The 111,919-nt window shown below is 61.6% G+C and carries 114 protein-coding genes and 1 pseudogene (1 of these 115 cut by a window edge); 52 read left to right on the plus strand and 63 right to left on the minus strand.

All coding sequences use genetic code 11. The features are described 5' to 3' along the window. Positions 1-184: 184 nt before the first annotated feature. Positions 185-1,174: a polysaccharide deacetylase family protein gene (locus AF337_RS37525; protein WP_049736116.1), complete on the minus strand. Its 990-nt coding sequence runs from the start codon at positions 1,172-1,174 to the stop codon at positions 185-187. Between the two features lie 122 nt (positions 1,175-1,296). Between AF337_RS37525 and AF337_RS37530 the strand changes: the two genes are divergently transcribed. The 3 genes from AF337_RS37530 to der all read left to right on the plus strand — a co-directional run bounded on the left by AF337_RS37530 (position 1,297) and on the right by der (position 4,213). Next, complete coding sequence (locus AF337_RS37530; protein ID WP_049736117.1) at positions 1,297-1,875, plus strand: NnrU family protein; 579 nt, start codon at positions 1,297-1,299, stop codon at positions 1,873-1,875. 216 nt (positions 1,876-2,091) lie between these two features. Next, positions 2,092-2,775: a tetratricopeptide repeat protein gene (locus tag AF337_RS37535; RefSeq protein WP_049736118.1), complete on the plus strand. Its 684-nt coding sequence runs from the start codon at positions 2,092-2,094 to the stop codon at positions 2,773-2,775. A 16-nt stretch (positions 2,776-2,791) separates the two neighbouring features. Then, positions 2,792-4,213: a ribosome biogenesis GTPase Der gene (gene der / locus AF337_RS37540; protein ID WP_049736119.1), complete on the plus strand. Its 1,422-nt coding sequence runs from the start codon at positions 2,792-2,794 to the stop codon at positions 4,211-4,213. A gap of 52 nt (positions 4,214-4,265) precedes the next feature. On the opposite strand, the gene AF337_RS37545 is transcribed toward der, so the two are convergent. Beyond that, complete coding sequence (locus AF337_RS37545; protein ID WP_049736120.1) at positions 4,266-4,703, minus strand: MarR family winged helix-turn-helix transcriptional regulator; 438 nt, start codon at positions 4,701-4,703, stop codon at positions 4,266-4,268. A gap of 159 nt (positions 4,704-4,862) precedes the next feature. Here AF337_RS37545 and AF337_RS37550 point away from each other — a divergent pair, with 159 nt between their 5' ends. Then, positions 4,863-5,876 carry an alpha/beta hydrolase gene (locus AF337_RS37550; RefSeq protein WP_049736121.1) on the plus strand — a complete coding sequence of 338 codons (1,014 nt, stop codon included), beginning with the start codon at positions 4,863-4,865 and terminating at the stop codon, positions 5,874-5,876. Positions 5,877-5,969: 93 nt separating this feature from the next. Here AF337_RS37550 and AF337_RS37555 read toward each other — a convergent pair whose 3' ends face one another. Both AF337_RS37555 and AF337_RS37560 read right to left on the minus strand, forming a co-directional pair. Further along, positions 5,970-7,151, minus strand: coding sequence for a glycosyltransferase family 4 protein (locus AF337_RS37555; RefSeq protein WP_049736122.1), 1,182 nt, complete (start codon positions 7,149-7,151; stop codon positions 5,970-5,972). Between the two features lie 239 nt (positions 7,152-7,390). Continuing rightward, on the minus strand, positions 7,391-8,431 hold the full coding sequence (locus AF337_RS37560) for a glutamine synthetase beta-grasp domain-containing protein (protein WP_049736123.1): 1,041 nt from the start codon (positions 8,429-8,431) through the stop codon (positions 7,391-7,393). A gap of 429 nt (positions 8,432-8,860) precedes the next feature. Here AF337_RS37560 and gstI point away from each other — a divergent pair, with 429 nt between their 5' ends. Beyond that, positions 8,861-9,052, plus strand: a complete 192-nt coding sequence (gene gstI / locus AF337_RS37565; RefSeq protein ID WP_049736124.1) for a glutamine synthetase translation inhibitor GstI — start codon at positions 8,861-8,863, stop codon at positions 9,050-9,052. Positions 9,053-9,134: 82 nt separating this feature from the next. Here the strand turns inward: gstI and AF337_RS37570 are convergent, their stop codons facing one another. From AF337_RS37570 to AF337_RS37600, 7 genes are all read right to left on the minus strand, one after another. Further along, complete coding sequence (locus AF337_RS37570) at positions 9,135-10,055, minus strand: sugar kinase (RefSeq protein ID WP_049736125.1); 921 nt, start codon at positions 10,053-10,055, stop codon at positions 9,135-9,137. A 140-nt stretch (positions 10,056-10,195) separates the two neighbouring features. Continuing rightward, a complete protein-coding gene (locus AF337_RS37575; RefSeq protein ID WP_049736126.1) occupies positions 10,196-10,537 on the minus strand; it encodes a hypothetical protein in 342 nt (113 codons plus the stop codon). 326 nt (positions 10,538-10,863) lie between these two features. After that, a complete protein-coding gene (locus AF337_RS37580; protein WP_049736127.1) occupies positions 10,864-11,850 on the minus strand; it encodes an ABC transporter ATP-binding protein in 987 nt (328 codons plus the stop codon). Then, complete coding sequence (locus AF337_RS37585) at positions 11,843-12,850, minus strand: ABC transporter ATP-binding protein (RefSeq protein ID WP_049736128.1); 1,008 nt, start codon at positions 12,848-12,850, stop codon at positions 11,843-11,845. The genes AF337_RS37580 and AF337_RS37585 overlap by 8 nt, the downstream gene beginning before the upstream one ends. A 1-nt stretch (position 12,851) precedes the next feature. Then, on the minus strand, positions 12,852-13,769 hold the full coding sequence (locus tag AF337_RS37590; protein ID WP_003592967.1) for an ABC transporter permease: 918 nt from the start codon (positions 13,767-13,769) through the stop codon (positions 12,852-12,854). Further along, on the minus strand, positions 13,766-14,689 hold the full coding sequence (locus AF337_RS37595) for an ABC transporter permease subunit (RefSeq protein WP_049736129.1): 924 nt from the start codon (positions 14,687-14,689) through the stop codon (positions 13,766-13,768). Before AF337_RS37595 ends, AF337_RS37590 begins: the two co-directional genes overlap by 4 nt. 48 nt (positions 14,690-14,737) lie before the next feature. Then, positions 14,738-16,318 carry a peptide ABC transporter substrate-binding protein gene (locus tag AF337_RS37600; protein WP_049736130.1) on the minus strand — a complete coding sequence of 527 codons (1,581 nt, stop codon included), beginning with the start codon at positions 16,316-16,318 and terminating at the stop codon, positions 14,738-14,740. Between the two features lie 285 nt (positions 16,319-16,603). On the opposite strand from AF337_RS37600, the gene bglA reads away from it, so the two are divergent. The 3 genes from bglA to AF337_RS37615 are packed head-to-tail and all read left to right on the plus strand — an operon-like array spanning position 16,604 to position 18,981. Next, positions 16,604-18,250 carry a beta-galactosidase BglA gene (bglA, locus tag AF337_RS37605; RefSeq protein WP_049736131.1) on the plus strand — a complete coding sequence of 549 codons (1,647 nt, stop codon included), beginning with the start codon at positions 16,604-16,606 and terminating at the stop codon, positions 18,248-18,250. Positions 18,251-18,310: 60 nt separating this feature from the next. Then, positions 18,311-18,724 (plus strand): putative toxin-antitoxin system toxin component, PIN family, encoded by a 414-nt coding sequence (locus AF337_RS37610; protein WP_244471381.1) that lies wholly within the window; start codon positions 18,311-18,313, stop codon positions 18,722-18,724. Further along, entirely contained in the window at positions 18,721-18,981 is a 261-nt protein-coding gene (locus AF337_RS37615; protein WP_049736133.1) for a toxin-antitoxin system HicB family antitoxin, read from the plus strand. Before AF337_RS37610 ends, AF337_RS37615 begins: the two co-directional genes overlap by 4 nt. A 36-nt stretch (positions 18,982-19,017) precedes the next feature. Here the strand turns inward: AF337_RS37615 and ade are convergent, their stop codons facing one another. Further along, complete coding sequence (gene ade / locus AF337_RS37620) at positions 19,018-20,715, minus strand: adenine deaminase (RefSeq protein ID WP_049736134.1); 1,698 nt, start codon at positions 20,713-20,715, stop codon at positions 19,018-19,020. Between the two features lie 118 nt (positions 20,716-20,833). Next, positions 20,834-21,937, minus strand: a complete 1,104-nt coding sequence (locus tag AF337_RS37625; protein WP_049736135.1) for a branched-chain amino acid ABC transporter substrate-binding protein — start codon at positions 21,935-21,937, stop codon at positions 20,834-20,836. A gap of 465 nt (positions 21,938-22,402) precedes the next feature. On the opposite strand from AF337_RS37625, the gene AF337_RS37630 reads away from it, so the two are divergent. After that, on the plus strand, positions 22,403-23,317 hold the full coding sequence (locus AF337_RS37630) for an HD-GYP domain-containing protein (RefSeq protein WP_049736136.1): 915 nt from the start codon (positions 22,403-22,405) through the stop codon (positions 23,315-23,317). A gap of 82 nt (positions 23,318-23,399) precedes the next feature. Here AF337_RS37630 and aptA read toward each other — a convergent pair whose 3' ends face one another. The 6 genes from aptA to AF337_RS37660 form a co-directional block, all read right to left on the minus strand. Further along, entirely contained in the window at positions 23,400-24,725 is a 1,326-nt protein-coding gene (gene aptA, locus AF337_RS37635; protein WP_049736137.1) for an omega-aminotransferase AptA, read from the minus strand. 319 nt (positions 24,726-25,044) lie between these two features. Beyond that, positions 25,045-25,362 (minus strand): ArsR/SmtB family transcription factor, encoded by a 318-nt coding sequence (locus AF337_RS37640; RefSeq protein ID WP_049736138.1) that lies wholly within the window; start codon positions 25,360-25,362, stop codon positions 25,045-25,047. A 116-nt stretch (positions 25,363-25,478) separates the two neighbouring features. Further along, positions 25,479-26,228 carry a HugZ family pyridoxamine 5'-phosphate oxidase gene (locus AF337_RS37645; protein WP_049736139.1) on the minus strand — a complete coding sequence of 250 codons (750 nt, stop codon included), beginning with the start codon at positions 26,226-26,228 and terminating at the stop codon, positions 25,479-25,481. A gap of 31 nt (positions 26,229-26,259) precedes the next feature. Next, complete coding sequence (gene choV / locus AF337_RS37650) at positions 26,260-27,312, minus strand: choline ABC transporter ATP-binding protein (protein WP_049736140.1); 1,053 nt, start codon at positions 27,310-27,312, stop codon at positions 26,260-26,262. Continuing rightward, positions 27,309-28,154 (minus strand): choline ABC transporter permease subunit, encoded by an 846-nt coding sequence (choW, locus tag AF337_RS37655; protein ID WP_049736141.1) that lies wholly within the window; start codon positions 28,152-28,154, stop codon positions 27,309-27,311. Before choW ends, choV begins: the two co-directional genes overlap by 4 nt. A gap of 74 nt (positions 28,155-28,228) precedes the next feature. Then, positions 28,229-29,185, minus strand: coding sequence for a choline ABC transporter substrate-binding protein (locus AF337_RS37660; RefSeq protein WP_049736142.1), 957 nt, complete (start codon positions 29,183-29,185; stop codon positions 28,229-28,231). 235 nt (positions 29,186-29,420) lie between these two features. Here AF337_RS37660 and AF337_RS37665 point away from each other — a divergent pair, with 235 nt between their 5' ends. The 3 genes from AF337_RS37665 (at position 29,421) to AF337_RS37675 (ending at position 32,599) form a co-directional block, all read left to right on the plus strand. Beyond that, positions 29,421-30,023 (plus strand): thymidine kinase, encoded by a 603-nt coding sequence (locus tag AF337_RS37665; RefSeq protein WP_049736143.1) that lies wholly within the window; start codon positions 29,421-29,423, stop codon positions 30,021-30,023. A 133-nt stretch (positions 30,024-30,156) separates the two neighbouring features. Beyond that, a complete protein-coding gene (locus AF337_RS37670) occupies positions 30,157-31,230 on the plus strand; it encodes a hypothetical protein (protein ID WP_049736144.1) in 1,074 nt (357 codons plus the stop codon). A gap of 238 nt (positions 31,231-31,468) precedes the next feature. Next, on the plus strand, positions 31,469-32,599 hold the full coding sequence (locus AF337_RS37675) for a DUF2333 family protein (protein ID WP_049736145.1): 1,131 nt from the start codon (positions 31,469-31,471) through the stop codon (positions 32,597-32,599). A 12-nt stretch (positions 32,600-32,611) separates the two neighbouring features. Here the strand turns inward: AF337_RS37675 and AF337_RS37680 are convergent, their stop codons facing one another. Together AF337_RS37680 and AF337_RS37685 are read right to left on the minus strand one after the other, a co-directional pair. Continuing rightward, positions 32,612-33,073 carry a PAS domain-containing protein gene (locus tag AF337_RS37680; protein ID WP_049736146.1) on the minus strand — a complete coding sequence of 154 codons (462 nt, stop codon included), beginning with the start codon at positions 33,071-33,073 and terminating at the stop codon, positions 32,612-32,614. 62 nt (positions 33,074-33,135) lie between these two features. Then, positions 33,136-33,861, minus strand: coding sequence for a helix-turn-helix transcriptional regulator (locus tag AF337_RS37685; protein WP_049736147.1), 726 nt, complete (start codon positions 33,859-33,861; stop codon positions 33,136-33,138). A gap of 329 nt (positions 33,862-34,190) precedes the next feature. Here AF337_RS37685 and AF337_RS37690 point away from each other — a divergent pair, with 329 nt between their 5' ends. Then, complete coding sequence (locus tag AF337_RS37690; RefSeq protein ID WP_049736148.1) at positions 34,191-35,834, plus strand: COG3904 family protein; 1,644 nt, start codon at positions 34,191-34,193, stop codon at positions 35,832-35,834. 62 nt (positions 35,835-35,896) lie between these two features. Here AF337_RS37690 and AF337_RS37695 read toward each other — a convergent pair whose 3' ends face one another. After that, the gene (locus AF337_RS37695; protein WP_082336911.1) at positions 35,897-36,427 is read right to left on the minus strand and encodes a TIGR00645 family protein; all 531 of its coding nucleotides are present in this window, start codon (positions 36,425-36,427) and stop codon (positions 35,897-35,899) included. Between the two features lie 163 nt (positions 36,428-36,590). Between AF337_RS37695 and AF337_RS37700 the strand changes: the two genes are divergently transcribed. Then, a complete protein-coding gene (locus AF337_RS37700) occupies positions 36,591-38,270 on the plus strand; it encodes a formate--tetrahydrofolate ligase (protein WP_049736149.1) in 1,680 nt (559 codons plus the stop codon). On the opposite strand, the gene AF337_RS37705 is transcribed toward AF337_RS37700, so the two are convergent. Continuing rightward, on the minus strand, positions 38,249-38,476 hold the full coding sequence (locus AF337_RS37705; RefSeq protein WP_049736150.1) for a hypothetical protein: 228 nt from the start codon (positions 38,474-38,476) through the stop codon (positions 38,249-38,251). The genes AF337_RS37700 and AF337_RS37705 overlap by 22 nt on opposite strands. Before the next feature lie 86 nt (positions 38,477-38,562). After that, positions 38,563-39,540: an extensin-like domain-containing protein gene (locus AF337_RS37710; protein WP_049736151.1), complete on the minus strand. Its 978-nt coding sequence runs from the start codon at positions 39,538-39,540 to the stop codon at positions 38,563-38,565. A gap of 224 nt (positions 39,541-39,764) precedes the next feature. Here AF337_RS37710 and AF337_RS37715 point away from each other — a divergent pair, with 224 nt between their 5' ends. From AF337_RS37715 to queF, 6 genes are all read left to right on the plus strand, one after another. Next, the gene (locus AF337_RS37715; protein ID WP_049736152.1) at positions 39,765-42,017 is read left to right on the plus strand and encodes a TonB-dependent hemoglobin/transferrin/lactoferrin family receptor; all 2,253 of its coding nucleotides are present in this window, start codon (positions 39,765-39,767) and stop codon (positions 42,015-42,017) included. A 264-nt stretch (positions 42,018-42,281) separates the two neighbouring features. Beyond that, positions 42,282-44,471 carry an anthranilate synthase gene (locus AF337_RS37720; RefSeq protein ID WP_049736153.1) on the plus strand — a complete coding sequence of 730 codons (2,190 nt, stop codon included), beginning with the start codon at positions 42,282-42,284 and terminating at the stop codon, positions 44,469-44,471. Positions 44,472-44,589: 118 nt separating this feature from the next. Further along, a complete protein-coding gene (locus AF337_RS37725) occupies positions 44,590-44,826 on the plus strand; it encodes a hypothetical protein (RefSeq protein WP_037078786.1) in 237 nt (78 codons plus the stop codon). A 14-nt stretch (positions 44,827-44,840) separates the two neighbouring features. After that, a complete protein-coding gene (locus tag AF337_RS37730) occupies positions 44,841-45,512 on the plus strand; it encodes a DUF2161 domain-containing phosphodiesterase (protein WP_049736154.1) in 672 nt (223 codons plus the stop codon). A gap of 164 nt (positions 45,513-45,676) precedes the next feature. Then, the gene (gene emfA, locus AF337_RS37735; RefSeq protein ID WP_049736155.1) at positions 45,677-46,591 is read left to right on the plus strand and encodes a CDF family cation efflux transporter EmfA; all 915 of its coding nucleotides are present in this window, start codon (positions 45,677-45,679) and stop codon (positions 46,589-46,591) included. Further along, a complete protein-coding gene (queF, locus tag AF337_RS37740; protein ID WP_049736156.1) occupies positions 46,591-47,055 on the plus strand; it encodes a preQ(1) synthase in 465 nt (154 codons plus the stop codon). Before emfA ends, queF begins: the two co-directional genes overlap by 1 nt. Positions 47,056-47,199: 144 nt before the next feature. Here queF and AF337_RS37745 read toward each other — a convergent pair whose 3' ends face one another. Then, entirely contained in the window at positions 47,200-47,964 is a 765-nt protein-coding gene (locus tag AF337_RS37745) for a DUF2076 domain-containing protein (RefSeq protein ID WP_049736157.1), read from the minus strand. A 280-nt stretch (positions 47,965-48,244) separates the two neighbouring features. Between AF337_RS37745 and AF337_RS37750 the strand changes: the two genes are divergently transcribed. From AF337_RS37750 to leuA, 3 genes are all read left to right on the plus strand, one after another. Further along, positions 48,245-48,829 carry an ATP-dependent Clp protease proteolytic subunit gene (locus tag AF337_RS37750; protein ID WP_049736158.1) on the plus strand — a complete coding sequence of 195 codons (585 nt, stop codon included), beginning with the start codon at positions 48,245-48,247 and terminating at the stop codon, positions 48,827-48,829. 193 nt (positions 48,830-49,022) lie between these two features. Then, positions 49,023-50,222 carry a benzoate/H(+) symporter BenE family transporter gene (locus AF337_RS37755; protein ID WP_049736288.1) on the plus strand — a complete coding sequence of 400 codons (1,200 nt, stop codon included), beginning with the start codon at positions 49,023-49,025 and terminating at the stop codon, positions 50,220-50,222. Between the two features lie 363 nt (positions 50,223-50,585). Then, positions 50,586-52,319, plus strand: coding sequence for a 2-isopropylmalate synthase (leuA, locus tag AF337_RS37765; protein WP_049736289.1), 1,734 nt, complete (start codon positions 50,586-50,588; stop codon positions 52,317-52,319). A 10-nt stretch (positions 52,320-52,329) separates the two neighbouring features. Here leuA and AF337_RS37770 read toward each other — a convergent pair whose 3' ends face one another. After that, positions 52,330-52,821 (minus strand): winged helix-turn-helix transcriptional regulator, encoded by a 492-nt coding sequence (locus AF337_RS37770; RefSeq protein WP_049736290.1) that lies wholly within the window; start codon positions 52,819-52,821, stop codon positions 52,330-52,332. Between AF337_RS37770 and AF337_RS37775 the strand changes: the two genes are divergently transcribed. Beyond that, positions 52,820-53,800, plus strand: coding sequence for a quinone oxidoreductase family protein (locus tag AF337_RS37775; protein ID WP_049736160.1), 981 nt, complete (start codon positions 52,820-52,822; stop codon positions 53,798-53,800). The genes AF337_RS37770 and AF337_RS37775 overlap by 2 nt on opposite strands. Before the next feature lie 42 nt (positions 53,801-53,842). Here AF337_RS37775 and AF337_RS37780 read toward each other — a convergent pair whose 3' ends face one another. The 4 genes from AF337_RS37780 to AF337_RS37795 all read right to left on the minus strand — a co-directional run bounded on the left by AF337_RS37780 (position 53,843) and on the right by AF337_RS37795 (position 57,012). After that, complete coding sequence (locus AF337_RS37780) at positions 53,843-54,685, minus strand: anti-sigma factor family protein (protein ID WP_049736161.1); 843 nt, start codon at positions 54,683-54,685, stop codon at positions 53,843-53,845. Between the two features lies 1 nt (position 54,686). Then, on the minus strand, positions 54,687-55,196 hold the full coding sequence (locus AF337_RS37785) for an RNA polymerase sigma factor (RefSeq protein ID WP_049736162.1): 510 nt from the start codon (positions 55,194-55,196) through the stop codon (positions 54,687-54,689). Positions 55,197-55,383: 187 nt separating this feature from the next. Further along, a complete protein-coding gene (locus AF337_RS37790; RefSeq protein WP_049736163.1) occupies positions 55,384-55,944 on the minus strand; it encodes a tetratricopeptide repeat protein in 561 nt (186 codons plus the stop codon). Between the two features lie 159 nt (positions 55,945-56,103). Further along, positions 56,104-57,012 (minus strand): metallophosphoesterase family protein, encoded by a 909-nt coding sequence (locus AF337_RS37795; RefSeq protein ID WP_049736164.1) that lies wholly within the window; start codon positions 57,010-57,012, stop codon positions 56,104-56,106. 70 nt (positions 57,013-57,082) lie between these two features. On the opposite strand from AF337_RS37795, the gene AF337_RS37800 reads away from it, so the two are divergent. Further along, a complete protein-coding gene (locus tag AF337_RS37800) occupies positions 57,083-57,562 on the plus strand; it encodes an NUDIX domain-containing protein (RefSeq protein WP_049736165.1) in 480 nt (159 codons plus the stop codon). Between the two features lie 33 nt (positions 57,563-57,595). Here AF337_RS37800 and AF337_RS37805 read toward each other — a convergent pair whose 3' ends face one another. Continuing rightward, positions 57,596-58,606, minus strand: a complete 1,011-nt coding sequence (locus tag AF337_RS37805; protein WP_049736166.1) for a glutathione S-transferase family protein — start codon at positions 58,604-58,606, stop codon at positions 57,596-57,598. A gap of 227 nt (positions 58,607-58,833) precedes the next feature. Here AF337_RS37805 and AF337_RS37810 point away from each other — a divergent pair, with 227 nt between their 5' ends. Beyond that, on the plus strand, positions 58,834-59,397 hold the full coding sequence (locus tag AF337_RS37810) for a GNAT family N-acetyltransferase (RefSeq protein ID WP_082336918.1): 564 nt from the start codon (positions 58,834-58,836) through the stop codon (positions 59,395-59,397). Here the strand turns inward: AF337_RS37810 and AF337_RS37815 are convergent, their stop codons facing one another. The 5 genes from AF337_RS37815 to AF337_RS37835 are packed head-to-tail and all read right to left on the minus strand — an operon-like array spanning position 59,398 to position 66,644. Next, positions 59,398-59,814, minus strand: a complete 417-nt coding sequence (locus AF337_RS37815) for a GNAT family N-acetyltransferase (protein ID WP_049736167.1) — start codon at positions 59,812-59,814, stop codon at positions 59,398-59,400. Between the two features lie 4 nt (positions 59,815-59,818). Next, positions 59,819-61,888 carry a hypothetical protein gene (locus AF337_RS37820; RefSeq protein WP_049736168.1) on the minus strand — a complete coding sequence of 690 codons (2,070 nt, stop codon included), beginning with the start codon at positions 61,886-61,888 and terminating at the stop codon, positions 59,819-59,821. Between the two features lies 1 nt (position 61,889). Further along, positions 61,890-64,703, minus strand: coding sequence for a DUF4159 domain-containing protein (locus AF337_RS37825; protein WP_049736169.1), 2,814 nt, complete (start codon positions 64,701-64,703; stop codon positions 61,890-61,892). After that, on the minus strand, positions 64,700-65,620 hold the full coding sequence (locus AF337_RS37830; protein ID WP_049736170.1) for a DUF58 domain-containing protein: 921 nt from the start codon (positions 65,618-65,620) through the stop codon (positions 64,700-64,702). The genes AF337_RS37825 and AF337_RS37830 overlap by 4 nt, the downstream gene beginning before the upstream one ends. 13 nt (positions 65,621-65,633) lie before the next feature. Beyond that, positions 65,634-66,644 (minus strand): AAA family ATPase, encoded by a 1,011-nt coding sequence (locus tag AF337_RS37835; RefSeq protein ID WP_049736171.1) that lies wholly within the window; start codon positions 66,642-66,644, stop codon positions 65,634-65,636. A gap of 158 nt (positions 66,645-66,802) precedes the next feature. Between AF337_RS37835 and AF337_RS37840 the strand changes: the two genes are divergently transcribed. The 3 genes from AF337_RS37840 to AF337_RS37850 are packed head-to-tail and all read left to right on the plus strand — an operon-like array spanning position 66,803 to position 69,323. Continuing rightward, on the plus strand, positions 66,803-67,426 hold the full coding sequence (locus AF337_RS37840) for a DUF1285 domain-containing protein (RefSeq protein WP_049736172.1): 624 nt from the start codon (positions 66,803-66,805) through the stop codon (positions 67,424-67,426). Next, entirely contained in the window at positions 67,423-68,073 is a 651-nt protein-coding gene (locus AF337_RS37845) for a CoA pyrophosphatase (RefSeq protein ID WP_049736173.1), read from the plus strand. The genes AF337_RS37840 and AF337_RS37845 overlap by 4 nt, the downstream gene beginning before the upstream one ends. Then, positions 68,070-69,323: a CCA tRNA nucleotidyltransferase gene (locus AF337_RS37850; RefSeq protein ID WP_049736174.1), complete on the plus strand. Its 1,254-nt coding sequence runs from the start codon at positions 68,070-68,072 to the stop codon at positions 69,321-69,323. Before AF337_RS37845 ends, AF337_RS37850 begins: the two co-directional genes overlap by 4 nt. Here AF337_RS37850 and AF337_RS37855 read toward each other — a convergent pair whose 3' ends face one another. From AF337_RS37855 to hemF, 3 genes are all read right to left on the minus strand, one after another. Then, a complete protein-coding gene (locus tag AF337_RS37855) occupies positions 69,324-69,509 on the minus strand; it encodes a DUF1059 domain-containing protein (protein WP_003565542.1) in 186 nt (61 codons plus the stop codon). 114 nt (positions 69,510-69,623) lie between these two features. Beyond that, on the minus strand, positions 69,624-69,893 hold the full coding sequence (locus tag AF337_RS37860) for a hypothetical protein (protein ID WP_049736175.1): 270 nt from the start codon (positions 69,891-69,893) through the stop codon (positions 69,624-69,626). Between the two features lie 103 nt (positions 69,894-69,996). Next, positions 69,997-70,908 (minus strand): oxygen-dependent coproporphyrinogen oxidase, encoded by a 912-nt coding sequence (gene hemF / locus AF337_RS37865; RefSeq protein WP_049736176.1) that lies wholly within the window; start codon positions 70,906-70,908, stop codon positions 69,997-69,999. Positions 70,909-71,088: 180 nt separating this feature from the next. Between hemF and AF337_RS37870 the strand changes: the two genes are divergently transcribed. Continuing rightward, entirely contained in the window at positions 71,089-71,349 is a 261-nt protein-coding gene (locus AF337_RS37870; RefSeq protein WP_003565536.1) for a hypothetical protein, read from the plus strand. Between the two features lie 3 nt (positions 71,350-71,352). Here AF337_RS37870 and AF337_RS37875 read toward each other — a convergent pair whose 3' ends face one another. Together AF337_RS37875 and AF337_RS37880 are read right to left on the minus strand one after the other, a co-directional pair. Next, a complete protein-coding gene (locus AF337_RS37875) occupies positions 71,353-72,999 on the minus strand; it encodes a Na/Pi cotransporter family protein (RefSeq protein ID WP_049736177.1) in 1,647 nt (548 codons plus the stop codon). Between the two features lie 215 nt (positions 73,000-73,214). Beyond that, positions 73,215-73,676: a tRNA (cytidine(34)-2'-O)-methyltransferase gene (locus tag AF337_RS37880; RefSeq protein ID WP_049736178.1), complete on the minus strand. Its 462-nt coding sequence runs from the start codon at positions 73,674-73,676 to the stop codon at positions 73,215-73,217. A gap of 385 nt (positions 73,677-74,061) precedes the next feature. Between AF337_RS37880 and AF337_RS37885 the strand changes: the two genes are divergently transcribed. From AF337_RS37885 to AF337_RS41460, 3 genes are all read left to right on the plus strand, one after another. After that, entirely contained in the window at positions 74,062-75,918 is a 1,857-nt protein-coding gene (locus AF337_RS37885) for an ABC transporter ATP-binding protein (protein ID WP_049736179.1), read from the plus strand. 98 nt (positions 75,919-76,016) lie between these two features. Next, positions 76,017-76,286 (plus strand): ribbon-helix-helix domain-containing protein, encoded by a 270-nt coding sequence (locus tag AF337_RS37890; protein ID WP_049736180.1) that lies wholly within the window; start codon positions 76,017-76,019, stop codon positions 76,284-76,286. After that, entirely contained in the window at positions 76,283-76,597 is a 315-nt protein-coding gene (locus tag AF337_RS41460; RefSeq protein ID WP_082336912.1) for a type II toxin-antitoxin system RelE/ParE family toxin, read from the plus strand. The genes AF337_RS37890 and AF337_RS41460 overlap by 4 nt, the downstream gene beginning before the upstream one ends. Positions 76,598-76,620: 23 nt before the next feature. Here AF337_RS41460 and AF337_RS37900 read toward each other — a convergent pair whose 3' ends face one another. Then, positions 76,621-76,851, minus strand: coding sequence for a hypothetical protein (locus AF337_RS37900; RefSeq protein ID WP_049736181.1), 231 nt, complete (start codon positions 76,849-76,851; stop codon positions 76,621-76,623). Positions 76,852-77,013: 162 nt separating this feature from the next. Between AF337_RS37900 and AF337_RS37905 the strand changes: the two genes are divergently transcribed. After that, positions 77,014-78,927 carry an ABC transporter ATP-binding protein gene (locus tag AF337_RS37905; protein WP_049736182.1) on the plus strand — a complete coding sequence of 638 codons (1,914 nt, stop codon included), beginning with the start codon at positions 77,014-77,016 and terminating at the stop codon, positions 78,925-78,927. Here AF337_RS37905 and AF337_RS37910 read toward each other — a convergent pair. Beyond that, positions 78,883-79,815 carry an endonuclease/exonuclease/phosphatase family protein gene (locus AF337_RS37910; RefSeq protein ID WP_049736183.1) on the minus strand — a complete coding sequence of 311 codons (933 nt, stop codon included), beginning with the start codon at positions 79,813-79,815 and terminating at the stop codon, positions 78,883-78,885. The genes AF337_RS37905 and AF337_RS37910 overlap by 45 nt on opposite strands. A gap of 285 nt (positions 79,816-80,100) precedes the next feature. Here AF337_RS37910 and petA point away from each other — a divergent pair, with 285 nt between their 5' ends. The 4 genes from petA to AF337_RS37930 all read left to right on the plus strand — a co-directional run bounded on the left by petA (position 80,101) and on the right by AF337_RS37930 (position 83,542). After that, positions 80,101-80,679, plus strand: coding sequence for a ubiquinol-cytochrome c reductase iron-sulfur subunit (gene petA, locus AF337_RS37915; RefSeq protein ID WP_082336913.1), 579 nt, complete (start codon positions 80,101-80,103; stop codon positions 80,677-80,679). A gap of 14 nt (positions 80,680-80,693) precedes the next feature. Further along, positions 80,694-81,974 carry a cytochrome b gene (locus AF337_RS37920; protein WP_049736184.1) on the plus strand — a complete coding sequence of 427 codons (1,281 nt, stop codon included), beginning with the start codon at positions 80,694-80,696 and terminating at the stop codon, positions 81,972-81,974. A 25-nt stretch (positions 81,975-81,999) separates the two neighbouring features. Continuing rightward, complete coding sequence (locus AF337_RS37925; RefSeq protein WP_049736185.1) at positions 82,000-82,884, plus strand: cytochrome c1; 885 nt, start codon at positions 82,000-82,002, stop codon at positions 82,882-82,884. Between the two features lie 112 nt (positions 82,885-82,996). Further along, on the plus strand, positions 82,997-83,542 hold the full coding sequence (locus AF337_RS37930; protein ID WP_049736186.1) for an adenine phosphoribosyltransferase: 546 nt from the start codon (positions 82,997-82,999) through the stop codon (positions 83,540-83,542). A gap of 24 nt (positions 83,543-83,566) precedes the next feature. On the opposite strand, the gene AF337_RS37935 is transcribed toward AF337_RS37930, so the two are convergent. Then, the gene (locus tag AF337_RS37935; RefSeq protein ID WP_049736187.1) at positions 83,567-84,034 is read right to left on the minus strand and encodes a MaoC family dehydratase; all 468 of its coding nucleotides are present in this window, start codon (positions 84,032-84,034) and stop codon (positions 83,567-83,569) included. Further along, positions 84,031-84,519 (minus strand): MaoC family dehydratase, encoded by a 489-nt coding sequence (locus tag AF337_RS37940; protein WP_049736188.1) that lies wholly within the window; start codon positions 84,517-84,519, stop codon positions 84,031-84,033. The genes AF337_RS37935 and AF337_RS37940 overlap by 4 nt, the downstream gene beginning before the upstream one ends. A 197-nt stretch (positions 84,520-84,716) precedes the next feature. Here AF337_RS37940 and AF337_RS37945 point away from each other — a divergent pair, with 197 nt between their 5' ends. Continuing rightward, positions 84,717-85,796, plus strand: coding sequence for a hypothetical protein (locus tag AF337_RS37945; protein ID WP_049736189.1), 1,080 nt, complete (start codon positions 84,717-84,719; stop codon positions 85,794-85,796). A gap of 19 nt (positions 85,797-85,815) precedes the next feature. Here the strand turns inward: AF337_RS37945 and ychF are convergent, their stop codons facing one another. Next, positions 85,816-86,919 carry a redox-regulated ATPase YchF gene (ychF, locus tag AF337_RS37950; protein WP_049736190.1) on the minus strand — a complete coding sequence of 368 codons (1,104 nt, stop codon included), beginning with the start codon at positions 86,917-86,919 and terminating at the stop codon, positions 85,816-85,818. A 331-nt stretch (positions 86,920-87,250) separates the two neighbouring features. On the opposite strand from ychF, the gene clpS reads away from it, so the two are divergent. Next, a complete protein-coding gene (gene clpS, locus AF337_RS37955; RefSeq protein ID WP_049736292.1) occupies positions 87,251-87,562 on the plus strand; it encodes an ATP-dependent Clp protease adapter ClpS in 312 nt (103 codons plus the stop codon). Between the two features lie 7 nt (positions 87,563-87,569). Here clpS and AF337_RS37960 read toward each other — a convergent pair whose 3' ends face one another. The 5 genes from AF337_RS37960 to AF337_RS37980 all read right to left on the minus strand — a co-directional run bounded on the left by AF337_RS37960 (position 87,570) and on the right by AF337_RS37980 (position 92,775). After that, positions 87,570-88,031: a GNAT family N-acetyltransferase gene (locus AF337_RS37960; protein ID WP_049736191.1), complete on the minus strand. Its 462-nt coding sequence runs from the start codon at positions 88,029-88,031 to the stop codon at positions 87,570-87,572. Further along, complete coding sequence (gene pth, locus AF337_RS37965; RefSeq protein ID WP_049736192.1) at positions 88,028-88,759, minus strand: aminoacyl-tRNA hydrolase; 732 nt, start codon at positions 88,757-88,759, stop codon at positions 88,028-88,030. Before pth ends, AF337_RS37960 begins: the two co-directional genes overlap by 4 nt. Positions 88,760-88,848: 89 nt before the next feature. Beyond that, positions 88,849-89,562 (minus strand): substrate-binding periplasmic protein, encoded by a 714-nt coding sequence (locus AF337_RS37970; protein WP_049736293.1) that lies wholly within the window; start codon positions 89,560-89,562, stop codon positions 88,849-88,851. 17 nt (positions 89,563-89,579) lie between these two features. After that, positions 89,580-91,931 (minus strand): EAL domain-containing protein, encoded by a 2,352-nt coding sequence (locus tag AF337_RS37975; RefSeq protein WP_049736193.1) that lies wholly within the window; start codon positions 91,929-91,931, stop codon positions 89,580-89,582. A gap of 235 nt (positions 91,932-92,166) precedes the next feature. After that, complete coding sequence (locus AF337_RS37980) at positions 92,167-92,775, minus strand: 50S ribosomal protein L25/general stress protein Ctc (protein ID WP_049736194.1); 609 nt, start codon at positions 92,773-92,775, stop codon at positions 92,167-92,169. A 342-nt stretch (positions 92,776-93,117) separates the two neighbouring features. Between AF337_RS37980 and AF337_RS37985 the strand changes: the two genes are divergently transcribed. After that, entirely contained in the window at positions 93,118-94,662 is a 1,545-nt protein-coding gene (locus tag AF337_RS37985; protein WP_049736195.1) for a hypothetical protein, read from the plus strand. Between the two features lie 198 nt (positions 94,663-94,860). Here the strand turns inward: AF337_RS37985 and AF337_RS37990 are convergent, their stop codons facing one another. The 6 genes from AF337_RS37990 to lgt all read right to left on the minus strand — a co-directional run bounded on the left by AF337_RS37990 (position 94,861) and on the right by lgt (position 100,839). Further along, positions 94,861-95,793, minus strand: a complete 933-nt coding sequence (locus AF337_RS37990) for a ribose-phosphate pyrophosphokinase (RefSeq protein WP_049736196.1) — start codon at positions 95,791-95,793, stop codon at positions 94,861-94,863. A gap of 105 nt (positions 95,794-95,898) precedes the next feature. After that, complete coding sequence (locus tag AF337_RS37995; RefSeq protein ID WP_049736197.1) at positions 95,899-96,717, minus strand: hypothetical protein; 819 nt, start codon at positions 96,715-96,717, stop codon at positions 95,899-95,901. A 90-nt stretch (positions 96,718-96,807) separates the two neighbouring features. Beyond that, positions 96,808-97,959 (minus strand): M24 family metallopeptidase, encoded by a 1,152-nt coding sequence (locus AF337_RS38000; protein ID WP_049736198.1) that lies wholly within the window; start codon positions 97,957-97,959, stop codon positions 96,808-96,810. A gap of 5 nt (positions 97,960-97,964) precedes the next feature. Further along, complete coding sequence (pgeF, locus tag AF337_RS38005; RefSeq protein ID WP_049736199.1) at positions 97,965-98,759, minus strand: peptidoglycan editing factor PgeF; 795 nt, start codon at positions 98,757-98,759, stop codon at positions 97,965-97,967. Between the two features lie 111 nt (positions 98,760-98,870). Beyond that, entirely contained in the window at positions 98,871-99,971 is a 1,101-nt protein-coding gene (locus AF337_RS38010; RefSeq protein ID WP_049736200.1) for a class I SAM-dependent methyltransferase, read from the minus strand. A 19-nt stretch (positions 99,972-99,990) separates the two neighbouring features. Then, positions 99,991-100,839 carry a prolipoprotein diacylglyceryl transferase gene (gene lgt, locus AF337_RS38015; protein WP_049736201.1) on the minus strand — a complete coding sequence of 283 codons (849 nt, stop codon included), beginning with the start codon at positions 100,837-100,839 and terminating at the stop codon, positions 99,991-99,993. Positions 100,840-101,042: 203 nt separating this feature from the next. Here lgt and AF337_RS38020 point away from each other — a divergent pair, with 203 nt between their 5' ends. The 5 genes from AF337_RS38020 (at position 101,043) to AF337_RS38035 (ending at position 103,583) form a co-directional block, all read left to right on the plus strand. Further along, the gene (locus AF337_RS38020) at positions 101,043-101,303 is read left to right on the plus strand and encodes an accessory factor UbiK family protein (RefSeq protein ID WP_049736202.1); all 261 of its coding nucleotides are present in this window, start codon (positions 101,043-101,045) and stop codon (positions 101,301-101,303) included. Beyond that, positions 101,284-101,682, plus strand: a complete 399-nt coding sequence (locus AF337_RS43025) for a hypothetical protein (RefSeq protein WP_152971352.1) — start codon at positions 101,284-101,286, stop codon at positions 101,680-101,682. Before AF337_RS38020 ends, AF337_RS43025 begins: the two co-directional genes overlap by 20 nt. A gap of 112 nt (positions 101,683-101,794) precedes the next feature. After that, positions 101,795-102,295: a type III secretion system chaperone family protein gene (locus tag AF337_RS38025; RefSeq protein WP_003541709.1), complete on the plus strand. Its 501-nt coding sequence runs from the start codon at positions 101,795-101,797 to the stop codon at positions 102,293-102,295. Position 102,296: 1 nt separating this feature from the next. Then, positions 102,297-103,124, plus strand: a complete 828-nt coding sequence (gene proC / locus AF337_RS38030; protein WP_049736203.1) for a pyrroline-5-carboxylate reductase — start codon at positions 102,297-102,299, stop codon at positions 103,122-103,124. A gap of 117 nt (positions 103,125-103,241) precedes the next feature. Beyond that, positions 103,242-103,583: a tRNA-binding protein gene (locus AF337_RS38035; RefSeq protein ID WP_049736204.1), complete on the plus strand. Its 342-nt coding sequence runs from the start codon at positions 103,242-103,244 to the stop codon at positions 103,581-103,583. Between the two features lie 122 nt (positions 103,584-103,705). On the opposite strand, the gene AF337_RS38040 is transcribed toward AF337_RS38035, so the two are convergent. After that, positions 103,706-104,383: an MBL fold metallo-hydrolase gene (locus AF337_RS38040; RefSeq protein WP_049736205.1), complete on the minus strand. Its 678-nt coding sequence runs from the start codon at positions 104,381-104,383 to the stop codon at positions 103,706-103,708. Positions 104,384-104,670: 287 nt separating this feature from the next. Here AF337_RS38040 and AF337_RS38050 point away from each other — a divergent pair, with 287 nt between their 5' ends. Together AF337_RS38050 and AF337_RS38055 are read left to right on the plus strand one after the other, a co-directional pair. After that, positions 104,671-105,288, plus strand: coding sequence for a DUF1236 domain-containing protein (locus AF337_RS38050; RefSeq protein WP_049736207.1), 618 nt, complete (start codon positions 104,671-104,673; stop codon positions 105,286-105,288). Positions 105,289-105,476: 188 nt separating this feature from the next. After that, positions 105,477-105,746, plus strand: coding sequence for a hypothetical protein (locus AF337_RS38055; RefSeq protein ID WP_049736208.1), 270 nt, complete (start codon positions 105,477-105,479; stop codon positions 105,744-105,746). A gap of 94 nt (positions 105,747-105,840) precedes the next feature. Here the strand turns inward: AF337_RS38055 and AF337_RS45950 are convergent. After that, positions 105,841-106,051 (minus strand): annotated as a pseudogene (locus AF337_RS45950) (branched-chain amino acid aminotransferase); the annotation flags it as partial. A 315-nt stretch (positions 106,052-106,366) separates the two neighbouring features. Here AF337_RS45950 and AF337_RS38060 point away from each other — a divergent pair. The 3 genes from AF337_RS38060 (at position 106,367) to AF337_RS38070 (ending at position 109,071) form a co-directional block, all read left to right on the plus strand. Further along, positions 106,367-106,858 (plus strand): MarR family winged helix-turn-helix transcriptional regulator, encoded by a 492-nt coding sequence (locus AF337_RS38060; protein ID WP_049736209.1) that lies wholly within the window; start codon positions 106,367-106,369, stop codon positions 106,856-106,858. After that, positions 106,859-107,560 carry a response regulator gene (locus tag AF337_RS38065; RefSeq protein ID WP_049736210.1) on the plus strand — a complete coding sequence of 234 codons (702 nt, stop codon included), beginning with the start codon at positions 106,859-106,861 and terminating at the stop codon, positions 107,558-107,560. It begins immediately after the preceding gene. Between the two features lie 134 nt (positions 107,561-107,694). Beyond that, entirely contained in the window at positions 107,695-109,071 is a 1,377-nt protein-coding gene (locus tag AF337_RS38070; RefSeq protein ID WP_049736211.1) for an ATP-binding protein, read from the plus strand. Here the strand turns inward: AF337_RS38070 and AF337_RS38075 are convergent. Then, a complete protein-coding gene (locus AF337_RS38075) occupies positions 109,068-109,526 on the minus strand; it encodes a winged helix-turn-helix transcriptional regulator (protein WP_063844357.1) in 459 nt (152 codons plus the stop codon). The two genes, AF337_RS38070 and AF337_RS38075, sit on opposite strands and share 4 nt — an antisense overlap. Positions 109,527-109,561: 35 nt before the next feature. Between AF337_RS38075 and AF337_RS38080 the strand changes: the two genes are divergently transcribed. After that, positions 109,562-110,434, plus strand: a complete 873-nt coding sequence (locus AF337_RS38080; protein ID WP_049736212.1) for an oxidoreductase — start codon at positions 109,562-109,564, stop codon at positions 110,432-110,434. 65 nt (positions 110,435-110,499) lie between these two features. Here the strand turns inward: AF337_RS38080 and AF337_RS38085 are convergent, their stop codons facing one another. The 3 genes from AF337_RS38085 to AF337_RS38095 all read right to left on the minus strand — a co-directional run. Continuing rightward, on the minus strand, positions 110,500-110,967 hold the full coding sequence (locus tag AF337_RS38085; RefSeq protein WP_184344701.1) for a BA14K family protein: 468 nt from the start codon (positions 110,965-110,967) through the stop codon (positions 110,500-110,502). A gap of 143 nt (positions 110,968-111,110) precedes the next feature. After that, a complete protein-coding gene (locus AF337_RS38090; RefSeq protein WP_003561293.1) occupies positions 111,111-111,326 on the minus strand; it encodes a cold-shock protein in 216 nt (71 codons plus the stop codon). Positions 111,327-111,814: 488 nt separating this feature from the next. Further along, positions 111,815-111,919 carry the end of a DMT family transporter gene (locus AF337_RS38095; RefSeq protein ID WP_049736213.1) on the minus strand. 786 nt of this gene lie beyond the right edge of the window, so 105 of the gene's 891 nt are visible here — the last part of the coding sequence; its start codon lies off the right edge, out of view; it ends in the stop codon at positions 111,815-111,817.

Here is a 111,919-nt window from a genome sequence, read left to right on the forward strand (position 1 = left end):
CTTTAATGCGTGCTGTGCCGTGAAGCCCCCTCATCCGCCCTAACGGGCACCTTCTCCCCGCTGGGGAGAAGCGGGATCGCGACCTCAGCACTTGCTCCCTCTTCTCCCCAGCGGGGAGAAGGTGGCCCGAAGGGTCGGATGAGGGGGCTGTACGGCACGCCGTCTCATCTTAAAAACTATCCCGTCACAACCCCGACGTCTGCTGCAATCTTCCCCGCGCCTCGATCATCGGGATCGCTTCGGAATAGCTGACGCAGGCGACGTCGGTGCGGTGGCAGACGTCGCCGACCAGCCGGTCGAGGGCGCGCCAGTAGGCGCCGCCGTTCATTTCGACGAAGTGGAAGCCGAGCTGGAGGGGAATTCGGCTGCCGACATATTGCTTGTCGAAAGCCTCTTTGAAGGCTGAATAGGCGCGCTCCTCGAAGGCCGCGCTGTCTGCTGTGTCTTCTTCACCCTTGGAATGGCGGACGAAGAGATTGTAGTCCATGCCGATGATCGGCTTTTCGCTTGGGCCTTCGGGGATCAGTGGCAGGCCGAAGCGGACGATGCCGTCTTCCTCGACAGGCATGGCCGGGCCCTTGGTGACGAGGCTCGCATCATAGGAAAAGCCGGCCTTCTTTTCGGCGGCGATCATGTCGGCGCCCGCCGTCGCCGAGAGGTAGGGCGCGCGAAAGCCCTTGATGCCGTGATCGACCAGATCCTGCCAGCCGGCCGGCTCCTCAAGGCCGACGCGCTTCCAGGCATTTTTCAGGGTGGCGTGAAAGGTTGCATATTCGGCCGACCAGTCGGCCTCGCTCCACTGGCGGCCGTCGAAATGGCCGCAGGCATGGCTCGATATGTCGTGGCCTTCGAGATTGGCGTGCCAGATATTGCCGAGGCGCTCGCGGATCTCGTCGTCGCTCTGGGCGAAGCCGACATTGGATTTTCCGCGCTTCTGGTGCGGCGCCTGGTAGGCCTTCTTCGCCGCCTCGTTCATCAGGAAGGTGCAGGAGAGAAAATAGGTGAAATGGGCGCCGTTCTTTGCGGCCATTTCGCGGCTCTTCAGCCAGAGCGCATTGTCGTGAGCGCCGTCGAACGAGATGATGACCAGCTGCTTCGGCCGGTCGGCCGCCTCCGCGATGGCAGGGAGGAGGAAGGAGGCAGCCAGACAGGCGGAGAGCAGAGGACGAGACATGGGCACCGCGACAATTTGTTCGCGGTTTCCCTCCGATAGAATTGCGGCGAAGCTGCGGTCTCAACTGGTATTTTTTCCCGCCAGCCGGTAAGTCATGACAAACGGCACGGAAGGGACCCGCCATGACTTTGCTTATCGTCGGCATCATACTTTTCCTCGGGGTGCATCTCGTGCGGGTGGTTGCCCCCGGCTTCCGCAGTTCGATGATCGAAAGCCTCGGCGAGAAGGGCTGGCGGGCGGCCTATTCGATCGCCAGTCTAGCGACGCTGATCCTGTTGATCTACGGATTCGGTCAGGCCCGCCAGGTGACCGGCATGCTCTATTCTCCGCCGGTCTGGACGGCGCATATCGCGATCACGCTGATGCTGATCGCGATGATCTGTCTCGTCGCCTCGCTGCTGCCGGCGGGGCATATCGCGACCAAAACCAAACATCCGATGGTGCTGTCGGTGAAGATCTGGGCGCTGGCGCATCTGCTCGCCAATGGCGAGACGTCGTCGGTGTTGCTGTTTGCGGCCTTCCTCGCCTGGGGCGTGATCCTGCGCATTTCGCTCAAACGGCGGCAGCGGGCGGGGGAGATCACGCTCCGGCCTTTCGTCTCCGCGAAATACGATCTCTATGCCGTCGTCATCGGCATCGTCGCCTGGGTGCTGATCATCTGGAAGCTGCACGAATGGTTGATCGGGGTTTCGCCGCTCTAAAGCGCGGCGCGGTTAACTTGATTCATGCGATGCGCTTTAGCTCTTTGTTTTTTATGCATGCCGTTATCCGGGAACCGCTGCACACTTCCCGGCGACATGCATTGGACGTAACGAATCTTTCATATCCCCCTTACAACCGCGGTAAAATGGGATAGAAGGCCCGAGAATGTGCATGTCATGAACATGCAATAGGTATTTCCGCGGCCGGAGACGAGAATGACATTCAACGACGACAGCTTCATCCGTGAAGTCAACGAGGAATTGCGGTCCGACCAGATGAAGGGCGTCTGGCGCCGCTTCGGCCGTTATATCATCGTCGTCGCCATCCTGATCGTCCTCGGTACCGCCGGCAAGGTTCTCTATGAATATTGGGACGACAACCGCTCCTCCGGCACGGGCGACCAGTTCCTGGCGGCAATGAAGCTTGCCGACGAGAACAAGAACGACGAAGCGCTCGCCGCGCTCGATAAGCTCGAGAAGGAAGGCCACGGTGCCTATCCGGTGCTGGCGCGCATTCGGGCCGCGACCGTCCAGGCACAGAAGGGCGACGCCAGCGCAGCGATTGCCGCCTTTAACGAGATCGGCAAGGACAATGGCGTTCCGGCCGCTGTGCGCGATGCCGCTAAAATGCGCGCCGGCTGGCTGCTGATCGAAAACGGCTCTTACGAACAGGTTTCGGCGGCGATCGAGGAAATGGCCGTGCCGGGCAACGCCTTCCGCCATTCGGCGCGCGAAGCGCTCGGCCTTGCATCCTATAAGGCCGGCAACATGGCGCAGGCCCGGCAATGGTTCCAGTCGATCGTCGACGATACCGACAGCCCGCGCAATGTTGCCAATCGCGCCCACATGATGCTTGATCTCATTACCGCATCCGGCAAGGCGCCCGCCGCGCAGGGCTGAGTTTTAAGGAAAAAGAATGAGTTTCACGGTCGCGATCGTCGGTCGTCCGAATGTCGGCAAGTCGACGCTTTTCAACCGCCTCGTGGGCAAGAAGCTGGCGCTTGTCGACGATACGCCTGGCGTGACCCGCGACCGCCGGCCGGGCGATGCGCGGCTGATGGGCCTAACCTTTACCATTATCGACACGGCCGGCCTGGAAGAGGCCGACGAGGAAAGCCTGCAGGGCCGGATGCGCGCCCAGACGGAAGCGGCGATCGACGAGGCCGATCTTTCGCTGTTCGTCGTCGATGCCAAGAACGGGCTGACGCCCGTCGACACCGCGCTTGCCGAAATGCTGCGCCGGCGCGGCAAGCCGGTCGTGCTTGTGGCCAATAAATCCGAGGCGCGCGGCTCCGACAGCGGCTTCTACGACGCCTATACCCTGGGTCTCGGCGAGCCGACGCCGATTTCGGCCGAACACGGCGAGGGCATGCTTGATCTGCGCGACGCGATCGTCGAGGCGATCGGCAAGGACCGCGCCTATGCCAAAGAGGATGTCGCCGTCACCGACGTCGATATTTCCGAGGCCGCAGGCGAAGGCGAGGGCGAGGACGAAGAGCCCGTCTATGACGACACCAAGCCGCTCAGGGTGGCGATCGTCGGCCGGCCGAATGCCGGTAAGTCGACGCTGATCAACCGTTTCCTCGGCGAGGACCGGCTTTTGACCGGGCCGGAGGCCGGCATCACCCGCGATTCCATCTCGGTCGAATGGGATTGGCGCGGGCGCACCATCAAGATGTTCGATACCGCAGGCATGCGGCGCAAGGCGCGGGTGACCGAGAAGCTGGAGAAGCTCTCCGTCGCCGACGCGCTGCGTGCTATCCGTTTTGCCGAGACCGTGGTGATCGTCTTCGACGCGACGATTCCCTTCGAGAAGCAGGACCTGCAGATCGTCGATCTCGTGCTGCGCGAAGGCCGTGCCGCCGTGCTTGCCTTCAACAAGTGGGATATGATCGAAGACCGGCAGGCAGTGCTTGCCGACCTGCGCGAAAAGACCGACCGGCTGCTGCCGCAGGCGCGCGGGATCCGCGCCGTGCCGATTTCCGGCCAGACCGGCTGGGGGCTCGACAAGCTGATGCAGTCGATCATCGACACGGACAGGGTCTGGAACAAGCGCATCTCGACGGCGAGGCTCAACCGCTGGCTGGAGACGCAGCAGATCCAGCATCCGCCACCTGCCGTGTCCGGCCGGCGCATCAAGTTGAAATACATGACCCAGGTCAAGGCCCGCCCGCCGGCCTTCATGATCTCCTGCACTCGCTCCGACGCGCTGCCGGAATCCTATACGCGCTATCTGATCAACGGGTTGCGCGCCGATTTCGACATGCCGAGTGTACCGATCCGTATTCATTTCCGTTCAGCTGAGAATCCGTTCGAAGGCAAGAAGAGGCGGACCTAGGAGTTCTTGGGGCGCTGGTGCCTGGAGCACGACCTATCTAGATCGACTTGAACTAAGCCACGCTTCCATTCAGCGCCTCGCGCAGCGCCACGATCTCGGCCTGTAGGCGGTTTAGATCGGCGACATCGCGACCGCTGGCCTCGGCGATGCAGCTGGGGATGCCGGTGGCCTTTTCCTTCAGTCGCTTGCCCGCATCGCTTAAGCGGATAACGACGACGCGTTCGTCCTCGCTGCTGCGCTCGCGCTTGATATAGCCGGCGCTTTCCAGGCGCTTGAGCAGGGGCGTCAGTGTGCTCGATTCCAGGAAGAGCTTTTCGCCGAGGCTGCCGACGCTCTGGCCGTCCTGTTCCCACAGCGCGACCATGGCAAGATATTGCGGATAGGTGAGGCCGAGTGTGTCGAGCAGCGGCTTGTAAACCCTGTTCAGCGCATGGCTTGCCGTATAGACGGCAAAACAGATGAAATTATCGAGCTTCAGCTGATCCTGCATGGTCATCTCCAGAATTGAGCGAAAATATATCGTGCGATAAATAATCGCAAGCGATTTTGCTGCATGGCAGGTATGCTGAAATTTAAATTGTCCAATAAATAATCGTGCGCGATATAAATGACGTGTTCACGACGAACACCAAACCGAGAGGATAAGACAATGTCGACCATCAAGACCGCCGTTTCCGCCGCAGCACTCCTGGCAGCCTCTGCCGCCGGGGCGTTTGCCGACCCGGTACTCGAGCCGACAACGCAGACATTCATCGACGGCCTTGCCGGCGGAAAGCCGATCTACACGCTGTCGCCGGCCGATGCCCGCAATGTTCTGGCCGGCGCGCAGAAGGGTGACGTCAAGAAGCTTGCCGCGCGGGAAGAAGATAAGGTCATCAAGGCGGGCCCGACCGGCAGCATCAAGCTGCGCATCATCCGCCCGGAACATGCCAAGGGCACGCTGCCGGTTATTCTCTATTTCCATGGCGGCGGCTGGGTGTTGGGCGATGCGGATACGCATGACCGGCTGGTGCGCGAAATCGCCAATGGCGCCAATGCAGCCGTCGTCTTCGTCGATTACGAGCGCTCGCCGGAAGCCCGTTATCCCGTCGCCATCGAACAGGCCTATGCGGCGACCAAATATGTCACCGAACACGCAAAGGAGCTCAACGTCGACGCCGGCAGGCTAGCGGTCGCGGGCGATAGCGTCGGGGGCAATATGGCGGCTGTGGTGACGCTGCTTGCCAAGGAGCGCGGCGGTCCCGCCATCGACCAGCAGGTGCTGTTCTATCCAGTCACCGACGCCGATTTCGACAATGGCTCCTATAACCAGTTCGCCAATGGCCCGTGGCTGACCAAGGAAGCGATGAAGTGGTTCTGGAATGCCTACCTGCCCGACGAAGCCAAGCGCAAGGAACCGACGGCTTCGCCGCTGCAGGCATCACTGGAGCAGCTGAACGGCCTCCCGCCGGCGCTCATCATCACCGATGAAAATGACGTTCTGCGCGATGAAGGCGAAGCCTACGGCCGCAAGCTCAGCCAGGCCGGCGTTCGCGTCACGTCGATGCGTTACAACGGCACGATCCATGACTTCGTGCTCTTGAACGCCATCGCTGAAACGCCGGCCGCGCGCAGCGCGATTGCGGTCGCGAACGACACGCTTCGCAACGCTTTGCACAAGTAAGGCGATTGAAGCTTTTTGTTTTCACGCAATTCCCGGCAAAACCGGTTTGCGCTTTGCCTGGCAAAACCGCTTCACACTTTTGCTGGAATTGCTTTAGTCCGAGGAAGGGAGACGCCCGGCGGTTTCGCCGGGCTTTCTGCTTCTTGGCAGCGACTTGGCAAATTGCCAGGCCTTCTTCCATTTCGGCGTGATGACGCCATTGGCGGCGCGGATATTGTTGATGAACTGCAGCGTTGCCGCTTCCCAGGAATATTGCATGGCAAGCTCGCGCGCCTTGACGCGCGAGGCGGAGAGGGCGGCAAGGCAGGCGGCTTGCAGGTTCTGGTCGAGCGCGCCGACCTCGCTGCCCTCGCCAATGATATCGAGCGGGCCGGTGACCGGATAGGCTGCGACCGGCACGCCCGATGCCAGCGCTTCAAGGATGGTGTTGCCGAAAGTGTCGGTGAGCGAGGGAAAGACGAAGACGTCGGCCTGGGCATAGGCTTTCGCCAGATCATCGCCGAACTTCACGCCGGTAAAATGCACATCGGGATAGCGCTGCTCCAGTTCGGCGCGTGCCGGGCCGTCGCCAACGACAACCTTCGAACCGGGCAGGTCGAGATCGAGAAAGGCCGGCAGGTTCTTTTCCAGCGCCACGCGGCCGACCGTCATGAAGATCGGGCGAGGGAGGCCGAATGGCTGCTCCTCAAGCGGCATGGGATGGAATTGCGTGGCGTCGATGCCCCGGGTCCAGGGCATCAGGTTCTTGATGCCGCGGGCCGAAAGCTCGCGAGCAAGGCTCGGTGTCGCGACCATGCAGCCGGCGCCGCCATTGTGGAACCAGCGGACGAAGGCATAAAGCCAGCTTTGCGGAATCGGCAGGCGGGCGGAAACATATTCGGGAAAGCGCGTGTGATAGCTGGTGGAGAAGGGCATGCCCTTACGCAGGCACCAGCGGCGGGCGGTCAGCCCCAGCGGCCCTTCGGTGGCGATATGCACGTAGGAAGGTTTGTGTTTCTCGATCTCGCGGGCGATGCGGCGGTAATTGGCGATCGACAGGCGGATCTCGGGATAGGTCGGGCAGGGGATGCTGTTGAAGCGCTCCGGCGTTACCATCGAAACAGCCACACCCATCTTCGCCAGCTCGCGATTGGTGTTCTCGATCGAGCGCACGACGCCGTTGACCTGCGGATGCCAGGCGTCGGTGACGATCACCAGCCGTTCCGGCAGGTTGCCGGCGGCTGTAGCATTGGCCCAGCTCTCGCTGTGATGAGTGTTTGCCGGACGTTGCAGCATGTCACGATTTCCATCCGCGTTGCATCGATATGCCAACGCTTAGCCCCAGCGCGGGGTTCCGGAACGGCGATTCCCGCTCGCCTATTCTGAGGCATGACCATGATGGAAATATTACAGCCGCATGCCAGCGTTTGCAGGCCTTTCAGCGGCCCGATCCCCGCGAATATGTCAGCGGCCGATCGCGAATTTCATGCGGGAAGAAGGACGGCGCCGGTCGGGGACCGGCGCCGCTTGGGAGGTTAGGCGGCAGCGGAAGCCGAGCTTGCAGTCGGAACTTCCGAAATCGTCTTCAGAACCTGGGAAGCGATCTGGTAGGGGCAGCCCTGCGAGTTGGGGCGGCGATCTTCCAGATAGCCCTTGTAGTCGTTCTTGACGAAGGAATGCGGGACGCGGATCGAGGCGCCACGGTCGGCAACGCCGTAGGAGAACTTGTTCCACGGAGCCGTTTCGTGCTTGCCGGTCAGGCGCTTGTCGTTGTCAGGACCGTAAACGTTGATGTGGTCCATCAGGTTCTTTTCGAACTGCGCCATCAGCGCTTCGAAATAGGCCTTGCCGCCGACTTCGCGCATGTACTTGGTCGAGAAGTTGCAATGCATGCCCGAACCGTTCCAGTCGGTGTCGCCGAGCGGCTTGCAGTGATACTCGATGTCGATGCCGTATTTTTCGGTCAGGCGCTGCAGCAGGTAGCGTGCCATCCAGATCTGGTCGGCGGCCTTCTTGGAGCCCTTGCCGAAAATCTGGAATTCCCACTGGCCCTTGGCCACTTCGGCATTGATGCCTTCGTGGTTGATGCCGGCAGCGAGGCAGAGGTCGAGATGCTCTTCGACGATTTCGCGGGCGACGTCGCCGACGTTCGAATAGCCGACGCCGGTGTAGTAGGGGCCCTGCGGAGCCGGGTAACCCTGCTCGGGGAAGCCGAGCGGGCGGCCGTTCTGGTAGAAGAAATATTCCTGCTCGAAGCCGAACCAGGCATCTTCGTCGTCGAGGATGGTGGCGCGAGCATTGGATGCGTGCGGCGTGACGCCATCGGGCATCATGACTTCGCACATGACGAGCGCGCCGTTGGTGCGAGCCGGGTCGGGATAGATGGCGACGGGCTTCAGCACGCAATCGGAGCTGCGGCCTTCGGCCTGCATGGTCGACGAACCGTCGAAGCCCCAGAGCGGAAGCTGTTCCAGCGTCGGGAATACGTCGAATTCCTTGATCTGCGTCTTGCCACGCAGGTTCGGTACCGGAGTGTACCCATCGAGCCAAATATACTCGAGCTTAAATTTTGTCATCGTGACTCTCTCAATGCTACGAAGGTGAGCAAATCCGGAGACGATCTCGGCGCGCAAGCGCATCCAACCGCCAGGGGATGCACCTATTAAAGCATGTAGCGTGCCAGTTCGGCTGCCGTGGCGAAAAAAATCGCAAATCAGCCTCCGGACATGCATTTTCTTTTGCCGAAATCATCCCGTTTTGACGGCTGAAGGCCGTATCATCAGCAAGAAACCGAATTTTCCGCTTGGGAACCGGATGAAAATTTCGGCGTTAGCCTGGCGTGATCAAGTGTTGAACAAATAGGCGGACGCTCTCGGCGCAGACAGCATATCGATCAATCATAATATGGGGATGCATATAATTTGTGCAATTTGCATAAACTATGTGCATCGTGCTATGGTCGCGGCCTTGAATGTCGATGCGCCGAACTGAATGGAGGCGATCTCATGCCCACCGGTTTCCATCGTGAATCCGCAACGGTCTACCAGTTTCCCGTCAAGCCGACGCGAGCCGTCAACCGGTTCGAACGCGCCCGGCTGATGGAGCGCGAGGCAGCCGATATCTGCGACGCGGCGCTCGACAGTTGCTGGTATCATGACGAGGCGGTTCGCGAGACCGAGCGGCCAACGAAGTCCTGAGTTTTTCCCATTAACGGGTCGGAATGGCGACAAGGCGGCGAGCGCTTTGGCATGGCATTCGTACCGGGTGTCATGTGCGGACTCAGCCGCCGTTCAACCCCAGTTTTTCCTTTGCCACCAATGCGCCGTGTTCACTGACGACGCGGGCCGCGACGCTTGCGGCGAAGCGGGCGGCGGCGGCTGCATCCGTTGTTTCCAGATAGTGCGCGAGGAAGGCGCCGTTGAAGCTGTCGCCGGCGCTGGTGGTATCGACCACTTGCTCGACCTTCTCGGCCGGAACGAAGCTCTCCTCGCCGGCGAAATTCAGCCTGACTCCGTCCGCGCCGTTCTTGACGACGATATGGACAGCGCCCAGCGCGCGATAGCGGTTGATCGTTGCCTCGATGGAATCGTCGCCGAAATGGGCGGCCTCGTCGTCGAAGCTCGGCATGACGATCACCGAGGAGCGGGCGCCCTCGCTGATCGTTGCATGCATGATGTCATAACTCGACCAGAGGCGGGGGCGGATGTTCGGGTCGAACACCACGAGCTTGCCGGCAGCCTTGGCGCGGCGGATTTCGGCGAGCAGCGTCGTGGCATCCTCCTGCGGCAGGATGGCAAGGGTGATGCCGGAGAAATAGACGAGGTCAGCACTCTCAACCGCTTCGCGCAGGCGGTCGGGATCGGCGGCCAGACTGCGGGCAGCCGAACTGTCGCGCCAATAGCTGAAGGAGCGCTCGCCGTTCTTCAGATTGATCATATAAAGGCCTGATGTTTTGCCCTTGATGCGGCGGATGTGGCTCGTGCCGATGCCTGCCTTGTCGATGAAGGCCACCATCTCATCCGACATGGCGTCGTCGCCAAGCGCGGTAAAATAATCGACCGACCAGTCGGGGCCGAGGCAGGCGCGGGCATACCAGGCGGTGTTGAACGTATCGCCGGCGAAACCTTTGCGCAGCAGGCCGTCACCTGCCTGCGAGAGCTCCACCATGCATTCACCGATCGATAGAAACCGTCTGCTCACCTTGTCCTCCCGGCATTGCTCTTCATCGCTGATACGCGGAGCCAGGCGGAGTGACAAGCTTTGATATCATGGACGCCGATATCGCAGGAGGTAAAAGCCCGCCTTCGCGGCGAGGCAAAGGCGGGTGCGGGCGAAGGCCCTTATTCGTGGATGGTGTAGCTGCCCATCTGGCAAAGATCCTGCGTATCTTCGGTCGTGTCGAGATCCGAGTTTTCGTCGAACTCGAAGCGCATGTCGTATTTGCAGACGGTGCGGCCATCGGCGATGGTGATGTTCATGGTCTCGCCTGGATTGAGCACATTGTCGCCGAAGACGTCTTCTTCCCAGCTGTTGACGCCCGTCGGCGAGCTGTAGAAGCGCGTCAGGACGGAATTGGTTCCGTTGGTGAGCTGGAATTTCAGATCTTCGGCAAGCGACGGCACGGCGGAAGCGGCGACGACCGCGGCGGCAAGCGCGATCAATCCAGAGACTCTCGATTTCATATATGCGTTCCCCTCGCCCATGATCGGGCGAAGACAGGGATAGCATAGTGGCATCTAAATCTTTGTTATCGGAGACTCTAGATTCCGATATAAGTCTGTTTTCGGAACAGTTCACCCCAAAGATGGATGGCAGATCTTCTGCAAAGAGCGGAGGTGCTGCACTCGACTTTCAGACGGCCTAGAAAGCTCGCCAACCCCTCCTTCGTCATACTCGGGCTTGCCTCCGGTCGATAAGGTCGCAGATCCTCGGCACAAGGCCTGGGATGACGTGCTAGTGTGAGATTTGTCGTCAAACTGAAGGCTGCTTCATACGGCTGTCGCTTCATTCATGGCCTGTCCATATGGTAGCAGGCGGCCTTCTGGCCGGGGCGGACTTCCTCGGTCGGCGGCATTTCGGTGCGACAGATATCGGTCGCCTTCCAGCAGCGCGGCGAGAAGACGCAGCCTTTCGGCGGGTTGAGCGGCGAGGGCGGATCGCCCTGCAGACGGATGCGGGTACGCAGCCGCGCGAGCTTCGGATCCGGGATGGGTGCTGCGGAGAAGAGCGCCTGCGTGTAGGGATGGGCCGGATGATCGAAGACGGTGGCGCAGTCGCCTGCCTCCACCACCCTGCCGAGATAGAGCACCAGCACATCGTCCGAAATCAGCCGCACGACGGACAGGTCGTGGCTGATGAAGATCAGCGTCAGGCCGAATTCCTTGCGCAGTTTGCGCAGAAGCGTGATCACTTGGCCCTGGATCGAAACGTCGAGGGCCGAAACCGGCTCATCGCAGATGATCAGCTTCGGTTTGGTGATGACGGCGCGGGCGATGCCGATGCGTTGCGCCTGGCCGCCGGAGAATTCGTGGGGATAGCGGTTGATCATCTCCGGCACCAGGCCGACGGCGGTCATGATCTCGCGGACGCGTTCGGTGCGTGCGGCCTTCGAAAGCTTCGGCTCGAAAACGGTGAGCGGTTCGGCGATGATATCTCCAACGGTCATGCGCGGATCAAGCGAGGCGATCGGATCCTGGAAGATGATCTGCATGTCGCGGCGGGCGGCGCGCATTTCCTCTTCCGAGATGTCGAGAAGATTGCGGCCCTGCCAGAGGATGCGGCCCTTCTGCGATTTCAACAGCCGCAGAATGGAGCGGCCGAGCGTGGACTTGCCGCAGCCGGATTCACCGACGACGCCGAGGGTGCGGCCTTCGGCGAGATCGAAGCTGACATTGTTGACGGCGGTGAGGAAAATCGGCGGCTTGAACAAGCCCTTCGCCGGCAATTCGAATTGGGTCGTCAGGTTCTCGACCCTTAGAAGCGATCGGTCAGCCATGGTTCAGCAACTCCTCACGACGCGGGAACGGGTGGTAGCAGGCGGCGCAGTGGCGCGGCGCCAGGGTTTCGAGCGGCGGCGGACGATCGATGCAATCGTCCTGGACCTGTGAACAGCGCGGCGAGAAATTGCAGCCCTTCGGCAGGTGCTGCAGGTTCGGCGGGCGCCCGGGGATAACGACGAGCTCATCGACGTCCTGATCCGGGCGCGGGATCGAGGCATGCAGCGCCGCCGTATAGGGATGGGCGGGATTGTCGAAGAGCTCGTCGACCGGCGCTTCTTCGACGATGCGGCCGGCATACATGACGGCGACGCGGTCGGCGAGGCCGGCGACGACGCCGAGATCGTGGGTGATCATGATCAGCGCGGTGTTCATCTCCGCCGTCAGGTCGTTGAAGAGATCGAGGATCTGCGCCTGGATGGTGACGTCGAGCGCCGTCGTCGGCTCGTCGGCGATCAGCAGCTTCGGTTTGGTGAGCAGCGCCATGGCAATGACGATGCGCTGGCGCATGCCGCCTGACAGTTCGTGCGGATAGAGGTGGAAGCGGCGCGTCGGGTCGGGGATGCCGACGCGTTTCAGCATGTCGAGGGCAGCCTCCGATGCGGCGCGCGCCGTCAGGCCGCGATGAACTTCAAGCTGTTCGGTCAGTTGCCGCGAAATCTTCAGCGACGGGTTGAGCGCGGTCATCGGGTCCTGGAAGACCATGGCCATGTCCTTGCCGCGGATCTGGTCGAGCTCGCGCGGCTTCAGCGACAGTACGTCCCTGCCTTCGAGCAGCGCCTGTCCCGCCGTCCTGCCGTTCTTGGCGAGCAGCCCCATGATGCCGAGGAAGGTCTGGCTCTTGCCCGAGCCCGACTCGCCGACGATGGCAATGCGTTCGCCACGCCGAACGGTAAGATTCATGTTCGAGACCGCCTTGACCTCTCCATCAGGCGTTTTGAAGGTGATCGAATAGTCATTGAGTTCGAGAAGGATGTCTTTTTGCGTTTCATGGGCCATTCTAGCGATCCTTCGGGTCGAACGCGTCGCGCAGGCCGTCGCCGATGAAGAGCAGGCTGAGCAGCAGAGCCACGAGGAAGCTTGCCGGGAAGATCAGCAGCCAGGGCATGCTTTCCATGGCATCGGTTCCCTCGGCGATCAGGGTGCCGAGCGAGGTCAGCGGTTCCTGGACGCCGAAGCCGAGATAGGACAGGAAGCTTTCGGTGGCGATGATTTCAGGCACGGTCAGCGCCGCGAAGATGACCACCGGGCCGACGAGGTTCGGAATGATGTGCTTGACGATGATCTTGAACGGCCTCTGCCCGGAGGCACGGGCCGCCTCGATGAATTCGCGATGCTTGATCGACAGCGTCTGGCCGCGCACGATGCGGGCCATGGTCAGCCACTCCAGCGCGCCGATGGCGGCAAAGAGCAGGTAGACGTTGCGGCCGAAGATCACCATCAGCAGGATGACGAAGAGAATATAGGGAAGCGCATACATGATATCGACGAAGCGCATCATGATCGCATCCAGCCTGCCGCCGATATAGCCTGATATCGCGCCGTAGAGCACGCCGATGACGACCGAGACGACGGTCGCCGTCAGCGCCACGGCAAGCGAGATGCGGGTGCCGTAGAGCACCCGGGCGAGAAGATCGCGGCCGTTCGGGTCGGTGCCGAAATAATGGCCGGTCTCGATCGACGGCGGGATGCGGAAGGCGGCCCAGTCCGGATCTTCGTAGTTGAAGGGAATGAACCATGGGCCGAGGAAGGCGGCGAGGATCAACAGGGCCAAGACCACGATCGACAAGACGGCGGCCTTGTTGCGCCCGAGGCGACGGAGCGCATCCCTGGTGAGCGAACGGCCTTCGGGAGCCAGGCCCTCGGCCTCCAGAAGCTCCTGGGCGAGCAGTTCGCGTTTTGCGGGGTTGAGGATCATCGGTTTCTCACTTTCGGGTCCAGCCAGGCATAGGCGATGTCGACCAGAAGGTTCAGGAACACAATCAGCACCATGTAGAAGATGACCGTGCCGAGAACCATGCCGTAATCGCGGTTCAGCGCTGCGTTGACGAAGTAGCGGCCGATGCCGGGCAATCCGAAGATGCTTTCGACAACGAGCGAACCGGTGAGAAGGTAGCTTGCCGCCGGCCCGAGATAGGAGACGACAGGCATGAGCGCGGGCTTCAGCGCATGGCGCATCACCGTCAGCCGCGGGCCGATGCCCTTGGCCTTGGCGGTGCGGATGAAGTTCTGGTTCATCACCTCGATCATAGAGCCGCGGGTGATGCGCGAGATGCGGCCTGCATGCGGAAGCGCCAGAACGACGATCGGCAGGATCAGGTATTTGATCGAGCCGTCACCCCAGCCGCCGACCGGAAACCAGGCGAGGTGGATGCCGAAGATCAATTGCAGGATGGGCGCGATCAGGAAGTTCGGCAGTACGACGCCGACCAGGATGAGGGCGCCCAGAATATAATCCGGCGTCTTGTTCTGATAGAGCGCCCCAAGACAGCCGACGGCGACGCCGACGATGATGGCGATCAGGAAAGCAGCCGTACCGATGGTGAAGGTATAGGGCAGACCGATCATGATCTGCTGGGCGACGGAAAAATCCTCGCTGGCGAAGGAGGGGCCGAGATCGCCCCGGAGCAGGTCACCGACATAGATCAGGTACTGCTGGATCAGCGGCTTATCGAGATTGTAGTGGACCGCAAGGTTTTTCAGGATCACCGGCGGCAATGGCCTTTCGCCATCGAACGGGCCGCCGGGGGCAAGGCGCAAAACGAAAAAACAGGCTGTGACGGCGATCCACAGAACGGGGATCGTCGATAGCAATCGACGGAGGGCGTATTTGATCATGGTCGTGGGCCGGTCCTTCCCGCGAGAGGCGGGAAGGACCGTTTTCCCTTACTCTTTCATCGACAGCCAGCGGGTGCGGTGGATGTCCTGGATGTTGTCGACGAAGCCTTCAATCTTCGGCGAAACAACGTTTTTCGAAACGTAGTAGTAGATCGGCAGGGCGGCAGAATCATCGAGCGCCAGCTGCTCGGCCTTCTTGAAGATTTCGGCGCGCTTCTTCAGATCCGTCTCGGCGTTGCCGTCCTTGATCAACTTGTCGTAGTCAGGATTGGACCAGCGGCCGTAATTCATCTGGACGCCTGTGACCAGGAGGTTCAGGAAATTGTCCGGATCGTTGTAGTCGGCGAGCCAGCCGGCGCGGCCGATCTGCACTTCGCCGCGCTGCAACTGGTCATAATGGACCTTGGTCTCTGCATTGACGAGTTCGACATTGACGCCGAGCGGCTTCCACATCGAGGCGATCGCCACGGCGATGCGCTTATGGTTGTCGTTGGTGTTGTATTTGAGCTCGGCTGTCAGCGGATGATCCGGACCGAAACCAGCTTCTTTCAGCAGCTTCTTGGCTTCTTCGACCTTATCCTTATAGGGAAGATCCTTCCAGGAGACGTATGCCGGCTCGCCGTAGTTTGCCGTGCCCGGCGGGACCCAGGAATAGGCCGGCAGTTCGCCGGTGCCGAGAATCTGCGGGCCGATGACCTCGCGGTTGATCGCCATGGAGAGAGCCTGGCGCACGCGCTTGTCGGCGAAGGGCGGTTTGGTCGAATTGATGACGTAGTAATAGAGGCCGGAGAAGGGGGCGACATGCGCCTGGCCCGGCAGGTTCTTCTTCATCCACTCGTACTGGTCGGTGGGGAAATCGGTGAGGATGTCGAATTCGCCGGCGCGGTAGCGTTTCAGCGCGGCTTCCTGATCCTCAAGCACGAAAAACTTCGCGCCGTCGATCTTCAGGTCCTTGGCGCCGTACCACTGGTCGTTCTTGACCGTGGTGACGTGCGAGCCGGGCACCCATTCGACGGGCTTGTAAGGTCCGTTGGTGACGATATTGCCGATCTTGACCCAATCCTGGCCCTTCGCCTCAACGACGTGCTTGGGCAGCGGATAGGCGGTGTAGTGCATCAGGGCATTTAGGAAATAAGGGGTCGGGTTTTCAAGGGTGATTTCAAGCGTCTTGTCGTCGATGGCCTTGACGCCGAGCTGGTTGAGATCGGTGATCTCGCCCTTGTTGATCTTTTCGGCATTCTTGATGGTGAATTGCAGATAGGCATAATCGGCGGCGTTCTTCGGGTCGACGAGGCGCTGGAAGGCGAAGACGAAGTCTCCTGCCGTTACCGGCTGGCCATCGGACCATTTGATGCCGTCGCGAAGTTTGAAGGTATAGACTTTGCCGTCAGGTGAAATCGTCCAGCTTTCTGCCTGGCCGGGAACCGGATTGTCCTTGGCGTCCTCAGTGACAAGACCTTCGAAAATGTCGCCGGCGATACGATTCTCCCAGTCGCCGGAAAGCTTCTGCGGATCGAGCGATTGCGGGTCGCCACCATTGTGAATGTTGAGCGTGGCCGCATGCGCCGAAAACGCCAGCAATGTGCCAAGCATTGCGGAGGCGAGAAATTTTTTCGTGAACTGGTTCATCGTGGGTCCACCTTTCTAGGCTTTGCGCCTTTATTAGACATCTGTTCCCGACATTTGACCTCTTACGTGCAGGTCAGTGCGCACCTTATCGCAAAGGAATCGCGTTGCAACCCCAAATCCGGAAGCTGGAAACGGGTTGTGGACAAGCCTATATACGTCTCCCCCTTGTTGGATCGCGACGACGTGTCGCTGCCTTCCGATGGCCTCCATTCCGGCCCCACCCCGGTTGTCTTTTGCCCCGTCCGCTTTAGTGTGGCGGCGCAGACGAGGCAGGAGATATAGCCGATGGCATTGCAGGCAGGCGGGAATGCGGACTGGTGGCGCGGCGCGGTGATCTATCAGGTCTATCCGCGCTCGTATCAGGACACCAACAGCGACGGGCTCGGCGACCTCAAGGGGATCACCCGCCGGCTGCCGCATATCGCCAGCCTCGGTGTCGACGCGATCTGGCTCTCGCCCTTCTTCAAGTCGCCGATGGCCGATATGGGCTATGACGTCTCCGATTATTGCGATGTCGACCCGATCTTCGGGACGCTCGCCGATTTCGACGAGATGATGGCCGAGGCGCACAGGCTCGGCATCAAGGTCGTCATCGACCAGGTGATCTCGCACACTTCGGACCGGCATCCCTGGTTCGTCGAGAGCCGGACGAGCCGGACCAATCCGAAAGCCGACTGGTATGTCTGGGCCGATCCGAAGCCCGATGGCACGGCGCCGAACAACTGGCTGTCGATCTTCGGCGGGCCGGGCTGGGAGTGGGACGGCGTGCGCCGGCAATATTACCAGCACAATTTTCTGACCTCGCAGCCGGACCTCAATTTCCACAGCAGGCAAGTGCAGGATGCGGTGCTGGAGACGGTGAAGTTCTGGCTCGATCGCGGCGTCGACGGCTTTCGGCTGGACACGGTCAACTATTATTTCTGCGACAAGCAGCTCAGAAGCAATCCGCCGCACGAGCCCGATGAAGATGATGCAGGTCTCGATGCGCCCGACAGCAATCCCTACGGCATGCAGAATCACCTCTACGACAAGACGCAGCCGGAAAACGTCGATTTTCTCAAACGCTTCCGGGTGCTGCTCGACCAGTACGAGGATCGCACGACCGTTGGCGAGGTCGGCGACGGGGCACGTTCGCTGAAGACGGTGGCCGCTTATACGAGCGGCGGCGATAAGCTGCATATGTGCTACACGTTCGACCTGCTGGGACCGGATTTCACCGCCGAGCATATTCGCGGCTGCGTCGAGGCTTTCCAGACGTCGGTGACAGACGGCTGGGTCTGCTGGGCTTTTTCCAACCACGACGTCATGCGCCATGTCAGCCGTTTTGCGCTGACGGCGGAAGAGCGGCCTGCGATCGCCAAGCTGGCGATCTCCGTGCTTGCAGCGCTGCGCGGCTCGATCTGCCTCTATCAGGGCGAGGAGCTCGGTCTGCCGGAGGCGGAGCTTGCCTTCGAGGATCTGCGCGATCCCTACGGCATCCGCTTCTGGCCGGCCTTCAAGGGCCGCGACGGATGCCGCACGCCGATGCCCTGGGAAGCGGGCAAGGCGCATGCGGGCTTCACATCGGCCGAGAAGAGCTGGCTGCCGGTGCCTTACGAGCAGGCTGCACTTTCCGTGGATACGCAGGAGGGAAGCGACAGCTCGGTGCTGCATCACTATCGCAGCACGCTCGCCTTCCGAAAAAACCACCCGGCGCTGATCGACGGCGAGATGACCTTCATCGGCACCAACCAGGACCTGCTTGCCTTTACCCGCGAAAAGGACGGGGAAAAGCTGCTTTTTGTATTCAACCTGACGCGCGAGCCTGCGGAATTCCGCCTGCCGGAAGGCTTGGTGCTCGGCGAGCGGCTTGAGATGCCGGGCTTTGAAGCGGTGGCAGGCCCGGGGCTGGTGAAGCTTGCGGCGCTGGACGGGTTCTGTGCGCGGATTTGAGGTCCAATTCAAATTGAAACATCCCATGGGATGTATTATGTTACTCCTATGAAGCGGGTCGTGCTTGATACCAACATATTGACCGCCGCTCTTCGCAGCAGAAGCGGCGCATCCTTCGCGATATTGCAACTGACAGCGAAGAGGGCGATCCGGCCGCTGGTCACGACGGCGCTTTTTCTGGAGTACGAAGCGGTGCTGAAGCGTCCGGAGCACGTCGCGGTTCATCGGTTTATGCCACCGGAGATCGATGACCTGATGGCGGAAATGGCTGCGTTGGCCGAGGCGGTGGATGTGCATTTCCGCTGGCGGCCCCAACTGTCGGATCCGCAGGACGAGCTGGTACTCGAGGCGGCGGTCAATGGACGTGCGGATGCGCTTGTGACGCACAATATCAGGGATTTCGAAGCGGTGAAGGACCGGTTCGGGCTCCGGGTCATTCGTCCCTCGGAGTTGCTGGAGGAAATCAGGAAATGAGCACGAACACCTATCCGCTCAAACTTCCAAGCTCAATCAAGGCGGCTGCTGCCCGCCTTGCGAGGGAAGACGGCGTGTCTCTCAATCAGTGGATCGCATCGGCGGTCGCACAAAAGGTCGGTGCCGTCGAAACTGCCGAGGAATTTCTCAAGAGACGGGCAGGCGGCGCGAGTGGTGATGGTCTTTTGAAGCTGCTCGATAAGGTGCCGGAAGCAGAACCCGCCGAGAATGATGAATTACCGGAAGGCTGGCGATAGGCACAGTCTGTGCTCCTCCGGTGCTCGGCAGGCAGATCACCCGATCAGCGCGAACTTGTCCACATCGACCATGCCGCGGTCGGATATCTTCAGGTGCGGGATGACCGGCAGCGGCAGGAAGGCCAGTTGGAGGAAGGGTTCCTCCAGCGTGGCGCCGAGCGCGAAGGCGGCCTTGCGCAGATGGTGCAGCGTATCGCGGACCGTCTCGTAGGGCTCGAGGCTCATCAGGCCGGCGATCGGCAGGGCGATTTCGCCGGTGACCTTGCCGTCCTCGACGACGACGAAGCCGCCCTTGATCTCGCCGAGGCGGTTTGCGGCGCGCGCCATGTCGTCCTCGCTGACGCCGACGACGCAGATATTGTGGCTGTCATGGCCAACGGTGGAGGCGATCGCACCCTTCTTCAGGCCGAAGCCCTGGACGAAGCCGTTGGCATGGTTGCCGTTCTTGCCGTGGCGCTCGATGACGGCGACCTTGATGATGTCGTTGGCAAGATCGACCGATGTTTCGTTGCCCCTGACGGGCAAGCGGTAGCGGCGATGCTCGGTGATGATCTTGCCCGGCATGACGCCGATAACCGGCGTTTCGCCTTCGGCGACCGGCACGCCGAAATGGGCAGCGTTGACCGGCCGGGCCTTGACGCTGTCGAGGCCGATCGGCGCGACCGGTTTGCGCGTGGAAAAGAGCGCATCGGTGACGCGGCGGCCGGCGGAGAAGACTATGTCAGCACGGCAACCTTCGAGGCTGTCGAGTACCACCAGATCGGCGCGCCAGCCCGGCGCCACCAGGCCGCGGTCCCTGAGGCCGAAGGCGCGGGCAGCCGAAATCGAGGCGGCGCGGTAGATCGCCAGGGGTTCGACGCCGCTTGCGATCGCCGTGCGGATCATGTGATCGAGATGGCCCTGTTCGGCGATGTCGAGTGGATTGCGGTCGTCGGTACAAAGCGCGAGGTATGGCGAAAGCCGCTCGGTGATAATGGGCATCAGCGCGGCAAGATCCTTGGACACCGAGCCCTCGCGGACCAGGATATGCATGCCCTTGCGGATCTTTTCCAGCGCCTCGGTGGCGCTCGTGCATTCGTGCTCGGTGCGGATGCCGGCTGCGAGGTAGCCGTTGAGGTCGTTGCCGGACAGCAGCGGCGCGTGACCGTCAATATGGCCGCCCTGGAAGGCGTCGAGCTTGGCCATGCAGACGGGATCCTTGTGGATCACGCCGGGAAAATTCATGAATTCGGCAAGGCCGATGACCTTCGGATGGTGGCGGAAGGGCAGGAGACGCTCGATCGGCAGATCGGCGCCGGAGGTTTCGAGATGCGTTGCCGGAACGCAGGAGGAGAGCTGGACGCGGATGTCCATGATCGTCTCGAGCGCGGATTGGAGAAAGAATTCGATGCCGGCGGCTCCCAGCACATTGGCGATTTCGTGCGGATCGCAGATCGCGGTGGTGACGCCGTAGGGCAGAACGCAGCGGTCGAATTCATGCGGCGTGACGAGCGAGGATTCGATGTGCAAATGCGTATCGATGAAGCCGGGAACGACTGTTTTTCCCGATATGTCGATCTCGGTTTCGCCCTGATAATTGCCACAGGTGCCGACAACGCGATCGCCGCCGATGGCGATGTCGGAGCGGACGAGTTCGCCGGTGACGAGGTCGAAGAAACGGCCGCCCTTCAGCACGATATCGGCCGGCACGCGGCCAACACCCTGGTCGATGAGACGTTCGAGTTTGCTGATCATGGCATCGCTCACATTACAACCGATTCCGAAGTTATAACCGATCCATCGTCACAAGCGAGGGGCGCAAAACGAAACCGGGCGCCGCAGAGGCGCCCGGTCGATGGTGACCAGCGATGGCTTACTCAGCGGAAACGATCTTGCCGTCTTCCCACTTGTAGAGCGAGAAGCTCTGCGAGGTCAGGTCGCCGGTTTCGCCATAAGTGACCTTGCCGATGGCGGTCGGGATCTCCTTGCCGTCTTTCAGCGCCGCCGCGACGGCTTCCGCGTCCTCGGCACTACCGGCCTTCTCTATGCCGGCTTTCAGCACTTCGACGGCGGCATAGGCGTTGAGCGTGAAGGCCTCGGCCGGGATGTTCTTGGCAGCGAGCGCATCGGCGGCAGCCTTGGAATCCGGGTTCTTGGTGGCGTCGGACGCGTTGGTGAACAGCGTGCCTGCTGCCGCATCCGTACCGATTGCCCAGAATTCGGTATTGGAGAGGCCGTCGCCGCCGATGATCGTCGCGTTGGCGGCGAGGTCATGCAATTGGCGGGCAAGCAGGCCGCCTTCCGGGTGATAGCCGCCGAAATAGACAACGTCGACCTTTTCGGATTTGACGCGGGTGGTCAGTGCGCTGAAGTCCTTGTCGCCTGGGGTGATCGCGTCGTTGACGACTTCGGTCATGCCGCCGGCGTTCAGCGTCGCCTTGAAGGCGTCGGCGAGGCCCTTGCCGTAGGCGCCCTTGTCGTTGACGATGGCGACGCGCTTGTCCTTGAAATTCTTCAGCACGTATTTGGCGGCGACTTCGGCCTGCTGATCGTCGCGGCCGCAGGTGCGCAGCACGTTGGTGAGACCGCGCTTGGTGAGGTCGGGCGCCGTTGCCGTCGGGGTGACCATCAGCACGCCGTTTTCAGCCAGCACGTCCGAAACCGGAATGGCAACACCAGAGGTCACCGGGCCGACGACGAAACGGATGCCGTCGGCGACGACCTTGTTGGCGGCGGAAACGCCCTGCTTCGGTTCGCCGGCATCGTCTGCCAGCTCGAGGACCACCTTCTCGCCGAGAATGCCGCCCTTCTTGTTGATCTCGTCGACGGCGGTCTGAGCGCCGTTCTTCACCTGATCGCCATAGGCGGCGACGGGGCCAGTCAGCGGCGCAATCAGGCCGATGGTGATATCGGCATGGGCAAGCGGCGCAAAGGCAAGCGACGCAACGAGTGTCGCCGTCAATGTCTTGAGGGTCATTGTCTGTCTCCTTGGATGGGGTCCTTCGACCCGCGATGAAGTGCCGCGCCGGTTTTTCCGATCATTCAACGGCCCCTTTGGGCCGTGCCAAGGACGATCGACAAGGGCGCGATCAGCGAGCCTGCCGGCCATATTTGACTCGGGAAGGCTCATGGCGAGATTTCTAGGAATTTTGACGGTATTGCGCAAGTTCATAACAAAATGGAAGGAAAATCGGATCGATCCGGCCGGAAAGGGGTTCGAAGGCGATCATTTCCTTCGGTTTTCGGTGATTTCTCATGAGGGACGTTGCAATGGACAGGCCGCTGCCCAGGCGAAACCGCCTCCGTATGGTTGTCTTTATCTTTCCCATTAACCGTTAGTTTGGCTGGTGGCAGTAGTATCCCGCGATACCCAGAACACCGCAGCATTGAAAAAGAGACCCATACAAATACTTAGATAGATATAGCGGGAAACAGAGACTTGATGCTCAAGCGGATCGACGCCAGCCAAGTGCGTATCGGAATGTTCGTGGAGGCCGTCGAGGGCCTGTGGCAGGATCCGCTTTTGTCCAAGCGCAGATTTTCGCTGCGGCGCGAGGCCGATGCCGCAAAAATTCGCAAATGCGGCACCGTCAGCGTGGTCATCAACACCAGCAAGGGGCTCGATACCGGCGGCCTGCCGGGCCGTGACATCGAGATCGATATCCAGGTCGCGCGCGAGACCGTCCAAAAATCCGTGCAGGTGCTGGAAGAGGCTTTCGAGAGACTGCGGAATGGCGATGCGATCAGCGTCGCGCATGTGGCGCCGGTGATTTCTTCCGTCTCCAAGTCGATGGAGGACAATCCCTCGGTTTTCCTGAACGTCACGCGTTTGAAATCAAAGGACGAAGTGACCTTCCTTCATTCTATTTCGGTAAGCGCGCTGATGATCCTGTTCAGCCGCCATCTCGCACTCGACGAGCCTACGGTCCAGATGCTCGGCACCGCCGGGTTGCTGCACGATGTCGGCAAGCTTGAAATTCCGCTTGAGGTGCTCAACAAGGCCGGGCCTCTGGAAAAGGACGAGATCAGCTTGATCCGCGGCCATCCGGAGAAGGGACACGCATTCCTGTCGCGGCAGGAGGGCATGTCGGAGATCGTTCTCGATGTCTGCCTCAATCACCACGAGCGCATCGACGGCAAGGGCTATCCGCGCAGGCTGTCCGGCAGAGAGTTGAGCCTCCACGCGCGCATTGCCACGATCTGCGATGTCTATGACGCGATCACCTCGGTGCGGTCATATAAGGCGGCATGGAGCGCGACCGACGCACTGAAATGGATGTTCGGGAATGAAGGGCACTTCGACCGCCGTCTGCTGAAAAAATTCGCTCTCTGCCTTTCCGTCGCCTCGGTGACCTGAGGTCGATCCCTCGTGGCGACAAAAAGGCCTGCGTGGGCTTGCACCCGTCGCAGGCCATGATTTTGAAAGCTTGAGAACTTTCTCAGATATTGTTCTGCAGGATGGTCCGCAGCTTGCCGAAGAGTTCGTCGATATGGTGCTTCTCGATGATCAGCGGCGGCGAGAGCGCGATGATATCGCCGGTGGTGCGGATCAGCAGGCCGCTTTCGTAGGCTTTCAGGAAGGCGGTAAATGCGCGCTTGGTCGGTTCGCCGGCGATCGGATCGAGCTCGATCGCGCCGATCAGGCCGGTGTTCCTGATGTCGATGACATTGGGGCAGTCCTTCAGCGAATGCAGCGCGTCGGCCCAGTAGTCGGAAAGCTCGGCGGCACGCGTCAGCAGCCCTTCTTCCTTGTAGGTGTCGAGCGTGGCGAGCGCGGCGGCCGAGGCGATGGGATTGCCGGAATAGGTGTAGCCGTGGAAGAACTCGATCATGTGCTCCGGGCCGTTCATGAAGGCATCATGGATCTCGGAGGTGACGAAGACGGCGCCCATCGGAATGACGCCATTGGTCAGTCCCTTGGCGGCGGTGATCATGTCGGGCTTGACGTCGTAATATTGTGCGGCGAAGGGAGCGCCGAGGCGGCCGAAACCGGTGATGACCTCGTCGAAGATCAGCAGGATGCCGTGCTTGGTGCAGATCTCGCGCAGCTTCTGCAGGTAACCTTTCGGCGGGATGAGCACACCGGTAGAGCCTGCTACCGGTTCGACGATGACGGCGGCGACCGTCGAGGCGTCATGCAGGGTGACGATCCGCTCCAGTTCGCTGGCGATGTCGCCGCCATGTTCGGGCTCGCCGCGGGTGAAGTTGTTCTTGCCGGGCTGGTGGGTGTGCGGCATGTGATCTACGCCGGTCAGCAGCGTGCCGAACATCTTGCGGTTGGTGACGATGCCGCCGACGGAGATGCCGCCGAAATTGACGCCATGATAGCCGCGCTCGCGGCCGATCAGGCGGAAGCGTGAACCATTGCCCTTCACGCGGTGATAGGCGAGCGCCACCTTGAGTGCCGTCTCGACGGATTCGGATCCGGAATTGGTGTAAAGAACGTGGTTCAGGCCTTCCGGCGCAATGTCGACCAGGCGGTTTGCCAGTTCGAAGGCCTTGGGATGGCCGAGCTGGAAGGCCGGGGCGTAATCGAGTTCGCCGGCCTGCTCGCGGATCGCCTCGGTGATCTTCGGGCGGCAGTGGCCGGCATTGACGCACCAGAGGCCGGCCGTGCCGTCGAGCACCTGGCGGCCGTCATGGGTCGTATAATACATGTCCTTGGCGCCGACGAACATGCGCGGCTCCTTCTTGAACTGGCGATTTGCCGTAAACGGCATCCAGAAGGCGCGAAGATCATTCGGTGCGTTGAGGCGATTGGACATGCTGTTCTCCTGGCCGCTGACGGCCCTTTTCCCGGGGCTTCACGCCCCAAATTTTGACTGCCCGGTCAAATTATCAGGGCTTCTTCAAGCGTCAACGGTAAAACGCCCGGGAGCCGTCCGTGACAGGAAGGCTTGAGTTTTGACCGGATCGATCTGGGGATATTCCGGGACAGGCGGGTGCAGCAAAAAGGGCACGACCGGCAAATCGCAAGATCTGCCGGTCGTGCCATAAGGTTCAGGTGCTGAAATATCGTTGCCGCGCTTCCGGAAACATCCCCTTGCGGCACGGCATCGGCCGACATTCATGTCAGCGCTATCATCAAGCGGCGGATCTGTTCCTGTTCTGCACGAGGTAAATGTCTTCGAGCGTTGCCAGGATCTTCATCACCGGCTCGGAGGTGCTGGAATAGTAGATGGTCTGTGCATCACGGCGGGTTTTGACCAGCTTCTGTGCACGCAGTTTCGACAGGTGCTGAGAGAGTGCCGACTGGCTGAGGCCGACCTGCGTTGCAAGCACGCCGACCGCCACTTCGCCCTTCACGAGGCTACACAGGATCAGCAATCTTTTGGGATTTGCCATGGCCGACAATAAAGCTGCCGCCACATTGGTGTGATCGGCCAAATCAGTGGTTTCCATATTGTTATCTTCCTAATGCGAAACGTACATCATGCGTGTTGGCACAGGCCGTCAGTCGGATTTCGACCGACGCCCCAAAAATAGCAAGTGGGGTCGAAGATTGTATATACCTAAATTTAAGGTATCGAGTATGCTATTTTAGATATGTTTGAACAAACGTGATCGGCATCCCCAGCGAGGGTTTCGAATTCATATCGCAGCAGAAAATCGCCGGAAATCAGGTCAAAACCTGAGGGATCGATACCACAAATGCGCCAGGAAGCCGATTTCGGCGCTTTTAGCCTGGCAGCGAGGGTCTTTGCGACGTCGGGGTGGCGTGCTACTAAATCTCGCACTGTTTCTGCCGCGCCGGCGGCAATCTCCTCATTCGCGGCCGACTGGATGATGAGATCGTTCCCATCGAGCTGGTAGGCGCGGCCAAAGCCGCCATTGAGGCTGGCCCGCTCCGGTTTGAGGCGAAAAAAGAGAAAATCGGGAAAGTCGATATAGAGGTTCGCCTTGCTGTGGCGGGCGAGAAAACGAGTGCGCAGACGCTCGTGGAAGGCGTTGCCGCGCTCGACGGGTTCCGCCAGGCATTGGGTCGTCAGGCGAGGGTGGGCGAGCGGATCGCCCTTGCCGGGCTCGCCGGTCAGGAGTGAGGCGCGCGCGTCACGGCCGAGCGCTTTGGTATGGGCCGAGAGTTTCGAAACGAGAATGACGGGGGTGCCGTCAATATCGGTCGCGACGAGCACACGGCTGGCGAAGGGAAAGCCGGTCTCGGGGTCGAGAACGGCAATCGCCGCGTGCCGCGCGGAGCGCAGCAGCACGCGGGCGAGTTTGCGGGCGTCGTCGTCGGTTTCGCGTATGGGCGAGGGCTGATCCTTCATATCCGCTTTGTGGCAAAGCGGATTGAAAACATCAAGCGTCCTGCTTGCGGCGATGGCGGGTGAGACCGGCGACGATGTCCTGGGCCGAGATGGTGCCGACGATCGTGCCGTTCTCGACGATGCCGATACTGCCCGGCTGGCGGGCAAGGGCATCGAGGATATCGACGAGCGGTGTCTCGGCGCGGGCCGTGGCGCTGACACTCATTCCGGCGGCCGTCTGACCGAGGCCGGACTGCATCACGTCGGCCGCCGTCAGCATGGTGATCGGGTTGAGATGCTGCACAAAATCGGCGACATACTGGTCGGCGGGGTTCTTGACGATGTCATGCGGCGTTCCGCACTGGATGATGCGGCCGCCCTCCATGATGGCGATGCGGTTGCCGATGCGGAAGGCCTCGTCGAGATCGTGGCTGACGAAGAGGATGGTCTTCTTCAGCCGCCGCTGGAACTCCAGGAGCTCGTCCTGCAGGCGGGTGCGGATCAACGGGTCGAGCGCCGAGAACGGCTCGTCCATCAGCAGGATCGGGGCGCCGGTGGCAAAGGCGCGGGCAAGCCCGACGCGCTGCTGCATGCCGCCTGAGAGTTCGTTGACCTTGCGGTCGGCCCATTTCGTCAGGTTGACGAGTTCGAGCTGCTCGCCGATGCGGACCTTGCGCTCGGCCTCCGGCATGCCGGCGAGCTCGAGGCCAAAGCCGACATTCTCGGCGACGGTGCGCCAGGGCAGGAGGGCGAACTGCTGGAACACCATGGAGACGGTGTGGGTGCGCAGTTCCCGCAGGGCCTTGGCATTGCATTTGTAGGGGTTGACGGAGCCGGTGGCGGTGGAGACCGCAACATCGCCGCGCACCACGGGAGCGAGCCCGTTGACGGCGCGCAGCAGCGTCGACTTGCCTGAGCCCGAAAGGCCCATCAGCACCAGGATCTCGCCTTCCTCGATCGTCAGCGAGGCATTGGCGACGCCGAGCACCAGGCCGGTGGCTGCACCGATCTCGTCGCGCGTTTTGCCCTGGTCGGCCATGGCAAGGGCCGTTTGCGGCCGATCGCCGAAGATGATGCTGACATTCTTGAAATCTATCGCCGTCATGCGCCGTCTCCTTCGTCCCCTGCGCGGAATATGCGGTCGAGAATGATCGCCAGGATGACGATACAGAAACCGGCGTCGAAGCCTTTCGCTATGTTGACGGTGTTCAGCGCGCGCACGACCGGCACGCCGAGCCCGGGAGCGCCGACGAGGGCGGCAATAACAACCATCGACAGCGACAGCATGATGGTCTGGGTGAGGCCCGCCATGATCTGCGGCGCGGCGAAGGGAAGTTCGACCTTGCGCAGCACCTGCATCGGCCGCGCGCCGAAGGCGACGGCGGCTTCCACCAGTGACGGCGGCGTCGAGATGATGCCGAGGCGCGTCAGGCGGATGGGGGCGGGGATCGCGAAGATGACGGTGGCGATCAGGCCCGGCACCATGCCGAGGCCGAACAGGATGAGTGCCGGGATCAGATAGACGAATGTCGGGATGGTCTGCATGAGATCGAGCACCGGACGCATTGCGGCATAGACCCAGGGGCGGCGGGCGGCGGCAATGCCGAGCGGAATGCCGATCACCATACAGACGAAGGTGGCGGCCAGCACCAGCGCCAGCGTCTCCGTCGTCTCCTTCCAGTAGTCCTGGTTCACGATGAGCAGCAGCCCAAGACAGGTGAAGAGGGCGATCGCAATCGACCGGCGCAGCCAGAAGGCGATGGCGGTGATGGCAGCGATGACGATCAGCGGGTGAGGCTTCTGCAGCACGAAGAGCAGGCCGTCTATGGCGCTGGACAGGAGGAAGGCGAGCTGGTCGAAGAACCATGCGCCGTTCGAGGTCAGCCAGTCGACGAAGGCTTTGGCCCCTGGGCCGATGGGAATTTTAAATTCGGTGATCCAATTCAAGGGAGCGCCTATCCAAAAAAAATCAACAATCGGACAAAAATGAAACGGGGCGGCGAGCCGCCCCGTTCATATCATCAAAGGCCGAGGCCGGTCTTGGCGGCCGCCAGCGCGTCGCCCTTGCCGTCGCGGGTCTTGACGCCGGCGAGCCAGGGCTCGAGGGCGGCAGGGTTCGCCTTCAGCCATTCGGTAGCCGCAGCTTCCGGCTCTTTGCCGTCGTCGAGGATCTTGCCCATGATCTGGTTCTCCATGTCGAGGGAGAACGTCAGGTTCTTCAGCATCGCGCCGACGTTCGGGCACTCGCCGACATAGCCGGCGCGGACATTGGTATAGACCTTGGCGCCGCCGAAATCGGGGCCGAAGACATCGTCACCGCCGGTGAGGTAGGTCAGCTTGAAGTTGGTGTTCATCGGATGCGGTTCCCAGCCGAGGAAGACAACGGGCTTGCCCGCCTTGTCGGCACGGGCGACCTGGGCGAGCATGCCCTGTTCGGAGGATTCGACGACCTCCAGATCCTTCATGCCGAAGGTGTTCTTTTCGATCAGGTCCATGACCAGGCGGTTGCCGTCATTGCCGGGCTCGATGCCGTAGATCTTGCCGTCGAGATCATCCTTATGAGCGGCAATATCCTTGAAGTCCTTGATGCCGAGTTCCGCACCCTTGGCGTTGGTGGCGAGCGTGTACTTGGCGCCGACGAGGTTGGGGCCGAAGGATTCGACCGACTTGTCGTCGAGATAGGGGCGGACATCCTTTTCCTGCGTCGGCATCCAGTTGCCGAGGAAGATGTCGATGTCCTTGTTCTTCAGCGAGGTATAGGTGACCGGCACCGAGAGAACCTTGACGTCGGTCTGATAGCCGATGCTCTTCAGGACGACGGAGGCGGTGGCGGTGGTGGCGGTAATGTCAGTCCAGCCGACATCCGAGAAGCGGACGGTGGAGCAGCTGTCGGGATCGGCGGCGAAGGCGGCGGTCGCAACGGAGAGGGCGGCGACGGCAGTTGCGGTAACGAGTTTGAACGTGCTTGTTGTTTTCATTTTAGACTCCCAGTCTTTAAGTTCCCAAGCCAACCACCAATAGCCGAGTTTGACAAGCGACCTGAGTGCGTTTGCGTCGTATCGACCCATGCGATTGCGACGTCGGCGGATTTTTCGCGGCACCTGGTTTTCAGGCGACCGGCGATTTTCGGGCTGGGATTCTTGTGATTATCGCGCGCAGGGGGCTTTCCTTTGCCATTCTTAGCTTTCAATAAACCGATCAAGGAGAGATCGGATGGCAAAACTCTATTTCAACTACTCGACGATGAACGCCGGCAAGTCGACGATGCTGCTGCAGGCCTCCTACAATTACCAGGAGCGCGGCATGCGCACGGTGCAACTGATCGCCGCCTTCGACGAGCGCACCGGCCGGGGGGTCATCGGCTCGCGGATCGGGCTGGAGGCGAGCGCCATTCCCTTCGAGCCGCACGAGGACCTGTTCCGGCTGATCGCGGCGCTGAGCGGAGAAGGGGCGCCGATTGCCTGTGTCTTCGTCGACGAGGCGCATTTCATGACGCCTGCCCATGTCTGGCAGCTTGCCCGCGTCGTCGACAGGCTCGGCATTCCTGTGATGGTCTATGGCCTCCGAACCGATTTCCAGGGCAAATTGTTTCCGGCCTCGCAGGAACTGCTGGCGATCGCCGACGAAATGCGCGAGGTGCGGACGATCTGCCATTGCGGGCGCAAGGCGACGATGGTGGTGCGGCTCGACGCGGAGGGCAAAGTGCTGCACGAAGGCGCGCAGATCGATGTCGGCGGCAATGAGAAATATGTCTCGCTCTGCCGCAGGCATTGGGACGAAGCGATGAACGGGGCCTGGATCGCCGAGCCGGTCTGAAGCCGCGATGCCGCCTGTTTTTAGCAGCGCAAGCGACCTGCTTTCCATTTTACGCCATTCCGGACGGAAAACCGCTTCACACTTTTCGGCATCATGCTCTAGCTTGGACAATACGAGATTCCTGGAGAGGCCTGTGCGCAAACCTCCGCCATTCCAAAGCCAATACGAAACTGCCTGCAGCCTTGCCGAGAGGATTGCGGCCGACGGAGCCTATTGCGTGGCCGCGATCAGCGCCTTCGGCGGCGATGAAGCACGTTCGGCCGACGAGATCTTCCTCGAGCAGAATGCCCGGTTCCAGGACCATATCGCCGATGCTGCAGCACTCGACGCCCTGCAGGCCGAACTGGTCTTCTCCCTCGACCGGCTGACGGCCGAGGTTTCGGCCGATCTCGACAGTTTCCGGGCGCTGACGCTGCGCGAGAAGCTGGCCGGCTGGACGTCGCGCCAGCGGATGTGGCGCATGTATACCGACCGCGTGCGCGAGGCTCCGGTCATCGAACGGCTGCTCGAACTTCTGACGAAATCGGATGCGCTCGCCAGGCTGATCGGCGGCCAGCGCGCTGCGATCATCGAACGGCACAGGGCCGCCGAACGCGGTCTGGTCGACATCGTCGAGCAACGGCGCCGGCTGGTCGATTCCATCGATATCGCCCGCCTCAAAATGAAGGAGCTCAACGCCAAGGCGCTGACGACGCAGGGCCGTATCGGCGTCTACGGCAACAGGGCGCATTGGGAGCAGATGGAGGCGGAGCGGCGGGCGCTGAAGGCCGAGGCCGAGCAGATCTCCGCCGGCGAGCACGAGATGCGCGACGACAGCCAGCGGCGCGAGCGTTTCATCGGCCTGTTCCAGACCTTTGTCGATTCGCTGAACGGCCGGATCGCTGCCTGCAACGTGCTGCTGCGCAAGCTGATGATCGACGTCGAGGAACGGCTGATCATCTACCAGGCGCAGGTCGATACCGACAGGCCGGGGATGAAGATGCGGATCAAGCCGGAACTCTTTCCCGATATTGCCGCGCCGATCGGGCTGTTTGCGAAGGGTACGCTGGTTGCTCAGGATCTGGAACGGCGCAAGAGCCGCGCCGATCTGGAATTTACCGGCAGGTTTCCGACCTATGCCGAACCGCTGCCGGGGACATCGGGAGCGCCTCTGATCGACACGGCGCGCAAGTCCTTCCGTTTCAGCCTGCCTTTCCTGCGTTCCTGACCCGTAGGGCCTGGTCCGCGCCCCTGCGGCGATTCCTTCAATCCGAAAAATCGAAGGGCTCGTGTTGTGCTCGGCCCGTCGAGCGCATATGTGGGTGTGGCAATGTCCCACTGCATAACTCCTTAAATCGGAGTCGATTTAAGGAGTTATGCAGTAATTGAAAGTGTTACAGCGTCGTTTGCGCGTCTGAAAAGACGCGCGGCGCTGTGGTGTTCGCCTCGCCTGACAGGAGACGACGATGCTTGACCGGATAGCCGGTTTTTTCAGGCTGATCGGCCAGATGATCGGTCGCTGGGCCCGCCTGTTTTCCGCCTGGGCCTTCTGGCCCTTTCTTGCCGCGCATGGCTGGTATCAGCGCCGGAGCTGGATGATCCGGCTGCCGGTCATCGCGCTGGTGGCGCTCTTGGTCGTGCTTTACGGCTATTTCTTCTGGCAGACGCAGGCCTGGTCGAATTTCAACACGGCCTTTGTCGATCAATACCGGCTTTCCGAACGCAAGGTCGCCGCCGGGCAGGAAGTACCGGTCGCCGAGGGAAGCAACACCTCGGCCTCCAAGACCTGCCAGCGTTCGGCCATCGTCGACGTCACGGCCGACCTGACCGACTTCAATGTCAACCAGAACGCATGGATCTCTTCCATGCTGCTCTATAAAATGGGCTTTTTCGGCATCGACTGGGATCACACGCCTTTCCTCGACAACAAGGCGTCGTTCCAGCGGGGCATCAATCAGGCGGTCCGGCGGACGTCGGCGGAGCTTGTCGATACGCTGGGGCGCGTGCGCGGCACGTCTGGTATCAACAACGATCTGCAGAGCGCCCGCGGCAACCTGCAGTTCGACGAATACAGCTGGTATTTCGGGCTCAATCCTTTCGGGCCGAAAACGCCGACGCCCTCTTATTACCGCTCGGCGATCGGCAGCCTGCGCAAGTTCAACACCGATCTTTCCGCCTGCAATGTCATTTTCGACGGCCGCGCCGACAACCTCATGCAGTTCATCGACCGCATCGCCAACGATCTCGGCGGCACGTCCGACATGCTCGCCGAGCGTTCGGAAAATCATAATCGCGGCTGGTTCGATACGCGTGCCGACGACCGGTTCTGGTTCGCCTACGGCCAGCTCTACGCCTACTACGCCATCCTTGCCGCCGCGCAGGCGGATTTCTCGCAGGTGGTGCAGGAGCGTAATCTCGGTGCGGTCTGGGGCAGCACGATGCGGCAGTTCCAAGCGGCACTGCGTATCCAGCCGGCGATCATCTCGAACGGACGCGAGGACGGCTGGATCATGCCGAGCCATCTCGCCACCATGGGCTTCTATATTCTGAGGGTGCGTTCGAACCTCGTCGAAATCCGTTCCGTGCTCGACCGTTAACACCTTCTGGAGTCAGCGGCGCGTCGTATTGTCCTCGAAGCCGACGACGCGCAGTTTCTCGACGAACTCATAGGTGACGCCGACGATGCCGCCGCCGCTTTCACCGTCCCGGAAGCGGCCGACGCTGCGCACCAGCTTGTGGCCGCCAAGCCGATTGTCGACGCGGTATACGAAATGGAAGCCGACGCCGCGAAGGCTCGCCTCTTCGAAGGTCTGAGCGATCAGGCTGCGATCATCCTCGTGGATGCGCGACATCAGCTCGGTCAGATTGACGGGCCCGTCGCTGTAGGGGAGGTCGAAGATTGCGTGCACATCCTCGCTTGCAAAGAAATGCCCTGTCTCGATGTCGATGCGCCAGAAGCCGAAAAGGCGATAGGCAGCAAGCATCTGGACGATTTCCGCATCGGTGATGCCAATGTGGGCGCGGGATTGCTCCATCTTGTCCATGATGGGCTGTTCGAAGCGAAGAGACACGTTTCCCCCAGATCACGGGTCCCCCAGATCACGGGACGACGTCCTGACTCTCTTCCGATACCTCAGTTGATCAGCTTCAATCGAATTGCCTTGGCGACCAGCTGGGTGCGGTTGACGCAATCGAGCTTTTTGATCGCATTCGTCATATAAGCATTCACCGTATGGTCCGAGAGCGTCAGGATCTGGCCGATTTCGATCGAGGTCTTGCCCTGGGCAGTCCAGCGCACAACCTCTAGTTCTCTTGTCGACAGCGCGTTATGCGCGCATTCCTCGTTCCGCTTGACTGCGTTGTATGCGTCGAGGGCATGCAGAATGATCATCGCCAGCTCGTTGACCTCGCTCTGGCCGAGTGCGGCGCGCTCGCCGCAGAACCAGAAGACCAGGCGCTGGCCATTGGCTGCAATGGTCGGCATGGCAACACCCGCCGGTATGGCATGGCGCAGCATCAGGGCACGCAGCTCGGCGGGGAAGGCCTGACCATTGACGGCGTCGTTGAGGTGCCAGGCCGGCGGGACGGCGGATTCCCTCAGCCGTAAGCCGAAAGGGCAGCCGCGCATCATGTGCGCGCGGTCGAACTCCCTGATGTAAGCGGCCGGAAGCGAACTTTCGATCAGCAGGGGTTTCAACAGGAGATCTTCCGGGGAGGGCGCGTGCATCAGCGTCGCATGCGACAATCCAAAAGCTGCGGAGACCCTGCCGAGCGCTTGGGCAAACAGACTGCGCGTTCGGGCAGTGGCGAGCTCTGACGAAAGCAATGACTGTCTTTCAGAGGTGGTCATGTAAGACATTTATACGCCCCCGGCAGTCCCAATGTTAACGCTATCAAACACAGAAAGGCGGCCGAATGCTAGTCCCAATTGACTTCACATCTGCTGATTTACTCATATTGTGTAAAATTATCGACAGGGGATCGCGCTTTAGTTGAGTTGCGACTTGCAAATATAGCGTTGTGGTATCTTGGACTTCCTCCATGCGTATAGTCATGGGTCTCGCGCAGTGATGCAGGAAGAGAATCACCTTGGAAAGTGTCTGGCGGCAACACTTGTCGAAAACCGGCTTGCTGGTGATCAACGCAATTGCTAAGCGTCTTGCCATGTATAATTGAGGCAATTTAATCGTGCGCTCTGCGATTTCTTTTTTCGTGAAGTCCCTATTTTCCCCGATATTGCTTGTTTTATTATTTCTGACCCTGCTGATCGGATCTGCAACCTCGCAGGCTGCCGGGCAGAAGAAGCAGGCGGGGCAGCCGCCGATGCGATTCATCCTCGTGCGCAGCCTGCTTTGCATGGAAGACTGTCCGGAATGGATATCGGCAGAGGGACGCATAACCTCGGATACGCCGGCTCAGCTCCGAAAAATTCTGAAGAAGATCGGCGAGCGGAAATTGCCGATTGTCTTTCTTTCGGAGGGGGGTGAAGTCGACGCGGCCTATGCAATGGGCCGAATGATCCGCAAGGCCGGACTGGAAACAGCGGTCGGCGGCACCCGGCTGAAGGACTGCCCGGCGGAAGACATGCGTTGCGATGCTGCTGTCGCAAAGGACGGGGCCTCGCTTGGTGACACCTATTCCTATGGTGCATACTGCTTTTCCGCTTGTCCGCTGGTGTTTGCTGGCGGAACCGTGCGTGCGGCGCCGCAATGGGCGTTCATCGGCGTCCATCAGATCACCACCATTTATAGCAAGGTGCGCGTTTCCTATCGCATCGAATACAAGATGGTGAACGGCAAGAAGACGGAAATCTCCCGCAAGGAGGTTGGACGCAAGTCAGCGGGGCAAAGCAGTTCGACCAAACTTGGAAAGAAGGCAGCCGCTGCCCTGACCGCCTATCTGAAGGAAATGGGCGTCAGCGCCGATCTAATCGGTGTGATGATGAGTGCCACGCCTGACAAAATTAACGTCGTACCGCCCGAAGACGCACTTCGAATGGGCCTCGCAACCGACGTGTTGGCGTATAACGAATGGCCCGGCATGCCACTTTGCGCGTCGGACGCGGCGGCTGAGGCCGTTTGTCACCGCCGCCCGGCGGCCGAGGCGCCGGCCCAGGATGCGGCTGCGGTCACCCGCGAGCCGGAAAGCCGGCCGATGGATTTTCTGGTGATGTATGACGGCAATTGCCAGGACGAGTGCACGCAGTGGATTTCTGCGGAAGGAGACATCACGCCGGAGACCCCGGCTCGGCTGAAGGCGATCTTGAAAACGCGTGGCGAAAAAAAGCTGCCGGTCGTTCTTCAGTCCAATGGCGGAGACATGGATGCGGCTTTCGCGATGGGGCGTATGATCCGGGCTGCTGGCCTGGAGACCTCGATTGGCAGAACGCGGTTACCCAACTGCCCAACGCTGGATCCGCGCTGCAAGGCGAACATGGTCAAAAGCGGGCCGACCAAGGGCGAAGTCTCTGCCGGCGGTGCATACTGCCTTTCGACCTGTACTCTCGTCCTGATGAGCGGAACGCCGCGTCTTGTCGGATATTCCGATATCGGCCTCGTTAGACCCACGAAGGCTGAATATCCAAAATTCTTCGCCTATGTTGACGAGATGGGCGTCAATGCCGAGTCTTTCGAGACGATGATGCTCGCCAGCTCGATTGGGCAAAAGACCATACCTCGTTCCCAGGCGCTCGAGCTTGGCATCATCAATGGTATCATCCCTTATGGTGACGAACCCGGTTATCGCCTGTGCGGACCCGATGCCAATGAAAGTCTCCGGTGCCCCAGAAAAGCCGAGGCAGGGATCGCTCCTGCTGCTGCCTCGCTAAATTGATATCAGATTGCGGAAAAGAGTAACTCGGCGTTCCCGTTGTCGAAGCGCCTCTCTTCCCTTCTCTAAGCCTTATCCTTCAAGTCATTCTTCGACGTCGCGCTCATCAGCTTCTCCAGGAAGCCGAGCATGACGGCGGAGGCGACGAAGGCGAGGTGCATCAGCGTCAGCCACATGATCTTGCCGTCCGCATATTTGTCGGCGTTGAGGAAGACCTGCAGCAGATGGATGGAGGAGATGGCGACGATCGAGGAGGCGACCTTGATCTTCAGGCTGCCCGAATCGAGCTTGCCGAGAAAGGAGACTTCGTTGTCGGCTTCGCTGGCTTCATCGAAGCGGCTGACGAAATTTTCATAACCGGAGATCATCACCATGACGATCAGGCTTGCGACGAGGGCCGCATCGATCAGGCTGAGCATGGCAAGGATCATCTCGGCCTCGTCGAGAGCGAAGACGCCGGCGGCGATCTTCAGAAGCTTATAGCCGAAGGAAACGGCATAGACGGCTAGCGCCGCGACCAAGCCGATATAGAAGGCGACGAGGATCCAGCGACTCGACAGGATGATGCGCTCGATGATGAGTTCCAGTGCTTTCATGTTTTCACCTCGGGGGGAAATCGCGATCTTTGACCGCCACATAAACATCCAGCGTGGCGGCCGCAAGGCGCAGCGCTATTCACACCCCGCCGATATTTCGCTATCCCGATGAGGAGAGAGCAACGCCTCCGCGCCCGGCGGAAGGCCGGGACGGGGAACATCCATGCCAGCGATCAAATCCGATATCGAAATCGCGCGTGCTGCGGCCAAAAAGCCGATCTTCGAAATCGGGGCGAAGCTCGGCATCCCGGTCGAGCATCTCGTTCCTTACGGTCACGACAAGGCAAAGGTCAGCGCCGAATTCATCGCCGGACAAGCGGACAAGAAGGACGGCAGGCTGATCCTCGTCACTGCGATCAACCCGACGCCGGCGGGCGAGGGCAAGACGACGACCACCGTCGGGCTCGGCGATGGGCTGAACCGGATCGGCAAGAAAGCCATCATCTGCATCCGCGAGGCCTCTCTCGGCCCCTGCTTCGGCGTCAAGGGCGGCGCGGCCGGCGGCGGTTATGCGCAGGTCGTGCCGATGGAAGACATCAACCTGCATTTCACCGGCGATTTCCATGCGATCACCTCGGCGCACAATCTCTTGGCGGCGATGATCGACAATCACATCTACTGGGGCAATGAAGAGAATATCGATATCCGCCGCATCACCTGGCGGCGGGTCATGGATATGAACGACCGGGCGCTCAGAAGCATGGTCTCCTCGCTCGGCGGCGTTGCCAACGGCTTCCCGCGCCAGGGCGGGTTCGACATCACCGTCGCCTCCGAAGTGATGGCGATCCTCTGCCTCGCCACCGATCTCAAGGATCTGGAGCGGCGGCTCGGCGACATCATCATCGGCTATCGCTTCGACAGGACGCCGGTGCATGCGCGCGACCTGAAAGCCGACGGCGCCATGGCGGTGCTCCTGAAGGATGCGATGCAGCCGAACCTCGTGCAGACGCTGGAGAATAATCCGGCCTTCGTGCATGGCGGGCCCTTCGCCAATATCGCCCATGGCTGCAATTCGGTGACGGCGACGAAGACGGCGCTGAAGCTCGGCGACTATGTGGTGACGGAAGCGGGTTTCGGTGCCGATCTCGGCGCCGAGAAATTTTTCGACATCAAGTGCCGCAAGGCCGGGCTGAAGCCGGATGCGGCGGTCATCGTCGCAACCGTCCGGGCGCTGAAGATGAATGGTGGGGTGAAGAAGGAAGATCTCGGCACGGAGGATGTCGCGGCGCTGAAGAAGGGCTGCGCCAATCTTGGCCGGCATGTCGCCAATGTGCGCCGGTTCGGCGTGCCGGTCGTCGTGGCGATCAACCATTTCGTCTCCGATACCGACGCCGAGATCGCGGCGGTGAAGGAATTTGTGTCGCGGCTCGGCGCCGAGGCGATCCTTTGCCGTCACTGGGCGCTGGGTTCGGCCGGGATCGAGGAACTGGCACACAAGGTAGTGGAACTGGCCGAATCCGGCCAGGCGAAATTCCGGCCGCTCTATGGCGACGATATTTCGCTGTTCGAGAAGATCGAGATCGTCGCCTCGAAGATCTACCATGCCGGCGAGGTGACGGCCGACAAGGCGGTGCGCGACCAGTTGCAGACATGGGAGGAGCAGGGCTACGGCAAGCTGCCGGTCTGCATGGCGAAGACGCAATATTCCTTCTCCACCGATCCGAATCTGCGCGGCGCGCCGGAAGGCCACATCGTTACCGTGCGCGAGGTGCGGCTTTCGGCCGGAGCCGGCTTCGTCGTCGCCATCACCGGCGAGATCATGACCATGCCCGGCCTGCCGAAATCACCGTCGGCGGAGCGGATTTTCCTGAACGATCAGGGTTATATCGAGGGCTTATTCTGATCCGGTGACGGTTTCCCGAAGCGCTCGACCAGGCGGCGCTCGCGGCGCTTTTCGAAGTCCGGATCGATAAACAGCCAGATGAAAAGGCTTTGCATCGCCCCAAGGAACAGCGTTCCGATGGCAGGGAGCCAATGCAATTCACCAGTAAAGATGAAGCCGACAGCGACGATCAGGAGAACCAGTATGACGTTCGCTATGATCTTCATTTGCCGCTGACCCACCCCACCCATTTGCAGCTTCTATTTGGTTATTTCGCTGCACGATTCAAGCGGGGATCGCAGCCACGGAATGATCAGTGGCAGTAGCGATAGCTGCCCTTTCTCTCGATCACGTCAAGGTGGAAATGGGTTTCGTGGGCCGCGTCGCTTTCGGGGTCGAGGACGGTGGTGAAATAGAGGCAGCCGGCGGCGCTGACGGTGCGCTGGAAGGCGCCGGTCAGCGTCGGGTCCTCGCGGCGGGAGCGGACGGCGACGTCCTCGCCCTTTTCGAAATGGAAACTTGCAATATCGATGGCATTGCCGCGGGCATGTTCGGAGATCTTGCCCGTTCCGGCGCCGTTGCGCAGGCGGCACATATAGGACGTCGCCTGGTTGACGGTGGTGAGACGCCGCTGTTCCGGCAGGGCGGCGGAGGCGGCGGGGATCACGCTCTCCTTCATCCAGCGGGCAAGGGCGAGTGCGGCCCGGCAGCGGATCGTCGCCTCCGGCTTCAGCGTGATGCCGGGCAGGGCTTCGGAAACGATGATCGGCTTGTCGATCCCGCAGCCGTTCCCGTCGTCGATGCGCGGCGCGTCCTTGAAGACGACGCCCAAGGCCTTGAGCGCAGCGGTGCATTCCGCGTGCTCGGCATCGTTTTCGGGTTCGATCGTCAGATGCTGCTCTTCGAGCGTCTGCTCGGCAGGTGGCTTATTGTCTTCCTCCGGCGTCTGCGGGCCTTTGCCCGGCGGCAGCGGCGGACCCTGCATCGGTTCTGCCGGCGCGGGCTTTGCCGGTTCGGGCTTTCCGGGTTCGGTTTGGGGCGCCAACGGCTGGTCCGGTTCCCGTGTCTCAGGCTCCTTCACATCAGGCTTCGGCTGAGGTGCGGGCACGTCATCGGGTGCCGGCGGTTCAGCCTTGTCAGGCAGCGGGGCAGGGCTGGTCGTATCGCCGGTATCCGGCCGAGGTTGGGGTAAGGGACCATGCGGGGGCAGGCGGGCACCGCCAAGAAAGGTGGCTGCCGCGAGGAGGATCGCCAGTATCGAAAGTTTTCTCAACGCATCCGTTTCCGTCATGTCGATCGCGTAGGGGGTAACGCATTATGGCGGTTTTCGTTGCAATTGCGCAACGTCAGGAAAGATCGTTAAAACTTGATTGGTATATTCAGCATAAGTCATCGGATGCGGCGAAAAGAAGGCGGAATTTCGCACCGTCTTCATCCGCAAAAGCCCAGCCAGCCCCTCGAGCGTTCGACGCGCCACGACCAGCCAGCCCGGTAATCATCATGAGAGGGTAGGTTATGATCGTCCGGTATTGGCGCTCGGTTCTATTGGTTTGCACGGCAGTTGCAGTTGTTCTTCCTGTTTCGCAGTCTTTCGCGCAAGGCGCTGCGGCGACCACGCCGCAGGCGACGACGGATGACAGCACCGTTCTGCAGAAGATCGTCGTCAAGGGCAAACGCGTGGCGCCGGGCAGCGTCGCCGATACGCCGCTTGCAACGGAGATCACCCAGAAGCAACTGGAAGAGAAGCAGGTCACCAATTATGACGATATCGGCCGTAGCATCGATGCGGGCGTAAACTATTCGCGCAGCGACGCCGGCTTCAACCTGCGCGGCCTTTCCGGTGCTCGCATCCTGACCACGATCGACGGAATTCCGATCCCTTACATTTCGAACAGTTCGCGCCAGGGCGCTTTTGCGCCGGCCAACGCCAATGGTGGCGGCGACACTTTCGATTTTGACTCGCTGTCCTCGCTCGATATCGTGCGCGGCGCGGATTCGAGCAAGGGCGGTTCAGGCATGCTCGGCGGCGCCATCGTTCTCAATACGCTGGAGCCGGAGGATCTCATCCCCGAAGGCCGGGACTGGGGTGCGATCGTCAAGTCGACCTATGACAGTGAAGACAGGAGTCTTTCCGGCTCGGCTGCCGCCGCCAAGAAGATCGGCGGCACCTCGATCCTGTTCCAGGGCGGCTACCGCAAAGGCCATGAACGCGACAATATGGGCGATAACGACAGCTATGGTCGTTTCCGTACCGAGGCGAATCCGGCTGACTTCGATCAGAACAACCTGCTCTTCAAGCTGCGCCAGGACCTGGAAGGCGGCCATCGCATCGGTCTGACGGCGGAACGGTTTCGCCGCGATCTCAAGACCGACCTGAGAGAACTGCAGGGAACCGGGCGCCCCTACATGATCGACAATTATGACGGCCGCGAACGGCGCGACCGCGATCGTGTATCGCTTGATTATGACTATGAAGCGCAGTCTTCAGACGGGTTCTTCAGCAGTGCGCGCGCCACGCTTTATTGGCTGGATTTGAAGAAGGAAGCCGGTAGCAGGGGCCGTACGGCCGCCAATGTGGCCTATGGCCGCAACAACGAGGTCGAAAACGAAACCTGGGGCTTCAGCGGCACGGCGACGAAGGATTTCGAATATTCCGGTCTCAGCCACTCCGTTCGCGTCGGCCTCGACGTCGGCGTCTCCAACTGGAGCCAATATAGCTGGGCCTTGTGCCCCACGTCGACGACTTGCCCGTCGCTGAACAACCAGGCGGAAGTACCTGATGTCGACAGCCAGACCCTTGGGCTTGTCGTCGAAGACAAGATCGAGATCGGCAATACCGGCTTCACGCTGACACCCGGTTTCCGCTTCGACTGGTTCAACTACGATCCCTCGACCGGCGGCGGTTTTGCCAATAATACCGGCCTTACCCGTTTCGGTGGTCTTCGCGACCGGACGGAAGCCGCCCTGTCGCCGAAGATCCTTGCGACATACGACCTGACGCCTGACGTAGAGCTCTACATGCAACTGGCCGTCGGTTTCCGTGCGCCCACCGTCGACGAACTCTACAGCCGTTTCTACAACCCCACGGGTCGCTACGCCCAGCTTGGCAATCCCGATCTGGAACCGGAAATCGGCCGCGGCATCGAAGTCGGCGCCAATTTTGACACGGGCGATGTTACCGGAAGGGTCGCGCTTTTCCACACCCGCTACCAGAACTTCATCCAGACGGTGACGAGCGTCGACGCGACCGGCTTCACGGAGTTCAATTACACGAACGTGGCAGCAGCCACGATCTCGGGTATTGAAGCCAGCGCCGTCAAGACCTTCAACAACGGCATCAACCTTCATGCGTCGCTCGCCTATGCTTATGGCAGGAACGAGGAAACCACCCAGCGGCTGCGCTCGGTGGCCCCGTTCAAGGCGATTGTCGGCGGCGGCTGGAGCAACGAGACTTTCGGCTTCGACCTTTCCTCGACGCTTTCTGCCGGCATGCTGACCGATCACCTCAAGACGCCCATCACCAACACTGCCGACACGACCTTCGATGCGCCCGGTTATGCCATCGTGGACCTGACTGGCTGGTGGACGCCGGAACAGCTGCCGGGCCTGCGCGTTCAAGCTGGTGTCTATAACATCTTCGACCAGGAGCACTACAACGCGCTCGCCGTGCGCGACGTCAATCTCAGTTCGGCGGCGGCGTCCCAGCCGCAGGAGTGGTATTCCGAGCCGGGCCGCACATTCAAGGTGTCGCTCACCAAGACCTTCTGAGCCAGTCATGCCTTCAAGGCTGGGGCAGGGGCGGCTTTCGGGCCGCCCCTTTCATTCGCGCAATCGCCTCTTGCGCGGCGGCTGATCTCAGGCTAACTGTTTCCTCCATGATCAAGTCCTTGAACATTGCTGTTTGGTGGTGGGCTCGCTAAGGCGGCCTCGACCAATCGTGTCCAAAGACGACGAGTGAGCCGCCCGAAACTTCGAGGCGGCTTTTTTATTTATCGCCGCCTGTCGTCCGGGCCCCGATAACGGAGTGGAACAATGGTAACGATCCTGCGGGATGATGGTGCGGAAATCTACGAGACGAAGGGCGGCATATCAGTCACGCGGCAGCGGCGGGCGATCCCCTACGGCGATGCGGTCTCTTCCTATATCGACAAGCTCGACGAGCGCCGCGGTGCGGTTTTCTCGTCGAACTATGAATATCCGGGCCGCTATACGCGCTGGGATACCGCCGTCGTCGATCCGCCGCTCGGCATCTCCTCCTTCGGGCGCGACGTCTGGATCGAAGCCTATAATGAACGCGGCGAGGTGCTGCTCGGCTTCGTGACCGAGCGGCTGAAAACGGTGTCCGACCTCGTGCTTGGCGCTTCCTCCGCCCGCCGTCTCGACCTCTCGGTCAAGGCGCCGGACCGGGTGTTTACCGAGGAAGAGCGCTCGAAGATGCCGACGGTCTTTACCGTGCTGCGCGCCGTCACCGATCTGTTTTATTCGCAGGCGGATGCGAGCCTCGGGCTTTACGGCGCCTTCGGCTACGACATCGCCTTCCAGTTCGACGCGATCGAGCTGAAGCTGACGCGACCGTCTGACCAGCGCGACATGGTGCTCTACCTGCCCGACGAGATCCTCGTCGTCGACAACTACGCCGCCAAGGCGTGGATCGACCGTTACGATTTCGCCAAAGGCGGCGTGACGACGGAAGGCAAGGCTCAAGATATTGCGCCGGAGCCTTTCAAGCACACGGATGCCATTCCCCCGAAGAGCGATCATCGGCCGGGCGAATATGCGGAGCTCGTCGTCAAGGCGAAGGAAAGTTTCCGCAAGGGCGACCTCTTCGAAGTCGTCCCCGGGCAGAAATTCATGGAGCGCTGCGAGAGCAAGCCTTCCGACATTTCCAAGCGGCTGAAGGCGATCAATCCGTCGCCCTATTCCTTCTTCATCAATCTCGGCCACCAGGAATATCTGGTCGGCGCTTCGCCCGAAATGTTCGTGCGCGTTTCCGGCCGACGGATCGAGACCTGCCCGATCTCGGGCACGATCAAGCGCGGTGACGACCCGATCGCCGACAGCGAGCAGATCCTGAAGCTTCTGAATTCGAAGAAGGACGAATCCGAGCTGACCATGTGCTCCGATGTCGACCGCAACGACAAGAGCCGCGTCTGCGAGCCCGGCTCCGTCAAGGTGATCGGCCGCCGGCAGATCGAAATGTATTCGCGCCTCATCCACACGGTCGACCATATCGAGGGCAGGCTGCGCGACGACATGGATGCCTTCGACGGTTTCCTCAGCCACGCCTGGGCCGTCACCGTCACCGGCGCCCCGAAGCTCTGGGCGATGCGCTTCATCGAGAGCCGTGAAAAAAGCCCGCGCGCATGGTATGGTGGCGCGATCGGCATGGTCGGCTTCAACGGCGACATGAACACCGGCCTGACGCTGCGCACCGTGCGCATCAAGGACGGTATCGCCGAGGTGCGCGCCGGTGCGACGCTGCTCAATGATTCTATCCCTGAAGAAGAAGAAGCCGAAACAGAACTGAAGGCCTCTGCCATGCTTTCCGCCATCCGCGACGCCAAGACCGGCAATTCCGGCAAGACCCAGCGCGATGTCGCAAGCGTCGGCAAGGGCGTCAGCATCCTGCTCGTCGACCATGAGGACAGCTTCGTTCACACGCTTGCCAATTATTTCCGCCAGACGGGGGCGACCGTTTCGACAGTGCGCACGCCGGTGCCGGAGGAAATCTTCGACCGGCTGAACCCGGATCTGGTCGTGCTATCGCCAGGACCCGGAACGCCCAAGGATTTCGACTGCAAGGCGACGATCAAGAAGGCCCGGGCGCGCAACCTGCCGATCTTCGGAGTCTGCCTCGGCCTGCAGGCGCTCGCCGAAGCCTATGGCGGGGAATTGCGCCATCTGGCGCTGCCGATGCACGGCAAGCCCTCGCGCATCCGGGTGCTGGAGCCGGGCATCGTCTTCTCCGGCCTTTCCAGGGAAGTGACGGTTGGCCGCTACCACTCGATCTTCGCCGATCCCTCGACGCTGCCGCGCGAGTTCATCATCACGGCGGAAAGCGAGGACGGCACGATCATGGGCATCGAACACGCCAAGGAGCCGATCGCCGCGGTGCAGTTCCACCCGGAATCGATCATGACGCTCGGCGGCGATGCCGGCATGCGGATGATCGAAAATGTCGTGGCGCATCTGGCGCGCAAGGCGAAGACGAAGGCTGCCTGAGCGCAATTCCTTCGCCCTTCCTGCGTTTGCGGGAAGGGCGGGCGTCTGCCGAAAAGTTCGGTTGACTTTCCCTAGCAAATCAGAACATTTCAGGAACGATCAACCGGAACCCGTCGCCGTGGCCAGTGAAAAGTTCATCGTTCTCCCTTATCGCAAGAACCGCGGCAATCTCGTGCCCGGCGAAATGCGCCAGGCATCGAACTCCGTCAGCGCGGAAAAGATCGCCTCGGCGATGGCTGAGCGTTTCGTCGGCGTGGCGGCCTATGCCGTGATCGTCGACGAGGAAACCGGCGATATGTCCTCACCGCGACTGCTGGCGCGATATGGCGAGATTGCCGATCTCAACGCCGCCTGAGGCATCGGTGTGCCATGGAGACGTCGCTTTACCTGCCCGTCAAAGCCTTCCTGGAGGCCGCCGGCTATGTCGTGAAGGGTGAGGTCGGAAAATGCGATCTCGTCGGCTTGAGCGATGGCGACCCGCCGGTCGTGGTGGTCTGCGAATTGAAACTCTCCTTCAACCTCGAACTCCTCCTCCAGGCGGTCGACCGTGCGGCGATGAGCGATGAAGTCTGGATCGCGGCGCGCGTTTCCGCCAAGGGACGCGGGCGAGAGGCCGACAGGCGCTACCGCGACCTCTGCCGGCGGCTCGGCATCGGCATGCTCGGCGTCTCCGACGGCGGCGAGGTCAGCATCATCGTCAGTTCGATCTCGCCGATGCCACGGACCAACCCGAAGCGGCGCTCGCGCCTCGTCAGCGAGCACCAGCGCCGCCGTGGCGATCCCGCCGTCGGCGGCGGTTCGCGCGCACCGATCATGACCGCCTATCGTCAGCAGGCGCTGCTCTGCGCCTCGGCACTCGAGCAGGGGCTCAAGCGGCCGCGGGAGATGAAGGAACTTGCGGCCAACGCCGGAGCGATCCTGCGCGACAACGTCTATGGATGGTTCGAGCGAATAGAAAAGGGTATCTACGCGCTGACACCGGCAGGGCAGGCCGCGCTCCTGCGCTGGCCGCAGCCGGTCCGTTCCGACCCGGCTCCTTGAACCGTCCGGCAGCCGCCCGTGAACGACGTTTCATTCCCTTTGACAAATCCTCCTTCATCACCCATACCACCTTCAACTGAACCGCCTTCGCGATAGTCGCGTGGGCGGTTTTGCGTTTCAATGGCTTAAGAGCTGCAATTCATTCGCAACCGCAGGGGGACGATATGAGTGACAACGGCGACCTTACGGTTCGGACGCTGGCGATGTGGGGGATTCCGCTGTCGCTCGGCGTCATGGGCCTGAAGATGGTGGCCTGGTGGGTCACCGGGTCGGTGGCACTGCTATCGGACGGGCTGGAATCAACGGTCAACGTCGTTGCCGCTTTCATCGCCTTTTTCGTCATCCGCTATGCGCAGAAGCCGGCAGATCACGACCATCCTTTCGGCCATCACAAGGCGGAATATCTGTCAGCCGTCACTGAAGGCGTGCTGATCGTCGTCGCCGCACTTCTGATCGTCAACGAGGCTGTCGGTTACCTCGCCGAGCCGCGCATGCTTGATGCGCCGGGGCTCGGCCTAGCAATCAATGTCGCGGCCGGTGTCATCAACGCGGTCTGGGCGCGGCTGTTGATCCGGACCGGGCGCAAACACCGCTCGGCGGCGCTTGCCGCCGACGGGCAGCATATCATGTCCGATGTGGTGACCTCCGCCGGCGTGCTCGTCGGCCTGCTGCTGGCGCTGGCGACAGGCTATGCGATCTTCGACCCGGTGCTTGCCATTCTCGTCGCCGTCAACATCCTTTATCAGGGCTGGAAAGTGATCTCGCAATCGATTGGCGGACTGATGGACCAGGCCGTCGATCCGCTGAACGAGGAGGCGATCAAGCAGGCGATTGCCACCCATGCCGCGGGTTCGATCGGCGTGCACGACCTGAAGACCAGGCGGGCGGGCGCCGTCACCTTCATCGATTTTCATATGGTGGTGCCCGGCACTATGTCCGTGCGGCAGGCGCATGATATATGCGACCGCCTTGAGGATGCCATCAGTGCGGTGCACGAGGGCGCCAAAATAGCCATTCACGTGGAGCCGGAGGGCGAAAAGGCCCATGGCATCCGCGTCAAAGTCGTCAAGGAGGCATGATGCCGAATACCGATACCTCCAGCCTGTCGATGCTGGGCCAGCAAACCGAAACCGCACAATCGCCGGAGGCGGCGGTGCTTGAAAAAGTGCCGTCCAACCATGCCGGCACCGACTACGTGGTGCGCTTCACCGCGCCGGAGTTCACCTCGCTCTGCCCGATGACCGGACAGCCGGATTTCGCCCATATCGTCATCGATTACATTCCGGGCGAATGGCTGGTGGAATCGAAGTCGCTGAAGCTCTTCCTGCATTCCTTCCGCAACCACGGCGCATTCCACGAGGATTGCTCGATCTACATCGCCAAGCGCATCGTCGAACTGCTCGATCCCAAGTGGCTGAGGATCGGCGCCTACTGGTATCCGCGCGGCGGCATTCCGATCGACGTGTTCTGGCAGACGGGCAAGCCGCCGGAAGGCGTGTGGCTGCCGGAGCAAGGTGTCGCCACCTATCGCGGACGTGGGTGAGCTGCGGTCGGGCGCAGCCCGAGCAATCGATCCAGTGAATCGATTGCAGCAGCGAACGCCCTGAGCCAAAGCGAAGGGCCGGGCGAGGGTTCGGCAACCGGTGTCCCTTGTCCGACCGATGGCCGAAGGCTTCAGCGCTGGTTCTCAAACATCGGTAACGTCGGACGAATCATCGCTGTAATCGTCACCGTCGTCGTAATCGGCCTGCTGCACATTGGCATTGTCGTTGTCATCGGCAGCGTTGTCCGAGGCCTGGCGGGTGTCGTCATTGCCGTAATAGTTGTTGATGACAGTTTCCTCGGTGGGCGCGCTGGCATTACCGAAGGGGTTGGCGCCGAACGGCGAGCCCCAGCCGAGCGAGGACATGTGATTGCCGAAGATGCCGCTCAGCGAATTGGCAAGCAGCATGCCGCCGGCAACGCCGGCTGCCGTGCCGAGCGCGCCGCGCAGGAAGCTGCCGCCGGCCGATGGCGCAGAGGCCTGCTGGCTCCAGGGGCCGGTCGGCTGCTGCTGCGGCTGGCGGCCATCGCGGTCGTAACCGCGCGAATCGTCATAGGCGCGGGACTGGCCCCAGGGACCGGGATTGGCGGGAACGGGTGCAGGCTGCTGCGTCTGGGTGTTGCCGAAGATCGAGCTCAAAAAGCCGCCGCCTTGTTCGGCCTGCCGGTGTTCGCTCGCGCCGGCTTCCAGCTGGCGGACATGCTCCTCGAGTTCCTTGATATGATTGGCGGCCGCCTCCAGCCCCTTTTCCTGAACGATGACGGCCTGGGCGAGGTAATAGGTGGCGGAGGGCTGTTCGCGCGTCGCCTGGTCGATCAGGGCCTCGGCGTCGCGGTCGCGCGGCTGGGCCGCTGCGGTGCGCACGCGGTCGAAGAGGGCGGTCAGCAATTTGCGTTCTTCGGGTGACATGTCCTGCCTCCTGTTGGGTCCGGAGCGCTCTCGTGTCCGACCGGACGGGTAAAGCGCTCCACGATTTTTCGGTGCAGCTATCGCTGCGTGAGGTTGAGGTAGGAACCGATTCAGGCTTTTCAAAGCCTTTCACCGTTACATTTCAGTAAGGCTTGCAGAACGGCGCGCGGCTTCTTAAGGATATCTCCATCGCTTCGGTGCCTTGTGTTTTTCCCGCATTGTTTTAGGCATTGAGTCGCACTATGTGCGGGGAAGCCGAATTCATCTCCAAGAGGTTCGAATGAACGACGAAGACCAGGACGACAAGACGAAGGAACTGCCGCTCGGCAAGGAAACGGAGGCGAATCTTTTCAAGTCGCGTTCGATCTTCATCTACGGACCGATCAATCAGGAATTGGCGCAGAAAGTCTGCTCGCAGCTCGTGGCGCTTGCCGCGGCCAGCGACGAGGACATCCGCATCTATGTGAACTCGCCCGGCGGCCACGTCGAATCCGGCGATTCCATCCATGACATGATCAAGTTCATCAAGCCGAAGGTCTGGATGATCGGCACGGGCTGGGTCGCCTCGGCCGGTGCGCTGATCTATGTCGCCGCTCCGAAGGAGCAGCGCCTGTGCCTGCCGAACACCCGCTTCCTGCTGCACCAGCCCTCGGGCGGCACGCGCGGCATGGCATCGGACATCGAGATCCAGGCACGCGAAATCATCAAGATGAACGAGCGCCTGAACAAGATCATGGCGGCGGCCACCGGCCAGCCGCTCGAAAAGATCGCCAGGGATACGGATCGCGACTACTGGCTGTCGGCCGAAGAGGCGAAGGACTATGGCCTCGTCTCGCGGATCGTGACGTCACAGGCCGATATCTGAGGTTTCTCATTCAAAACTGCTAGGAAACCGCCCTCGCCCTGCAGATCGCAGGCGAGGGCGGTTTGCTTTTGGCGATGCCTGAACGGAGATAGGGCCTATCGGCGAGGACTGAACGGAAAGAGCTGAATTCGGACTTGCGCCTGCGGCAACCGTCATGCTCCATGCGCCATTCCCGCAGATCGCGAGTCCCGCCATGCTCAAAGATTTTTCCGTCCAGGCCCTGTTCATGGGGCTGCTGACCGCCTTCGTCGGTTCCGCCAGCTCGTTTGCCGTCGTGCTGCACGGGCTCGAGGCGGTCGGTGCTACGGATGCGCAGGCGGCCTCGGGGCTGATGGCCTTGTCGATCTCCATGGGTGTCTGCGCGATCGTGCTCTGTGCCGCCACACGATTGCCGATCAGCATCGCCTGGTCGACGCCGGGCGCGGCGCTGCTGGCCAGCACCGGGCCGATCGAGGGCGGCTTCAATGCGGCGGTCGGGGCATTCCTGATCTGCGGCGCGCTGATAGTCGTCGCCGGCCTGTTCAAGCCGCTCGGCCGGGCGGTCGCCGCCATTCCCGCGCCGCTTGCCAATGCGATGCTCTCAGGCGTGCTGATCGGCCTCTGCTTCGCGCCGGTGAAGGCGATCGGCTTCAACCCGCTCCTCGGCCTGCCGATCGTCATCGCCTGGATCGTCGTCGGCGCCTTCAAACGGCTCTGGGCGGTGCCGGCGGCACTCGCAGCTTTCGTGCTGGTGCTCACCTTCGGCGTCGATATTCCGGATGGTGCGCTCAATTCGCTCGAACAATCGCTGGTGCCGACGGCGGAAATCATCCCGCCGGTGTTCAATCTTGCCGGCCTCGTCTCGATCGCATTGCCACTGTTCATCGTCACCATGGCCTCGCAGAACATTCCTGGTATCGCCGTCCTGAAGGTCAATCACTACGATCCGAAGCCCGGTCCGCTGTTTGCCGTCACCGGCTTCTTCTCGCTGCTGTCGGCGCCGTTCGGCGGCCACGCCGTCAATCTGGCGGCCATCACCGCGGCGATGTGCGCCGGGCAGGATGCTCACGCCGATCCGAAGAGGCGCTATTGGGCAGCGCTGATCGCCGGCATCGGTTATATCATCCTCGGGCTGCTCGCCGGCGCGGTGACGGCTTTCGTCGCGCTTGCGCCTCCGATCCTGATCGAGGCGGTGGCCGGGCTGGCACTGGTCGGGGCTTTCTCTTCCTCGGCGATGTCGGCCTTCCAGGCGCCGGAGTCGCGCGAGGCGGCGGCGATCACCTTCCTCGTCACCGCCTCAGGCGTTTCCTTCGGGGGCATTTCCGGCGCATTCTGGGGGCTGATCGCCGGCGGGCTGATGCTGGCGTTGTCGCGGCTGGTGAGTGTTTGGAAAGACCGAGGCCAGCCGCTGTAGCGGAGTGTCGTTTGCGCCGTCGGCGGCCAAAAGCCCGGGCAAGGGCTTGCCAGTTTCACCGCCCAAGGCTATAAGCGCGGCCATGAAGACCACAGGCGCCAGAATTTCCGACACGATTGCACGCGGCCGCATCGCCCTGCGTGACAATACGCGCGCCCTGACCTCGCTTCTTCTCCTCGGCCTTACGCGCGGTTGCCGGGTCCTTTGAGGAGCGCCCGGCGGCCGAAAGCCCGCCCGGCCATCGCTCCTCGCGACTCACTTTCAAAATTGACCTAACGACCGACAAGGTCCGCATTTGTTTATCGCCAAGCCTGACACGATCGGCTAAGAGCGGAGCAAATGCCGGGACGAGGAGACGATATGATGAACGCAAAGACGCAATTCTCCGAGGGAAAAACGGCCTCCGCCAAAGGCATGCCTGACGCTGCCGTGAAATACCGGGCCTATCCACAGGTGAACATTCCCGACCGCACTTGGCCGACGAAGACCATCACCAAGGCTCCGGTCTGGTGCTCGGTCGACCTGCGCGACGGAAACCAGGCACTGGTCGATCCGATGGGCCATGACCGCAAGGCGCGCATGTTCCAGCTGCTGCTGGAGATGGGCTTCAAGGAGATCGAGATCGGTTTCCCCTCCGCTTCGCAGACCGATTTCGATTTCGCCCGCTGGTGCGTAGAGGAGGGCAACGTGCCCGCCGACGTCTCTCTGCAGGTGCTGGTGCAGTGCCGCCCGGAACTGATCACCCGCACCTTCGAAGCACTGGAAGGCGCAAACCGGCCGATTGTGCATTTCTACAACTCGACCAGCGAGCTGCAGCGCCGCGTCGTTTTCGCCAAGGATGTGCAGGGCATCAAGCAGATCGCTGTCGATGCCGCCAAGATGATAACCGACATGGCCGTCAAGGCAGGCGGCGGCTACCGTTTCGAATATTCCCCCGAGAGCTTTACCGGCACGGAACTTGAAGTGGCGCTGGAAATCTGCAATGGCGTCATCGAGGTGGTCAAGCCGACGCCCGATAACAAGCTGATCATCAATCTGCCGTCCACCGTCGAGATGGCGACGCCGAACGTCTATGCCGACCAGATCGAGTGGATGTGCCGCAATCTCGACAATCGCGAGAACCTGATCATCTCGCTGCATCCGCATAACGACCGCGGCACCGGCATCGCCGCTGCCGAACTGGCCTTGCTGGCAGGTGCCGACCGCGTCGAAGGCACGCTCTTCGGCAATGGCGAGCGCACCGGCAATGTCGACATGGTGACGATGGCGCTGAACATGTTCACGCAAGGTGTCGATCCCGAGATCGACTGCTCCAATATCGAGCGCATCAAGGAAGTGTTCGAATATTCCAACCAGATGGTGATCGGCGAGCGTCATCCTTACGTCGGCGAGCTGGTCTATACGGCTTTCTCGGGTTCGCATCAGGATGCGATCAACAAGGGTATGAAGGCTGCCCAGGTCGCCAACCACCCCGTATGGGAAGTGCCCTACCTGCCGATCGATCCGCGCGATGTCGGCCGTTCCTATGAGGCGATCATCCGCATCAACTCGCAGTCCGGCAAGGGCGGAATCGCCTATATTCTGCAGCAGGATTACGGGCTCAACCTGCCGCGCAATCTGCAGGTGGAATTCCGCGAGGATATCCAGCGCATTACCGACGTCGAGGGCAAGGAGCTTCCGTCAAAGCGGATTTACGACCGTTTCATCGAGCGCTACGTGACGCAGCCCGATGGGCGGCTCAAGTTCGTCGACCACCACACCTATCCCGATACCGAGCACAAGGGCCAGCGGATCGTGGCGGCCGAGATCACCGACAATGGTGAGATCAAGCGCATCGAAGGGCGCGGCAACGGCCCGATCGACGGCTTCATCAACGCGCTGTCGCATTATCTCGGCATCGAGATGTCGGTTGAGGATTATTCCGAGCATTCGCTGCAGCACGGCTCGAACGCGGCGGCGATCTCTTATGTCGAGACCTCCTATCCTGGCGGCAAGCTCTTCGGCGCCGGCATCAATACCAACATCGTCGCGGCATCGCTGGAAGCGATCGTCTCGGCCGCCAACCGCGTGCTCGAGGTGAAGGCCGCCAAGGCCTGATCGAATTGGGTCAGGCCGCGACCGCGCTGGTGTGGCGCGGCCTGATGATGCAGTCGGCGATCATGCCGGCTTCGTCATTCGCCTCGGCATGGCGCTGGCCCCAACGGCAGAGCGCCAGCAGCACCGGCTCGAGTTCGAGGCCGAGTTCGGTCGCGCTGTATTCCACACGGGACGGGACTTCGGCAAAGACTTGGCGGGTGACCAGCCCGTGCTCTTCCATCTCACGCAACTGCTGGATCAGCACCTTTTGGGTGATTGCAGGCATCATGCGCTTCAGCTCGGAAAGACGCTTCGGGCCGGAGAAGACATAGTAGAGGATGACGGGTTTCCAGCGCCCTGAAATCACCTTCAGCGCGCGCTCGACCGGCAATTCCGGCAGTCTTTTCATCGGCTCGGCCATGGTCACCTCCTGGTGGGTAGGGCACGAAAGAGTATGTATTCTTGCTTCCCATCCTATTGCTAAACCTGCCCCAGGCCAATCAAACGTGAGGTTCCCTGTCATGAAAGCCATTCAGTTCACTCGCTTCGGTGCGCCGGATGTTCTCGAACTCGTGGAGCTGCCGGTTCCGGAGTTCAAGCGTGATGAGGTGCTGGTCCGTGTCCATGCTGCGGGCGTCAACTTCTTCGAGGTGCTGATGCGGGCCGATCGTTATGCCGTGACGCCGGAGCTGCCGATGTTTCCCGGCGTCGAAATTGCCGGTGTGGTCGAACGGGCGGGGCCGGACGCCGACGCATCGCTGGTCGGCGCACGCGTGGCGGTTCCTCTCTTCGCGGTCGGGCGCGGCGCGGGTTATGCGGAATTCGTCGCGGTCGACGGCGGATCGGTGGTGCGGCTGCCGGATGCGATCTCTTTCGGGGCGGCTGTCGGACTGATGGTGCAGGGGCTGACGGCGCTGCATCTGACGCGCCGCAGCCTTCCGAAAGGCAAGAGCGTACTCGTCAGTGCCGCAGCCGGCGGCGTTGGCTCGCTGCTTCTGCAATTGGCAAGGCGCAACGGGGCCGAGATGGTGATCGCGGCGGCGAGCGGCGAGAAGAAGGGGGCGCTTGCCCTGTCGCTCGGCGCCGATCATGCCGTCGATTATACCGCGCCTGGCTGGCAGGAAGATGTCAGGAGGCATAGCGGCGGGCGCGGAGCGGATATCATCTACGAAACTGTCGGCGGTGCGTCCTCAAGGGCGGCGGTCGATGCGCTGGCGCCTTGCGGCGAGCTGGTTCTGGCGGCGATGGGGAGGTTCGGACTCAAAGCGGAGGAGATCGAGCGGATGCTCGGCGACAACCAATCGATCAAGGGGTTTTCGCTGTTGCCGCTGCTGACGCCGCACCACAGGCTTCGGGAGGATCTCGGCGAGCTTTTCGATCTTGCGGCAACGGGCCGGCTGACGGTCGTCGAAGGTAGTCGCTTCCCGCTGCAGGAGGCGGCGGAAGCCCATCGCACCATCGAGGAGCGAAGAGCGGTGGGCAAGGTGGTGCTGGTGCCTTAAATCGAAGACGGCGGATGCGACGCGGCTCCGCCTTTTCGCATTTTAGATCGCCGTGGCGATCTTCATGGCGAGCTGGCCGAGGGTCGCTTCGGCGGAGGGGCCGGCAAGCACATAGGAGGTGCCGGCATTGTGCCAGGTCACGAGGCCGATCTCGTCCTTGATTGTTTCCTTGAAGTCGTCGGTCTCCGGTGGCTGCGCGTCCTTGCGGAAGCAGATGGAGATGACGTCGCCGTCGGCGTTGGAATAAACGAGCTGGCCGACAGGGCGGCTGTCGCCGAGGATGACGCGCGCGCCCTGGAAGGTCCAGGCTTCGGCGCTGAGGTCGGGCACGCGGAAGGGCACGCCGATCGCCGTCGTGAGCCAGCTGGAGATTTCCTCGGCCTGCGAGGCCGGCACTTCGACGAGATGACGAGGCTGGCGGATCAGCAGGCGCTGATAGGCGGTGACGTCGCCCAGCCAGTCGCTGGTATTGGCCGGCGCCGTCGCGGTGGTCGTGCTGGCGATTTCGTCGGCATCCGGGCTGGTGCCGACGAAATAGCCGATGCCGCAACCGACGACGAAGAGGATAAGAGCGGCGGCCAGCGCCTGCGGGCCGCTCGGGGCCAGCTTCACCGGCGGGCGCGTGGCGCGCTGGGCGATCGGCGTCTTCGGCGGCTGCGTGCTCTTGATCGAGCGGACGAGGGCGAGCGGCACCGGCTCCTTCAGGATGTCGTCGAGGCGGCGGCGGCCGAAATCGGCGCCGTGGCGAAGTTTCTCGTGCAGCCGGCGTGCATTCTCGTCGGTTGCCAGGCGCTGCTCCAGTTCGTGGCGCTGTTCGGCCGAGACCTCGCCATCGAGAAGGGCGGTGAGCTGGGCTTCGAGCGGCAATTTCCTAAGATCGAGCAATTCAGTACCTGTGGATCGGGTGAGTGCCGGCGAGCCCGGCAAAATGCAGCCTTGCGGTCGCGAGCTGTGAGACGACATTTGCAACCGGCATGCCCATGATGTCGGCCGCCTGCTGATAGCTGTGGCCCTCGACGTCGACGAGCAGGAACATACTGGAGAGACCTTCCGGCATATCGGCGATCATGTGATGGATGGCGTCGGGATCAACTGCCGTCGAGCGTTCGCGCGCGGCTTCGCGAATATCGGTGACATTGCCGCGGAGAGAGGCCTTCGGCTTGCGCTTGCGGCTGTCGTCGGTCCATTGCTGGCGGGCAAGCGTGTAAATCCAGCTTTCCAGCCGGCCTTCACCGCTCCATTGATGGCCCTTGGCGATGGCGCGCTGACAGACCGCCTGGACGAGTTCGTCGGCCAGAGCAGCCTCACCCGCGAGCGTGATCGCGAAGCGGCGAAGGCGGGGCAGAAGGCCGACGAGATCACGCCGGAGATCGATGGTCGTTGCGGGTTGACGCATTGTTTATCCAAGAAGCATTCACAATGGTTTCGCGGACGAAGGGTTCGCCGTCGGGCGCGAAACCGGCTTTATCGACGCCGACGATGCATGTGCTTTATGAAACAAGTCTCCTGCACTTCGCAAGCATCCGGCCGTCTTCATCCCCTTTTCTCAAGGGATTTTCGTATTGTAGACCACAAAACTTGCGTCAATATGTCTTGTAGCCATTCAAGCTTTGCAGCAGAGCGCGATAGGCCCACGTGCCTTCGCCGCCGCGATCGCGGATTTCCACGAGCTGCACGCGGGCGCCTTGGATATCTCCCTGTTCCACCAGCGCCATGCCCATGTAGGAGCGGGCGAGGATGTAGTTCTCATCCGCCTGCAGCGCCTTGCGGTAGTAGGACATGCCGAGCTCCATGCGGCCGGCCTTGCGGTTGGCGTAGCCGAGGTAGTTTAGGATGCGCGGGTCGTTCTGGTTGCGGGCGAGATTGAGCACGGTGATGGCATTGTCATACTGGCCGGCATAGGCAAACTCGCGGGCGAATTTGTAAAGATCGTCGTCGTTGAAGCTGCTCTTCTTCGGATTAACGCATTCCTTCTTGGCCTTGTCCCAGACCTTGCCGCCGGTGCAGGTTTTGGTCGTTTCGGTCTTCGGCGGCGGATTGGTGTCATCATTGCTGCCGCCGACCGCGAAAGCGGCGGTGGCGATGCCGAAGGCAAAGCCCGCGGCGAGCGAAAGTCTGGACAGGTGACGGAAAGAAGACGTCATTGGCGGGGCTCCGTTCTGAGGCGATGCAGTTGGCCGGATTGTACGCCTACCGCTAAAAATACCAAGAGGGTAAGCGGCCGCCATGGCAATTGTTGCGGCGATGGCCCGACCTCCTCTCAGATCGGGTCAAGTGCTGGATAAAAGAGTCCGGAGCCGGCGCTAACGCGCGAAAACATCAACGCTTTCCGCCATCACCGCGTCGCCGGACCGGTTGACGCTGAAGCGCTCGCCGCTGAGCTCCCAGGCGCCGGGAGAGCCGTCGATGGAGAAGAGGTTGTAGGCGGCTGGCGGCTTGATGCTGCCCGGTCCCTGCGAGGCCGAGGCGATGCCGACGACGGGCACCGGCTGGACCTGGCCGCGCAGCCAGTGCAGCGTGTTCAGGTGCGTGTGCCCGTGCAGCACGAGCTCGGCACCGCCGGTCGAGATCACCGCGGCGAAGCGGCGGATGCCGATCATCCGCTTGTAGAAGGTCGTGGCGCCACGGATCGGCGGATGATGGATCATGACGACCCGGAAGAGGCCGGCTTCACCGGCCGCTCGCAGCATGTTGACGGTATCGCGCGCTTGGCGCGCGCCGAAAAAGCCGGAGGCGGCAAAGGGAGGGGTGGCGACTGCCGTCGAGCAGCCGACGATCGCGACTTTGCCGCGGATGCGCAGATAAGGAAAAATATGGCGATCCTCCTGCCATTGCGGCGGGGCGAGATCGCCGCGGACATACTCGTACCAGGCGCGCATCGACCTCTCGTAGGCGCCGGGCACATAGGCGTCATGATTGCCGGGAACGACCGAGGTGTCGGCGGGATCGCCGAGCGCGCGCAGCCAGGCGGCGGCGGCGCGGATCTCAATGCCGCTCGCCAGATTGACGAGGTCGCCGGTGACTGCGAGATGATCCGCCTGATGGGCGCGGATGTCGTCGAGCAACAGATCCAGCGTGCTGCCGAAAAGGTGCTTGCGTCGATTTCGATGCCAGTTCACAAAGCCCGTTATGCGTTTTGAAAACAGCTCCTGGATGGAAAGACGGGGCAACGGCCCGAGGTGGACGTCGGAAATATGCGCGAGCTTGAACATGCTACGAGACATAGACCAGCTTATTGACAAATCAAACACATCCGGCGCGATGAAGGGCTGAAACGGAACGATGGTGGATAAAGAAAAGCGGCCTCTTCATATCAGGACGGCCCTGCGCCTTCTGCATGTCTATTTCTCCTTCGCCCGCGGCATGACGATGGGCGTCAGGGCCGCCTGCTTCGATGCGGAGGGGCGGATTTTTCTGGTGCGCCATAGCTATATCGGCGGCTGGCATATGCCGGGCGGCGGGCTGGAGCGCAACGAAACGGTCGAAGAAGCACTGGCCAAGGAATTGCGCGAGGAGGGCAACCTCAGGATCATCGGCAAGCCGCAGTTGGTTCAGGTCTATTTCAACACCACGACCACAAGTCGGGACCATGTCGTGTTCTACCGCGCGAGTGTCGAGCAGACGGCGCCGCGCCCGCCCGATTGGGAGATCTCCGACAGCGGCTTCTTTTCCCTCGACAGCCTGCCCGAGGGCACGACCGAGGCGACGCATCGCCGCCTTGCCGAGCTTCGTGGCGAGCAGGAGCCCGACCACCGCTGGTGAGGGGCCTCAGGCCGCGGTGAGTAGTTTAAAGTTCTACAGCGTCCTTTGCGCGTCTGAGAAGACGCGCGGCGCTGTAGCACGGCCATGCGGGCTGTCGAGATCGAGCGCCGGGCCGACGGGAACGATGCCGGTCGGATTGATCGTCTTGTGGCTGCGGTAATAGTGTTCCTTGATGTGCTTCAGGTTCACCGTTTCGGCAACCCCCGCGGTCTGGTAGAGGTCGCGCAAATATCCAGGCAGGTTGCGGTAGTCGGATATCCGGCGGATGTTGCACTTGAAATGGCCGACATAGACGGGATCGAAGCGCACCAGCGTCGTGAACAGGCGCCAGTCGGCCTCGGTCTGGCGGTTGCCCAGGAGATAGCGGCCCCTGTCCAAGCGTTCGTCGAGCATGTCGAGCGTTTCGAACAGCTTACCGACATTTTCCTCATAGGCTTCCTGGGTGGTGGCAAAGCCCGCCTTGTAGACGCCGTTGTTGACAGTGTCGTAGACGATGGCGTTCAGCGCATCGATTTCGGCGCGTAGATCCTCGGGATAAAAATCGGCCTTTGCGCCGGTCAGCGCGTCGAAGGCGCTGTTGAACATGCGGATGATCTCGGCGGATTCGTTGCTGACGATCGTGCCGGTTTTCTTGTCCCAGAGGACGGGAACGGTGACGCGGCCGGAATAATGCGGATCGGCCTTCACGTAAATCTGCCAGAGGGTGGTGGCGCCGAAGAGCTGGTCGCCGGTGGCGCCATCGCCGACCTTGAATTCCCAGCCGTTGTCGAGCATCAGCGGGTCGACGACCGAGACCGAGATCAGCTCCTCCAGCTTCTTCAGCTTGCGGAAGATCAGCGTGCGGTGCGCCCAGGGACAGGCAAGCGAGACATAGAGATGGTAACGCCCGGTCTCGGCCTTGAAGCCGCCGCTGCCGGAAGGGCCGGCCTGACCGTCCGATGTCACCCAGTTGCGGAACTGCGAGGGCTGACGCTTGAACTGGCCCTTGCTCTCCTTCGTGTCGTACCAGACATCGTGCCAGACGCCGTCCACCAGCATTCCCATGATCTTTATTCCTTTGGTTGCGTGTCGGGACCTGATTTAGCTGAGATAGCGGGGCTTTGCAGGCGGTAAAGGTTGAACAGTGTGTCACGCCGTTCCGGCGCCGCATGGTTTCCGGCGCCGTCGTGTGCATTTTGCGTTGGACGGCGGAAATTTTTCCTGCTATCGGCCTTTTCACGATTTTAGGATCCTTGGCTGATGTTCATTTCCAGAAACCCGCGACGACGCTGATGCTCCCGAACGCCGAAGGCGTGTTCGAGACCCATCAATCTGTCCATCCGGTTTCTGTCATCATGTACAAGCACGATCTCGTCTACCTCACCGAAGACGCGTCTCATGACGCCGCCATCGAACATATCAACGAAGAAGCCTTCGGTCCGGGCCGCTTCACGCGGGCGGCTGCTCGCATCCGCGAGCAGGGGCCGCACGACCTGTCGCTCTCCTTCATCTGCGCTGACGACGGCGAGACGATCGCTTCGGTGCGCATGACGCCGGTGCTGGCCGGCACGGTAAAGGGCCATCTTCTCGGCCCGCTTGCCGTCCGGCCCTCGCACAAGAATATAGGCATCGGCCGGGAGCTGGTGCGGATCGCAGTGGAGGCGGCAAGACGCAAGGGTTCGGAAGCCGTCATCCTCGTCGGCGATCCGCCCTATTACGGCCCGCTCGGCTTCGAGAAAGTCGCCTATAACGCGCTTTCCTTCCCGGGGCCGGTCGATCCCGGCCGCGTGCTCGTCGTTCCGATCGCCGAGGGCGTGCACGAGCGGCTGAAGGGCATCATCGCCTGGCACGGATGATTAGAGGGTTTTCCGGAGGAAGCTGCGCGTGCGGCCCTCCGGGAAATCCTCGAGTTCCCCAAAGACCTCATAACCCTGGCGCAAATAGGCGCTGAGAGCCTGCGGGCTGAACGTGTCGATCCAGGCGCCGCGGCAGCCCCGTGCCCTGGCTTCTTCTTCCGCTTTTGAGAGGATCCTGCCGGCGAGGCCGGTGCCGCGCAGCGTGTCGGGAATATAGATCATCTGGGTGAAGAGCCAGCCCCAGGCGGTGAAACCAGACAGGCCGCCGGTCACCTTGCCGTCGGTGTCGCGGATGAGAACGGCGAGCGGCCGGCGGTCGGCGGGGCCGACATCCCCGGCGTTGAAGGCCGAGAGCGCATCGGTGATCGCCGCCAGTTCCTCCGGCGAGGGCGAGGCGGTCAGCTCGAATTCCGGCATGCGATTATCGCCCTTCACGCCACCACATGGTTCCGAAGGCAAGCAGCAGGATGCCGACGCCGGCAAAGCCGGCAAAGAGCGGCAGCGTGTTGATACCCTTCAAGACCGTTTCGCTGGTCATGCGGATCATCATGCGATCGTTATCGGCGACGCGGACCTGGCCGCGCACCGGCAGGATCGGCGGCACGGTGATCCTGCCGCTTTCGTTGGCGACGCGGGTGACGAGGCCCTTGCTTCTGTCGGCCACCGGCTTCAGCACATCGGTCGTCGAGATCATCGCCTTGAACTCCGGCGCGTCGACGGCACCGATATGGACGAGCGTCGACAGCTTGCCGTTGTGGATTTCGAAGAGACCGATCTCGTCCATCCTTTTCTCGGCCTTGTAGAGTCCGGGTTCGGTCTGGGTGAGCGGCAGGGTTTCGGTCTTGCCCGAGGGATAACGCACGGTGGCGTTGCCGGGATTGTCGCCGATCGTCTGGCGCGTGACTTCAAGCGTCCGGCCGGAGGCGCGCGCCGTCAGCGCCTCTTCCTCGAGCGCCGGCTCCTTCATCAGCCAATGGGCGATGCGGCGATAGAGCGAGACGTTCGGGCCGCCGCCTTCGAAGCCGCGCGCCCAGAGCCAGCCCTGATCGGAAAGCAGCATGGCGACCCGGCCCTGGCCGGCGCGGTTCAGCACCAGCAGCGGGTGGTTGTCGGCGCCCAGCATGATCGTCTCACCCTGCGGTCGGTCGACATCGACGCTGCGGAACCAACGGCCCCAATGCGGCGGATCCTCGCCCGAGCCGTCGAGGCCGCGGGTGACGGGATGTTTGCGGCCTTCTTCGGAAAGGCGCGGATAGAAAGCCTTCTCGATCATCTCTCCGGTGGGCGATGCCGGCAGCACCGAGGAAAGCGGCGTCAGTGCTATGGAATCAGGTCCGGCATGCTCGGGACCGGCGGCGATCAGCAGCGCGCCGCCATTGTCGACATATTGGGCGATGTAATCGTAATAGAGCAGCGGCAGCACACCGCGGTGCTGGTAGCGGTCGAAGATGATCAGGTCGAAATCCTTGATCTTGTCGACGAAGAGCTCGCGCGTCGGGAAGGCGATCAGCGACAGCTCGTTGATCGGCGTGCCGTCCTGCTTTTCCGGCGGGCGCAAAATAGTGAAATGGACAAGGTCGACCGAGGCATCGGATTTCAAAAGGTTGCGCCAGGCGCGCTCGCCGGCATGCGGTTCGCCGGAGACGAGCAGGACGCGGAGATTCTGGCGGATACCGTCGATGACGTGAACGGCGCGGTTGTTGGCGGTGGTGACCTCGCCCGGAAGTGCGGCGACGGAAAATTCGAGCACGTTGCTGCCGCCGGCCGGCACTTTGAAAGAGAAGGGCGTGTCCTGGCCGGGCGTCGCCTGCAGGGTGGCGATCTCGTCACCGTTCAGCTTCACGGTGACATTGGCGGTGCCGCCGGGGCTCGGGCCGTCGTCGAAGACGCGCAGAACGACCTGCTGCTCCTCGTTGACGATGCCGAAGCGCGGCCCCTTGATGACTTCGATGCGGCGATCGAATTCATTGGCCTTGCCGGTGATGAGGCCATGGATCGGCGCATCGAAACCGAGCGCCTGATTTGCGGCCGGAACATCATGGACTTCGCCGTCGGTCAGCATGATGGCGCCGCCGATGCGGGCCGGCGGGACGTCGGCGATGTTGGCCGACAGCGCGTCGAACAGGCGCGTTGACGGCACGTCGGAATTGGGATCGCCCTCCACATCGACGAAGCGGGGCTCTATCTGGGGGAAGCGGGCGAGCTGTCCCTTCAAGGCCGCCAGCGCATCGTCGGTCATCTTGACGCGATCGGGCGTCTGCTGGCTTTGGCTTCGGTCGACGAGAACCGGAACGATCGTCGACAGCTGATCCCGGTCCTCCTGCAGCAGCACGGGATTGGCAAGGGCGGTCAGCATGGCCAGCGCCGCCAGCGTTCTGATCCAGGCGCCGCGAATGCCACGCCAGATCGCGAAGGCGGCGATGAGGACGCTGACGGCGGCCAGTGCGGCCAGAACCGGCCAGGGCAGGAAGGGCGAAAAGTCGAACGTCATCTCACTGTCCTAACCGTTCGAGAAGGTCGGGAACATGGACCTGGTCGGTCTTGTAGTTGCCGGTCAGCATGTACATCATGATGTTGACGCCGGCACGGTAGGCATATTCGCGCTGCGCTTCATCGGACGGCACGGTCGGAAGCATCGGCACGCCGTTGTCGTCGATTGCCCAGGCGCCGGCGAAATCATTGCCGGTGATCAGAATCGGCGAAACGCCGTCGGCGGTCGCAGCCGATTTTTCGGTCGCTTCGCGGCCGCCCTGCCGAGCCTCGATCCAAAGCGGGCTGCCGGTGTAACGGCCGGGAAAGCTCGACAGGAGATAGAAGGATTTCGTCAGCACGTGATCGGAGGGCACGGGTTCCAGCGGCGGAATATCGAGATTGGCAAGGATTGCCTGCAGCCTCTGGCCGTTGGCGCTGACATTGCCGCCATTGTCCAATGCGCTGATCTGATCGCGTGTGTCGAAAAGCACGGTGCCGCCATTGCGCATATAGGCGTCGATGCGGCTGATCGCCGCCGCCGACGGCATCGGCGCCGTTGCCGAAACCGGCCAGTAGATGATCGGATAGAAGGCGAGCTCGTCTTTGGTCAGGTCGATGCCGACGGGCGGCGCCGGCTCCAGCGTCGTGCGAAACGTCAGGAACTGGGTGAGGCCCTCGAGGCCGCGCTCGGATATCTCGTCCACTTCCCGTTCCCCGGTGACGACATAGGCGAGGTGCGTGTTGTCGAGCCTCTGCAAGATCAAGTCGTCGCCGGGCTGGGAGTCGTTGGCGTGAAGCGTGCCGGGCTGCATGAGAAAGCCGGCACTGAGCGCAACGGCGATCATCGCCGCTGTACGGGCAGCCGGGCGCAATCGTGAGAATGCGCCGTTCATGAAGAGGACGACCAGGCTATCGGCCAGCAGCAGCAGAAAGGCCGCGAGAAAAAGCGCGGGCTTTGCCGACCAGCTTTCGCCGCCGATCAGGCCTTCGCGCACGGCATTGGTCCCGGCGGTGTCGAGCGGCGTCAGTTCGGCGTCCTCAGGCAGTACGTTCAGGGAGGTGAAACCGTCTTCCGAACCGTAAAGCCCGGGTGGGTTGTCGAAATTCGCCGTCGGTTCGGCTCCGGCCTGTGGAATGAGGGGCCGCGCCGAACCCGTCTCGGAGACGAGCGTGCCCTTGGCCGTCAGCATACGGAATGGCGGCAGGGTTTCGGAGACACGCGCATTACCGCGCGCCTCCGGTGTCACGCCGCCGGAGCGCGATATCTGCAGGAGGTGGCGCAGCATGTCGACGAAAGTGCCGGAGATCGGCAGATCGGACCAAGTCGCTTCCGCCGTGACGTGAAACAGGACGATCTGCCCGGATGCGAGCTGTTTCATCGTCACGAGCGGCGTGCCGTCAGCCAGGCTCGCCCAAGTGCGTTCGGCCAGATCGGGCGTCGGTTCGGCCAGCACCTGCCGCTTGACGACGACATCGGCGGGGCGCGCTATGCCAGCGAAAGGCCCGAAACCCGGAAATTCGGCCAGCGACTGCGGCTCGCTCCAGGACAATGTGCCGCCCAGCGCCCGTTCTCCCTGGCGCAGGATAACGGGGATCAGCGGATCGTCCGCAGGGGCCGCGGCCATGCGCGGACCGGCGAAACGCAACAGCATACCGCCATTCGATATCCAGCGTGTCAGCGGTTCGTAGGTTTCTTCAGGCAGACGGCCGATATCGGCCATGATGATGATGGAGGGATTGCTGGCGAGCAGTTTCGGTATGGCGACCGAAAGATCGGAATCGCTGGGCTGGATCAGGTCCGCATAGGGCTGCAGCGCTCGCTGAATATAATAGAGCGGCGAGAGCAGCGGCTGGAACTCATCCCCGCCTTCACCCGACAGGAGGACGACGCGGCGGCGCTTGAATGCGTCGTCGAGAAGATGGACGGCGCCGGCCGTTGCGCCGTTATCGACGCTGACGCGGGCGAAATCGTTGCGCATCTCGAAGGGCGCGGTGATCGAACTCGTCGCAACGCTCTGGCCGGGGCGGAAATTCACCCTGCCGTTGGCAATCGAGCGGCCTTGGGTATCGACGGCGTTGAGCGCCACGGATGCGGCACGCGAAGTGTTGAGCCGTGTGACCTTGACGGTCATGGCGTCAGCCGCATTGTTGGCCGCGGTGATGGCGACCGTGCGGTCGGCATCACCCTCGATAAGGCGGAGATCGGCGGGCTGAAGTTCTGCGAGCCGTCGCACCGTCGGGTCTTCTGATTTGGCGGCGACGCCGTCGGTCAAAAAGGCTAGGGTGCCGGGCTTGATGCCGTTCAGCGCGGCGCGCAGCGCCTGGAAGGTGCGCTCACGGTCCGGCACCAGCGGTCGCGGCTCGGCGGCGCGCAGCTTGTCGCGGGCGGCAGCGGCGGTGCCAGGAACGGCGTTGTTGCTCGGATCGGCAGTGAAGGCGATCGACACCGGCGTGCCGGCGGATTCCGCATCGTCTATCAACGCATCGGCTGTCTGGATGCGGCGCTCCCAGTCGGGTGCCGCCGCCCAGCTGTTGTCGACGAAGAGGACGAGCGGACCGCCGGATGCCAGCGAACTGGTGCGCGGGTTGAAGACCGGATCGGCGATCGCAAGAATAACAGTGGCGGCGAGCAGCATGCGCAGCAGCGTCAGCCACCATGGGCTCTGCGCCGGCGTCTCCTCGCGCTTCAAGACGGAGGCGAGGATCTTCAGCGGCGGGAAGACCTCGGTCTTCGGACGCGGCGGCGTCAGCCTGAGCAGCCACCAGATGACCGGCAGGGCGATGAGGGCGCCGAGAATGGCAGGATAGGCGAAAGCGAAGGGAAGGGCGTTCACAGCTGCCCTCCATGCGTTGCCTTGGCCGGCATGCCGGACAAATACATGTGCACCGCGACCAGCGCCTCCGAGGCGAGATGATCGGTGCGGTGCGTCGCAAAGGTCCAGCCGAGATGGCGCAGCGATTGGCCGAGGCTCTCCCTGCGGGCGAGGTAGGCGTTGCGATAGGCCTCGCGAATGTGTTCGGCGCGGCCGGAGATAAGCCTGGCGCCGCTCTCCGGATCGGTGAATTCGGTGCGGCCGCTGTAGGGGAATATTTCCTCGGCGGGATCCGATATTTCGACCACATGGCCGCGCAGGCCGCGGCGGGCGAGCGGGCCGAGGCGTTCCATGATCGCCGGCGCATCATCGAGGAAATCGCCGATGAGGACCAGGTCGCTCCAGCCGCGGATCATTCCTGTTTCCGGCAGGCCGCCGGTCAGCGGCGTGTGCATGAGCGCGGCCGCAAGGCGCTCGGCGGCATTGCGGGTGGAGGCGGGTTCCATGATGCCCGGGCAGCCGATGCGCTCGCCGGAACGGGCGAGGATTTCGGCCAGCGCCAGCATGACGACCAGCGCCCGGCTTTCCTTGGAGACGCTGCCATAACTCGACTTGTACATCATCGAGGGCGACATGTCGCACCAGAGCCAGATCGTGTGGGCCGCCTCCCATTCGCGCTCGCGCACATAGGTATGGTCGTCGCGGGCGGAACGGCGCCAATCGATGCGCGACAGGCTTTCGCCCTCGGCATAGGGACGGAACTGCCAGAAATTTTCGCCGATGCCGCGTTTGCGGCGGCCATGCCAGCCGGCGATCACCGTGTTGGCGATGCGCTTGGCTTCCACCAGGCAATCCGGCACCAGGGCGGCCCGCTGCCTGGCGCGGGAAAGGGCATCGCTGCCTGACGTCGGATTGACGATCTGTCCGATAGATGCCACGCGTCCGGCTTCCTTATCCCTTTGCCTGCTTGACCAGTCCGGCAATGACATCGCGCACCGACATGCCTTCGGCGCGGGCAGCGAAAGTCAGCGCCATACGGTGCTGGAGAATGGGTTCGGCGAGCGCGAAGATATCGTCGAGCGACGGCGCCAGGCGGCCTTCGTAGAGCGCCCGGGCGCGGGCGCAGAGCATCATCGCCTGGCCGGCGCGGGGACCGGGACCCCAGGCGACGTTCTTGTCGGTCGAGGCATTGCCCTGGCCGGGACGGGCGGAACGCACCAGCGCCAGGATGGCGTCGACGACCGTGTCGCTCACCGGCATCTGGCGCACCAGGGCCTGAATCTCGATCAGCCGCTGCGCGTCGATGACGGCTACCGGCCGGGTTTCCCCCAAGCCCGTCGTCTCAAGCAGGATCTGGCGTTCGGCGGCGAGTTCGGGATAGTTGACGTCGACCTGCAGCAGGAAGCGGTCGAGCTGAGCTTCGGGCAGGGGATAGGTGCCTTCCTGCTCGAGCGGGTTCTGGGTGGCGAGCACGTGGAAGGGCGCCGGCAGATCATAGCGCTGGCCGGCGATGGTGATGTGATATTCCTGCATGGCTTGCAGAAGCGCCGACTGGGTTCGCGGCGAGGCGCGGTTGATTTCGTCGGCCATCAGCAGTTGGGCGAAAACAGGGCCCTTGACGAAGCGGAAAGAGCGGCGTCCACTGTCGTCCTGATCCATCACTTCGGAGCCGAGAATATCCGAGGGCATCAGATCAGGCGTGAACTGAATGCGGTTGGCGGCAAGGCCGAGCACTTCGCCGAGCGTCGTCACCAGTCTGGTCTTGGCAAGGCCAGGGACGCCGACGAGCAGAGCATGACCACCGGACAGCACGGCGAGAATGGTGTTCTCGACGACGCTTTCCTGACCGAAGATCACCTTCGAGACTTCTGTGCGGATGGCGGCGATATCGGAGAGCGCCTTTTCGGCAGCGGCGACGATCGCCTTTTCATCGAGGCTGGCTTCGGTCTTCATCATACCCACGGGCATCTCCAACGGCTGAAATCATTCGGCAGCGAATCGGCGGACTTATACATCTGCCTCATACTCGATAGAGTTATGGAGATGCGACGGGCTGACAAGTTCGTTGCGAATGACTATCTCGTGACTTCACTTCGTTAAGGACAAACCGGGACGGAAGAATGGCAGCCGAGGAAATCAGCGGACAGGCGGATGCGGCGGGACTTGCCGCCATGATTTCGCGCGCGTCTGACGAAAGCGGCGGAAAAAAACGCGGTTTACCGCCGGTCGAGCGGTGGAATCCGCCTTTCTGCGGCGATATCGACATGGAGATCAGAGCCGACGGTACGTGGTTCTATATGGGCACGCCGATCGGCCGGCCGGCGCTGGTGCGGCTGTTTTCGACGGTTTTGCGCAAGGACGACGACGAGAAGACCTATCTCGTAACTCCTGTGGAAAAGGTCGGGATCAGGGTCGCCGACGCGCCGTTCATTGCCGTGGAGATGAACGTGACGGAGGGGCAGGGCGAACAGGTGCTGACATTTCGCACCAATGTCGGCGATGTCGTGGAGGCGGGAGGAGAGCATCGGCTGCGCTTTGCCATTGCGGACGGCAACGCCGAACTGAAACCCTATCTGCATGTGCGCGGGCGGCTGGAGGCGCTGGTGTCGCGTGCGGTGATGTATGAACTGGTCGCGCTTGGCGAGATCCTCGACGTGGAGGGGCGGGCGATGTTTGCGCTCCGCTCCGCCGGCCAGGTCTTCCCTGTCATGCTGGCCGACGAACTGGATGCTCTTTGCCGATGAATGATGCGATCACCCACCGTTATCCGCTGTTCTCAGCCGCCGAATTCCGCCGCCGCGCCCTCAACCAGAATGGTGGGCCGGTCGACCATGCCTGGCGCGATCACGGCGACCATATCCTCAATCCCGATATCGTCGCCGAGGTCGAGACCTTCAAGCTGCGCGACGCCGCCGTGCTCGTGCCGGTCGTCGACGACGGTGAGGAGGCACATGTGATCTTCACCAAGCGCACGGCAACGCTGCGCAAACATTCCGGGCAGATCGCCTTTCCCGGCGGGTCGATCGATCCATCCGATATCTCACCTGAGATGGCGGCGATCCGCGAGACGGAGGAGGAGATCGGCCTCGCCGGTTCCTTCGTCGAGACCGTTGGGCGGTTGCCGAATTATCTTGCCTCGACCGGCTTCCGCATCACGCCGGTGCTCGGCGTCGTCACGCCGGGGTTCGCGCTGACCCTGAACCCGGCCGAGGTGGCTGACGTCTTCGAGGTGCCGCTGTCATTCCTGATGAACCCTGCCAACCATGCCCGCGACAGGCGTGTCATCGACGGCATCGACCGGCATTTCTACCGTGTGCCCTATGAAACCAGAATGATCTGGGGCATCACCGCCGGCATCGTCCGCACGCTTTACGAAAGGCTTTATGCATGACCCGTCTTGCCGACCAAGCATGGTTCCGCGACCCGGCTCTCGGCCGGATTCTTCCGCTTCTCAATACCGATGGCGGAGAAGGGCGGGTGGTCGGCGGCGCGGTGCGCAACAGCCTGATGGGCCTGCCGGTCAGCGATATCGACATCGCCACGACGCTGACGCCGGAGATCGTCATGGAGCGCGCGGCGGCGGCCGGCATCAAGGCGGTACCGACAGGCCTGCAGCACGGCACGGTGACGCTCGTCATCGACGGCAAGCCCTTCGAGGTGACGACGCTTCGCACCGACGTCGAGACCGACGGGCGCCACGCGAAGGTCGCTTTCAGCACCGATTGGAAGGCCGATGCCGAGCGGCGGGATCTGACGATCAACGCGCTTTATGCCGATGCCAAGGGCGAGGTAGTGGATCTGGTCGGCGGGCTTGCCGATATCGAGAGGCGCAACATCCGCTTCATCGGTGACGCGGCAAAGCGCATCGCCGAAGATCATCTGCGCATCCTGCGCTTCTTCCGCTTCTTTGCCTATTACGGTTCCGGGCGGCCGGATGCGGAGGGGCTGAAGGCGTGTTCGGCGGCGCGTTCGAAGCTGAAGACGCTGTCGGCGGAACGCGTCTGGTCGGAACTGCGGAAGCTCTTGAGTGCTGCCGATCCCGGCCGGGCGCTGCTGTGGATGCGGCAGGTGGCGGTGCTGACGGAAATCCTGCCGGAATCGGAACGATGGGGGATCGATGCGATCCCTTCGCTGGTCGCCACCGAAAAGGCGCTCGGCTGGACGCCCGATCCGCTGCTGCGGCTTGCGGCGATCGTGCCGCCCGATGCGGTGCGGCTGGAAGCGCTGGCAGCCCGCCTCAAGCTCTCGAATGCGGAAGCGGCCACCCTCAGGGCCTGGGCAATGGCCGCACCTGTTAATGACGACATGTCGTCGTCGGCCTTCGAACGGCTGCTCTACCGCAACGGCGCCGACGGCATCACGACGCGGCTGAAGCTGGCGCTCGGCGTGGCGCGTGGCAAGGCTGAAGCGGATTTCGACGAAATGGCGCGGTCGGCGCGGCTCACCAAGCTCCTGGATCAGGCCGCAAACTGGAAGAAGCCGCAATTTCCGCTAAACGGCGGCGATGTGATGTCTGCGGGAATCGCCTCAGGCCCGCGCGTCGGCGAACTGCTTGCCGGCCTGGAAAACCAGTGGGTAGAGGAAAATTTCGTTTCCGACCGGGCGGCACTGCTCGCCCGGCTACAAGAACGACTGCAATAATCAGGCGGCGTTGACCTCGTCGCGGATGCGAGCCTTGATATTATCCACCATGTTCTCACGGATCGTGGTTTCGCCGTGAGCATTTTTCAGATGTTCGACGGCGCGGCGGACCACCTCGGCGTCGCTATCCGCCCGTGTATGCCAAGCGCAGCCCGGGACGAGAGTGCCGCATTCGAAAAGTCGCATGGTCTTCTCCTCTGTTCGAAACACAAAGACGATCGCGATCTGACGCGATTTATGAATGTGCGGGGGGAGGGAAGGTTCCGGCCGGCATCCATATGCCGGCCGGTAAAGGCCGTGTCAGTCGGGCATCGCCCAGGCTTTGTAGGCATCCGAAAGCTGGCCGGGCATGTTGCTGTTGGCGGCCGCTGCTTCATTCTGCAGCTGTTCCGGCGACTTTCCTCCGGCCAACTGCAGCTTGACCTGCTCGATGAAGCAGGACAGCGGCAGATCCGAGCCGCTCTTGGCCCGCAGTTTCTCGGCGATGCGCGTCAGAAACTCGGATGTGTCGATCGTACGAGATGTTTCCTGGGCATCCGTGGACGCGGGCGAACCACTTTGTATCGTCATGACAATCCTCCTCCGATTGTTACGCACATACATATAAAGTTAGGACGCGCTTAATTTTCGTGAAGGTCAATCAACTCGAATTTATCGACGAGATATCACAGTCTCATGGCCAGCGGACGACAGGAGGCAAGGACGAAAGAATGGATTCAACGTTGCCGCCGGTCTTCAGGCCGAAGATCGTGCCGCGATCATACAGCAGATTGAATTCGACGTAGCGGCCCCGGCGGATCAATTGTTCGTCACGGTCGGCCTCTGTCCACAGCTTATTGAAGTTGGAGCGGACAATCTTCGGATAGACCATGGCAAAGGCCCGGCCGACATCGCGGGTGAAGGCGAAATCGGCGTCCCAGCCGCCGGCGTCCTCGCTCGAATGCAGCCAGTCATAGAAGATGCCGCCAATGCCGCGGCCCTCGTTGCGATGCTTCAGGAAGAAATATTCGTCGCACCAGGCTTTGTAGGCAGCGTAATCGGCGACGGCATGATTACGGCAGGCGATCTCCATCGCCTTGTGGAAGAGCTGGCTGTCCTCGTCCTCTTGGGTGCGCCGGCGCGACAGCACCGGCGTCAGGTCGGCGCCGCCGCCGAACCAGCGGCTCGTGGTGACGACCATGCGGGTGTTCATATGTACAGCCGGAACATTCGGATTGACGGGATGGGCTATCAAGGAGATGCCCGAGGCCCAGAAACGCGGATCGTCCTTGGCGCCTGGTATCTGCGCCCGGAAGTCCGGGGAGAATTCGCCATGGACGGTGGACGTGTGGACGCCGACCTTCTCGAAGACCCGGCCCTCCATCATCGACATGCGGCCACCGCCGCCGGCGCCGTTTTCGCGCGACCAGTCCTTGGCGGTGAATCGGCCGGGCTCCTGATCGGAGAGCGGGCCTTCCAGCTCGTCTTCGAGGGCTTCAAAAGAGGCGCAGATCGTATCGCGCAGTCCTTCGAACCAGCTGCGGGCGGCAGCCTTCTTCTCTTCGATATCCTCAGGCAAGCCGATCGGCAGTTCCGGTCTTTCCATGTCACGCCTCCGGCGGTCGGTATCCGTTAAGGGGTGCGACTCGCTCATTCCTCGTTGCCGGCCACGTCTAGCAGGTGGCGCCGCTTCTCGCCAAGCCAAGGGCAACGCTGCCCGGCGTTTCCAAGATTCGACTCGCAAATCAAGTATTTCGATACTACCTTTTCCGAAGAGGTAGGTTTGATGAAAAAAGTTCCAGGACCTCCGTCCTTCGACGGCCTGAAGCGCAGGATAGCAAGACATCGGGCGGAAACGTCCTCCCGCCGGAAAGACCATTTCGTGCGTGAGACATATTGCCTCGGCCTCCTCGACGCACGCGCCAAAGCGCGCGAATGGTTCGACGAATATCCGAAGGCGGCCTACTGGACAGAGGTGGAAAGCTGGCGCCAGCTCGACGGCGACCAGATCGAATTCACGATGCGCCGCCTGCCTTCGGCCGATTGACCGTCACTCCGCCGCGGGTCGTACGCGGCTTTCGATCAGCAGACCGCTCTCATCCATGATCGGATGCGCCACCGAGACGATGTGGGCGTTGATACGCTTCAGGTCGCGCAGCATGTCGAGATGCAGCGAACTCGTCTGCAGGCTGTCGGCGCGGCCGTCGCGCAGGCGTTCGAGATGGCGCTCGGCCGACTGCTTCTCCATCCGGCGCACCTCGACCTTTACCTCCATCATCTGCCGCGCGAGATTGAAATCGCGGGTGACGAAGATCGTCTGGGCGACGCGCAGATTGTCGATCGTCAGATCGAACAGCTTGCGCAGTTCCTGATGGCCGTCGTCGGAAAATTTCAGGCCGAGCGAGATCTTCTTCGCCACCTGTTCCCGCAAGCCTTTCTCGATGATGTCGCCCATATGTTCGAGATTAATCGCGTAGTCGATGACGACGATCGAGCGGCGGGCGTTCTCGTCGGTGAGACCCTCGCGGCCGAGCTTCGAGAGATAGACCTTCACTGCCTGCTGCAGCCGGTCGACGCGCTCTTCGAGAGCCGGGATTTCGGCAAGCTTGCCGGCATCATTCTGCTCGAAGGCTTCGGAGACCCTGACCAGCATGCGCTCGATGAGGTCGCCGACGCCGAGCACTTCGCGGGTGGCGCTGGTCAGGGCAATGACGGGTGTCGAAAGCTCCTGCGTGTCGAGATATTTCGGGGCGTTGTCAGGCTCGGCCTGATCCGGCACCAGCCGGGCCATCAGGGTGGCGAGCGGCCGGGAGAATGGCCAGGCGAGGGCTGCCAGCAGAAGATTGAAGGCGAGATGCGCATCGACCGGCAGCTTGGCCGGACCGAAGGGCAGCATCTGGATGAGTTCGGCGCCATAGCCCGCCAGCGGCAGGGCGATGAAGCAGCCGAGCGCGCGCACCGCGAGGTTGCCGAGAGTGACGCGCCGCGCCGAAACCGGGCCGGACAATGTCGCAATGACAGGCGGGATCGCGCCGCCGAGATTGGCGCCGAGCACGAGAACGATGACAAGTTCGGCCGAAACCAGACCCGCCGAGGCGAGCGACAGGATTAGCACCACCACAGCCAGGCTCGAGGAGGAGAGGAAGGCAAGAGCTGCCGAGAAGAGCAGCGCCACGGGCAGCGCCCCGTCCAGAAGGCCGATAAATGCGGCGAGAGCCGGGGAGGCGCGCATCGGTTCCGTCGCGAGGCCGAGCAGATGCAGCGACAGCAGCATCAGACCGATGCCGATCAGTGCCGCGCCGCCGCCCTGGCGGGTGCTGGAGCGGCCGCGGTAAAGCACGATGCCGGCCAGGATCAGCAACGGAGAGAGCCATTCGATGCCGGTGGCGACGATCCAGGCGGTGATCGCCGTGCCGACATTGGCGCCGAGCAGGACGATCTGCGCCATGCGCGGCTTGATCAGGTCACGTTCGACGAAGGATGCTGTCATCAGCGCGGTTGCCGTCGAACTCTGCAGCGCGATGGTCGCCACCAGTCCCGACAGAAAGGACCGGAAACCACCGCGCGTGCCGCTCGCCAGACCTGCTCTCAGCCGTGCGCCGAAGGCCCTGGACACGCCGTCCTTCACCTGCGCGAGGCCGAACAGCAGTAAAGCCACGGCGCCGAACAGGTTGATCATGATGACTGTGGAATCCATTTTCTTGCTTTTATTCTTCTTTCATCTGCCTTTGAGAGGGGTAGGCTTGGGTGTAGCCTACCAAACTGTTGAAATTATGGAGGCTATACGATATGTTTGTTTGCTCGGCTAATAAATATAGACCGATTTGGCGCGGATTGACAACGTCATTTTCCGACACGGTCCGGAGCTGATCGGCTATTTCGCCGACGCCGGTGCCGGTCAAGCCCAGACGGTCAACTCCAGACGGTCTGGCGCATCGCTTCGCTGACGATCATCGCGGCCGAAACGGCGATGTTGATCGAACGCTGGCCCTCGACCATCGGGATCAGGATGCGGGCATCCGCCTTCTCATGCACATGATCCGGCACCCCGGCGCTTTCGCGGCCGAAAAGCAGGATGTCGCTGGGGTGGAAGGCAAAATCGGTGTAGCGGTCGGCCGCCTTGGTCGAGGCTAGGATCAGGCGGCGGCCGGTCGTGGCGCGCCACGCCTCGAAGCGATCCCAGTTGACATGGCGGGTCAGCGCAGCGGCGGCGATATAGTCCATGCCCGAGCGTTTCAGGTTGCGGTCGGAAACGTCGAAGCCGGCCGGTTCGATCAGATCGACCGCAAAGCCGAGGCAGGCGGCAAGTCGCAGGATCGTGCCGGTATTGCCCGGAATATCCGGCTGGTAGAGTGCCAATCTGAGGTCCGTCATCGCGCCGCTTATTTTCGTTGGGACGCGTGAGACCTAAAGCAACTGCCTTTTCGCCGCAACAGGGCGCGTTTTGGCCCGGAAACATTCAGTTTACGCCATTATGGGGCTGGAAATTTCGCAATTTTCGCGTTATCCATGCACAACTTCAATCGCCAGCAGGGAGGGCCGTCATGAATATTTTGCTCGCTATGCGCTTTCCCGCCGTGATGCCGATTAAGGCGACGCGGCGCCGCTAGGGCGCATTTCTTCCCTGAATCTCCCTTTTTGATCCATTGTGCGGCTGCTTCAGCCTCGCCCCTTGAACGTTCGGTTCCCATATGTGCATGCAGTGCGCCGGGATGGCGCGAAGCCGGGAGCCGAAACGCTGACGTTTCGGAGCAATTTCATGTTTGGCTGGTTCGAACAGCGACTCAATCCCTTTCCGAGCGAGGAGCCCATCGCTCCGCCGAAGGGTCTGTTTGCCTTTTGCTGGCACTACAGCAAACCGGCAGCGCCCTGGCTCGGCCTGATGGCCGTGCTGACGGCGCTGATCGCCGTCGGCGAAGTGGCGCTCTTCCAGTTCCTCGGCGATATCGTCGACTGGTTGACCAATGCCGACCGCGCCACCTTCCTTGAGACGGAAGGCCACAAGCTGTTCTGGATGGCGGCGCTGGTGCTGATCGGCCTGCCGCTGACGGCCGGCCTCGATTCCCTCATCATGCACCAGATGCTGCTCGGCAATTATCCGATGAGCGCCCGCTGGCAGATGCATCGCTTCCTGCTGCGCCACAGCATGACATTCTTCGCCAACGAGTTTGCCGGGCGTGTGGCGACCAAGGTGATGCAGACCTCGCTGGCGGTGCGCGAGACGGTGATGAAGATCCTCGACGTCTTCGTCTATGTCGTGACGTACTTCCTGACGATGATCATCGTCATCGCAGCTGCCGATTGGCGGCTGATGATCCCGATCCTCGTCTGGCTCGCCGTCTATATCAGCATCGTCGCCTATTTCGTGCCGCGGCTTCGCAAGATCGCGGCGGCGCAAGCAGATGCGCGCTCGATGATGACGGGGCGCGTGGTCGACAGCTATACGAATATCGCCACCGTCAAGCTGTTTTCGCATGCCGGCCGCGAGGAGGTCTATGCCAGGGAAGGCATGGACGAGTTCCTGCAGACCGTACACAAGCAGATGCGCAAGGTGACGCTCTTCCACATCAGCGTCTACCTGAACAACTGCATCGCGCTCTTCGTCGTCTCGGGCATGTCGATCTGGTTCTGGCTGAACGGGGCGATCTCGGTCGGTGCGATTGCCATCGCCATCGGTCTTGCTATGCGCGTCAACGGTATGTCGCAATGGATCATGTGGGAAGTCTCGGCGCTGTTCGAGAATATCGGCACGGTCTATGACGGCATGGAGATGATGAGCAAACAGCACGACATCGTCGATAAGCCGGACGCTCCTCCCATGACGGCGAAAAAGGGCGCGATCCACTACGACCGCATCCGCTTCCACTACGGCAAGAGCAAGGGTGTCATCGACAACCTGTCGCTCGACATCAAGGCGGGCGAGAAGGTCGGTCTCGTCGGCCGCTCCGGCGCCGGCAAGACGACGCTGATGAACCTGCTGCTGCGCTTCTACGATCTGGAGGGCGGCCGCATCACCATCGACGGGCAGGACATATCAGGCGTCTCGCAGGAAAGCCTGCGCTCCCTGGTCGGCGTGGTGACGCAGGACACCTCGCTGCTGCATCGCTCGATCCGCGACAACATCGCCTATGGCCGTCCCGAGGCCTCGGATGCAGAGATCACCGAGGCCGCCAAGCGCGCGAATGCCTGGGAGTTCGTCGAAGGGCTCGTCGACATGCAGGGCCGCCAGGGGCTGGACGCGCAGGTCGGCGAACGCGGCGTCAAGCTGTCCGGCGGCCAGCGGCAGCGCATCGCGATCGCCCGGGTCTTCCTGAAGGACGCGCCGATCCTGGTGCTCGACGAGGCGACTTCGGCGCTCGATTCGGAAGTCGAGGCGGCGATTCAGGAAAACCTCTTCGCCCTGATGGAGGGCAAGACGGTCATCGCGATCGCCCACCGGCTGTCGACGCTGACGGAGATGGACCGGCTGATCGTGCTCGACAAGGGCCGGATCATCGAGGCCGGCTCCCACGGCGAACTGATCGGGAGCGGCGGCATCTACGCCGACCTCTGGAACCGCCAGTCCGGCGGCTTCCTCTCCGATCACGCCGAGGAGGCGGAAGAGGCGGCGGAATGATAGATGGCTCTCCCGGCGGAAGCGGGGAGGGCTTCTTAACAGTTGAGAACAGTTAAGAAGCTGTGGTACATTTGCTGATCCCAGCGAGGAATGTGCTTATGGCGACCGTAACGATCTCATTGCCCGACAGCCTCAAGGCTTTTGTCGAAAGCCAGATGGCCAGCAAGGGCTATGGCAATGTCAGCGAATATTTCCGGGGCCTCGTTCGGGATGCGCAGGAGCGCGAAAACGAGGCGCGGCTTGAGGCCTTGCTGCTCGAGGGCCTGGCATCTGGGGACGCCGTTGAGGCAACGCCCGCATTCTGGAGCGATCTGAGGAAGGAAGCCGCGCAGTTGCTGGCAGCGCAGAGCAAGAACAAGTCGCCATGAAGCTTGCCGTCAAACCGGCAGCTCGCGACGATATGTTGTTGCAGCTTTCCTATCTTGCGGAGCGTGGCGGAGAGGAACTCGGTCTGCGGTTTCTGCATGCCGCCGAACAGTCTTTCGTGCGTCTTCTCGAATATCCGAATTCTGGCACGCCGAAGACATTCGGCAATTCAAAACTGGCGTGCATAAGATCGTGGCCCGTTCCGGGTTTCGAGGATATTCGCGCCTATTATACCGTGGAACATGAATCGGTTACGATCTTGCGCGTTCTGCACGGCCGTCGGGATGTTGTAGGTATTCTCGGCGGGAATTGATGCCGCGCTTGCTCTGCGGCGGTTCAAAGACTGTCGGCCCAGTCGATGACGCGGTCATGTTCGACGAGGATGATGGTGTTGGCGGCGGCCAGCGTGCGCAGCGCGGCGATGCGGCGGTGCTCCTCCTGGTCGAGCCAGGCGGAAACGGCCTCGGTGACGATTTCGTCGCGCGGCAATGCCAGGTCGAGAGCCAGGGCATCGAGCCTTTCCGCGAGCGGAAGCGGAATATGCGCATCGAGCATTTTCGTTTCCATGAACCTTCTCTCCGGTGAAGCGCGATCGTATCGTCAGATTGTGACCGGTTCGGGGGTAATCAATGGCGATGCCGCCGATGTTATCGATCATTACCAAAATATAACATTGCGTCCGCTTTTCATTCCCTTTGCCGCCCCGCCCAATCCGCCTATATCGCTTCCATGTTCCTGCGCCCCATCCTTCGCCTGTTCGAAACCTGGATCGATCCGTTTCGTCCGCGCGCCAATCTTCAGCCGCCGGGCTCGACGCTCGGGTTTGTCTGGTTCTATATCGGCCAGGCGAGGATGCCGTTCATCGCCATGCTTATTCTCGGCGGCACATCGGCGGCAATCGAGGCGGCGCTTTTCTGGTTCGTCGGTCGACTGGTCGATATCCTCGGCAGTATCACACCCGGCGCCGGTTGGAGCGGTCTTCTGGCAGCCCATGGCGGCGAGCTGTTCGGCATGCTCGCTCTCATCGGGCTCGTGCGTTTTGTCGTCGCCTTCCTGATCGCGCTCGTCGATCAGCAGGTGATCACGCCGGGTTTCTATAATCTAGCACGTTGGCAATCTTATCTCCATGTCTCCCGGCAGTCTTTATCGTTCTTCCAGAGCGATTTCTCCGGACGCATCGTTACCAAGGTCTGGTCGGCCGGGCAGGCCACCGGGGATCTCGTCACCTCGCTGATGGAAAGCGTCTGGTTCGTCGGCATTTATGCGGTGACGACGCTCGTGCTCGTCGCCCGGCTGGACTTTTCCCTTGCCGCCGTCGTGCTGTTCTGGCTTGGCGCCTTCGGCCTACTTGCCCGCCACTTCGTTCCCAGGATCCGCCATCATTCCCGCGAAACGGCGGAGGCCGGATCGATGCTGAACGGCCGAATGGTCGATTCCTACAGCAACATGCAGACGCTGAAACTGTTTGCCCGCGACGAGGAAAGCGACCGCTACATGCGGCAGGGCTTCGATATCTTTCAGGATACGGTGCTGCGCTTCACCCGGTTCATCACCGGCGTCAGGGCTTCGATGGCGCTTCTCTCCGGCCTGATGATCGTGACGATGGCTGGACTGAGCGTCGATCTCTGGCTGCGCGGCCTGGTCAGCTCGGGTGCGGTGGCATTCTCGCTGGCACTGGTGCTCAGGCTGAATTTCCTGCTCGGGCGGCTGATGACGCAGTTCAACGGCATCATGCGCAATCTCGGCACCATCCAGAATGCCGCCGAGCTGATCTCCCAGCCTCTGGGGCTCGTCGATCGGCCGGATGCGAAGAGCCTGCTGATCCGGCAGCCCGGCATCCGCTTCGACAATGTTTCCTTTCGCTACGGCAAGGGTCACCTGCCGGTCGTCGAGAATTTCTCCCTGACAATCCATCCGGGCGAAAAGGTCGGGATCGTCGGACGTTCGGGCGCGGGCAAATCGACGCTGATGAACCTGCTGCTGCGCCTCTATGACATTCAGGACGGCCGCATCCTCATCGACGGCCAGGATATTGCAGCCGTGACGCAGGAATCGCTCAGAATGCAGATCGGCGTCGTCAGCCAGGATACCTCGCTGCTGCATCGTTCGGTGCGCGACAATATCCTGTTCGGACGGCCGGATGCCGGCGAGGAACGGTTGGTCGAGGCGGCCAGGCGCGCCGAAGCCATCGACTTCATCGAACGCCTGCAGGATCAGCAGGGCCGCAGAGGTTTCGATGCGCATGTCGGCGAACGCGGTGTCAAACTCTCAGGCGGGCAGCGGCAGCGCATTGCCATTGCCCGGGTCATGCTGAAGGACGCCCCGATCCTCGTTCTCGACGAAGCCACGTCAGCGCTCGATTCGGAAGTGGAGGAAGCGATCCAGTCCAATCTCCATCGGATCATGGAAGGCAAGACGGTGCTTGCGATCGCCCATCGGCTGTCGACGATCGCGGCACTCGACCGGCTGATCGTCGTCGATCTCGGCCGGATCATCGAGGAGGGCAGCCATGATCAACTGCTTCGCCGCGGCGGGCTCTATGCCGAACTCTGGGCACGCCAGTCCGGCGGCTTCCTCGCGGCGGACGAGGATGCGGGCTCAAGGGTCGATGGTGAATTCCGCCATCAGGCCAAAATGATTTGATCCGAAGCTTGTCTCGATGCGGCGGACCGATTTCAGCCGCAGAGGCGCCCGGCTGAAGACGTGATCGATCGGAATGCCGAAGGCGCCTGCCGCGATCGGCCATGTCGCCGGCTCCAGCGAGACCGTGCCCAAGCCTTGGCTGCGCATGAGATACTGCACGTCGGGCGCCAGAATCGACGTGTTGAAATCACCGGCAAGGACGAGCGGGCCCGGCAGGGACGGAATAATCTCGGCGAGATCCTCGATTTCTAGGCCGTGGAATTCGTCGTAATAGGGCTTGGTCAGGTGCGCGGCGAGGAAATTGACCTTCTGCCCGCCGAAATCGATCGTCGAGATCGTCAGCCGGTTGCGCCAGAGCAGCCCGAGATTGCGGATGCGGGGTTCGATGAGCGGGCGCTTCGACAGCACCAGCGTATCGCATTCCTGCATGCCGACGCCGCAGCCGATGTAATAGGGATAGGTCTTCAACAGCCGCGGCAGGTCCGACAGCAGCGGCTCGGCCTCCAGGATGCTGACGACGTCGGCGCCTGAGGCGATCGCCATGTCGGCGATATCGGCGCCGTTGGCGAAATTGTCATTCTCGATATTGAAGGACATCAGCTTGAAGAGGGCCGGGCGGCTCTCTTCGACGGCCGGCTCGACGAATTCGCGCATCATCACGACGCCGTGGACGGCAAGAACGACGGCTACGCCGAGCGTCAGCAGCGCATACCAGTGGCGTTTGACGAGAAGGGCTGCGACGGAAGCGGCTGCCGCGGCGACCGCCAGATGGACCTGGAAGCTGTAAAAGAAGGAAAGCAGATAGAAATCGGTGACATACCGCAGCGAGACAATGGCGAGGACGAGGGTTGTGAGAACGCTGAATACGCAAAAAATCGTGTCTCTCATCCGCTCCGGTCCGGCTCGCTGGCGTGGCTGCGATTGCGCCTATCACGGCGGCTTTTTTGTTGCAATGCAACATAAAGGTAAGCTCGTATTTGCCTTAAAAAATTCATCCGAAATTCCCGCGACATTGTGCCCTCATCCCCTTGCCAAGGCTGGACATAATTTGCGATCAAGCTTAGAACGCGCCGGATTGCCGGGGAATCTATGGCCGAATTGTGTCCAGATCGATTCGCCGGCAGAGGGGGCAGGGCGGAATTCCGCTATAATTGCGCAGAGGATGGTTAGGCCGTGAGCGAACACGTAACGACAAGCGAGGCTTCAGCAGAGCCTACTCGCCGTGATTTCCTTTATCTCACCACTGGAATGGCGGGTGCTGTCGGCGCCGTCGCGGTTGCCTGGCCGTTCATCGACCAGATGCGCCCGGATGCGTCGACGCTGGCTCTGGCTTCCATCGAAGTCGATGTCGCGAGCCTCGAGCCCGGTATGTCGCTGACGGTGAAGTGGCGCGGCAAGCCGATCTTCATTCGCAACCGTACGCCTGAGGAAGTGAAGGCAGCCGCCGATGTTCCGCTGGCCGATCTCAAGGACCCGGTCGCCCGCAATGCCAATCTGCCGCCCGAGGCTCAGGCAACGGGCGTCGATCGTTCAGGCGGCAAGGACAAGGAAAACTGGATCGTCATGATTGGCACCTGCACCCATCTCGGTTGTGTGCCGCTCGGCCAGGCCGGCGAATATAATGGTTGGTTCTGTCCCTGCCATGGCTCGGTTTATGATACGGCCGGCCGCATCCGTAAGGGTCCTGCGCCGCAGAATCTGGCGATTCCGACCTTTTCATTTATATCCGATACCAAGATCAAGATCGGTTGAGGGGAGACTGATTAATGAGTGGCCATTCCAGCTACGAGCCATCAACCGGCCTTGAGAAATGGGTCGATGCGCGCCTGCCTTTGCCGCGCATGGTCTATGACAGCTTCATTGCATATCCGGTTCCCAGGAACCTGAACTATGCCTATACGTTCGGTGCCATGCTCGCCGTCATGCTGATCGTACAGATCCTGACAGGCGTCACGCTCGCCATGCATTATGCCGCCGACACGTCGCTGGCTTTCAACTCTGTTGAAAAGATCATGCGCGACGTCAACCACGGCTGGCTGCTGCGCTATATGCATGCCAACGGCGCCTCCTTCTTCTTCGTGGCCGTTTACCTGCACATTGCCCGCGGCCTCTATTACGGTTCCTACAAGGCGCCGCGCGAAATTCTCTGGATCCTCGGCGTCGTCATCTACCTCCTGATGATGGCGACCGGCTTCATGGGCTATGTTCTGCCCTGGGGTCAGATGTCCTTCTGGGGCGCGACCGTCATCACCGGCTTCTTCTCAGCCTTCCCGCTGGTCGGCGAATGGATCCAGCAGTTCCTGCTTGGCGGCTTCGCCGTCGATCAGCCGACGCTGAACCGCTTCTTTTCGCTGCATTACCTGCTGCCCTTCATGATTGCCGGCGTCGTCGTCCTGCACATCTGGGCGCTGCACGTCACCGGCCAGACGAACCCGACCGGTATCGAGGTCAAGACCAAGACGGACACCGTGCGCTTCACGCCGTATGCGACGATGAAGGATGCGCTCGGCGTCTCCGTCTTCCTGCTGGTCTATGCCTATTTCGTCTTCTACCTGCCGAACTTCCTCGGCCATGCCGACAACTACATTCCGGCAGACCCGCTGAAGACGCCGGCCCACATCGTTCCGGAATGGTACTTCCTGCCGTTCTACGCGATGCTGCGTTCGATCACCTTCAACGTCGGCCCGATCGATTCCAAACTCGGCGGCGTGCTCGTCATGTTCGGCGCGATCATCGTGCTGTTCTTCCTGCCTTGGCTCGATACCTCTAAGGTCCGCTCGGCCGTCTACCGTCCCTGGTACAAGCTGTTCTACTGGCTGTTCGTGATCAATGCGATCATCCTCGGCTGGCTCGGCTCGCAGCCCGCGGAAGGCCTGTTCACCACGATTTCGCAGATCTGCACGCTCCTCTACTTCGCTTTCTTCCTGGTCGCGATGCCAGTTCTCGGCCTTGTCGAGACACCGCGGCGCATCCCGAACTCGATCACCGAAGCGGTGCTCGAAAAGCGCAACAAGACAGCAGCAGCCAGTGCTGCGGCCAATGCGTAAGCGCGCGACGGAAGGAAACAGAAATATGAAAACGCTTGTTGCAAGCATTCTTCCGCTCGCAGTCGCTGCCCTTCTGGGCAGCGCCGCCTTCGCCGAGGAAGCCACGCCCGCCAATGGCGCGGCGCCCGCCCATCACGAGGAAGGTGCGACGCCGCACTATCCGCTGAAGGAGCCCAAGGAGGAAGAGTGGAGTTTTGCCGGTCCGTTCGGCCATTACGACAAGGCTCAGCTTCAGCGCGGCCTCAAGGTCTACACCGAAGTCTGTTCCGCCTGCCATTCGATGAACCTCGTGCCTTTCCGAATGCTCGACGAGCTCGGCTACAACGAGGCGCAGGTGAAGGCTTTCGCCGCGAACTACGAGGTCCAGGACGGGCCGAATGCGGCCGGCGAGATGTTTACCCGCAAGGCAGTCCCCTCCGATCACTTCCCGGCGCCTTTCGCCAATGCGGAGGCGGCCGCCGCTTCCAACAACGGCGCGGCTCCGCCTGACTTTTCGCTGATCGCCAAGGCCCGCGAAGTCGAGCGCGGCTTCCCGCGTTTCGTCTTTGACATCTTCACGCAGTATCAGGAGAACGGTCCGGATTATATCCACGCACTGTTGACCGGCTATGAAGAGCCGCCGGCCGGTTTCCAGGTGCCGCAGGGCGGGCATTACAACCCTTATTTCCATGCTGCCGCCGTCCTCGCCATGCCGAAGCCGCTCTCCGACGGCCAAGTGACCTATGACGATGGCGCGCCGCAGACCGTTGACCAGTATTCCAAGGACGTCTCTTCCTTCCTGATGTGGGCCGCCGAGCCGCATCTCGAAGAGCGCAAGCGGACTGGCTTCATGGTCATGATCTTCCTGGCGATCTTCACGGTGCTGATCTACCTGACGAAGCGCTCGGTCTACGCCAACAAGGAACACTGAACGTTCCCGATCAACATTCAAAAGGCGGCTTCGGCCGCCTTTTTTGTTGGTTCCGCCCCGGGCAATTGATAGGGTGCCGCCGATTTAAAGCGCTCGCAGATATGGACTTTCCATGGACAAGAATATGACTTCGGAGCTTGCCGCCAGCATCCGCTCCATTCCAGACTATCCCAAGCCCGGCATCATCTTCCGCGACATCACCACGCTGCTCGGTAACCCCCGCGCTTTCCGCCGGGCGGTCGATGAACTTGTGCAGCCCTATGCCGGGACGAAGATCGACAAGATCGCCGGCATGGAGGCACGCGGCTTCATCCTCGGCGGCGCGGTGGCGCACCAGCTTTCCTCCGGCTTCGTACCGATCCGCAAGAAGGGCAAGCTGCCGCACGATACGGTGCGCATCGCCTACAGCCTGGAATATGGCGTCGACGAGATGGAGATGCATCGCGACGCGGTGCAGCCCGGCGAAAAGGTGATCCTGGTGGACGACCTGATCGCCACCGGCGGTACTGCCGTGGGTGCGACCAAGCTGCTGCGCCAGATCGGCGCCGAGGTGGTCGGCGCCTGTTTCGTTATCGATCTGCCGGACCTTGGCGGCCGCAAGAAGCTGGAAGAGCTCGGCGTCGTCGTGCACACGCTGGTCGAATTCTCCGGCCACTGAGTCCGTAGACATTCCCCAGCAGCGTCAGTCGAATTCGAGCACGCCGCTTTCGAAGCGCATGACGGCTTCGCCGTTCTGATTGATGCCTTCGCAGAGAATGGTGTTGAGGTGCCAGCCCGGCCGCGACGCGAGCGGCCGGCTGGAGAGGAGGGCGACGGAATAGGTCACGACGTCGCCCGGGAAGATCGGCCGCAGCCATTGCAGTTTCTGAAAGCCCGGCGAGGGGCCGAGGTTCGGCGCCTTCAGGCCCCTTTGGGCGAGGGCGACGCTCTGGCTTTTCCAGAAGGCGAGGAACGTCCGCATCCAGGCGGCGGTGGTGTGCCAGCCCGACGCACAAAGACCGCCGAAGAGGGTGTCCTTGGCGGCTTCTTTATCGACATGAAAACGCTGCGGATCGTGACGTCTGGCGAAGCGGATGATGTTTTCCTCGGTGAAAGTGTAGCTGCCGATCTCGGCCTTCTCGCCGACGGCGTAAAGCTCGGACATTCTCATGCCAATACCTCCGGGCTCGTGCCGATCCCCGGCGCGAGGCGCATGCGGATCATGACCGAATTTTCCGAGAGACAGACGAGCTCGCCGCGCTGATTTTCCACCTCGTGGCGGAACTTGGCGATTCCGATGCCGGGGCGCGAGCGCATCGGCCGGGCTTCAAGCACGGTCGAGTGACCCTGCAATGTATCGCCTGAAAGCACCGGCTTTCGCCATTCCATCAGGTCGATACCCGGCGCACCCTCGCAGAGCGCGTTCAGGATGTAACTGTCGGCCATCATGCGCATGAGCATCGCGGACGTATGCCAGCCGGAGGCGGCGAGACCGCCGAGAATGCTGGCGCGGCCGGCAGCCTCGTCGAGATGCATCGGCTGCGGGTCGAATTCCGCTGCAAACTCGATGATCTCCTCGGCGAGCACCAGCTTCGGGCCGAGGGCGAAGCGTCGACCGGGCTCAAAATCCTCGAAGGAAAGCTTTTCTGCCGACATTCGCTTCTCCCGCCATATGCAGCGCCTGGAACAGGATTCAGATTTTAGGCCGGATCAGCCTAAAATCTGAATCCTGTTCTACATTAAAGAGTTAGAGCATGATGTCGCCCGAAAACCGCTCACATTTTTCGGCATCATGCTCTATTGCTTACAATAGCATCCGCGTGGGCTCAATGATTCCGGGGAGATAAACCGGTATGACGGAACTAAGGTCTATACTCGAGGAGGCAGTGCGCCAGGACCTGATTTCGTCAGAGGCGGGCGGGCGGCTCTTGCCGTTCTTGAGCGAGCGCGGCGTTGCTGTCGTCGAAGAGCCGGCAACGAGCGCCGAGGGGCGGGCCTGGTCGGATACCGAGACACCGCGCTTCGTGCGCGGGTTCCACGACGTGCTGATCACCATCGGAGTCATCGTGGCGCTTTGCGGCCTCTGGGGGCTTGCCGCACTTTATGCTGTGCTGCCTGCCATCATCGTGCTTTCGGAAATACTGGTGTACCGCCAGCGTCTCGCTTTGCCGGCCGTCAGCCTGACGATCGCGCTGTTCTGCTGGACAGGATTGTTGATGTCCCATTTCTTCCCGCCGTGGACGCCGACCTCCCAATCCTTCGGAGCGGAGGCGACGCAGTTCGTCGCCGGCTTCCCGATGCTTCTCGGCGTCTATTACGTCCGCTACCGCGTGCCGCTGTCGCTGGCGCTCTCTATCATGTCGGCGCTTGCTTTCGTCCTCACCCTGCTTTTGCGGCTGGTGCAATGGGCAAGCGGCAATCCGGCGTTTTTCCTCGATCATCCCGCCGTGCTGGCGCTGGTTTCCCTGATCTGCGCGCTCGGACTGTTTGCGATGGCGCTTTTTTTCGATCTCGGCGACCGGCTGCGGCGGACGACGCGTTCGGATATTGCCTTCTGGCTGCATCTCGGGGCGGCGCCGGCGCTGCTCTACAGCACCGTTTCCCTGCTGTCTTTAGGGGCAGACGTCCGTATCCTCGACGTCGCGAACATGTCGGCGCGGACACCCGTGGTCGTCGCGACGGTGACGGCGCTGATGCTGATCGGTCTCGTCATCGACCGGCGCGCCTTCGTGACATCTGGGCTGCTGTCGCTCGGCGTCGCGATCTTCAGCGTCGTCAGGCGGGGAAACGCTACGGTCGACACCTACATCTTCACAACGCTGATCGTTGTCGGCGCGATCGTATTGATCATCGGCACCGGCTGGATGCCGCTTCGGCGGCTGGTGCTCAGGGCACTGCCGCCGGCAATCGCAAACAGGCTGCCGCCAGGTTGAGGCGGCAGCGCTCCTTTATTTAGGTATTGAAGCGGAAGTGGATGACGTCGCCGTCCTGGACGACATATTCCTTGCCTTCGTCGCGCGCCTTGCCGGCATCCTTGGCGCCGACTTCGCCGTTGTACTTGATGTAATCGTCATAGGCGATGGTGTTGGCGCGGATGAAGCCGCGCTCGAAATCCGAATGGATGACGCCGGCCGCCTGCGGCGCCTTGGTGCCGCGCTCGATCGTCCAGGCGCGCGTTTCCTTCGGGCCGACGGTGAAATAGGTGATGAGGTGGAGCAGCTTGTAGCCGGCGCGGATCAGCCGGTCGAGGCCTGCCTCGTCGAGGTCGAGGGCGGAGAGGAATTCCTTGGCTTCATCTTCGGGAAGCTGGGCGACCTCAGCTTCGATCGCTGCCGAGATAACGACGGTTTCGGCGCCCTGTTCCCGCGCCATGGCGGCGACGGCCTCGGTGAATTCGTTGCCTGTGGAGGCCTCAGCCTCGGCGACGTTGCAGACGTAGAGCACCGGATGCGAAGTCAAAAGGTTGAGACCCTTGAGGATTGCGATTTCCTCGGCATCGAGCGTCGACAGCAGCGTGCGCACCGGCTTGCCTTCGTTGAGCAGTTTCAGCGAGGCTTCCATGATCGGCAGCATCGCCACCGATTCCTTGTCCTTGCTGGTGGCGCGCTTTCGCGTCTGCTCGGTGCGGCGCTCCAGGCTTTCGAGGTCGGCGAGCATAAGCTCGGTTTCGATGGTCTCGGCATCGGCGACCGGGTTGATGCGGCCTTCGACATGGGTGATGTCGCTGTCTTCGAAGCAGCGCAGCACATGCACGATGGCGTCGACTTCGCGGATATTGGCGAGGAACTGGTTGCCGAGGCCTTCGCCTTTCGAGGCGCCTCGCACCAGGCCGGCGATATCGACAAAGGAGATGCGGGTCGGGATCAGTTCCTTCGACTTGGCGATGTCGGCAAGCTTGCGCATGCGCGGATCGGGCACGGCGACTTCGCCGGTATTCGGCTCGATCGTGCAGAAGGGATAATTCGCCGCCTGTGCCGCCGCCGTTTTGGTGAGCGCGTTGAAGAGGGTCGATTTGCCGACGTTCGGCAGACCGACGATGCCGCATTTGAAGCCCATGGCTAAAACCTGCTGTTCTTGAATTCCTTGCTGGTGCCTATGGGATAAAGGAGCAATATGGTCAAGTCTTAGAGAGGTTTTAGCGTCGTTCACTTGCCGACCAATCCGTGCTGACCTATTGTTAAAAGCGACGGAGATTTCGGCGCATTGCGGATTTCACCGGGGTGTGCCCTCGCTCAGATGCAATTGACCGCATCGATGTCGCAGCCGGCGAGCGGTTTTGCTCGTTTGAAGCTTGGAGCCGCGACGGCTGACTACCGAAAATTCGTCATCGACTGATTAGCTGTTTTGAAGATCGCTGACCCCATGTCATCAACGGGTGGATTTTCCGATGAGTGACAATGACGTTGCCCTGAAACCGAAGGCCAAGGTGAAGCCGAAGCTCGACAAGCCGAAGCTCTATAAGGTCATCCTCGTCAATGACGATTATACCCCACGCGAATTCGTCATCGTGATCCTGAAGTCCGTCTTCCGCATGAGCGAGGAGACAGGCTACAGGGTGATGATGACGGCGCACAAGCTCGGCTCCTGCGTGGTCGTTGTCTGCGCCAGGGATATTGCCGAGACCAAGGCCAAGGAAGGTATCGACCTTGCCAAGGAGATGGGCTTTCCGCTGATGTTCACGACGGAGCCGGAGGAATAGCGCGTGTTCAGGGCCGGCGGATCTGATAGCCGGTCTTATCCTGCAGAAAACCGCAATTCTTGTAAAAGCGATGCGTCGCCGGGTTCGTCGAGCCGGTGAGCAGCATCACCTTGTAGCAGCCGGCCTTCCAGGCCTCGGTCACCGCATGGCCGATGACAGCACCGGCATAACCGCGCTGGCGGTGATCGGCATGGGTGACGACGTTTTCGATCAGCGCATAGGAAGCGCCGTTTCGCGTCAGGTTCGGCACGACGATCAGCGTGACGGTGGCGGCGGCGACATCGCAGGCGAAGCCGATGAATACGGTCATGCCGGGCTGAGCAATGATGGCCGAGAATCGCTCTTCGGCCATGGCCCTTTCGAGGAACGGATCGGTAGGGTTCAAATGCTGATAGAGGATGGTCAGCCCCGGGAGATCGCCTGCAGCGGCTGGACGGATGGCGAAATCCAGGTTCGGCACCGGCCTCATTCCCCCTTGTTGCCGAACATCTTCTTCAGCATGTCGGCCATCGGGCCGGTGGCCAGCACCTTCGGCTGATTGTGGTTGCGGGCCTGATGGATATGCGACTGGCCGGCCGGCTTCTTTTCGGTAGTCTTGCTGTCTTTCCGCCGCTTCTCCTCCTCGGCCTTGCCGCCGAGCGCCAGCGCGATCTTGTTCATCAGTTGCGAATCCTCATTTCGCACCAGCATGTCGGCATTGTCGGCAAGCGTATCGAGAAGCGGCTCCAGCCAAGCCTTGTCGGCCTTGGCGAAATCGCCGAGCACGTGGTTCTGCACCATTTCCTTGATGCCGGGATGGCCGATGCCGAGCCGCAGCCGCCGGTACTCCTTGCCGCAATGGGCGTCCAGCGACCGGATGCCGTTGTGGCCGCCATGGCCGCCGCCGGTTTTCAGCCGCGCCTTGCCTGGGGGAAGGTCGAGTTCGTCATAGATCGCGACGAGATCGGCGGGCTGGAGCTTATAAAAGCGCATCGCCTCGCCGACAGCCTCGCCGGAGAGGTTCATGAAGGTCTGCGGCTTGATCAGCAGCACCTTCTTGCCGCCGAGCTCGCCTTCGGCGATCTCGGCCCTGAATTTCTTCGACCAGGGGGAGAAGCTGTGGCGCCGATGAATGGCGTCGACGGCCATGAAGCCGATATTGTGGCGGTTGCCGGCGTATTTGCCGCCGGGATTGCCGAGACCCGCGATGATCAGCATGGCCTGTCGTCCTCGCTTAACTTTTGCCCACGTTCACCACCCGGAAACGAGAACAAAGTCAAGCGGAAAGGGCAAGCCCGCCGGCAGCGTCATTCCGACAGGTTCATACCGTATTTCAGGAAGATCTGCTTCTGGACGCCATCGGCGATCAGCTTGTCGAGGGCCGCCTGCATCCTGGCGCGCAGATCGTCCGGAAAACTCTTCTCGCAGGCAATGCTCATCGGTTGGGCGGAGAGCACGGTCACCATTTCCACCGGCTGGTCGGCCTTCAGCTTTTCGAAATAAAGTTCCGAAATCGGCATCATGTCGATACGCCCGCCGAGCAGCTTGCGCAGCGTCGCGTTGAAGTCGCTGGCGACATCAAGCTTGGTGAAACCCTTCTCCTTCAGGATCGTCTCGGTATAATCCTCGCGCTGGGTGCCAACCGTATATTTCTTCGCCTCGTCCAGATTGCCGGCGGTGACGCCAGAGCCTTTGCGGGTGATCAGGATGTTGCGATCGATGAGCAGCGGTTCGACCCATTTGAACAACGGGTCGCGTGCGCTGTTGTGGGCGGTCGCGAAGACGCAGGTCATCGGTGCGGTGCGGGCGAGGCCGAAGGCGCGCGCCCAGGGCATGATCTCGATCGTGTAGTCGACGCCGATCGCGGCCATTACCTTTTCGACCTGCTCGACGGTCGCGCCCTTGATCTCCTTGCCGTCGCGATAATTGAAGGGGGCGTAATCCTCGGTGGTGAAGGTCACCGTTTGCGCATGGGCGGCGCAGGGCAGCGCCAGGCATGCGAGAAGCAGGAGCTTTTTCATCATCTCATCTCCCTTGTTCATGAGGCGCGTGCGACGGCCGATTGCGAGGCCATCAGTTCCTCGATCAGTACGGCTGCGTGCTGCGGACGGTGGAAGAGGTAGCCCTGGCCGTAATCAAGCCCCATCTGATGGAGCGTGCGGCATTCCTCTTCGGTCTCGATGCCCTCGGCGATGACGGTACAGTTCATCTTGTGAGAGAGCGTGGTAATGCCTTCGATCAGCATGCGGCTCTTCTGGCGCACGTTGTCGTCGCCATCGTTGATCGCGCGGGTGAAGGACTGGTCGATCTTGATGATATCGACAGGGAAGCGGTTGAGGTAGCTCAGCGACGAATAGCCGGTGCCGAAATCGTCGAGCGCGATACGGCAGCCGAAACGGCGAAGCTCGGTGACGATCATGCGGATCTGCGGGTTGTCGTGCATCAGCACGGCTTCGGTGATCTCGACGACGATGCGTTCCGGGCGGATGCCGTGGCGGCCGACAATGGCGGCGAGACGCGCCGGCAGTGCGGGCTCGAACTGCAGCGGCGAGAAGTTGATGGCGAGATAGGTATCCTCCATGCCCGATATGCGGGAAATCTTCGCGAGGTTGGCGATCGCCTTCTCCATGATGACATTGCCGACGCGGACAATCTTTGCCGTCTCTTCGGCGACGCTGATGATCTCGGCCGGCGGCATCAAGCCCTTCTGCGGATGGTTGAGGCGCATCAGCGCTTCGAAACCGGCGATACCGCGACCGTTCAGATTGACGATTGGCTGCAGGAAGGCCTCGAACCAGTTGTCGATGAGACCGGCTTCGATATTGGCCTCGATCTCGGCGCGGCTGCGGGCCCGGTCGAGCATGGCGTTGTCGAAAAGCTGCGCGCCATTTTTGCCGTCGCGTTTCTTGGCATACATCGCCAGGTCGGATTTCTGCAGCAGTTCGGCCGCGGTTGCGGCATGGTGCGGATAGATGGCGATGCCGACGGAGGCACTCAGATGCATGTCGGGGGCGAAGGGCGTATCGAAGATCGAGGCGATCTGCTCGCACATCATCCTGGCGCGTTTTTCGGCGTCCTTCGCCGGCAATAGGATGGCAAATTCGTCGCCGCCGAGACGGGCGGCCTCGTCGGAGGGAGCGAGATAGATCTTCAGTCGCTCGACGAGCTCGACCAGCGCCATGTCGCCGGCGGCATGGCCCATATTGTCGTTGATCCACTTGAAGCGATCGAGATCGACGAAGAGGCAGGCGAGTTCCTGGCCGGCCGCGTCGGCGGCGGCGATCTTGTTGTCGAGGACGGCTTCGAAGCCCTGGCGGTTGAGCAGCCCGGTCAGGTGATCGGTGATCGCCTGGCGATGGTTGCGGTCCTCGGAGGCCTTGAGTTCGGTCACATCGGTCATGACCGAGAGCGAGAGGCGATCGGGCGCGCCAGCTTCAGCTTCCGATTCCATGATGAGGACGTCCATGGTGCGGCCGTCCAGGCAAACGAATTTGACGGTGACCGTCATACTGCTTTCGGCCTGGCGGCGCTTGACGAATTTGTCGCGGGTGGTCGATGTGACGAGATCGGCGAAGTTGCGGCCGATGACGGCGGCGCGATTATAACCGGTGGCAAGCAGCCAGTAATCGCTGACGGCGGTGATACGGTCTTCCTCGTCGAGCGAGAAGAGCATGGCAGGCGTCAGATTATAGATGTCGGTGGCGCGGCGGTGAGCGAACTTCAGCTCCTTTTCCTCGCTTTCAAGCTTGGTCTGCATCTCGTTGAAGCTGCGGGCAAGCCGTCCCATCTCATCGTTCGACTGCCAGTCGACATGATGGCGGGAGCCGAGCTGCCGGGTTGCCTCGATCGCTGCTATCAGCCGCATCAGCGGCTGGATGACGAAGAAACGGTTGCCGATCAGCGCCGTGCCGAAAACGGTCAGTACGGCGAAGATGAAGATCGAGATGAAGACGACCTCTTCCTGCTTGAGGCCGGAAAACAAGCCGAGTGCGGGATAATAAACGCTGATGCTGCCGAGATTCTTCGGGCCGTCGACGGTATTGTAGACAATGGCGCGCGACACCTGAACGAGCTTGCCGTCGAAGGAACGCGGGATGGTGGATTGGCTGACGTCGAGCTGGCCCGACTGGTCGCGCACTTCGACCTTGACGATGGCGCCCTGGGAAACGACCGTCGCGCTGATCTGGGTGACGCTCTCCTCATCGAGATCCCAGAGCGGCTTTGCCAGCGCCTGGGCATTGGCGACCAGAAGAACGGAAATATGATCGCGTATTTCCTTGTCGGCCCGTTCCGAGGAAAGGAAAAGGAAGAGAACAAAGAGAGGAGCGACAAAAACGAGCAGCGCTCCGCAAACAATTCCAAAAAATCTGTTCTCAACGGAATTGTTCATGGTTCCGTCTTCTCCCCCAGGCCGACCCTATCTGCTGTCGCGCGTTAAGACGGGCTTCTTCGCAGCTGACGAAGCATGCTTTCACGAATACGTTAAATGTTGCTGAAACAGGGACTTGCCGGGCAATCAAAAGCCCGACTTCCCAGTGAACTGGCTCCTGAAAGTTGGACGACAACCTTTCAGGGGTCAGTTCACGGGAAAGCGGGCCGTATGCTTTACCAATTGGTCGAAGCGATCAGGCTTCGGCTTCGCCTTCCGCGGCGCTCTCGTCGACGCCGGCAGCCGGAGCGATGATGGTCGCGATCGTGAAGTCGCGGTCGATGACTGTCGTGACGCCCTTCGGAAGGGTGACTTCCGAAATATGGATGCTGTCGCCGATCTTCTTGCCGCTGAGGTCAACGTTGAAGAATTCCGGGATCGCATCGGCCGGGCAATGAACTTCGACTTCATGGCGAACGATGTTCAGAACGCCGCCGACCTTGAGGCCCTGGGACTTCTCTTCGTTGATGAAGTGAACCGGGATTTCGACGGTCACCTGGGTGTTGCCGGAGACGCGCAGGAAATCGACATGCATCGTGAAGTCGCGGACCGGATCGAGCTGGTAGTCCTTCGGCAGAACCTTGTACTTCTTGCCGTCGACTTCGATCGTCGCCACGGTGGTCATGAAACCGCCGGCATGAATGCGCTTCGTCACCTCATTGGTGTTGAGAGCGATGGCAATGGGGGCCTGCTTGTCACCATAGATGACAGCGGGAATCAAACCGTTGCGGCGAAGTTCACGGGCGGACCCCTTACCAACCCGTTCGCGCGCCTCGGCCTTGAGCTCGTAAGTTTCCTGGCTCATGGCTATTCCTTTCGAGGTTATTTGGAGAGTTCGTCGGCGGGCAAAAGCCTTGTTCCGTCGAACCGGAGGCGGGTTTCCCCATCCTCATCCGCGTTGCCTCCAAGGGTGTCTACACGGACCGGTGGCCTATATTATAAGTCGCTCGGAAACGCAAGTTGCGGATTAAGCCTGTTTTTGGCAAAGCGAATGCCGCGTCCGGGAGGCAATGTTTGCGCTTACTGCGAAACCCGCAGTCCCGCAAAGCGGCAAAATCGGCAGTCCCGTTATAGCCGAGGTTGACATCGGCGCGCTTCCTCTCTTTGGATGCCGCAATCAAAAAAGCGGCTGAGGAGAAATCGGACTATGCGTCTTAAACTTGTCACGGCAACGAGCTTGCTGGCACTTTGCCTTGTCACTACGGCCCAGAGCGCCGAGATCAACCAGGACGGCGCCAATGCGCTCAAAGGCAGCCTGACAAAGCTGCTGCCGGAGGAACTGGCGAAGAGCGGCCTGATCACCGTCAATCCGACCGGCACGCGCTACGAGATCATTTACGATCTGGCAAAGCTGCTTTCCAAAGCCGATCCGGCAAAATTCACGATCAACGGGCTGACGCCGTTCTCGACATTCGCCACACCGCTCGACAGCGGGCTCTGGAACATCGAAGGCGACAATCAGTTCGATGTCTCCGGCCATTTCAAGGGTCCTGACCAAAAGCCGACGGATTTCTCCTATTCCATTGCTTCTCTTGTCTATGCTGGCATCTTCGATCCGGCGATCAGCTACCTACGCTCCAGCACCGCCACGGCAAAGGACATCAAGCTCACCAGCAAGTCTGAGACCGAAGAAGTCAGCGCCAGCATCGCCAGCATGGATCAGAAGCTGAATTCGACCGACAGTGCGGGCGGCAATGGGCGTATTGATGTCGTCGGCAGCGGCTCGGCGTCGACTTTCGTCGAGAAGGTTTCCGGCGCACAAATGCCGCCCGTCGAAATCCGTGCCGACTCGATCGACGTCGAAGCCAAGATAAATGGTCTGCCGGCCAAGCAGATCCGCGACATGGTCTTCTTCATTCTCGATCATGCCGACGAGAAGGAACTAAGCCCCGAAAATAGCGCCAAGGTGAAGGGGATACTCAAGGAAGCCTTCCCGCTTCTTGCTTCGTTCAGCGAGACGATTGGCGTCAACAATCTGACCGTCAGCAGCCAGTTGGGCAATGGCGGTGTCAAGGCGTTTGGTTACAACGTGGCTATGGACGGGCCGAGCGATGCCATGCGCTTCGGCTTCGGCATGAATGCGCAAGATATCAGCCTCGACAGTCCGCTGATGCCGCCAAGCTATTCGACTTTCATGCCGACCAGTTTCGATCTGCAAGTTGCCGTGCCGAATTTGGACTTCGCCAGTTTTGGCGATGCCTTGATGGCGATGGATTTCAAGGACAATGCGCCGGAGGCGAGCGGCGAAGAGATGGGCAAGAAGCTCTTCCGCGACGGTCGCCTCGCCGTCGAGTTTCCGCAGATCAGCGCTAAGTCGGATGTTTACGACATCGACGTGACGGGCAAGATCGAAGGACGGATCGACACCGAGAAGGACTATTCGATGGAGGCGACGATCCTTGCCCGCGATCTGGACAAGACGATCGCCGCGGTTCAGGAGCTTGCCAAGACGGATCCCGATCTCAACCAGGTCTCCTTCGGCATCATGATGGTGAAGGGCTTCGCCAAGACCGATGCAGACGGCCGTTCGCGCTGGGATATCAGCATCAGCCGCGACGGCGCGGTTGCCGTTAACGGACAGGTGGTCAAGGGGCCGGACGCTCCGGATCAAGATCAGGGGACGGAGTCAGACCAGGAGCAGGAACCGGATCAGGGCCAGGATGCGGTACCTGCGCCGCCGCAGCAGCCTTGAGCGTTATCAATCGGGATAAGAAACAAAAGAAGCCGGCCTTGTGCCGGCTTTTTGCGCCTTACGTGACAAGCTTCGCGGAATGATCGGAACGGCGGTTTATTCTGGGCTTTCGTTTCCAGCAATTCATGCTGCTCTGTGAGCATGCCCGGTAATAGCCTGGTCCATCTGATGCAAGAGCCGGTCGAATGCCGGCTCTTTTTAATCGAAGAGGCTGGAGACCGACTCTTCCTGAGCCGTTCGGCTGATGGCTTCGCCGATCAGCGGCGCCGTCGTTACGATGCGGATGTTGTGTGCCGAGAGCACGGCCGTCGTCGGCTGGATCGAATCCGTAATGACGAGTTCGCGCAGCTTCGAGGAGGTGACGCGGGTGACCGCGCCGCCGGAGAGGACGCCGTGGGTGATATAGGCGGTGACGCTGGCTGCGCCCTTGGCGAGCATCGCGTCGGCCGCGTTGCAGAGCGTGCCGCCGGAATCGACGATGTCGTCGATCAGCAGGCAGTCCTTGCCGGCGATGTCGCCGATGATGTTCATCACTTCCGATTCACCCGGCCGATCGCGACGCTTGTCGACGATGGCCAGAAGACAGTCCAGCCGCTTGGCAAGCGCGCGGGCGCGAACCACGCCGCCGACATCGGGCGAAACGACCACGACGTTGCTGAGGTCGTAATGGCTCTTGATGTCGCGCGTCAGCACGGGCAGGGCGAAGAGATTGTCTGTGGGGATGTCGAAGAAGCCCTGGATCTGCCCGGCATGGAGATCGAGCGTCATGACGCGGTCGGCGCCGGCTTCGGTAATGAGGTTCGCGACCAGCTTGGCGGAGATCGGCGTGCGGCCTGAGGCGCGACGGTCCTGACGTGCATAGCCGAAATAGGGAAGCACCGCGGTGATGCGGCGGGCTGAGGAACGACGCATCGCGTCGATCATGATCAGCAGTTCCATCAGGTGGTCGTTGGCAGGGAAGGCGGTGGGCTGCACGAGGAAAACATCCTCGCCGCGCACATTTTCCTGGATTTCCACGAAGATTTCCTGATCGGCAAATCTTCGAACACTGGCTCTCCCCAAGGGAACGTTGAGATAGGTGCAGATCGCTTCGGCGAGTTGCCGGTTCGAATTGCCTGCGAAAACCTTCATTTTGGTCCGCCCGTTATGCGCTGATAGCCGCGCTTTTTAGCCAGCTTCCCCGTGAATGCAAGGGCAAAGGCGCCACAGGCTTTCATATTTGCGAAAAGTTTGTGACTAACCGCCCCGCGCCTGCCGCCAGGAGGAGAATTCCGCGATGGTTTTCGAGCCGATCTGCTGCATCACCGAGGCGGGAACTCCCGCCCAGGGGTCGGCCGCCGCCGTCGGCACGCTTTCCTGCCCCTGGATGCGGTGCAGGCGGCCGCCGGCACTGTCGAGCACGTCCCAGACATAGACCACGGTGACCTTGCCGTCGTCGCTGAAGGCGGAGAGATAACCTTTGAGAATGTAGTCGCTGCTCGCATCGGTCGAGCTCTTGATGGAAAGGCCGTGCGCGCGCGCTTCGGCGCCGAGCTGGCGCGAGAGCGGGGTCACCGCCTGCACCGGTGCGCCGATGATCGGCAGGAAGCGCACGGTGTTGCCGCGGGCAGAGGAGGAACCGGGGAGGGCGGCGGTCTGTTGCGGCTGTTGCATCTCGACCGGCTGAGCCGACTGTGCGGGAGGCGCACCGCCGGAAGCCGGCGGTGGCAGCGATTGTTCCTCGATCGGGGCGGAGGCGGCCGGCGAGGAACTGTTCCTCGACAGGGCATCCGCCTGTTCCTGCATTGTCGTCGGCGGTGCGCCGGTGCCGGGCCGATAGGCCTGCTGCGACTGATCGTAAGCTGGATGGTAGCCACCCGGCTGGGAGCTTTGGGCGAAGACCCGCTGGCGTGTGCCCGCCAGACGCTCGGCCTCGCCCTGCGTCACCGGGCTCGACGACGCGCGCGCGGAGGAATCGCCGATATCGACCTGCGGCGTCAGCGCATCGGTGGTATTGCAGGCGGTCAGCAGAGCCGTGACGACCAGGAGGGTGGGCACAATCGCAGCTCGCGTCATCCCTTGATCCGTCCTTTCCACAATCGCGTCAGCCCCGTCCGAATTTATGCGGGCGGGGGCGGGCGTCTGTCAATTCCGGATTCTCATCGGTCAAAGACCGATGAAATCCAGCGGATGGCGGGACAGCGCGCGCGGCGCATCCGCCGTCGTCAGATAGGTCTGGCCGAGCGTCATCGCCGTGCCCGTGTCGGAATCGGCGATGATCATGTGCACGAAAAGCGACATGTTCGGCTCGATCGGCTGCGGATTGCCGACATGGAACATCTGGTGCTCCATCCAGGAGGGCGAGAAGCGGGCGCCGAGTGAATAACCGCAGGCATTCAACCGGTGGCGGGCGAGGCCGCGCTCGTCCATGATCCTGGCATGCATGTCGAAGACGTCGCCGAAGCTGTGGCCGGGCTTCAGCACGGTCTCGATCGCCTCGATGGTTTCGCGGCATGCATTGTAGAGTTCGCGGTGGCGTTGCATCGGCTCGCCGATGACGATCGTGCGCATCATGGCGGCATGGTAATGCGCATAGGTGCCGGCCCATTCGAGCGTCAGCTGGTCGCTGGCGTCGAGTTTGCGGCGGCCGGCCTTATAGCGGCAAAGCAAGGCATCGGCGCCGGAGCCGATGATGAACTCGTTGGCGGGATAGTCGCCGCCGCCGGAAAAGATCGCGCCCTGCATGGCGGCGAGGATATCGGCCTCGTCGGCGCCGGGCTTGGTCAGCCGGATCGCGGCGTCGAGCGCATCGTCGGCGAGAAGGGCGGCGCGCTCGACATAGGCGACCTCAGTCGGGCTTTTGACGAGGCGCAGCCGGCTGACAAGATAGGATGCGTCGACGATCTGGCCAAAGGTGGTCAGCTGCGCGTCGAGCAGCCGGGAGATCCGGCCGGTCATGCCGTGCGTGTCATATTCGATACCGATGCGGGCGCCGAGCAGGTCCATGTCGACCAGCAGGTTCTTCAGGTCGAGCGTCGGATCGGCATTGACCCGGTCGACCCAGATATGGATATCCTCGAGGATCGAGGTGTGCCTGGCCTGGCGAAGATCGGCCGAGCGGGTGAGCAGCGCCATGGTGCCGTCGCTCTTGACGATCAGCGTCTGGAAGAAGCAGTAGCCGAAGGTGTCGTAGCCGGTCAGCCAGTACATGCTTTCCTGGGCGAAGAGCAGCAGGGCGTCGAGCTTTTCTTCCTTCATCTTTTCGGTGAGGCGCGCAAGCCGGCTTGCGAATTCTGCCTTTTCAAAGTGCAGTGCCATTCTGCTCAAGTCTCCCTGATTGAGATCGCGGAAATCTGGCGGCCGTAGTCCGGCTCCTTGCGATGTGTCGTCCTGCGGTAGGAAAAGAAGCGCTCGCTGTCCGGATAGGTGCAGAGGCCGAGGCTTTCGGCCCGCACGCCGGCTTTCGTCAGCCGGCCGATAGTCAATGCCGGCAGATCGAACATGGCGTGGCCTGATGTTGCCGAAGGCGCGAAGAAACGTTGGTAATCCGGGTCCTCGGCGATGAAGCGCTCGACGAACTCAGGGCCGACCTCATAGCTTGTCTGGCTGATCGAGGGGCCGAGGCAGGCGATAATGCGTGTGCGGTCCGCCCCCAGCGTCTCCATGGCGGCGATGGTGTTTTCAAGCACGCCCGTCAGCGCGCCCTTCCAGCCCGCATGGGCAGCGCCGACGACGCGATTGTCCGGGTCGGCAAACAGGATCGGGCCGCAATCGGCGGCAAGCACGCCAAGCACGATGCCGGGGGTGCGCGTGACCATCGCATCCGCCGCGGGACGGGCGCCGTCGTAATCGGCATCGATCGTCACGACATCCGGGGAATGCACCTGATGCACGGTCGCCAGCCGCTCGACCGGCAGGTCGAACCAGGCGGCGACCCGGCGGCGGTTTTCCAGGACCTTGTCACGTTCGTCGCTGGAGCCGAGGCCGACATTGAGGCCACGATACAGCCCTTCGGAAACGCCGCCGGCGCGGGTGAAATAACCGTGGCGGATAGTGCCGCCCGCCGCTTCGTTCAGCAGCGTGCTTTCGATCGGTGCGGGAGAGGCCGCGTCCTGCATCTGTGATTCCGGGGTTTTTTAAGAGGTTTGTTATTATCCCAAGCGCATCGCATTGGCGGCGCGCTTCAAGTTCTTGGTGGCTGGGATGTTGAACCAGCCGCGTGCGCCCTGTCAATCCACGGGGCGAAAGGGCATGAGGTCGACTGCGGGGTTAGAGACCGCCATCACCTTGAAGAGTTCACCCATCCGGCCTTCACCGGCGCCGGCGAGCCGCTCGACTGCCGTTTGAATGACCTGCTGGGTTTGCGGCTCGCGATCCTGGCCGAGGGCGGCGGCACGTTCGAGGATGCCGAGGCCGGTCAGAAAATCACCCTGATGCAGGGCGCCGTTCAGATGGACGCCGGCCGCAAGCGCTGTTTCGGCGAGCTGCTGGAAGTCGACATGGCTCGTCAGATCGGCTTCGCCGGGATGGGCGAGCGGCGGGTCGAATTCATGCATGCGCACGGCCTGCAGCGTATCGCCGAAGCCGGTGACGAGATGGCCGTAATCGATCGCGAGCGCCGTTCCGCCGAAGGCGCGCAGCCGCTCGCAGATCGCCATCATCACCGCCTGGCGGGCAGGCGAGATCTCGAAGAGCGTGCCGAGCGGCAGGTTCTGCACCGGTTCGGGCAGAAGTGCCGGATCAAGGCCGGCGACGCCGGCGGCGAAGGCCAGCTCGCCATTGGCATCAATGCCGATCATGCGCTCACGGAAACCCGTCGGCATGCGGACAAACTGGCGGATCGGGATGGCGTCGAACAATTCATTGGCGGCTATCAGGGTGAAGCCCGGCGGGACTTCGTCGAAGCCGTGGTGCCAGACGATCTTCTCGCCGTAAGCCTCGAGTGTCTGGCTCTGGACGTCGCGCAGGCGCTCGCTGGTTTCGACGAGATGTACGGTCATCGCCTCCAGGAGCGGCGGAGCGATGCGGGAAATGACCCGCAGCATATCCGCCATCATCGTGCCGCGGCCGGGGCCGATCTCGACGAGGCGGACGCCCGCCGGCGTGCCGTGGCGCTGCCAGGCATGGACGATGAAGACGCCGATCATCTCGCCGAAGATCTGGCTGATTTCGGGCGCGGTAACGAAATCACCCGAGCGGCCGAACGGCTCGCGGGTCCGGTAATAGCCGTGTTCGGGATCGGCCAGGCAGAGCGAGAAATAATCGGTGACGCTGATCGGGCCGTTGGCCTGGATGATCGCCTTGATCTTTTCGCCTAGAGCGGTGGTCATGTCGCGCGTCCTGCCGTTTTCAGAGCTGCGGCGCAGCCTGGCGGCGGGCCCTGAGCATCGCCCAGAGGCCGAGCAGGATCATCGGGGAGGAGAGCACCATGCCCATGGTCAGCCAGTTCGTGCCGAGGAGGTAACCGAGCTGGGCGTCAGGCTCGCGGAAGAATTCGACGAAGATGCGCGACAGCGCATAGCCGCAGACGAAGACGCCCGTGATGAAGCCGGGGCTCTTCAGCGCCCGCATGCGGTAAACCAGGGCGGCCAGCACCAGGAGCAGAACGATGCCTTCGAGGCCGGCTTCGTAAAGCTGGCTCGGGTGGCGGGCGAAGGGGCCGCCGGTCGGGAAAACCACGGCCCAGGGCACGTCGGTCAGCCGGCCCCAGAGTTCGCCATTGATGAAATTGGCGATGCGGCCGAAGAACAGCCCGAAGGGAACGACGGTGGCGACGATGTCGAACAGGCTCCAGATCGGAATGCCGTTGCGGCGGGCAAAGATGATCATGGCGATCGTCGTGCCGGTCAGGCCGCCATGGAAGGACATGCCGCCGTTCCAGATCTCGAGCGCGCGCACGGGACTGCGCAGGACGGCGGGGAGATCATAGAAGAAAATATAGCCGAGACGGCCGCCTAGGACGACGCCGAGAGCCGCCCAGACGATGAAGTCGTCGAGCTGCGTCTTAGACATCGGCGAGACATTGCCGGGCCAGAGACTGTTATTGGCGGCGAGGCGACGCGCATAGGCCCAGCCGAGCAGGATGCCGGCGACATAAGCGAGACCGTACCAGTGAATCGCCAGCGGACCGATCGAAAAAGCGATCGGATCGATGTCCGGGAAAGGCATGATGGCAAGGAGATTGGCTGCTGTCGGCAAGGTTTTCCCACCTGTTTGGTTGCGCGGAACATGCCGCTGCGATCCCGGACGGTCAAGTCCATTGTTCGTGATGGCGCTTTCGCGGCGCGTTCCGGCAAGCCGATCCAATGCAAAGCGCTTGCATCGCGGGTGGCGAAGCCCTACCTCAATCCTTGAGGCCCCACAGGGCTGAAATTCACCTCATGCGAAGGGAGAAAAACGCCATGACGACCGGAACGAACCGCATCATGGACGAATTCGCCAAGCTGATGACCGATGCGGCAGGTGCTGCCCAGGGCGTCCGCAAGGAGATCGAAACCGCCTTCAACGCCCAGGCCGAGCGTTGGCTGAACAGCATGGATATCGTCAAGCGCGAGGAGTTCGAGGCTGTGCGCGAAATGGCGATCAAGGCGCGCGACGAGAACGAGGCGCTTGCCGCCCGCATCGCGGCGCTCGAAGCGAGGCTTGGCGGCGAGGGGCACTGATCCGCGTCGCAATCTTTCAGATTCGCTCCTTGCGCTTCAGGTCTTTGTCTTCCGCACGCCGCAACCGCAAGCCGCCGAACGCTTTGCGCGGCATGCTTTAAAGTCCCGATATGACACAGATGCGGCGTTGCCTTCATGCCACACGCCGCATCCGTCACAAAAAATTCAGGTGGAGTTTTCCACCTGTGGACACTGCCAAAAAAGCCAATTCGCAGAGTCGCTTATTCTCCCTTCTGAATTGAATTTCGAAGAGCCTTTCCACAGTGGTCCGGCCTATTTTCCCCTCAGGGGGCTGGCAGGTGGCAAGGGGCATTATACACTGATTTTAAATGATGATTCGAAGCGACTTGGTAAGCTCCGGGCAGGTTATCTGCGTTAAGTCTGGCAGCGGTTCAACGATCATCCGAGTGGTGGTTCCGGTATTTGCGTGTGTCTTTCTTGTGTTCTTACACCAAGTTAGGTCGCATTCGTTCCGGTCAAGAAGGTGCTGCATGAACCTGATGGAATTGGAAGTCGAGCGTCAGTCGAACCCGGTCGATATGATTGAGTACGTTGCCTCCAACAACGACTGGTCGTTTGAACGGTCCGGCGAGGACGAGATCGCGATGACGGTCGAGGGTCGCTGGACGGACTACCACGTCTCCTTCTCCTGGATGGAGGAATTCGAGGCGCTGCACCTTGGCTGCGCCTTCGATATCAAAGTTCCCGACATCAGGGTCAACGAGGTGGTCAAGCTGCTCTCGGCGATCAACGGGCAGGTGCTGATGGGGCATTTCGACCTCTGGCGCCAGGAAGATGTCGTCATCTTCCGGCAGTCGCTGCTGCTGGCCGGCGGCGCGGAGCCCACCAACCGCCAGGTGGAGGTGCTGCTTTCCAGTGCGCTCGATACCTGCGAAGCCTATTTCCAGGCATTCCAGTTCGTCGTGTGGTCCGGCATGGAAGCGACGAAGGCAATGGAAGCCGTGTTGTTCGAAACAGTCGGCGAGGCATAAGATGCCCACGAACACCTTCTCCTCGACAAATCCCGTCGTCCTGATCGGCGCCGGAAATATGGGCGGGGCGATGCTCTCCGGCTGGCTGAAAAGCGGCGTGCCGGGCTCGGCCGTCATTGTCGTCGATCCCGGCCCGTCGCCGGCGATGCTGGCGACGATCAGCGAGGCCGGCGCGACACATGTGGTCGCGGCTCCCCCGGCTTTGAAGGCAAGCGTGCTGTTTCTCGCGGTCAAGCCGCAGGTGATGGAGATGGTGCTGCCGGCGGTGAAAAGTGCCGTCGGGCCGGAAACCGTCGTCGTCTCGGTGGCTGCCGGCAAGACGCTCGGTTTCCTTGAGACGCATCTGGGCAAAGCCGCCATGGTGCGGGCCATGCCGAATACGCCGGCCATGGTCGGGCGCGGCGTCACCGGCGCCTTTGCCAATTCAGCGGTCAGCAATCAGCAGCGCGAGCGTGTCCACTCCCTTCTCAGCGTCTCGGGTCCTGTGGAATGGGTGCCCGCGGAAACCGATATCGATGCCGTGACGGCGCTGTCGGGCAGTGGTCCTGCCTATGTGTTCTATCTCGTCGAATGTATGGCGGAGGCAGGCCGTAAACTCGGCCTGCAGGCGGACCTCGCCATGCGTCTTGCGCGGGAAACAGTCGCGGGGGCTGGTGAACTCTTGCACCAGTCCCCCGACGACGCTTCGCGGCTGCGGCAGAATGTGACCTCTCCCGGCGGCACGACGGCGGCGGCACTCGCCGTGCTGATGGCCGAAAACGGCATGCAGCCTCTGTTCGACGCAGCGCTGGCGGCGGCGCGCAAGCGGGCCGAAGAGCTGGCCGGCTAGAGCGCCGCGCGTCTATAAAGACGCGCCAAGGACGCTCTAACATTTTAAATGCGCATCATTCCTTTGCGAAAATCGATCTCGATTTTCGCAAAGGAATGATGCGCTAGCGGAGACGATATGGCCGAGGAGATTAGCTACGCCGAGTTCGAGCGTGTAGACATTCGCGTCGGCACGATCATCGAAGCCAGTCCCTTTCCGGAAGCGCGCAAGCCGGCATACAAGCTGGTCATCGACTTCGGCCCCGATATCGGCATCAAGAAATCCTCGGCACAGATCACCGTGCACTACACGCCGGAAAGCCTGATCGGCCGGCAGGTGCTCGGCGTCGTCAATTTCCCGCCACGCCAGATTGGGCCGGTCCGCTCGGAAGTACTGACGCTGGGTTTCGAGGACGAGAATGGTGCAATCGTGCTTACGGCGGTCGAGCAGCCGGTGCCGAACGGCAGGAAGATGATGTGAGCGAGCGCTCACATTATTCTAAAGCGCGTCGCGGTTAACTTGATTCATGCGACGCGCTTTCGCTCTTTGTTTTTATGTATGTCGTTATCCGGGAACCGCTGCACACTTCCCGGCGACATGCATTATCGCGTTTCACCTGATGCGCCCGCGCCGGCGCTGATTTCCTGCAAAAATGGATTGCTGCGCCGCTCGTCGCCGATGCGGCTGCCGGGGCCGTGGCCGCAGATGAAGCCGACGTCGTCGCCGAGCGGCAGCACCTTGTCCCGGATCGAATCGAGAAGCTGCTGATGATTGCCGCCCGGCAGGTCGGTGCGGCCGATCGAGCCGTTGAACAGCACGTCGCCGAGATGGGCGAAATTCTGCGCACGGTTGAAATAGATGACGTGGCCGGGGGCATGACCGGGCGCATGATAGACCTCGAATTCGTGGGCACCGAAAGAGATCGTGTCGCCATCCTTCAGCCAGCGGTCGGGTACGACGTTGCGCAAGCCCGATATGCCGTATTTTTCGGCCTGGGTCTCGATCCGCTGCAGCAGCGGCAGGTCGTCCTGATGCGGGCCGACCACGTCGATGCCAAGGGCTTCCTTCAGCTCGCTGGCGCCGCCGGCATGGTCGAGATGGCCGTGCGTCAGCCAGATTTCCTTGATGATCAAGCCGTTTTGCGCGATCGCCTGCAGGATGAGCGGCACGTCGCCGCCGGGATCGACGACAACGCCTTCCTTGGTCTCGGGATCGAAGAAGATCGTGCAGTTCTGCTGGAAGGGTGTCACTGGAATGATGCCGGCCTGGAGCATGCCCATAGGTGCCTCGCTTGGTGTCTCGGATGCCCCGGGTATAGTCCGAAACCGCGTCAAGGACAGCCAGAATCTTCTGTGTCTGCTGCCCGCCTCACGGCAAAAAGACGGGCTGCAACAAGAGTTTATGCCTCGCGATGTTGCCGCCAGAGGCCGGAAAACTCTTGTTTTCTTCAATATATTCAATGGCTTGTGAACGGCGCCTCGCAAGTGGTCTTTCGCGCTGCGGAGTGGGGGGGAACATCGTGGAACGCCGTGCGTTGTCCGCGCATCGAAACCAAGGAGACGCTCAGATGACCTTGAAGAGAAACATTCTATTGGCTGGAGCCGTGCTCCTGGCGAGCGGCGGTCTGGCGCAGGCGGAGATGATGGCGACGACCGTCAACGATCTCAACGTCCGCGCCGGCCCCGGCCCGCAATATCCGGCGGTCGGTCTTGCCACCCGCGGCTCGACCGCGGTGCTCGACGGCTGCATCGAAGGCAGCCGCTGGTGCCGTGTCGACGTCAACGGCATGCGCGGCTGGGTCTATGCCGATTATCTGCAGGTCGACCGCGGCGGCACACCGGTCATTGTCGAACAGAACCGCGCCGAGATCGGCGTTCCCGTCGTGACCTACGAGTCGACCGCCAGCGTCGTTCCGGCTGACCCGCAGCCGGCGCCTGGCGACGAGTTGCTCGGCCCGGTCGGGGCCGTTGAGACCATCACCCCGCCGGAGACGGTCCGCACCTATATCGAAACCAATCCCGGCCAGACGGTGCAGCTCGGCGGCGATGTCGTCGTCGGCGCGGAGGTGCCCGCCGATGTTACCTTCCAGACGATCCCGGATTACGAATACGGCTATACAAGGATCAACGACCGGCCGGTGCTGGTCGATCCCGGCACACGCCGGATCGTCTACGTTTATCAGTGATGTAACCGGTAAAAATACAGCGAGGCGGTCGGCTGGCCGCCTCGTTTCCAGCCCGTTCGCTTCTCCCCCTTGCCTCCCGCATGGGTTGATTTTTTCTTAACGTTTTCCTTCCGAATATGCTAAAATGCTAATATGCCGAAGGTTCGGCATATAACGGCGATCGGGGAGATCGCCAGAGGAGGAAAGTCATGGAAGCGCTACTTCCGCTCGTCATCCAAATGATTGCCGGTGCCATCGGCGGCAATGCCGCGAGCGCCGCCTTGAAGCAGCATGCAATCAATGTCGTCGCCCGTACGATCGCGGGCGCGATCGGCGGTATCGCCGGCGGCATGCTGCTCGGCATGGTCGGTGGGGAAGCGGCTATGACCGGCCTGATCGCCGACGGCATCGGCGGTCTGATCGGCGGCGGCATTCTCTCGACGCTCGCCGGACTGGTTATGGCACGGGCGCATCGATAAATGCCCGGCGGGCGTTCAGCCTAAGCGCCGCGCGTCTTTTCAGCCGCACGGCGCCGTAACGCTTTGATGTGCCGGGCCGATTGCGTGAAGGATCTTATCCAGCAGCGACCGCTGCCGGATAGACTTCCTTCACGTAGTCGTTCATCAGCGTTTCGGAAATCGTCGACGGCTTGAAGCGATGCGGGCCCGATTTCGGAAACCGGCGTCACTTCAGCAACCGGGCCGCTGAGGAAGCACTCGCTGAAAACAGGGAGTTCTTCCGACAGGATTGCGCGTTCGATGACCTCGATGCCGCGGCGTTTGGCGAAACCGTTTGGTTATGTCAGGTGAGCTTCAACACCCGGCCGCCATAGGCGCGCTCGCCCTTAAAGCCGGCGCTTCAAACTCCATGCCTGTTGATTGTTGTCCCCATTACGTTTTATCCACAGATGCAAGGGGAAATCGCGTATTGCGTCGGAGTGCCGGGCAGGCCTTGGTCAGGGAAATGCTGAGGAAATAAAAGGCAGTGCGGGGCTCCCGCAGAGGCCAGAAAGCTTACAGTGACGCAAATTTATGTCAATAAAACTGACATATCTTGGCGGAAGTTTCCCGCGGGGGCGGGAGGAGAAAGGAAATGCCGCGTGTCACGACAGACCGGCCCGAAAACAGGCAAGCCAGAGCCGCTGGCCACGCCGATGGAAGATACCGACACCATCGATTTCGAGATCATCGAGCTGTTCTTCTTCGCCTATCGCGACTTCGTTTCCGATCCTGACGCTATCCTCGAAACGAGCGGCTTCGGGCGGGCGCATCACCGTGTCGTGCATTTCGTCAACCGTAACCCCGGCATGACGGTGGCCGATCTTCTCGATACGCTGAAGATCACCAAGCAGAGCCTTGCAAGAGTGCTGAAACAGCTGATCGATTCAGGCTATATTCGCCAGGTCGCAGGTCCAGAGGACCGGCGGCAGCGCAAGCTTTATCCGACGAAATCGGGACGAGAGCTGGCGCTTGCCCTTGCCGAGCCGCAATCGCGCCGCATTGAGCGGGCATTCGAAGGGGCTTCTGCGGAGGTGCGGGAGGGCGTAAAAGCTTTCCTTAGAGGCATGCGGGACAGACAGAAGGCGGATTGAATGGCGGTCAAGACAGGTATTTCCGACGATGCGGCGCATCTGCTGGTGGTCGACGACGACTCGCGCATCCGCGCGCTGCTCAATCGTTATCTCGCCGAGAACGGCTTCCGCGTCACCGTCGCCGCCGACGGCGCCGAGGCGCAGCGCAAGCTCACGGGTCTCGATTTCGACCTGATCATCATGGATGTGATGATGCCCGGCGAATCCGGAATCGAGGTCACCCGCGGGCTTCGTGCCATCAAGAACGTGCCGATCATCATGCTGACGGCGCTGGCGGAATCGGGCAACCGCATCGAAGGCCTCGAGGCCGGCGCCGACGACTATCTTTCCAAGCCTTTCGACCCGCGCGAACTGGTGCTGCGCATCAACAACATTCTGCGTCGCAATGCCGGTGGCGAAGGGCCGAAGATCGAACAGGTGATGTTCGGCCCCTACACCTTCTCGCTGACCCGCAAGGAGCTGAAGAAAGCCAGCGAGGTGATCCGGCTCACCGACCGCGAGCAGGAGATCATGCTGCTCTTTGCACGGCGCGCCGGCGACACGATCCCCCGACACGAACTGATCGGCAACGACACCGAGGTCGGCGAGCGGACGATCGACGTGCAGATCAACCGGCTGCGGCGTAAGATCGAGGATGATCCGGCCAATCCCGTCTGGCTGCAGACCGTGCGCGGCATCGGATACAGGCTGAGCATCGACTAAAGCATGTCGCGCAAAAGTGTGCAGCGGTTTTGCGGCAACGACATGCGTAAAAATAAAGAGCTAAAGCGCAAAGAGCGAATCTGAAAGATCGCGACGCGCTTTAGATCTAAGGATAGAGGCCAGGACCGGCGCTGATGGTGACGATCGACAGCTTGCGGCGGGAAGACCGCAGTTCTGCGCCGGGCTGGCGCTGGATCCTCCGCTGGCTGCGCCGGCGGCTGCCGACCGGGCTTTACGCACGCTCGCTGCTGATCATCATCATTCCGATGGTGCTGCTGCAATCGGTCGTCGCCGCCGTTTTCATGGAGCGCCACTGGCAGATGGTGACGGAGCGGCTGTCGCTTGCCGTTACCCGCGACATTGCTGCGATCATCGAGATCATCGAAACCTATCCGCAGAATTCTGACTATAGCGAGATCGTCCGCATCGCCCGCGATCAGCTCAGCCTGCAGATCTCGATCGAGCCGGACGGCGACCTGCCGCCACCGCGCGTCAAGCCGTTCTTCTCGATCCTCGACGGCATCCTCAGCGACGAAATCACCGACGAGATCCACCGACCTTTCTGGATCGACACGGTCGGCAATTCGAACCTCGTCGAGATCCGCATCAAGCTGGACAACAAGATCCTCAGGGTGCTGACCAAGCGCAGCCAGACCTATGCCTCGAACACGCATATCTTCATCGTCTGGATGGTCGGCACCTCGCTGGTGCTGATCGGCATCTCGATCCTCTTCCTGCGCGGGCAGATCCGGCCGATCCTCACCTTGGCGCGCGCGGCCGAAAGTTTCGGCAAGGGGCAGAAGCCCGATGATTTCTATCCGCGCGGCGCCGACGAGGTGCGGCGCGCCGGCCTTGCCTTCATCCTGATGCGGGAGCGAATCGAGCGACAGATCGAACAGCGCACTGCCATGCTCTCCGGCGTCAGCCATGATCTGCGCACCATTCTCACCCGTTTCAAACTGCAGCTGGCGCTGGCCGGCGACAATCCCGACCTGCATGGGCTGAACGACGACGTCAACGATATGCAGACCATGCTGGAGGCCTATATGGCCTTCGCACGCGGCGAGGTCGAAGAGGATGTCGGCGAGCTGAAACTCAGCGAGATCTTCGCCAAACTGGAATCCGATTTCGCTCTGCACGGCAAGACATTCAGCTATTCGATCGAAGGCGATGATGACATATCCGTCAGGCCGAACGCTTTCATGCGTCTGGTCACCAACCTTGCCTCGAATGCGCGCCGTTATGCCGGCAGGCTCGATATCGAGGCCAAGCACAATGCCAAATGGCTGACCGTCATTTTCGACGATGACGGTCCGGGCATTCCGGAAAAGAACCGCGAGGACGTGTTCAAGCCGTTCTTCCGGCTGGATGCGGCGCGTAACCTCGATGCCTCCGGCACCGGCCTCGGCCTGGCCATCGCCCGCGACATCGCCCGCAGCCACGGCGGCAACGTCACCCTCGGCGACAGCCCGCTTGGCGGACTGCGGGCAACGATCCGCATCCCGGCCTAAACGCCTGCAACGGTCAGCTTCACGGCGTTGCGCGCATCGAAATCGCCCAAGCGTTCGACGATCCAACGCCAGAGCGCGGCAACCTGCATGAGGAGGTCGCGTCCGAGCGGCGTCAACTCATATTCGACGCGCGGCGGCACTTGCGGATAGAGGGTGCGGATGATGAGTCCGTCTCGTTCGAGGGTGCGCAGCGTCTGCGTCAGCACCTTCTGGCTGATGCCCTCGACCCTCTCCATGAGGCGCGAGAAGCGCAAGGGTGCGCCGGCATCGGAGAGCACGTGCAGGATGCGCAGCGGCCATTTCGCCGCCGCGCGCTCGATCAGTTCGCGGGCGCGCGCATCCTGTTCGTCCGTCATGGAGCAGCAGAAATCGAACATGTCGCCGGTCAAGTCAGTTACCTCAAGGTGTGTATAGATCGTCGGGGTACCTTCTTTCGATCGGATACAATAGACCATACATCAGCCGGGAACCAAAGAAGGAAGGGTTTCCGATGTCCAGGGTCTGGCTGATTACAGGAAGTTCGCGCGGTCTCGGCCGGGCGCTGGCGGAGGCAGTTTTGGCCTCCGGCGACAATCTGGTGGCGACGGCGCGCGATCCCGCCCGCCTTGCCGATCTCTCCGAGCGGTATGGCGGCCAGGTGCTGACGATAGCGCTTGATGTGACCGACGAGACGGCGGCAGCGGCGGCGGTCGAGGCTGGCGTGAAGCGGTTCGGGCGCATCGACGTGCTCGTCAACAATGCCGGCTACGGCAATGTTTCCTCGATCGAAGATACCAGTCTCGCCGATTTCCGGGCTCAGATCGAGGCCAACCTGTTCGGCACGATCATCATGACCAAGGCGGTCATCGCCTTGATGCGCGGGCAGGGGGCAGGGCACATCATTCAGTTCTCATCCGTCGGCGGCCGCATCGGGCCTGCCGGGCGCGGCGCCTATTCGGCGGCGAAATTTGCTGTCGAGGGCTTTTCCGAGGTGCTGTCGAAAGAGGTCGCGCCGTTCGGCATAAAGGTGACGGTGATCGAGCCCGGCGGCTTCAGAACCGATTTCGCCGGCGCCTCGACGGTGCTTGCCGAAGGGCGGGCGGAATATGCCGAGACGGTCGGCGCCACCGTGCGCTTCCAGCGTGACTATAACGGCCGCCAGCCCGGCGATCCCGCCAAGGCGGCCGCGGTCATTATCCATATCGCCGGTCTCAACCAGCCGCCGTTCCGGCTACTGCTTGGCAGTGATGCCGTAGGCAATGTCGAGAAAGCTGATGCCGCGCGTATTGAAGCTGATCGGGAATGGCGCGCCGTCAGCGTCTCGACCGATTTCGACACCGATGCCGAGGTCGGACCCATGCCTTGGGAAAAGAAGGCCGGGTGAAGGGCTCAAAAAACAAAAAAAGCGCCGCTGATCAGCGGCGCTTGTTACCTGGGATTGTTGAGCGATCAGCCGGCGGTGCAGAAATGGCTGCGGCCGTCATTGCCGATATAGGTGCCGCTGCGCGGATCGAAGGAGCGGTAGCGGTAAGAGCAGTAACGCTCCCATTGCGGCGACCAGGGCTCCACGGCGGCGCGGGTCGGCGCATAGTATCGCGGCTGCTCGACATATTGCGGCTGCTCGACATAGACTCGGCGCGGGGCGCGATAGACCGGGGCGGGCTCGTAATAGTCCGGCTCGTAGGCCGGGTCGATGTAGCGGCGCTCTTCGTAAGCGGGACCATTATTGGCATTGGCGATAGCCGAGCCGACGATCAGGCCGGTGGCGAGACCGACGGCGCCGCCGACGAGCGCATCGTTGCCGTTGTGATGGCGCCAATGACGGTCGCGGGCCGATGCCTCGCTGATGGCGGAAAGCGTGAGTGCGGCAGCCGTTGCCGTCAGCAGAAGAGTCTTGGCGAGCCTGTTCATCAGCATAAAGTCCTAATCCCGGGAACCGAACGCCGGTTCCTTTCTCGATGATGACAGTACTATCGATTGGTAGCTGAACGAAGGCTGAACGACAAAACCCGGCATCGCTGCCGGGCTTCAACTCGAAATTCGACAGCCTTGTTAAGGGTTCAGCCCGCAATCTGCAGATTGACGGCCTTGGGGCCCTTGCCGCGGCGATCCGGCTCCGTGTCGAAGCTTACCTTCTGATTTTCCGTCAGACCGGCCAGCCCGGAGGCTTGAACGGCAGAAATGTGAACGAAGATATCGGCGCCGCCCCGGTCCGGCTTGATGAAGCCGAAGCCTTTGTCGGTATTGAAGAATTTTACAGTCCCAGTCTCTGCCATGCGTCAGGTCCTTTTCTCTCTGCCCGCCATCCACACGGGCAGCCTCATAGCATTGCCTCCTTGCGGGAGGTGTTGGCAGGCAATTCTTGAAATGTGAGAAAAAGGTCCCCTCTACCTCGGCCTGCTCCGGGCAGGACTTTCGCCCGCCATTTTTTGGAACCGGCTGACCGGGATAATTAGCGTTCCCGGCGCGCAAATACTTAAGGACTTCCCATGCTCGCAAAATGCCCGAACGCGCTGAGAGTGCTGCGTTAAACGAATTTTGGCAAGTAAAAGTTTTTTGCCGTGTCGTTCGAGGCACACCCGCCCGGATATCCAATTTGCGCAAAAACGCAAAATTTCCTTCGCCGATAGGGAATGATTAACGTTTTATATCGTCTGCAATATAAATTTCGAGCAGATTTTCCCAAAAGTGCAACGTGCACGCGTCTTTTCGGTTCCGACGAATTTTTTTAAAAGATGCCACTCACCCATATTTGGACGCGTGTTCAGGCGGCTGGCAGGCGCCGGCGAGCGAATCCGGGTACGAGTTCGACTACAAGCATAGCGATAAACATGAGCGCGCAACCTGCATAACCGGTGGCCGGCATCGT

The organism is Rhizobium ecuadorense (assembly GCF_001187535.1).
GTDB classification, from domain to species: Bacteria; Pseudomonadota; Alphaproteobacteria; order Rhizobiales; family Rhizobiaceae; genus Rhizobium; species Rhizobium ecuadorense.

Coding starts and splice junctions, on each gene's coding strand:
- AF337_RS37525 (WP_049736116.1), bottom strand. CDS start 1,174: ATGTCTCGTCCTCTGCTCTCCGCCTGTCTGGCTGCCTCCTTCCTCCTC.
- AF337_RS37530 (WP_049736117.1), top strand. CDS start 1,297: ATGACTTTGCTTATCGTCGGCATCATACTTTTCCTCGGGGTGCATCTC.
- AF337_RS37535 (WP_049736118.1), top strand. CDS start 2,092: ATGACATTCAACGACGACAGCTTCATCCGTGAAGTCAACGAGGAATTG.
- der (WP_049736119.1), top strand. CDS start 2,792: ATGAGTTTCACGGTCGCGATCGTCGGTCGTCCGAATGTCGGCAAGTCG.
- AF337_RS37545 (WP_049736120.1), bottom strand. CDS start 4,703: ATGCAGGATCAGCTGAAGCTCGATAATTTCATCTGTTTTGCCGTCTAT.
- AF337_RS37550 (WP_049736121.1), top strand. CDS start 4,863: ATGTCGACCATCAAGACCGCCGTTTCCGCCGCAGCACTCCTGGCAGCC.
- AF337_RS37555 (WP_049736122.1), bottom strand. CDS start 7,151: ATGCTGCAACGTCCGGCAAACACTCATCACAGCGAGAGCTGGGCCAAT.
- AF337_RS37560 (WP_049736123.1), bottom strand. CDS start 8,431: ATGACAAAATTTAAGCTCGAGTATATTTGGCTCGATGGGTACACTCCG.
- gstI (WP_049736124.1), top strand. CDS start 8,861: ATGCCCACCGGTTTCCATCGTGAATCCGCAACGGTCTACCAGTTTCCC.
- AF337_RS37575 (WP_049736126.1), bottom strand. CDS start 10,537: ATGAAATCGAGAGTCTCTGGATTGATCGCGCTTGCCGCCGCGGTCGTC.
- AF337_RS37580 (WP_049736127.1), bottom strand. CDS start 11,850: ATGGCTGACCGATCGCTTCTAAGGGTCGAGAACCTGACGACCCAATTC.
- AF337_RS37585 (WP_049736128.1), bottom strand. CDS start 12,850: ATGGCCCATGAAACGCAAAAAGACATCCTTCTCGAACTCAATGACTAT.
- AF337_RS37590 (WP_003592967.1), bottom strand. CDS start 13,769: ATGATCCTCAACCCCGCAAAACGCGAACTGCTCGCCCAGGAGCTTCTG.
- AF337_RS37595 (WP_049736129.1), bottom strand. CDS start 14,689: ATGATCAAATACGCCCTCCGTCGATTGCTATCGACGATCCCCGTTCTG.
- AF337_RS37600 (WP_049736130.1), bottom strand. CDS start 16,318: ATGAACCAGTTCACGAAAAAATTTCTCGCCTCCGCAATGCTTGGCACA.
- bglA (WP_049736131.1), top strand. CDS start 16,604: ATGGCATTGCAGGCAGGCGGGAATGCGGACTGGTGGCGCGGCGCGGTG.
- AF337_RS37615 (WP_049736133.1), top strand. CDS start 18,721: ATGAGCACGAACACCTATCCGCTCAAACTTCCAAGCTCAATCAAGGCG.
- ade (WP_049736134.1), bottom strand. CDS start 20,715: ATGATCAGCAAACTCGAACGTCTCATCGACCAGGGTGTTGGCCGCGTG.
- AF337_RS37625 (WP_049736135.1), bottom strand. CDS start 21,937: ATGACCCTCAAGACATTGACGGCGACACTCGTTGCGTCGCTTGCCTTT.
- AF337_RS37630 (WP_049736136.1), top strand. CDS start 22,403: ATGCTCAAGCGGATCGACGCCAGCCAAGTGCGTATCGGAATGTTCGTG.
- aptA (WP_049736137.1), bottom strand. CDS start 24,725: ATGTCCAATCGCCTCAACGCACCGAATGATCTTCGCGCCTTCTGGATG.
- AF337_RS37640 (WP_049736138.1), bottom strand. CDS start 25,362: ATGGAAACCACTGATTTGGCCGATCACACCAATGTGGCGGCAGCTTTA.
- AF337_RS37645 (WP_049736139.1), bottom strand. CDS start 26,228: ATGAAGGATCAGCCCTCGCCCATACGCGAAACCGACGACGACGCCCGC.
- choV (WP_049736140.1), bottom strand. CDS start 27,312: ATGACGGCGATAGATTTCAAGAATGTCAGCATCATCTTCGGCGATCGG.
- AF337_RS37660 (WP_049736142.1), bottom strand. CDS start 29,185: ATGAAAACAACAAGCACGTTCAAACTCGTTACCGCAACTGCCGTCGCC.
- AF337_RS37665 (WP_049736143.1), top strand. CDS start 29,421: ATGGCAAAACTCTATTTCAACTACTCGACGATGAACGCCGGCAAGTCG.
- AF337_RS37675 (WP_049736145.1), top strand. CDS start 31,469: ATGCTTGACCGGATAGCCGGTTTTTTCAGGCTGATCGGCCAGATGATC.
- AF337_RS37685 (WP_049736147.1), bottom strand. CDS start 33,861: ATGTCTTACATGACCACCTCTGAAAGACAGTCATTGCTTTCGTCAGAG.
- AF337_RS37695 (WP_082336911.1), bottom strand. CDS start 36,427: ATGAAAGCACTGGAACTCATCATCGAGCGCATCATCCTGTCGAGTCGC.
- AF337_RS37700 (WP_049736149.1), top strand. CDS start 36,591: ATGCCAGCGATCAAATCCGATATCGAAATCGCGCGTGCTGCGGCCAAA.
- AF337_RS37705 (WP_049736150.1), bottom strand. CDS start 38,476: ATGAAGATCATAGCGAACGTCATACTGGTTCTCCTGATCGTCGCTGTC.
- AF337_RS37710 (WP_049736151.1), bottom strand. CDS start 39,540: ATGACGGAAACGGATGCGTTGAGAAAACTTTCGATACTGGCGATCCTC.
- AF337_RS37715 (WP_049736152.1), top strand. CDS start 39,765: ATGATCGTCCGGTATTGGCGCTCGGTTCTATTGGTTTGCACGGCAGTT.
- AF337_RS37720 (WP_049736153.1), top strand. CDS start 42,282: ATGGTAACGATCCTGCGGGATGATGGTGCGGAAATCTACGAGACGAAG.
- AF337_RS37730 (WP_049736154.1), top strand. CDS start 44,841: ATGGAGACGTCGCTTTACCTGCCCGTCAAAGCCTTCCTGGAGGCCGCC.
- emfA (WP_049736155.1), top strand. CDS start 45,677: ATGAGTGACAACGGCGACCTTACGGTTCGGACGCTGGCGATGTGGGGG.
- queF (WP_049736156.1), top strand. CDS start 46,591: ATGCCGAATACCGATACCTCCAGCCTGTCGATGCTGGGCCAGCAAACC.
- AF337_RS37745 (WP_049736157.1), bottom strand. CDS start 47,964: ATGTCACCCGAAGAACGCAAATTGCTGACCGCCCTCTTCGACCGCGTG.
- AF337_RS37750 (WP_049736158.1), top strand. CDS start 48,245: ATGAACGACGAAGACCAGGACGACAAGACGAAGGAACTGCCGCTCGGC.
- AF337_RS37755 (WP_049736288.1), top strand. CDS start 49,023: ATGCTCAAAGATTTTTCCGTCCAGGCCCTGTTCATGGGGCTGCTGACC.
- leuA (WP_049736289.1), top strand. CDS start 50,586: ATGAACGCAAAGACGCAATTCTCCGAGGGAAAAACGGCCTCCGCCAAA.
- AF337_RS37775 (WP_049736160.1), top strand. CDS start 52,820: ATGAAAGCCATTCAGTTCACTCGCTTCGGTGCGCCGGATGTTCTCGAA.
- AF337_RS37770 (WP_049736290.1), bottom strand. CDS start 52,821: ATGACAGGGAACCTCACGTTTGATTGGCCTGGGGCAGGTTTAGCAATA.
- AF337_RS37785 (WP_049736162.1), bottom strand. CDS start 55,196: ATGCGTCAACCCGCAACGACCATCGATCTCCGGCGTGATCTCGTCGGC.
- AF337_RS37790 (WP_049736163.1), bottom strand. CDS start 55,944: ATGACGTCTTCTTTCCGTCACCTGTCCAGACTTTCGCTCGCCGCGGGC.
- AF337_RS37795 (WP_049736164.1), bottom strand. CDS start 57,012: ATGTTCAAGCTCGCGCATATTTCCGACGTCCACCTCGGGCCGTTGCCC.
- AF337_RS37800 (WP_049736165.1), top strand. CDS start 57,083: ATGGTGGATAAAGAAAAGCGGCCTCTTCATATCAGGACGGCCCTGCGC.
- AF337_RS37805 (WP_049736166.1), bottom strand. CDS start 58,606: ATGGGAATGCTGGTGGACGGCGTCTGGCACGATGTCTGGTACGACACG.
- AF337_RS37810 (WP_082336918.1), top strand. CDS start 58,834: ATGCTCCCGAACGCCGAAGGCGTGTTCGAGACCCATCAATCTGTCCAT.
- AF337_RS37815 (WP_049736167.1), bottom strand. CDS start 59,814: ATGCCGGAATTCGAGCTGACCGCCTCGCCCTCGCCGGAGGAACTGGCG.
- AF337_RS37820 (WP_049736168.1), bottom strand. CDS start 61,888: ATGACGTTCGACTTTTCGCCCTTCCTGCCCTGGCCGGTTCTGGCCGCA.
- AF337_RS37840 (WP_049736172.1), top strand. CDS start 66,803: ATGGCAGCCGAGGAAATCAGCGGACAGGCGGATGCGGCGGGACTTGCC.
- AF337_RS37845 (WP_049736173.1), top strand. CDS start 67,423: ATGAATGATGCGATCACCCACCGTTATCCGCTGTTCTCAGCCGCCGAA.
- AF337_RS37850 (WP_049736174.1), top strand. CDS start 68,070: ATGACCCGTCTTGCCGACCAAGCATGGTTCCGCGACCCGGCTCTCGGC.
- AF337_RS37855 (WP_003565542.1), bottom strand. CDS start 69,509: ATGCGACTTTTCGAATGCGGCACTCTCGTCCCGGGCTGCGCTTGGCAT.
- AF337_RS37860 (WP_049736175.1), bottom strand. CDS start 69,893: ATGACGATACAAAGTGGTTCGCCCGCGTCCACGGATGCCCAGGAAACA.
- hemF (WP_049736176.1), bottom strand. CDS start 70,908: ATGGAAAGACCGGAACTGCCGATCGGCTTGCCTGAGGATATCGAAGAG.
- AF337_RS37870 (WP_003565536.1), top strand. CDS start 71,089: ATGAAAAAAGTTCCAGGACCTCCGTCCTTCGACGGCCTGAAGCGCAGG.
- AF337_RS37875 (WP_049736177.1), bottom strand. CDS start 72,999: ATGGATTCCACAGTCATCATGATCAACCTGTTCGGCGCCGTGGCTTTA.
- AF337_RS37880 (WP_049736178.1), bottom strand. CDS start 73,676: ATGACGGACCTCAGATTGGCACTCTACCAGCCGGATATTCCGGGCAAT.
- AF337_RS37885 (WP_049736179.1), top strand. CDS start 74,062: ATGTTTGGCTGGTTCGAACAGCGACTCAATCCCTTTCCGAGCGAGGAG.
- AF337_RS37890 (WP_049736180.1), top strand. CDS start 76,017: ATGGCGACCGTAACGATCTCATTGCCCGACAGCCTCAAGGCTTTTGTC.
- AF337_RS41460 (WP_082336912.1), top strand. CDS start 76,283: ATGAAGCTTGCCGTCAAACCGGCAGCTCGCGACGATATGTTGTTGCAG.
- AF337_RS37900 (WP_049736181.1), bottom strand. CDS start 76,851: ATGGAAACGAAAATGCTCGATGCGCATATTCCGCTTCCGCTCGCGGAA.
- AF337_RS37905 (WP_049736182.1), top strand. CDS start 77,014: ATGTTCCTGCGCCCCATCCTTCGCCTGTTCGAAACCTGGATCGATCCG.
- AF337_RS37910 (WP_049736183.1), bottom strand. CDS start 79,815: ATGAGAGACACGATTTTTTGCGTATTCAGCGTTCTCACAACCCTCGTC.
- AF337_RS37920 (WP_049736184.1), top strand. CDS start 80,694: ATGAGTGGCCATTCCAGCTACGAGCCATCAACCGGCCTTGAGAAATGG.
- AF337_RS37925 (WP_049736185.1), top strand. CDS start 82,000: ATGAAAACGCTTGTTGCAAGCATTCTTCCGCTCGCAGTCGCTGCCCTT.
- AF337_RS37930 (WP_049736186.1), top strand. CDS start 82,997: ATGGACAAGAATATGACTTCGGAGCTTGCCGCCAGCATCCGCTCCATT.
- AF337_RS37935 (WP_049736187.1), bottom strand. CDS start 84,034: ATGAGAATGTCCGAGCTTTACGCCGTCGGCGAGAAGGCCGAGATCGGC.
- AF337_RS37940 (WP_049736188.1), bottom strand. CDS start 84,519: ATGTCGGCAGAAAAGCTTTCCTTCGAGGATTTTGAGCCCGGTCGACGC.
- AF337_RS37945 (WP_049736189.1), top strand. CDS start 84,717: ATGACGGAACTAAGGTCTATACTCGAGGAGGCAGTGCGCCAGGACCTG.
- ychF (WP_049736190.1), bottom strand. CDS start 86,919: ATGGGCTTCAAATGCGGCATCGTCGGTCTGCCGAACGTCGGCAAATCG.
- clpS (WP_049736292.1), top strand. CDS start 87,251: ATGAGTGACAATGACGTTGCCCTGAAACCGAAGGCCAAGGTGAAGCCG.
- AF337_RS37960 (WP_049736191.1), bottom strand. CDS start 88,031: ATGAGGCCGGTGCCGAACCTGGATTTCGCCATCCGTCCAGCCGCTGCA.
- pth (WP_049736192.1), bottom strand. CDS start 88,759: ATGCTGATCATCGCGGGTCTCGGCAATCCCGGCGGCAAATACGCCGGC.
- AF337_RS37970 (WP_049736293.1), bottom strand. CDS start 89,562: ATGAAAAAGCTCCTGCTTCTCGCATGCCTGGCGCTGCCCTGCGCCGCC.
- AF337_RS37975 (WP_049736193.1), bottom strand. CDS start 91,931: ATGAACAATTCCGTTGAGAACAGATTTTTTGGAATTGTTTGCGGAGCG.
- AF337_RS37980 (WP_049736194.1), bottom strand. CDS start 92,775: ATGAGCCAGGAAACTTACGAGCTCAAGGCCGAGGCGCGCGAACGGGTT.
- AF337_RS37985 (WP_049736195.1), top strand. CDS start 93,118: ATGCGTCTTAAACTTGTCACGGCAACGAGCTTGCTGGCACTTTGCCTT.
- AF337_RS37990 (WP_049736196.1), bottom strand. CDS start 95,793: ATGAAGGTTTTCGCAGGCAATTCGAACCGGCAACTCGCCGAAGCGATC.
- AF337_RS37995 (WP_049736197.1), bottom strand. CDS start 96,717: ATGACGCGAGCTGCGATTGTGCCCACCCTCCTGGTCGTCACGGCTCTG.
- AF337_RS38000 (WP_049736198.1), bottom strand. CDS start 97,959: ATGGCACTGCACTTTGAAAAGGCAGAATTCGCAAGCCGGCTTGCGCGC.
- pgeF (WP_049736199.1), bottom strand. CDS start 98,759: ATGCAGGACGCGGCCTCTCCCGCACCGATCGAAAGCACGCTGCTGAAC.
- AF337_RS38010 (WP_049736200.1), bottom strand. CDS start 99,971: ATGACCACCGCTCTAGGCGAAAAGATCAAGGCGATCATCCAGGCCAAC.
- AF337_RS38020 (WP_049736202.1), top strand. CDS start 101,043: ATGACGACCGGAACGAACCGCATCATGGACGAATTCGCCAAGCTGATG.
- AF337_RS38025 (WP_003541709.1), top strand. CDS start 101,795: ATGAACCTGATGGAATTGGAAGTCGAGCGTCAGTCGAACCCGGTCGAT.
- proC (WP_049736203.1), top strand. CDS start 102,297: ATGCCCACGAACACCTTCTCCTCGACAAATCCCGTCGTCCTGATCGGC.
- AF337_RS38035 (WP_049736204.1), top strand. CDS start 103,242: ATGGCCGAGGAGATTAGCTACGCCGAGTTCGAGCGTGTAGACATTCGC.
- AF337_RS38040 (WP_049736205.1), bottom strand. CDS start 104,383: ATGGGCATGCTCCAGGCCGGCATCATTCCAGTGACACCCTTCCAGCAG.
- AF337_RS38050 (WP_049736207.1), top strand. CDS start 104,671: ATGACCTTGAAGAGAAACATTCTATTGGCTGGAGCCGTGCTCCTGGCG.
- AF337_RS38055 (WP_049736208.1), top strand. CDS start 105,477: ATGGAAGCGCTACTTCCGCTCGTCATCCAAATGATTGCCGGTGCCATC.
- AF337_RS38065 (WP_049736210.1), top strand. CDS start 106,859: ATGGCGGTCAAGACAGGTATTTCCGACGATGCGGCGCATCTGCTGGTG.
- AF337_RS38070 (WP_049736211.1), top strand. CDS start 107,695: ATGGTGACGATCGACAGCTTGCGGCGGGAAGACCGCAGTTCTGCGCCG.
- AF337_RS38075 (WP_063844357.1), bottom strand. CDS start 109,526: ATGGTCTATTGTATCCGATCGAAAGAAGGTACCCCGACGATCTATACA.
- AF337_RS38080 (WP_049736212.1), top strand. CDS start 109,562: ATGTCCAGGGTCTGGCTGATTACAGGAAGTTCGCGCGGTCTCGGCCGG.
- AF337_RS38085 (WP_184344701.1), bottom strand. CDS start 110,967: ATGCTGATGAACAGGCTCGCCAAGACTCTTCTGCTGACGGCAACGGCT.
- AF337_RS38090 (WP_003561293.1), bottom strand. CDS start 111,326: ATGGCAGAGACTGGGACTGTAAAATTCTTCAATACCGACAAAGGCTTC.